This window comes from Pseudomonas sp. LS1212, from assembly GCF_024741815.1.
In the GTDB taxonomy this organism is placed as follows: domain Bacteria; phylum Pseudomonadota; class Gammaproteobacteria; order Pseudomonadales; family Pseudomonadaceae; genus Aquipseudomonas.
Window position 1 is genome coordinate 2,082,590 of the sequence record NZ_CP102951.1, and the last position, 115,343, is coordinate 2,197,932.

95 protein-coding genes, 4 pseudogenes and 2 riboswitches (2 of these 101 running past the window's edge) are annotated in these 115,343 nt (G+C 60.6%); of the genes and pseudogenes, 34 read left to right on the top strand and 65 right to left on the bottom strand.

The annotated features are described in order from the left end of the window. Positions 1 to 759 (top strand): annotated as a pseudogene (locus NVV94_RS09825) (AI-2E family transporter) (it extends 302 nt beyond the left edge of the window). A 34-nt stretch (positions 760 to 793) separates the two neighbouring features. Here the strand turns inward: NVV94_RS09825 and NVV94_RS09830 are convergent. From NVV94_RS09830 to NVV94_RS09940, 23 genes and pseudogenes are all read right to left on the bottom strand, one after another. Next, positions 794 to 1,003 (bottom strand): annotated as a pseudogene (locus tag NVV94_RS09830) (TonB-dependent receptor); the annotation flags it as partial. Between the two features lie 352 nt (positions 1,004 to 1,355). Continuing rightward, the gene (gene nuoN, locus NVV94_RS09835) at positions 1,356 to 2,825 is read right to left on the bottom strand and encodes an NADH-quinone oxidoreductase subunit NuoN (protein ID WP_258446974.1); all 1,470 of its coding nucleotides are present in this window, start codon (positions 2,823 to 2,825) and stop codon (positions 1,356 to 1,358) included. 7 nt (positions 2,826 to 2,832) lie between these two features. After that, the gene (gene nuoM / locus NVV94_RS09840) at positions 2,833 to 4,365 is read right to left on the bottom strand and encodes an NADH-quinone oxidoreductase subunit M (protein WP_258446975.1); all 1,533 of its coding nucleotides are present in this window, start codon (positions 4,363 to 4,365) and stop codon (positions 2,833 to 2,835) included. A 39-nt stretch (positions 4,366 to 4,404) separates the two neighbouring features. After that, positions 4,405 to 6,258 (bottom strand): NADH-quinone oxidoreductase subunit L, encoded by a 1,854-nt coding sequence (nuoL, locus tag NVV94_RS09845; RefSeq protein WP_258446976.1) that lies wholly within the window; start codon positions 6,256 to 6,258, stop codon positions 4,405 to 4,407. After that, a complete protein-coding gene (gene nuoK / locus NVV94_RS09850; RefSeq protein ID WP_028944232.1) occupies positions 6,255 to 6,563 on the bottom strand; it encodes an NADH-quinone oxidoreductase subunit NuoK in 309 nt (102 codons plus the stop codon). Before nuoK ends, nuoL begins: the two co-directional genes overlap by 4 nt. A gap of 4 nt (positions 6,564 to 6,567) precedes the next feature. Continuing rightward, on the bottom strand, positions 6,568 to 7,068 hold the full coding sequence (gene nuoJ / locus NVV94_RS09855) for an NADH-quinone oxidoreductase subunit J (protein ID WP_258446977.1): 501 nt from the start codon (positions 7,066 to 7,068) through the stop codon (positions 6,568 to 6,570). Positions 7,069 to 7,077: 9 nt separating this feature from the next. Beyond that, entirely contained in the window at positions 7,078 to 7,626 is a 549-nt protein-coding gene (nuoI, locus tag NVV94_RS09860; RefSeq protein WP_258446978.1) for an NADH-quinone oxidoreductase subunit NuoI, read from the bottom strand. A gap of 11 nt (positions 7,627 to 7,637) precedes the next feature. Then, positions 7,638 to 8,645, bottom strand: coding sequence for an NADH-quinone oxidoreductase subunit NuoH (gene nuoH, locus NVV94_RS09865; RefSeq protein ID WP_258446979.1), 1,008 nt, complete (start codon positions 8,643 to 8,645; stop codon positions 7,638 to 7,640). Beyond that, complete coding sequence (nuoG, locus tag NVV94_RS09870) at positions 8,642 to 11,356, bottom strand: NADH-quinone oxidoreductase subunit NuoG (protein ID WP_258446980.1); 2,715 nt, start codon at positions 11,354 to 11,356, stop codon at positions 8,642 to 8,644. The genes nuoH and nuoG overlap by 4 nt, the downstream gene beginning before the upstream one ends. Positions 11,357 to 11,493: 137 nt before the next feature. Continuing rightward, entirely contained in the window at positions 11,494 to 12,849 is a 1,356-nt protein-coding gene (gene nuoF, locus NVV94_RS09875) for an NADH-quinone oxidoreductase subunit NuoF (protein WP_258446982.1), read from the bottom strand. Continuing rightward, positions 12,846 to 13,343: an NADH-quinone oxidoreductase subunit NuoE gene (gene nuoE / locus NVV94_RS09880; RefSeq protein WP_258446983.1), complete on the bottom strand. Its 498-nt coding sequence runs from the start codon at positions 13,341 to 13,343 to the stop codon at positions 12,846 to 12,848. Before nuoE ends, nuoF begins: the two co-directional genes overlap by 4 nt. A gap of 2 nt (positions 13,344 to 13,345) precedes the next feature. Beyond that, entirely contained in the window at positions 13,346 to 15,127 is a 1,782-nt protein-coding gene (nuoC, locus tag NVV94_RS09885) for an NADH-quinone oxidoreductase subunit C/D (protein WP_258446984.1), read from the bottom strand. 79 nt (positions 15,128 to 15,206) lie between these two features. Continuing rightward, a complete protein-coding gene (locus NVV94_RS09890; RefSeq protein ID WP_258446985.1) occupies positions 15,207 to 15,881 on the bottom strand; it encodes an NADH-quinone oxidoreductase subunit B family protein in 675 nt (224 codons plus the stop codon). Between the two features lie 10 nt (positions 15,882 to 15,891). Then, positions 15,892 to 16,305, bottom strand: a complete 414-nt coding sequence (locus NVV94_RS09895; RefSeq protein WP_258446986.1) for an NADH-quinone oxidoreductase subunit A — start codon at positions 16,303 to 16,305, stop codon at positions 15,892 to 15,894. A gap of 615 nt (positions 16,306 to 16,920) precedes the next feature. Then, positions 16,921 to 18,246 carry an isocitrate lyase gene (gene aceA, locus NVV94_RS09900; RefSeq protein WP_258446987.1) on the bottom strand — a complete coding sequence of 442 codons (1,326 nt, stop codon included), beginning with the start codon at positions 18,244 to 18,246 and terminating at the stop codon, positions 16,921 to 16,923. 534 nt (positions 18,247 to 18,780) lie between these two features. Next, entirely contained in the window at positions 18,781 to 19,521 is a 741-nt protein-coding gene (locus tag NVV94_RS09905) for a secretin N-terminal domain-containing protein (protein WP_258446988.1), read from the bottom strand. Between the two features lie 191 nt (positions 19,522 to 19,712). Then, entirely contained in the window at positions 19,713 to 20,135 is a 423-nt protein-coding gene (locus NVV94_RS09910) for a GNAT family N-acetyltransferase (protein ID WP_258446989.1), read from the bottom strand. Beyond that, positions 20,128 to 21,294: a cupin domain-containing protein gene (locus NVV94_RS09915; RefSeq protein WP_258446990.1), complete on the bottom strand. Its 1,167-nt coding sequence runs from the start codon at positions 21,292 to 21,294 to the stop codon at positions 20,128 to 20,130. Before NVV94_RS09915 ends, NVV94_RS09910 begins: the two co-directional genes overlap by 8 nt. 83 nt (positions 21,295 to 21,377) lie before the next feature. Continuing rightward, positions 21,378 to 22,748: an adenylosuccinate lyase gene (gene purB / locus NVV94_RS09920; protein WP_258446991.1), complete on the bottom strand. Its 1,371-nt coding sequence runs from the start codon at positions 22,746 to 22,748 to the stop codon at positions 21,378 to 21,380. A 140-nt stretch (positions 22,749 to 22,888) separates the two neighbouring features. Continuing rightward, the gene (gene hflD, locus NVV94_RS09925; protein ID WP_258446992.1) at positions 22,889 to 23,509 is read right to left on the bottom strand and encodes a high frequency lysogenization protein HflD; all 621 of its coding nucleotides are present in this window, start codon (positions 23,507 to 23,509) and stop codon (positions 22,889 to 22,891) included. After that, positions 23,506 to 24,639, bottom strand: a complete 1,134-nt coding sequence (gene mnmA, locus NVV94_RS09930) for a tRNA 2-thiouridine(34) synthase MnmA (protein ID WP_258446993.1) — start codon at positions 24,637 to 24,639, stop codon at positions 23,506 to 23,508. Before mnmA ends, hflD begins: the two co-directional genes overlap by 4 nt. A 53-nt stretch (positions 24,640 to 24,692) precedes the next feature. Next, a complete protein-coding gene (locus tag NVV94_RS09935; RefSeq protein WP_258446994.1) occupies positions 24,693 to 25,136 on the bottom strand; it encodes an NUDIX hydrolase in 444 nt (147 codons plus the stop codon). Positions 25,137 to 25,268: 132 nt separating this feature from the next. Further along, a complete protein-coding gene (locus tag NVV94_RS09940; protein WP_258446995.1) occupies positions 25,269 to 27,500 on the bottom strand; it encodes an NADP-dependent isocitrate dehydrogenase in 2,232 nt (743 codons plus the stop codon). A 485-nt stretch (positions 27,501 to 27,985) separates the two neighbouring features. Between NVV94_RS09940 and icd the strand changes: the two genes are divergently transcribed. Continuing rightward, a complete protein-coding gene (gene icd, locus NVV94_RS09945; protein WP_258446996.1) occupies positions 27,986 to 29,242 on the top strand; it encodes an NADP-dependent isocitrate dehydrogenase in 1,257 nt (418 codons plus the stop codon). Positions 29,243 to 29,319: 77 nt separating this feature from the next. Here icd and cspD read toward each other — a convergent pair whose 3' ends face one another. Beyond that, positions 29,320 to 29,580 carry a cold shock domain-containing protein CspD gene (gene cspD / locus NVV94_RS09950; protein WP_309304285.1) on the bottom strand — a complete coding sequence of 87 codons (261 nt, stop codon included), beginning with the start codon at positions 29,578 to 29,580 and terminating at the stop codon, positions 29,320 to 29,322. Positions 29,581 to 29,804: 224 nt separating this feature from the next. Between cspD and clpS the strand changes: the two genes are divergently transcribed. Further along, complete coding sequence (clpS, locus tag NVV94_RS09955) at positions 29,805 to 30,167, top strand: ATP-dependent Clp protease adapter ClpS (protein WP_258446997.1); 363 nt, start codon at positions 29,805 to 29,807, stop codon at positions 30,165 to 30,167. Between the two features lie 30 nt (positions 30,168 to 30,197). Next, positions 30,198 to 32,468, top strand: coding sequence for an ATP-dependent Clp protease ATP-binding subunit ClpA (gene clpA, locus NVV94_RS09960; protein WP_258446998.1), 2,271 nt, complete (start codon positions 30,198 to 30,200; stop codon positions 32,466 to 32,468). Positions 32,469 to 32,652: 184 nt separating this feature from the next. Here the strand turns inward: clpA and infA are convergent, their stop codons facing one another. From infA to trxB, 4 genes are all read right to left on the bottom strand, one after another. Beyond that, positions 32,653 to 32,871, bottom strand: a complete 219-nt coding sequence (gene infA / locus NVV94_RS09965) for a translation initiation factor IF-1 (protein ID WP_002553999.1) — start codon at positions 32,869 to 32,871, stop codon at positions 32,653 to 32,655. A 99-nt stretch (positions 32,872 to 32,970) separates the two neighbouring features. Next, positions 32,971 to 33,678: an arginyltransferase gene (locus NVV94_RS09970; protein ID WP_258446999.1), complete on the bottom strand. Its 708-nt coding sequence runs from the start codon at positions 33,676 to 33,678 to the stop codon at positions 32,971 to 32,973. A 55-nt stretch (positions 33,679 to 33,733) separates the two neighbouring features. After that, positions 33,734 to 34,414, bottom strand: a complete 681-nt coding sequence (gene aat / locus NVV94_RS09975; protein WP_258447000.1) for a leucyl/phenylalanyl-tRNA--protein transferase — start codon at positions 34,412 to 34,414, stop codon at positions 33,734 to 33,736. Between the two features lie 89 nt (positions 34,415 to 34,503). Then, on the bottom strand, positions 34,504 to 35,454 hold the full coding sequence (trxB, locus tag NVV94_RS09980; protein ID WP_258447001.1) for a thioredoxin-disulfide reductase: 951 nt from the start codon (positions 35,452 to 35,454) through the stop codon (positions 34,504 to 34,506). A 287-nt stretch (positions 35,455 to 35,741) separates the two neighbouring features. Here trxB and ftsK point away from each other — a divergent pair, with 287 nt between their 5' ends. The 6 genes from ftsK to cysG are packed head-to-tail and all read left to right on the top strand — an operon-like array spanning position 35,742 to position 43,244. Further along, complete coding sequence (gene ftsK, locus NVV94_RS09985; RefSeq protein WP_258447002.1) at positions 35,742 to 38,144, top strand: DNA translocase FtsK; 2,403 nt, start codon at positions 35,742 to 35,744, stop codon at positions 38,142 to 38,144. 58 nt (positions 38,145 to 38,202) lie between these two features. Beyond that, the gene (gene lolA / locus NVV94_RS09990; RefSeq protein WP_258447003.1) at positions 38,203 to 38,826 is read left to right on the top strand and encodes an outer membrane lipoprotein chaperone LolA; all 624 of its coding nucleotides are present in this window, start codon (positions 38,203 to 38,205) and stop codon (positions 38,824 to 38,826) included. Positions 38,827 to 38,855: 29 nt separating this feature from the next. Further along, the gene (locus NVV94_RS09995; RefSeq protein ID WP_258447004.1) at positions 38,856 to 40,181 is read left to right on the top strand and encodes a replication-associated recombination protein A; all 1,326 of its coding nucleotides are present in this window, start codon (positions 38,856 to 38,858) and stop codon (positions 40,179 to 40,181) included. Beyond that, positions 40,178 to 40,552, top strand: coding sequence for a fluoride efflux transporter CrcB (gene crcB, locus NVV94_RS10000; protein ID WP_258447005.1), 375 nt, complete (start codon positions 40,178 to 40,180; stop codon positions 40,550 to 40,552). Before NVV94_RS09995 ends, crcB begins: the two co-directional genes overlap by 4 nt. A gap of 16 nt (positions 40,553 to 40,568) precedes the next feature. Further along, on the top strand, positions 40,569 to 41,849 hold the full coding sequence (serS, locus tag NVV94_RS10005; protein WP_258447006.1) for a serine--tRNA ligase: 1,281 nt from the start codon (positions 40,569 to 40,571) through the stop codon (positions 41,847 to 41,849). After that, complete coding sequence (gene cysG, locus NVV94_RS10010) at positions 41,850 to 43,244, top strand: siroheme synthase CysG (protein WP_258447007.1); 1,395 nt, start codon at positions 41,850 to 41,852, stop codon at positions 43,242 to 43,244. A 42-nt stretch (positions 43,245 to 43,286) separates the two neighbouring features. Here the strand turns inward: cysG and NVV94_RS10015 are convergent, their stop codons facing one another. Further along, a complete protein-coding gene (locus tag NVV94_RS10015; protein ID WP_258447008.1) occupies positions 43,287 to 43,535 on the bottom strand; it encodes a hypothetical protein in 249 nt (82 codons plus the stop codon). Between the two features lie 394 nt (positions 43,536 to 43,929). Between NVV94_RS10015 and NVV94_RS10020 the strand changes: the two genes are divergently transcribed. Beyond that, entirely contained in the window at positions 43,930 to 44,412 is a 483-nt protein-coding gene (locus tag NVV94_RS10020) for a GNAT family N-acetyltransferase (RefSeq protein ID WP_258447009.1), read from the top strand. A 46-nt stretch (positions 44,413 to 44,458) separates the two neighbouring features. On the opposite strand, the gene NVV94_RS10025 is transcribed toward NVV94_RS10020, so the two are convergent. From NVV94_RS10025 to NVV94_RS10035, 3 genes are all read right to left on the bottom strand, one after another. After that, positions 44,459 to 46,588, bottom strand: coding sequence for a TonB-dependent receptor family protein (locus NVV94_RS10025; protein WP_408733460.1), 2,130 nt, complete (start codon positions 46,586 to 46,588; stop codon positions 44,459 to 44,461). A 181-nt stretch (positions 46,589 to 46,769) separates the two neighbouring features. Beyond that, complete coding sequence (locus tag NVV94_RS10030) at positions 46,770 to 47,213, bottom strand: SgcJ/EcaC family oxidoreductase (RefSeq protein WP_258447010.1); 444 nt, start codon at positions 47,211 to 47,213, stop codon at positions 46,770 to 46,772. A 240-nt stretch (positions 47,214 to 47,453) separates the two neighbouring features. Then, positions 47,454 to 47,633: a DUF6026 family protein gene (locus NVV94_RS10035; protein ID WP_258447011.1), complete on the bottom strand. Its 180-nt coding sequence runs from the start codon at positions 47,631 to 47,633 to the stop codon at positions 47,454 to 47,456. Between the two features lie 263 nt (positions 47,634 to 47,896). Between NVV94_RS10035 and gnd the strand changes: the two genes are divergently transcribed. Further along, the gene (gene gnd, locus NVV94_RS10040; protein ID WP_258447012.1) at positions 47,897 to 48,874 is read left to right on the top strand and encodes a phosphogluconate dehydrogenase (NAD(+)-dependent, decarboxylating); all 978 of its coding nucleotides are present in this window, start codon (positions 47,897 to 47,899) and stop codon (positions 48,872 to 48,874) included. Beyond that, positions 48,871 to 50,370 (top strand): glucose-6-phosphate dehydrogenase, encoded by a 1,500-nt coding sequence (zwf, locus tag NVV94_RS10045; protein WP_258447013.1) that lies wholly within the window; start codon positions 48,871 to 48,873, stop codon positions 50,368 to 50,370. Before gnd ends, zwf begins: the two co-directional genes overlap by 4 nt. Before the next feature lie 62 nt (positions 50,371 to 50,432). Here zwf and nhaB read toward each other — a convergent pair whose 3' ends face one another. Continuing rightward, the gene (gene nhaB / locus NVV94_RS10050) at positions 50,433 to 51,935 is read right to left on the bottom strand and encodes a sodium/proton antiporter NhaB (RefSeq protein ID WP_258447014.1); all 1,503 of its coding nucleotides are present in this window, start codon (positions 51,933 to 51,935) and stop codon (positions 50,433 to 50,435) included. 158 nt (positions 51,936 to 52,093) lie between these two features. Here nhaB and NVV94_RS10055 point away from each other — a divergent pair, with 158 nt between their 5' ends. Beyond that, positions 52,094 to 52,906: a crotonase/enoyl-CoA hydratase family protein gene (locus NVV94_RS10055; protein WP_258447015.1), complete on the top strand. Its 813-nt coding sequence runs from the start codon at positions 52,094 to 52,096 to the stop codon at positions 52,904 to 52,906. Positions 52,907 to 52,945: 39 nt separating this feature from the next. Next, the gene (gene nudC, locus NVV94_RS10060) at positions 52,946 to 53,776 is read left to right on the top strand and encodes an NAD(+) diphosphatase (RefSeq protein ID WP_258447016.1); all 831 of its coding nucleotides are present in this window, start codon (positions 52,946 to 52,948) and stop codon (positions 53,774 to 53,776) included. Here the strand turns inward: nudC and NVV94_RS10065 are convergent. The 5 genes from NVV94_RS10065 to NVV94_RS10085 form a co-directional block, all read right to left on the bottom strand. Next, a complete protein-coding gene (locus NVV94_RS10065) occupies positions 53,744 to 54,523 on the bottom strand; it encodes a TSUP family transporter (RefSeq protein WP_258447017.1) in 780 nt (259 codons plus the stop codon). The genes nudC and NVV94_RS10065 overlap by 33 nt on opposite strands. 185 nt (positions 54,524 to 54,708) lie before the next feature. Continuing rightward, positions 54,709 to 55,476 (bottom strand): SDR family oxidoreductase, encoded by a 768-nt coding sequence (locus NVV94_RS10070; protein WP_258447018.1) that lies wholly within the window; start codon positions 55,474 to 55,476, stop codon positions 54,709 to 54,711. 24 nt (positions 55,477 to 55,500) lie between these two features. Then, complete coding sequence (locus tag NVV94_RS10075) at positions 55,501 to 56,568, bottom strand: phosphotransferase family protein (RefSeq protein ID WP_258447019.1); 1,068 nt, start codon at positions 56,566 to 56,568, stop codon at positions 55,501 to 55,503. 195 nt (positions 56,569 to 56,763) lie between these two features. Further along, a complete protein-coding gene (locus tag NVV94_RS10080; protein ID WP_258447020.1) occupies positions 56,764 to 57,078 on the bottom strand; it encodes an SCP2 sterol-binding domain-containing protein in 315 nt (104 codons plus the stop codon). Positions 57,079 to 57,134: 56 nt separating this feature from the next. Further along, positions 57,135 to 57,845: a histidine phosphatase family protein gene (locus tag NVV94_RS10085; RefSeq protein ID WP_258447021.1), complete on the bottom strand. Its 711-nt coding sequence runs from the start codon at positions 57,843 to 57,845 to the stop codon at positions 57,135 to 57,137. A 208-nt stretch (positions 57,846 to 58,053) separates the two neighbouring features. Here NVV94_RS10085 and sohB point away from each other — a divergent pair, with 208 nt between their 5' ends. The 4 genes from sohB (at position 58,054) to NVV94_RS10105 (ending at position 68,574) form a co-directional block, all read left to right on the top strand. Continuing rightward, the gene (sohB, locus tag NVV94_RS10090) at positions 58,054 to 59,076 is read left to right on the top strand and encodes a protease SohB (RefSeq protein ID WP_258447022.1); all 1,023 of its coding nucleotides are present in this window, start codon (positions 58,054 to 58,056) and stop codon (positions 59,074 to 59,076) included. Positions 59,077 to 59,159: 83 nt separating this feature from the next. Further along, positions 59,160 to 63,644, top strand: coding sequence for an NEL-type E3 ubiquitin ligase domain-containing protein (locus NVV94_RS10095; RefSeq protein WP_258447023.1), 4,485 nt, complete (start codon positions 59,160 to 59,162; stop codon positions 63,642 to 63,644). Positions 63,645 to 63,820: 176 nt separating this feature from the next. After that, positions 63,821 to 65,956 (top strand): dermonecrotic toxin domain-containing protein, encoded by a 2,136-nt coding sequence (locus NVV94_RS10100; RefSeq protein WP_258447024.1) that lies wholly within the window; start codon positions 63,821 to 63,823, stop codon positions 65,954 to 65,956. Positions 65,957 to 66,015: 59 nt separating this feature from the next. After that, positions 66,016 to 68,574: a leucine-rich repeat domain-containing protein gene (locus NVV94_RS10105; protein ID WP_258447025.1), complete on the top strand. Its 2,559-nt coding sequence runs from the start codon at positions 66,016 to 66,018 to the stop codon at positions 68,572 to 68,574. Between the two features lie 61 nt (positions 68,575 to 68,635). Here NVV94_RS10105 and NVV94_RS10110 read toward each other — a convergent pair whose 3' ends face one another. Continuing rightward, positions 68,636 to 69,130, bottom strand: a complete 495-nt coding sequence (locus NVV94_RS10110; RefSeq protein ID WP_258447026.1) for a DUF934 domain-containing protein — start codon at positions 69,128 to 69,130, stop codon at positions 68,636 to 68,638. Next, positions 69,114 to 70,772, bottom strand: coding sequence for a nitrite/sulfite reductase (locus NVV94_RS10115; RefSeq protein WP_258447027.1), 1,659 nt, complete (start codon positions 70,770 to 70,772; stop codon positions 69,114 to 69,116). The genes NVV94_RS10110 and NVV94_RS10115 overlap by 17 nt, the downstream gene beginning before the upstream one ends. Positions 70,773 to 71,103: 331 nt before the next feature. Here NVV94_RS10115 and NVV94_RS10120 point away from each other — a divergent pair, with 331 nt between their 5' ends. Further along, entirely contained in the window at positions 71,104 to 75,567 is a 4,464-nt protein-coding gene (locus NVV94_RS10120; protein ID WP_258447028.1) for an NEL-type E3 ubiquitin ligase domain-containing protein, read from the top strand. A gap of 246 nt (positions 75,568 to 75,813) precedes the next feature. On the opposite strand, the gene NVV94_RS10125 is transcribed toward NVV94_RS10120, so the two are convergent. Together NVV94_RS10125 and metH are read right to left on the bottom strand one after the other, a co-directional pair. Beyond that, entirely contained in the window at positions 75,814 to 76,032 is a 219-nt protein-coding gene (locus NVV94_RS10125) for a DUF2970 domain-containing protein (protein ID WP_258447029.1), read from the bottom strand. 162 nt (positions 76,033 to 76,194) lie between these two features. Next, positions 76,195 to 79,887, bottom strand: a complete 3,693-nt coding sequence (gene metH / locus NVV94_RS10130; protein WP_258447030.1) for a methionine synthase — start codon at positions 79,885 to 79,887, stop codon at positions 76,195 to 76,197. Between the two features lie 155 nt (positions 79,888 to 80,042). Between metH and NVV94_RS10135 the strand changes: the two genes are divergently transcribed. Both NVV94_RS10135 and nfuA read left to right on the top strand, forming a co-directional pair. Beyond that, a complete protein-coding gene (locus NVV94_RS10135) occupies positions 80,043 to 82,340 on the top strand; it encodes a fatty acid cis/trans isomerase (RefSeq protein WP_258447031.1) in 2,298 nt (765 codons plus the stop codon). 398 nt (positions 82,341 to 82,738) lie between these two features. Further along, the gene (nfuA, locus tag NVV94_RS10140) at positions 82,739 to 83,323 is read left to right on the top strand and encodes a Fe-S biogenesis protein NfuA (RefSeq protein WP_258447032.1); all 585 of its coding nucleotides are present in this window, start codon (positions 82,739 to 82,741) and stop codon (positions 83,321 to 83,323) included. A gap of 162 nt (positions 83,324 to 83,485) precedes the next feature. Here nfuA and cobM read toward each other — a convergent pair whose 3' ends face one another. The 4 genes from cobM to NVV94_RS10160 form a co-directional block, all read right to left on the bottom strand. Beyond that, positions 83,486 to 84,232, bottom strand: coding sequence for a precorrin-4 C(11)-methyltransferase (cobM, locus tag NVV94_RS10145; protein WP_258447033.1), 747 nt, complete (start codon positions 84,230 to 84,232; stop codon positions 83,486 to 83,488). A 76-nt stretch (positions 84,233 to 84,308) separates the two neighbouring features. Beyond that, positions 84,309 to 84,734 (bottom strand): cobalamin biosynthesis protein, encoded by a 426-nt coding sequence (locus NVV94_RS10150; RefSeq protein WP_258447034.1) that lies wholly within the window; start codon positions 84,732 to 84,734, stop codon positions 84,309 to 84,311. Then, positions 84,734 to 85,426, bottom strand: a complete 693-nt coding sequence (locus tag NVV94_RS10155) for a CbtA family protein (RefSeq protein WP_258447035.1) — start codon at positions 85,424 to 85,426, stop codon at positions 84,734 to 84,736. The genes NVV94_RS10150 and NVV94_RS10155 overlap by 1 nt, the downstream gene beginning before the upstream one ends. Before the next feature lie 11 nt (positions 85,427 to 85,437). After that, the gene (locus NVV94_RS10160) at positions 85,438 to 85,623 is read right to left on the bottom strand and encodes a CbtB-domain containing protein (RefSeq protein WP_258447036.1); all 186 of its coding nucleotides are present in this window, start codon (positions 85,621 to 85,623) and stop codon (positions 85,438 to 85,440) included. A gap of 94 nt (positions 85,624 to 85,717) precedes the next feature. Then, positions 85,718 to 85,944: riboswitch (cobalamin riboswitch) on the bottom strand. Positions 85,945 to 86,202: 258 nt separating this feature from the next. Then, positions 86,203 to 86,407: riboswitch (cobalamin riboswitch) on the top strand. 92 nt (positions 86,408 to 86,499) lie between these two features. Between NVV94_RS10160 and cobW the strand changes: the two genes are divergently transcribed. From cobW to NVV94_RS10180, 4 genes are read left to right on the top strand one after another with little or no spacing between them, the layout of a single operon-like run. Beyond that, a complete protein-coding gene (gene cobW, locus NVV94_RS10165; RefSeq protein WP_309304286.1) occupies positions 86,500 to 87,564 on the top strand; it encodes a cobalamin biosynthesis protein CobW in 1,065 nt (354 codons plus the stop codon). 3 nt (positions 87,565 to 87,567) lie between these two features. Beyond that, on the top strand, positions 87,568 to 91,338 hold the full coding sequence (gene cobN / locus NVV94_RS10170; RefSeq protein WP_258447038.1) for a cobaltochelatase subunit CobN: 3,771 nt from the start codon (positions 87,568 to 87,570) through the stop codon (positions 91,336 to 91,338). A gap of 9 nt (positions 91,339 to 91,347) precedes the next feature. Continuing rightward, positions 91,348 to 92,349: an ATP-binding protein gene (locus tag NVV94_RS10175; RefSeq protein WP_258447039.1), complete on the top strand. Its 1,002-nt coding sequence runs from the start codon at positions 91,348 to 91,350 to the stop codon at positions 92,347 to 92,349. After that, on the top strand, positions 92,274 to 93,032 hold the full coding sequence (locus NVV94_RS10180; RefSeq protein WP_408733461.1) for a vWA domain-containing protein: 759 nt from the start codon (positions 92,274 to 92,276) through the stop codon (positions 93,030 to 93,032). Before NVV94_RS10175 ends, NVV94_RS10180 begins: the two co-directional genes overlap by 76 nt. 170 nt (positions 93,033 to 93,202) lie before the next feature. On the opposite strand, the gene NVV94_RS10185 is transcribed toward NVV94_RS10180, so the two are convergent. Then, a complete protein-coding gene (locus NVV94_RS10185; protein ID WP_258447040.1) occupies positions 93,203 to 93,469 on the bottom strand; it encodes a hypothetical protein in 267 nt (88 codons plus the stop codon). A 326-nt stretch (positions 93,470 to 93,795) separates the two neighbouring features. Between NVV94_RS10185 and NVV94_RS10190 the strand changes: the two genes are divergently transcribed. Continuing rightward, positions 93,796 to 95,121 carry a sigma-54 dependent transcriptional regulator gene (locus NVV94_RS10190; RefSeq protein ID WP_258447041.1) on the top strand — a complete coding sequence of 442 codons (1,326 nt, stop codon included), beginning with the start codon at positions 93,796 to 93,798 and terminating at the stop codon, positions 95,119 to 95,121. Between the two features lie 65 nt (positions 95,122 to 95,186). On the opposite strand, the gene NVV94_RS10195 is transcribed toward NVV94_RS10190, so the two are convergent. Continuing rightward, positions 95,187 to 96,101 (bottom strand): LysR family transcriptional regulator, encoded by a 915-nt coding sequence (locus NVV94_RS10195; RefSeq protein ID WP_258447042.1) that lies wholly within the window; start codon positions 96,099 to 96,101, stop codon positions 95,187 to 95,189. Between the two features lie 107 nt (positions 96,102 to 96,208). Between NVV94_RS10195 and NVV94_RS10200 the strand changes: the two genes are divergently transcribed. The 3 genes from NVV94_RS10200 to NVV94_RS10210 are packed head-to-tail and all read left to right on the top strand — an operon-like array spanning position 96,209 to position 98,756. Continuing rightward, on the top strand, positions 96,209 to 97,450 hold the full coding sequence (locus NVV94_RS10200; protein WP_258447043.1) for a D-amino acid dehydrogenase: 1,242 nt from the start codon (positions 96,209 to 96,211) through the stop codon (positions 97,448 to 97,450). Between the two features lie 28 nt (positions 97,451 to 97,478). After that, on the top strand, positions 97,479 to 97,829 hold the full coding sequence (locus NVV94_RS10205; RefSeq protein ID WP_258447044.1) for a RidA family protein: 351 nt from the start codon (positions 97,479 to 97,481) through the stop codon (positions 97,827 to 97,829). A gap of 24 nt (positions 97,830 to 97,853) precedes the next feature. Continuing rightward, the gene (locus NVV94_RS10210; protein WP_258447045.1) at positions 97,854 to 98,756 is read left to right on the top strand and encodes a transporter substrate-binding domain-containing protein; all 903 of its coding nucleotides are present in this window, start codon (positions 97,854 to 97,856) and stop codon (positions 98,754 to 98,756) included. A gap of 211 nt (positions 98,757 to 98,967) precedes the next feature. On the opposite strand, the gene NVV94_RS10215 is transcribed toward NVV94_RS10210, so the two are convergent. The 10 genes and pseudogenes from NVV94_RS10215 to NVV94_RS26845 form a co-directional block, all read right to left on the bottom strand. Then, positions 98,968 to 100,251, bottom strand: a complete 1,284-nt coding sequence (locus NVV94_RS10215; RefSeq protein ID WP_258447046.1) for a hypothetical protein — start codon at positions 100,249 to 100,251, stop codon at positions 98,968 to 98,970. A gap of 45 nt (positions 100,252 to 100,296) precedes the next feature. Beyond that, the gene (locus tag NVV94_RS10220) at positions 100,297 to 101,046 is read right to left on the bottom strand and encodes a hypothetical protein (protein WP_258447047.1); all 750 of its coding nucleotides are present in this window, start codon (positions 101,044 to 101,046) and stop codon (positions 100,297 to 100,299) included. A 33-nt stretch (positions 101,047 to 101,079) separates the two neighbouring features. Then, positions 101,080 to 101,760 (bottom strand): C39 family peptidase, encoded by a 681-nt coding sequence (locus tag NVV94_RS10225; protein ID WP_258447048.1) that lies wholly within the window; start codon positions 101,758 to 101,760, stop codon positions 101,080 to 101,082. 62 nt (positions 101,761 to 101,822) lie between these two features. After that, complete coding sequence (locus NVV94_RS10230) at positions 101,823 to 102,776, bottom strand: heme utilization protein (protein ID WP_258447049.1); 954 nt, start codon at positions 102,774 to 102,776, stop codon at positions 101,823 to 101,825. A 54-nt stretch (positions 102,777 to 102,830) separates the two neighbouring features. Next, positions 102,831 to 103,409, bottom strand: a complete 579-nt coding sequence (locus NVV94_RS10235; RefSeq protein ID WP_258447050.1) for an adhesin — start codon at positions 103,407 to 103,409, stop codon at positions 102,831 to 102,833. A gap of 1 nt (position 103,410) precedes the next feature. Next, a complete protein-coding gene (locus NVV94_RS10240; protein ID WP_258447051.1) occupies positions 103,411 to 103,848 on the bottom strand; it encodes a hypothetical protein in 438 nt (145 codons plus the stop codon). Between the two features lie 328 nt (positions 103,849 to 104,176). Continuing rightward, positions 104,177 to 104,704, bottom strand: coding sequence for an AAA family ATPase (locus NVV94_RS10245; protein WP_258447052.1), 528 nt, complete (start codon positions 104,702 to 104,704; stop codon positions 104,177 to 104,179). Continuing rightward, positions 104,701 to 105,264 (bottom strand): nicotinamide riboside transporter PnuC, encoded by a 564-nt coding sequence (pnuC, locus tag NVV94_RS10250; protein ID WP_258447053.1) that lies wholly within the window; start codon positions 105,262 to 105,264, stop codon positions 104,701 to 104,703. The genes NVV94_RS10245 and pnuC overlap by 4 nt, the downstream gene beginning before the upstream one ends. A 78-nt stretch (positions 105,265 to 105,342) precedes the next feature. After that, positions 105,343 to 106,131, bottom strand: a complete 789-nt coding sequence (locus tag NVV94_RS26840; RefSeq protein WP_408733491.1) for a methyl-accepting chemotaxis protein — start codon at positions 106,129 to 106,131, stop codon at positions 105,343 to 105,345. 117 nt (positions 106,132 to 106,248) lie between these two features. Beyond that, a pseudogene (locus tag NVV94_RS26845) lies at positions 106,249 to 106,977 on the bottom strand (cache domain-containing protein); the annotation flags it as partial. A 287-nt stretch (positions 106,978 to 107,264) separates the two neighbouring features. Between NVV94_RS26845 and NVV94_RS10260 the strand changes: the two are divergent. Next, complete coding sequence (locus NVV94_RS10260; protein WP_258447662.1) at positions 107,265 to 108,101, top strand: undecaprenyl-diphosphate phosphatase; 837 nt, start codon at positions 107,265 to 107,267, stop codon at positions 108,099 to 108,101. After that, positions 108,101 to 108,574, top strand: coding sequence for a DUF1294 domain-containing protein (locus NVV94_RS10265; RefSeq protein WP_258447055.1), 474 nt, complete (start codon positions 108,101 to 108,103; stop codon positions 108,572 to 108,574). Before NVV94_RS10260 ends, NVV94_RS10265 begins: the two co-directional genes overlap by 1 nt. A gap of 91 nt (positions 108,575 to 108,665) precedes the next feature. On the opposite strand, the gene NVV94_RS10270 is transcribed toward NVV94_RS10265, so the two are convergent. Continuing rightward, positions 108,666 to 109,574 (bottom strand): LysR substrate-binding domain-containing protein, encoded by a 909-nt coding sequence (locus NVV94_RS10270; protein ID WP_258447056.1) that lies wholly within the window; start codon positions 109,572 to 109,574, stop codon positions 108,666 to 108,668. A 131-nt stretch (positions 109,575 to 109,705) separates the two neighbouring features. On the opposite strand from NVV94_RS10270, the gene NVV94_RS10275 reads away from it, so the two are divergent. Then, positions 109,706 to 110,317: an FMN-dependent NADH-azoreductase gene (locus NVV94_RS10275; RefSeq protein ID WP_258447057.1), complete on the top strand. Its 612-nt coding sequence runs from the start codon at positions 109,706 to 109,708 to the stop codon at positions 110,315 to 110,317. Between the two features lie 105 nt (positions 110,318 to 110,422). Here the strand turns inward: NVV94_RS10275 and NVV94_RS10280 are convergent, their stop codons facing one another. The 4 genes and pseudogenes from NVV94_RS10280 to NVV94_RS10295 form a co-directional block, all read right to left on the bottom strand. Then, complete coding sequence (locus NVV94_RS10280; protein WP_258447058.1) at positions 110,423 to 111,613, bottom strand: MFS transporter; 1,191 nt, start codon at positions 111,611 to 111,613, stop codon at positions 110,423 to 110,425. A 144-nt stretch (positions 111,614 to 111,757) separates the two neighbouring features. Then, positions 111,758 to 113,347 (bottom strand): ABC-F family ATPase, encoded by a 1,590-nt coding sequence (locus NVV94_RS10285; protein WP_258447059.1) that lies wholly within the window; start codon positions 113,345 to 113,347, stop codon positions 111,758 to 111,760. A gap of 20 nt (positions 113,348 to 113,367) precedes the next feature. Continuing rightward, positions 113,368 to 113,644, bottom strand: a pseudogene (locus tag NVV94_RS10290) (site-specific integrase); the annotation flags it as partial. Positions 113,645 to 113,712: 68 nt separating this feature from the next. Continuing rightward, on the bottom strand, positions 113,713 to 113,919 hold the full coding sequence (locus NVV94_RS10295) for a hypothetical protein (protein WP_258447060.1): 207 nt from the start codon (positions 113,917 to 113,919) through the stop codon (positions 113,713 to 113,715). A 270-nt stretch (positions 113,920 to 114,189) separates the two neighbouring features. On the opposite strand from NVV94_RS10295, the gene NVV94_RS10300 reads away from it, so the two are divergent. Next, positions 114,190 to 114,390, top strand: coding sequence for a hypothetical protein (locus NVV94_RS10300; RefSeq protein ID WP_258447061.1), 201 nt, complete (start codon positions 114,190 to 114,192; stop codon positions 114,388 to 114,390). 171 nt (positions 114,391 to 114,561) lie between these two features. Here the strand turns inward: NVV94_RS10300 and osmE are convergent, their stop codons facing one another. Together osmE and NVV94_RS10310 are read right to left on the bottom strand one after the other, a co-directional pair. Beyond that, a complete protein-coding gene (osmE, locus tag NVV94_RS10305) occupies positions 114,562 to 114,933 on the bottom strand; it encodes an osmotically-inducible lipoprotein OsmE (protein ID WP_258447062.1) in 372 nt (123 codons plus the stop codon). Between the two features lie 47 nt (positions 114,934 to 114,980). Beyond that, positions 114,981 to 115,343: the 3' portion of a DUF3016 domain-containing protein gene (locus NVV94_RS10310; RefSeq protein WP_408733492.1), read on the bottom strand. Its footprint extends 135 nt past the window's final position; 363 of the gene's 498 nt are visible here — the last part of the coding sequence; its start codon lies beyond the right edge, outside the window; it ends in the stop codon at positions 114,981 to 114,983.

The following is a 115,343-nucleotide window of genomic DNA, read 5'->3' on the forward strand; positions in this document are numbered from 1 at the left end:
CATTGCCGGCTTTATCGCCCAGCTCAAGGACATGCTGCCAACCTACATGCAGCGCATGCTCGACCGGATGGGCATGGGCGACCTCGAAGGCCTGCGCGACAAGATCACCAAGAGCGCCGTGCAGGGCAGCCAGTTCTTCGCGACCCAGGTTTCCTATTTGGCCAGGGCACGTTCGATTTATTGATCAGCCTCGCCACCATGCTGTACCTGCTGTTCTTCTTTTTACGCGATGGCGCCGAACTGGCCCGTAAAATCCGTACGGCCGTTCCGCTTGCCGAACACCAGAAACGCCTGCTGCAGCTGAAGTTCAACCGTGTGGTACGGGCGACCGTAAAGGTCAACGTGCTGGTGGCCATCACCCAGGGTGCGCTGGGCGGGGCGATCTTCTGGTTTCTGGATATACTCAGCGCCCTGGTCTGGGCAGTGATGATGGCGTTACTCTCACTGTTGCCAGCCGTAGGCGCGGGGATTGTCTGGGCACCGGTCTCCGCGTACTTCCTGATGATCGGTGAAACCTGGGAGGGCGTGCTGCTGGCACTCTACGGTGTGTTCGTCATTGGCCTGGTGGACAATGTCCTGCGGCCCATCCTGGTCGGCAAGGACACCAAGATGCCAGATTACCTGGTGCTGATTTCAACCCTCGGCGGCCTGGCCGTATTTGGCCTCAACGGTTTTGTGATCGGGCCGTTGATCGCCGCCTTGTTCATGTCTTGCTGGGATATTTTCGTCAGCAACAAACAGAAGGTGCAGTTGCCCTAGTTCAGTCTTTTGGAACTACCTGAAACTGTAGGATGATGCCCGACCCACGGATGGAGAGCTTGATCCCGTCATTGCCGGCCGATTGCGCATAGATGCCCGGCTGATAGGCGAACACGTCCTGGTTGGTAGCGGTGCGGCCTTGCTCGACGCGGTCCATGTCGATGAGGTTGCTGGCACCCGGGACTTCGTTCAATCGGTTGCGGGCTGACTCGAGCTCGCTGGTTTCGTTGCCCTGGATGGTCATCTGGTCCAGTTCGATGCCTTCGTTGGCGTGGGCGGATTACGCAACGCCCAACAACGCGAGCGGGAAGGTGAAGGGCAGGGGGGCACGCATCGAATGAAGCTCCAAATGATTCGGTCTGACGAGGCAATGGAAGCTCAGACGAACAATGCATCATCCGAAGCACGTGCATATTGCGGCCGCTTCGCACCCGAGCGCAGCCTGCGGCAGCGGCTACGCCGACCATGGTGTGCCGGACATTTGTAGCCGCTGCCGCCAGGCTGCGCTCGGGCGCGAAGCGGCCGCAAGATTTTCGGCCCCTGCGGAAAACAAAACACCCCGCCGAAGCGGGGTGTTGGGTGTAGCGTGGGTTACATCAGCCGACTAGCTGAAACCCGGCATGCTGCACCATGTCCAGCAGCGGTTGCGGGTACACGCCGAGCACGAACGCCACGATCGCGATCGCCAGCAGCATCACGCCACCGGTGCGTTGTTCCCAGTTCAGCGGTGCATCGTGACGACGCAGGTTCGGTTCGATCAGGAACAGGGTGACCATCACGCGCAGGTAGTAGAACACGCCGATGGCACTGCCCAGCACCAGGGTACCGATCAGCCACCACAGGTGCGACTCGACGCCAGTGGCGATGATGTAGAACTTGCCGATGAAGCCGGCGGTCAGCGGGATACCGGCCAGCGACAGCATCATCACGGTCAGTACGGCGGTCAGGTACGGACGACGCCAGAACAGGCCGCGGTACTCGTATAGCGCATCAGCGTCACGACCGTTGTACGGCGAGGACATCAGGGTGATGACGCCGAAGGCGCCCAGGCTGGTGATCACGTAAGTGACCAGGTACACGCCGATAGCTTCCACGGCCAGCCCCTTGCTCGCCACCAGGGCGATCAGCAGGTAGCCGAAGTGGGCGATCGAGGAGTAGCCGAGCAGACGCTTGAGGTTGCTCTGGGTCAGGGCCAGCAGGTTGCCGATGATGATCGAAGCGACCGCGATCACCGCCAGCACGTCGTGCAGCACGCCGCTGCTGGCAGCAGGAGAGAGCTGGAACAGACGCACGACCACGGCGAACACGGCGACCTTGCTGGCGGTAGCCAGGAAGGCGGCGACGGGCGCCGGAGCGCCTTCATACACGTCCGGGGTCCACAGGTGGAAGGGTACCAGCGACAGTTTGAACGCCAGGCCGACCAGCATCATGGCCAGGCCCAGTTGCGCCAGCATGCTCGGCATGCCGGTGGCGGCCAGGGCTGCACCGATGCCGCTGAAGCTCAGGCTGCCAGCGTCGGCGTAGAGCAACGCCATGCCGAACAGCAGGAAGGTCGAGCCGGCGGCCGACAGCACCATGTACTTGATGCCGGCTTCGAGCGAACGCTTGTTGAAGAAGGCATAGGCGACCAAGCCGTAAACCGGTACCGATAGCAGCTCCAGGCCGACGAACAGGCCCGCCAGGTGCTGCGCGCTGACCAGCACCAGGCCGCCGGCAGCGGCCATCAGGATCAGCAGGTACAGCTCTTCGCGGTTGCCCGGGTAGCCCGAGCCGCCATCACCCAGATACGCATGGGCGAGGGTGACGCAGGCCAGGGTGGCAACCAGGATCAGTGCCATGTACAGGCAGGCGAAGTTGTCGATCTGCAGCAGCGGAGTGACGGCCAGCGGAGCGACTTTCAGCGCCGGGAGGATCGACAGCAACGCCAGGTTCAAGCCTGCCACCGAGAGCAGGAAGGTTTGTGAGTGATTGCGACGCCAGGCGATCGCCAGCATCACCACGATGATCGTGGCGCTGGTGATCAGCAGCGGCGCAAGCGCGATAAAGCTTTGAGTCGTAAGGTCCATAGCGCTCTTACCGGGCCGAAGCGAGTTGAGTGAAGGCGGAGCCGAACCATTGCTGCACACCACTCATGGTGGCGGCAGAGGTGTCGAGGAACGGCTGCGGGTAGACCCCGAGCAGGATCAGCAGGCCGGCCAGGCCCACCACCATGATCAGTTCGCGACCATCCATGCCCGCCAATACTTCATCGGACCTGGACGGGCCGAAATAGGCACGGTGAATCATGATCAGCGAGTAGACCGAACCGAACACCAGGCCGGAGGTGGCGAGCACCGTGACCCACGGGGCGCTGGCAAAGGTGCCGATCAGGATCAGGAACTCGCCGACGAAGTTGCCGGTCACTGGCAGGCCGAGCGAGGCAGCGGCGAAGAACAGGCTGACTCCCGGCAGGTAAGCGATGCGCGACCACAGGCCACCCATTTCACGCATGTCGCGGGTGTGCATGCGCTCGTAGAGCTGGCCGGCCAGGATAAAGAGTGCCGCTGCCGACAGACCGTGTGCCAGCATCTGGATCACAGCGCCTTGCAGGGCCTGCTGGCTGCCGGAGTAGATCCCGATCAGCACGAAGCCCATGTGCGACACGCTGGAGAACGCGACCAGACGCTTGATGTCGGTTTGGGCGAAGGCCAGGAAAGCACCGTAGAAGATCCCGATCAGACCCAGGGTCATGGCGACCGGTGCAAACTCGGCCGAAGCGTTCGGGAACAGCGGCAGGGCAAAACGCAGCATCCCATAGGCAGCGGTTTTCAGCAGAATACCGGCAAGGTCGACCGAACCTGCAGTCGGCGCCTGGGCGTGCGCATCAGGCAACCAGGAGTGGAAGGGCACCACTGGCAGCTTCACCGCGAAGGCGATGAAGAACCCGAGCATCAGGATGTACTCGGTGCCCTTGGACATCTGGGTGTTCAACAGCTGGCTGTAATCGAAGGTGATCACACCGGTGCTGTTGTAGTTGACCAGAACCAGGCCCAGGATCGCCACCAACATGATCAGGCCGCTGGCCTGGGTGTAGATGAAGAACTTGGTCGCCGCGTAGATCCGGGTCTTCTTGCCGTCCGACGAACTATGACCCCAGAGCGCGATGAGGAAATACATCGGCACCAGCATCATTTCCCAGAAGAAGAAGAACAGGAACAGGTCCAGGGCCAGGAACACGCCGACGACGCCGCCCAGGATCCACATCAGGTTCAGGTGGAAGAAACCCACGTGACGCTGGATCTCTTTCCACGAGCAGAGCACCGAGAGGACGCCGAGCAGGCCGGTCAGCAGGATCATCAACAGCGACAGGCCGTCGAGGGCCAGGTGCACGTTGATGCCGAAGCGCTCGATCCAGGGCAGCTTGAACTCAAGCGCCCAGGCCGGTTCAGCGCCCGGAGCGGGCGCCAGGGTGTAGTTGCCGTTGGCCCACAGCCAGAGGCCGAGGGCCAGCAGCGTGGACATGGTCAGCAGCGCGATCCAGCGTGGCAGGGTGGCGCCGAAGCGCTCACCCACCCAGCAGAGCAAGCCGCCGATAAAGGGGATCAGGATCAGCCAAGGCAAAATCATGACGGGCTCAATTCCTTTCGCAAATTCGCAAGGTTCATATCAGATCGCAGCCAGTACTACGGCGCCGAGCACCAGCACTGCGCCTGCGGCGATGGAAGCTGTATACCAACGCAGCTGACCGGTTTCGGTACGGCTCATGGCGGAGTGGCCGCCTTTTGCCATGCGTGGAATCAGGCCGATACTGCGGTCGATCGGGTCCCGGCGCAGCACATGGATGATCAACAGGTAAGGTTTGACGAACAGCTTGTCGTAGATCCAGTCGAAGCCCCACGCAGCGAACCACCAGGCCGAAAGCATACGCCCCGGCGCGCTGTTGGCGACGGCAGTGGCGAAGCGACGCTTGCCCAAGAACAGCATGGCCGCCAGCAGGATACCGGCAATGGCGATGGCGCCCGAGGCGATTTCCAGGCTGTGCTTGGCTTCGCCACCGGCATGGCCGACGCTTTGCGGCAGTACGCCAGCCAGTGGTGGCGAGATCAGGGCGCCGACAAAGGTCGACAGCACGATCAGCACGCTCAGTGGCAGCCAGTGGGTGATGCCGTGGCCTGCGTGCGCTTCGGTCTTGGCTTCACCGTGGAAGGTGATGAAGATCAGGCGGAAGGTATACAGCGAGGTCATGAAGGCACCGACCAGGCCGGCATACAGCAGACCCTGATTGCCACTGGCGAACGCTTCCCAGAGAATTTCATCCTTGGAGTAGAAGCCGGCGGTCAGCAGCGGCAGGGCAGCCAGGGCGGCACCACCGACGATGAAGCTGGCGTAGGCCAGCGGGAGCTTCTTCCACAGGCCGCCCATCTTGAAGATGTTCTGCTCGTGGTGGCAGGCAACGATCACCGAACCCGAGGCAAGGAACAGCAGGGCCTTGAAGAAGGCGTGGGTCATCAGGTGGAAGATCGCGCCTTCCCAGGCGCCGACGCCCAGGGCCAGGAACATGTAGCCGATCTGGCTCATGGTCGAGTAGGCGAGGATGCGCTTGATGTCGGTCTGGACCAGCGCGGCGAAGCCAGCCAGGACCAGGGTCACCCCACCGACGATTCCCACTAGATGCAGGATGTCCGGCGCCAGGGCGAACAAACCGTGGGTACGGGCGATCAGGTAGACACCGGCGGTCACCATGGTTGCCGCGTGGATCAGCGCCGAAACCGGCGTCGGGCCAGCCATCGCGTCCGCCAGCCAGGTTTGCAGCGGCAGTTGCGCGGATTTACCGACAGCGCCGCCCAGCAGCATCAGGGTCGCCAGGACGATCCAGAAGTCACCGACCTTGAAGTGCTCAGGCGCCTTGACCAGCAGTTCCTGGACATTGAGCGTGCCCAGTTGCTGGAACAGGATGAACAGGCCAATGGCCATGAACACGTCGCCGACGCGGGTGACGATGAAGGCTTTCAGTGCGGCGTTGCCGTTGTTGCGGTTGCTGTAGTAGAAACCGATCAACAGGTAACTGCACAGGCCCACGCCTTCCCAGCCGAAGTAGATGAACAGCAGGTTGTCGCCCAACACCAGGAACAGCATGCTGGCGATGAACAGGTTCATGTAGGCGAAGAACCGCGAATAGCCCGCTTCACCGCGCATGTACCAGGAGGCGAACAGGTGGATCAGGAAACCCACCCCGACCACCACGCCGAGCATGGTGATCGACAGGCCGTCGACGTACAGGGCGAAGTTGGGCTCGAACCCGTCCACTGACATCCAGCGCCAGAGCACCAGGGTGTAGTGGCCGGCCTCGGGCGGCGCCACATTGAACTGCCAGATCACATAGGCGGCGACGATGGCCGAGAGGCCAACGGAGCCGACGCCGATCAGCGCAGACAGGTTTTCGGAAAGGCGCCCGCGGGAAAACGACAGCAGCAGGAAGCCGATCAGAGGGAATACGAACGTCAGATAGATAAGGTTCATCCGCGCATCTCGCTGGCAGCGTCGATATCGAGAGTGTGGAAGCGGCGATACAGCTGCAACAGGATCGCCAGGCCGATACTGGCCTCGGCAGCTGCAAGGCTGATCACCAGGATGAACATGATCTGCCCATCCGGCTGCGCCCAACGGCTACCGGCGACGATGAAGGCCAGGGCGGAGGCATTCATCATGATCTCCAGGCTCATCAGCACGAAGAGAATGTTGCGGCGCACCATCAGGCCGACCAGACCCAGGCAGAACAGGATGCCGGCGACGGCCAGGCCATGTTCAAGAGGAATTGCAGGCATGTTCTTACTCCTTCGCCTCGGCGCGGCCGAGATGGAAAGCCGTCACCGCTGCAGCGAGCAGCAGCATGGAAGCCAGTTCCACGACCAGCAGGTACGGGCCGAACAGGCTGATACCCACCGCCTTGGCATCAACGGTGGTGTGCCCGATACCGGCTGCGCTTGGTTCGGCGAACAGTACATACAGCAGTTCGGCCATCAGCAAGACAGCGAGGAAAACAGGGCCCGCCCATATGCCCGGCTTGAGCCAGGCGCGTTCCTGCTGCGCCGAGGCCGGGCCAAGGTTGAGCATCATCACCACGAAGACGAACAGCACCATGATGGCGCCGGCGTAGGCGATCACTTCCAGAACCCCGGCGAACGGTGCGCCGAGGCTGAAGAAGGTCATGGCCACCGAGATCAGCGAAATGATCAGGTAGAGCAGGGCGTGCACGGGGTTGGTGTTGGTGATCACCCGAAGGGTGGACACCACAGCGACACCGGATGCGAAATAGAAAGCGAATTCCATCTTTCTTCCTTAAGGGAGCAAGCTCTTCACGTTGATCGGCTCGGCTTCGTTCTGCGCAGCGCCTTTCGGCTTGCCGGCAACGGCCATACCTGCAACACGATAGAAGTTGTAGTCAGGGTACTTGCCGGGGCCGGAGATCAGCAGATCTTCTTTCTCGTACACCAGGTCCTGACGTTTGAACTCGGCCATCTCGAAATCCGGTGTCAGCTGGATCGCGGTGGTCGGGCAGGCTTCCTCGCAGAGGCCGCAGAAAATGCAGCGCGAGAAGTTGATACGGAAGAACTCGGGGTACCAGCGACCGTCGTCGGTTTCGGCTTTCTGCAGCGAGATGCAGCCAACCGGGCACGCAACGGCGCACAGGTTACAGGCTACGCAGCGTTCTTCGCCATCGGGGTCACGGGTCAGGACGATACGGCCACGGTAGCGCGGCGGCAGGTAGACCGGTTCTTCCGGGTATTGCAGGGTGTCACGCTTGCGAAAGCCGTGACCGAAAATCATCACCAGGCTGCGCAGCTGAGTGCCCGTGCCTTTAATGATGTCACCAATATATTTGAACATGGGTCAAATCCTCACTGAGCCGCGACAGCAGGCGTGTTCAACAACACGACAGCGGCGGTGACCAGCAAATTGATCAGGGTCAGCGGCAGGCAGAATTTCCAGCTGAAATCCATCACCTGGTCATAGCGCGGGCGCGGGATAGAGGCGCGCAGCAGGATGAACAGCATGATGAAGAACGCGGTCTTCAGGGCGAACCAGACGAACGACAGTTGCGGCAGGATACCGAATGGGCCATGCCAGCCACCGAAGAACAGGGTCACCAGCAGCGCCGAGATCAGGATGATCCCGATGTACTCACCGACGAAGAACATGCCCCATTTCATGCCGGCATACTCGATGTGGTAACCGTCGGCCAGTTCCTGTTCCGCTTCCGGCTGGTCGAAGGGGTGACGGTGAGTCACGGCCACGCCGGCGATGAAGAAGGTACAGAAGCCGAAGAACTGCGGAATGATGAACCACAGGTTCTGCGCCTGATACTCGACGATGTCGCGCATGTTGAACGAGCCGACCTGGGCCACGATGCCCATCAGCGCCAGGCCCATGAACACTTCGTACGAGACGGTCTGGGCCGAGGCCCGCAGGCTGCCGAGCAGGGCGTACTTGTTGTTGCTCGACCAACCGGCGAACAGCACGGCATACACCGACAGGCCGGCCATGGCGAAGAAGAACAGCAAGCCGATGTTCAGGTCCGCGATACCCCAGGTCGGGGTCAGTGGAATGATCGCGAAGGCGATCAGCAAGGCGCTCATGGCCACCACCGGCGCCAGGGTGAAGATCACCTTGTCGACGAAGGGTGGGTTCCAGTCTTCCTTGAAGAACATCTTCAGCATGTCGGCAGCGATCTGGAACATGCCGAACGGGCCGACGCGGTTCGGACCATAACGGTCCTGCCACCAGCCCAGCAGACGGCGCTCGACGAAACTGAGCAGTGCACCGCAGACCACCACGGCGAGCATGATGACGAGGGCTTTGACGACTGCAATGATCACATCGATCACTTCAGGGGTGAACCAGGTCATAGTGCTGCCTCCTGCAGGCCTTCAACGGGTTGGCCGAAGATCGCTGGCGGAATCCCGGCAAGGCCCGAAGGCAGCGCGATCAAACCTGCACCCAGTTCTTCATTGATGCGCAGCGGCAGACGCAGCGTCTGGCCGGCGATGGTGAAGCTCAGCATGGCACCGTCGTTGACGCCCAGGCGGTCGGCTTCGGACTTGGCCAGCGCCACGTAGGCGGCCGGGATGCGCTCTTGCACGGGAGCTGCGCGCGAGGAGTTCTCTTCGCTGCCGAACAGGTGGAAGAACGGGACTGCTTGCCAGGTGCCACGGGCCGGCGAGAACGCGCGCGGAACGTTGGCGAACCAGCTCAGCTTGTCGCCCTTGCTTTCGATCAGGCGGGTGCCCGGGTCGCCGGCACGCAGGTGACCACCGACTTCGTCCTGGAACTTGTTCCACGCCTGTGGCGAGTTCCAGCCCGGAGACCAGGCGAACGGCACCTGTTGGCGCGGTTCGGCCGAGCCCGAGTAACCTTCCATGGAGAAGGCGAACGAGGAGTCGTTGTCCTGGGTGGTCCGCGGTTCGTGCACGCTGATGTTGGCGCGCATGGCGGTACGACCACTGTAGCGCAGCGGCTCGCGCGCCTGTTTCAGGCCCTTGATACGGAACGAAGCCGAAGGGGCGGCGTTGACGATCCCGGCCAATTGCGGTGCGCTGCTGGCGCAGGCGGCAGTCACGTGATCCAGCTGGGTCCAGTCCACCGACTTGTTCAGCAAGGTTGCGCGCAGGGCGTGCAGCCAGCGCCAGCCTTCGTGGATCAGAATGCTGGCGTCCAGGTAGGTGGGGTCGAAAACCTGGAAGAAACGCTGGGCACGGCCTTCCTGGCTGACCAGGGTGCCGTCGGCTTCGGCGAAGCTCGCCGCTGGCAGGACCAGGTGTGCACGGTCTGCGGTGCGGGTTTTCTGGTGGTCGGCGACGATCACCACTTTCGCGGCGTTGAGCGCAGCGTCGACCTTGGCGGCATCGACGCGGGTGTACAGGTCGTTTTCCAGCACGACGATAGCGTCGGCCTTGCCATCGATGACCGCTTGCATGGCCGCGTCGACGGATTCACCGCCGAGCAGGGCCAGGCCGAGGCTGTTGGCTTCCGGCACGATCAGGCTCAGGGAGCCGGCTTTTTCACGCAGCTTCAGCGCCTTGGCAATGTTGGCCGCGGCCTGGATCAGCGCTTCGGAACCCAGCGAGGTACCGGAGACGATCAATGGGCGCTTGGCTTCGACCAGGGTAGTGGCAATGCGTTGGGCCAGTTCCAGGGCTTCGGCATCCAGGCCTTCGACCGCAGGGGCGCTGGCGTCGATGGCGTGAGCCACGGCAAAGCCGATGCGGGCCAGGTCGTCGGGGGCGGCGTGCACGCATTCCTGGGCGACGTCGTCCAGGCGGGTTTCAGCCAGGCTGGCAATGAACAGCGGGTACATCTCATGCTGACCGATGGTCTTCACCGCAGCGTCGAGCCATGGCTGAATGCGCATGGCGTCGGCCATGGCTTCGGCCTTGCCCTTGACCGACTGGCGCAGGGACAGGGCCAGGCGCGCGGCAGTCTGGGTCAGGTCTTCGCCGAGGACGAACACGGCATCGTGATCTTCGACCTCGCGCAGGGTCGGGATTGGCAGCGGGCTGTCTTTCAGTACCTGGGCGACCAGGCGGATGCGCGCCAGCTCACCGGCTTCGATACCGGAGTAGAAGTGCTCGGCACCGACCAGTTCACGCAGGGCGTAGTTGCTTTCCAGGCTGGCGCGCGGCGAACCGATGCCGACGATGTTGCGACCGCGCAGCATATCGGCGGCTTTGTCCAGCGCCGCATCCAGGCTGAGCTTCTGACCATTGGCCAGCGCCGGCTGACGCGGACGGTCTTCGCGGTTGACATAGCCATAGCCGAAGCGGCCACGGTCGCACAGGAAGTATTGGTTGACCGAGCCGTTGTAGCGGTTCTCGATACGGCGCAGTTCGCCATAACGCTCGCCGGGGCTGATGTTGCAACCGCTCGAGCAGCCGTGGCAGATGCTCGGGGCGAATTGCATGTCCCACTTGCGGTTGTAGCGCTCGGAGTGGGTCTTGTCGGTGAACACGCCGGTAGGGCAGACCTCGGTGAGGTTGCCGGAGAACTCGCTTTCCAGCGCACCGTCTTCGACGCGGCCGAAGTAAACGTTGTCGTGGGCGCCAAACACGCCCAGGTCGGTACCGCCGGCGTAGTCTTTATAGAAGCGCACGCAACGGTAGCAGGCGATGCAGCGGTTCATCTCGTGAGCGATGAACGGGCCGAGTTCCTGGTTCTGGTGGGTACGCTTGGTGAAGCGATAACGGCGCTCGTTGTGGCCGGTCATCACGGTCATGTCTTGCAGGTGGCAGTGACCGCCTTCCTCGCACACAGGGCAGTCGTGCGGGTGGTTGGTCATCAGCCATTCGACGACGCTGGCGCGAAACACTTTCGCTTCTTCGTCATCGATGGAGATCCAGCTGCCATCGGAAGCGGGGGTCATGCAGGACATGACAATACGACCACGCTTGTCGTTTTCGTCGGTGTACTGCTTGACCGCGCACTGGCGACAAGCGCCAATGCTGCCAAGGGCGGGGTGCCAGCAGAAATACGGAATGTCGAGGCCCAGCGACAGACATGCCTGTAACAGGTTGTCTGCGCCATCGACTTCGAGCGCTTTGCCGTCTACGTGGATAGTGGCCATGGTTCAAAGTTCTTCGTTGGCCCGGTGTCAACGGGCGTGGCTAATGGAATCTTGTTATCCGTGCGAGTCAGAACAGCCGGTCAGGGCGTCATCGAACGGAAGGCGAGCGGCACGGACCACTCGCCTTTTCTTGAGCGTTATGCGCCGACGGTGATCGGACGCGCCAGACTCGGGGTGGCCGCGCTGGTAGGTGCGATGCCGGCCTCGAACTCCGGACGGAAATACTTGATGGCACTGCCCAATGGCTCCACGGCACCTGGTGCGTGAGCACAGAAGGTCTTGCCCGGGCCGAGTAAACCGACCAGACCCAGCAGGGTCTCGATATCGCCGGCTTGCCCTTCACCGTTCTCGATCGCGCGCAGCAGCTTGACGCTCCACGGCAGACCGTCACGGCACGGGGTGCAGAAGCCGCAGGATTCGCGGGCGAAGAACTCTTCCATGTTGCGCAGCAACGAGACCATGTTGACGCTGTCGTCCACCGCCATGGCCAGGCCCGTACCCATCCGGGTACCGACCTTGGCAATGCCGCCGGCGTACATCTGGGCGTCCAGGTGCTCGGGCAACAGGAAACCGGTACCGGCGCCACCTGGCTGCCAGCACTTGAGCTTGAAGCCATCACGCATGCCGCCGGCGTAGTCTTCGAACAGCTCGCGGGCGGTCACGCCGAACGGCAGCTCCCACAGGCCAGGGTTCTTGACCTTGCCGGAGAAGCCCATCAGCTTGGTGCCGTGGTCTTCACTGCCTTCGCGGGCCAGCGACTTGTACCAGTCGTTGCCGTTGCCGACGATGGCCGGCACGTTGCACAGGGTCTCGACGTTGTTCACGCAGGTCGGCTTGCCCCACACGCCAACGGCGGCAGGGAAGGGCGGCTTGGAGCGCGGGTTGGCGCGACGACCTTCGAGGGAGTTGATCAGCGCGGTCTCTTCGCCACAGATGTAGCGGCCGGCACCGGTGTGCACGAACAGCTCGAAATCGAAGCCGCTGCCCAGGATGTTCTTGCCCAGCAGGCCTGCGGCCTTGGCTTCTTCCACGGCACGGTTGAGGTGCCTGGCGGCGGTGACGTACTCGCCGCGCAGGAAGATGTAGCCACGGTAGGCTTTCAGTGCGCGGGCACTGATCAGCATGCCTTCGATCAGCAGATGGGGCAGTTGCTCCATCAGCATGCGGTCTTTCCAGGTGTTGGGCTCCATTTCATCCGCGTTGCACAGCAGGTAGCGGATGTTCATGGATTCGTCCTTGGGCATCAGGCCCCACTTCACACCAGTGGGGAAGCCAGCGCCGCCGCGGCCCTTGAGGCCGGAGTCCTTGACGGTCTGGACGATGTCGTCCTGGGACATTTGGCCGAGCGCCTTGCGCGCCGCCGCGTAACCGTCCTTGGCCTGGTACTCGTCGAGCCACACGGGCTCGCCGTCGTCACGCAGACGCCAGGTCAACGGGTGGGTTTGCGCAGTGCGCGCGATGCGGTTGGCAGGGCCGAACGAAGTCAGGGTCATACGTAGCCCTCCAGCAGTTTGGCAACGCCGGCAGGCTGTACGTCACCGAAGGTGTCGTCGTCGATCATCACGGCCGGAGCCTTGTCGCAGTTGCCCAGGCAGCAGACCGGCAGCAGGGTGAAGCGGCCGTCGGCAGTGGTCTGCCCCAGGCCGATGCCGAGCTTGCTCTGGATCTCGCTGACCACCGACTCATGGCCGCCGATGAAGCAGACCATGCTGTCGCAGACGCGAATGATGTGACGACCGACCGGCTGGCGGAAGATCTGGCTGTAGAAGGTGGCCACGCCTTCGACGTCGCTGGCCGGAATGCCAAGGATCTCGCCGATGGCGTAGAGCGCGCCGTCAGGTACCCAGCCACGTTCCTTCTGGACGATTTTCAGGGCTTCGATAGACGCCGCGCGCGGGTCTTCGTAGTGGTGCAGCTCGTGCTCGATGGCCGAGCGCTCGGTTTCGCTGAGGGCGAAACGGTCAGTCTGGATTAGCGGGCTGTTCATGCTTAGCGGTCCACGTCGGCCATAACGAAGTCGATACTACCCAGGTACGCGATCAGGTCCGCGACCATGCTGCCACGGATCACCGAAGGGATCTGTTGCAGGTGCGGGTAGCTCGGCGTACGAATCCGGGTGCGGTAGCTCATGGTGCCGCCATCGCTCGTCAGGTAATAACTGTTGATGCCCTTGGTCGCTTCGATCATCTGGAAGGATTCGTTGGCCGGCATGACCGGGCCCCACGAAACTTGCAGGAAGTGCGTGATCAAGGTCTCGATGTGCTGCAGGGTGCGCTCTTTGGGTGGCGGCGTGGTCAGCGGGTGGTCCGCCTTGTACGGGCCTTCCGGCATGTTGCGCAGGCACTGGTCGATGATCTTGATGCTCTGGCGCATCTCTTCGACCCGGACCATGCAGCGGTCGTAGGCATCGCCGTTGGCCGCCAGCGGCACTTCGAACTCGAAGTTCTCGTAGCCCGAATACGGGCGGGCCTTGCGCAGGTCGAAATCGCAGCCGGTGGAACGCAGGCCGGCACCGGTGACACCCCATTCCAGGGCTTGCTTGGTGTTGTAGGCGGCGACGCCGACGGTACGACCCTTGAGGATACTGTTTTGCAGGGCGGCCTTGGTGTATTCGTCCAGGCGCTTGGGCAGCCAGTCGACGAAGTCCTTGACCAGCTTTTCCCAGCCGCGCGGCAGGTCGTGGGCGACGCCGCCGATGCGGTACCAGGCCGGGTGCAGACGAAAACCGGTGATGGCTTCGATCACGGTGTAGGCGCGCTGACGGTCGGTGAAGGTGAAGAACACCGGGGTCATGGCGCCGACGTCCTGGATATAGGTACCCAGGAACAGCAGGTGGCTGGTGATCCGGAAGAACTCGGCCATCATGATACGGATGACGTCGACCTTCTGCGGCACCTGGATGCCGGCCAGCTTCTCGACCGCGAGCACGTACGGCAGGTTGTTCATCACCCCGCCGAGGTAGTCGATGCGGTCGGTGTAGGGGATGAAGCTGTGCCAGGACTGGCGCTCGGCCATTTTCTCGGCACCACGGTGGTGGTAGCCGATGTCCGGGACGCAGTCGACGATCTCTTCGCCATCCAGTTGCAGGACGATACGGAAGGCACCGTGGGCCGAAGGGTGGTTCGGGCCCAGGTTGAGGAACATGTAGTCCTCGTTGGCGCCGGAACGCTTCATGCCCCAGGCTTCCGGGTTGAAGCGCGCGGCTTCCTCTTCCAGTTCCTGTTTGGCCAGGGTCAGGCTGTATGGATCGAATTCGGTGGCGCGCGCAGGGTAGTCCTTGCGCAGCGGGTGACCTTCCCAGGTCGGTGGCATCATGATCCGGGTCAGGTGCGGGTGGCCGGCAAAGTCGATGCCGAACATGTCCCACACTTCACGCTCGTACCAGTTGGCGTTTGGCCAGATACCGGTGACGGTTGGCAGGCTGAGGTCGCCCTCGGACAAGGCCACCTTGATCATTACGTCACTATTACGCTCGATCGACATCAGGTGGTAGAACACGCTGAAGTCGGCGCCCGGCAAGCCGCGGCGTTGCGTGCGCAGGCGCTCGTCAACGCCGTGCAGGTCATAGAGCATGACGTACGGCTTGGGCAGGTTGCGCAGGAAGGTCAGTACTTCCACCAGTTTTGCCCGGGCAACCCAAAGCACCGGCATGCCGGTGCGGGTGTGCTGGGCGGTGAACGCCTCAGGGCCAAAACGGTTGTTCAGTTCGACGACCACGTCTTGGTCGTCAGCCTTGTAAGGCGGGATATACAGAGCGGTGTCCGCTGTCATGGTCTCGGTCGCTATCGGTCAACGTACAGAATGAAGCCAGGGTTCTTGTCGTGCCTTATCTAAAGCACAAAAAGCTGGATCAGACTTCGTCGGGGCTGCGCAGGTTGGTGACGGCAATACGCTGTTCACGGCGCGCCTCTTTCTGCGAAGGCATCTCGGCGCGGTATACGCCTTGATCGCCAACGACCCACGAAAGAGGGCGGCGCTCCTGGCCAATCGATTCCTGCAGCAGCATCAAGCCTTGCAGGAATGCTTCAGGGCGAGGCGGGCAGCCGGGCACGTAGACGTCCACGGGGAGGAACTTGTCGACCCCCTGAACGACCGAGTAGATGTCATACATGCCACCGGAGTTGGCGCACGAGCCCATGGAGATGACCCACTTGGGTTCGAGCATCTGCTCATAGAGACGCTGAATGATCGGCGCCATCTTGATGAAGCAGGTTCCGGCGATAACCATGAAATCCGCCTGACGCGGCGATGCCCGGATAACCTCGGCGCCGAAGCGGGCGATGTCGTGGGGCGCCGTGAAGGCGGTGGTCATTTCCACGTAGCAGCACGACAGACCGAAGTTGTACGGCCACAGGGAGTTCTTGCGCCCCCAGTTGACCGCACCGTTCAGTACGTCTTCTAGCTTGCCCATGAAGATGTTTTTGTGGACTTGATCTTCTAGCGGATCGGAAACGGTTTCCCGCTCGCCGATTGGATATTGCTCGTTGGGAGCATCCGGGTCGATCCTGGTGAGATTGTATTGCATTGCCAAAGCCTCATTGTTTCAGCTTCGCCTGCCGCATACGACGACCCACGGGTGCCCAATCGAGCGCCCCGACCCGCCATAGGTAGACAAGACCTGCCAACAGAATTGCTATGAAAACGAGAGCTTCGACGAATCCGGTCCAGCCGCTTTCGCGGACGGACACAGACCAGGCAAAGAGAAAGAGGGCTTCGATATCGAAGATCACGAACAGCATCGCGACCAGATAGAATTTGGCGGATAGGCGCAGGCGAGCGCCGCCCGTAGGTAGCATGCCGGATTCGAACGGTTCGTTCTTGCTGCGGCCCCAGGCCTTGCTGCCGAGCAGGCTGGACAGACCGAGCATGAAGGCACAGAGGCCCGCAACGCCCAAAAGGAAGATGGCAAAACCCCAGTTGTGGGCGATGAGTCCGGTCGATTCGGGCATGCTGGAAATCCTTGACAGAGAGCAATGGTCTCTGAGCTTGAAAAGAAGAAATGCAGTGACGATATGTCGCAGTGAAATCTATCCCGCCGATTTTATGGGTAAACAGGTGGCAAGTAAATTAGGAATAAGGACATATCATGGCCGAGAAGCGCCGTAGGCCATGTATTACGGGCATTGGGCAGGCTTTTGTCAATTATGTTTCTTGCCTGCTGTAATGAACTGATACTGCAGAAATGATAATCAATATCGTTTGCGCGCTATATCCGCGAGTGGGCTTGTTCAATAGTGTAGAAGTTCAATAGCCAGGCTGCTGCGCAAAGTTGCCTGAGTGCACGTTTTACCGGCTTTTTCTTCCCGATATACCGCTCTGGGTCAACGCTTTACAGGGCAGACTGAAAAGGCCGCCATCGCACGGTCGGCGTAGCCGCTGCCGCAGGCTGCGCCAAGGGCCGAAGGACCTTCATTCGACCGTGAATTTTGCGAACGCTTCGCGCTCGAGCGCAGCCTGCGGCAGCGGCTACAGAGTTCGGCGTAATGCAGGCGAAATTTCTGCAGGCAAAAAACAGGCCACCCGAAGGTGGCCTGTTTTTCAGTGCGTCATCCGCTGATCGATGATCAGTGGAACTGCTCTTCTTCGGTCGAACCGGTCAGCGCGGTTACCGAGGACGAACCACCCTGGATCACGGTAGTCATGTCGTCGAAGTAGCCAGTGCCCACTTCCTGCTGGTGAGCCACGAAGGTGTAACCCTTGGCAGCATCGGCGAACTCTTGCTCTTGCAGTTTGACGTAGGCAGTCATGTCGTTGCGAGCGTAGTCGTGCGCCAGGTTGAACATGCTGTGCCACATGTTGTGGATACCCGCCAGGGTGATGAACTGGTGCTTGTAACCCATGGCCGACAGTTCGCGCTGGAACTTGGCGATGGTCGCGTCGTCCAGGTTTTTCTTCCAGTTGAAGGAAGGCGAGCAGTTGTAGGACAGGATCTGGTCCGGGTATTCCTTCTTGATCGCCTCGGCGAAGCGGCGGGCTTCGTCCAGGTCTGGCTTGGCGGTTTCGCACCAGATCAGGTCGGCGTAAGGAGCGTACGCCAGGCCGCGGGCGATGGCTTGATCCAGGCCGGCTCGAACCTTGTAGAAACCTTCCTGGGTGCGCTCGCCGGTAACGAACGGCTGGTCGTACGCGTCGCAGTCGCTGGTCAGCAGGTCAGCGGCGTTGGCATCGGTGCGGGCCAGGATGATGGTCGGTACGCCAGCAACGTCGGCAGCCAGACGGGCAGCGGTCAGCTTCTGTACGGCTTCCTGGGTCGGAACCAGTACCTTGCCGCCCATGTGGCCGCATTTTTTCACGGAAGCCAGTTGGTCTTCGAAGTGAACGCCGGCAGCGCCTGCTTCGATCATGCTCTTCATCAGCTCGTAAGCGTTCAGTACGCCGCCAAAACCGGCTTCAGCGTCGGCAACAATCGGAGCGAAGTAGTCGATGTAGCCATCATCGCCTGGGTTCTTGCCGGCTTTCCACTGGATCTGGTCGGCGCGACGGAACGAGTTGTTGATGCGCTTGACCACGGTTGGAACCGAGTCAACCGGGTACAGCGACTGGTCCGGGTACATGGATTCTGCAGAGTTGTTGTCTGCAGCAACCTGCCAGCCCGATAGGTAGATGGCCTGGATACCGGCTTTAACCTGTTGTACAGCCTGGCCGCCGGTCAGGGCGCCCATGCAGTTTACGAAGTCTTTTTCTGGACGGAAGGCCGGCTTGGCGCCCTGGGTCACCAGGTTCCACAGCTTCTCGGCGCCCATGCGGGCCAGAGTGTGCTCAGGTTGAACAGAGCCACGCAGGCGAACGACGTCGGCAGCGGAGTAAGTGCGGGTCACACCTTTCCAGCGAGGGTTTTCTGCCCAGTCTTTTTCAAGGGCTGCAATTTGCTGTTCGCGTGTCAGTGCCATGGGGATAAACCTCGTCGCATAGGTCTTGGGTGGAAAATGCTTGCTCCGCCTGGCGCTGTCATAACAGTGGTGCCGGTGGCTACTCGCAAATCAGAGGCTTCAGGCGATCAAGCCAGCATCTGATGGGGATGGCGACGATTGAACGAAGGGCTCATGGGTGGGAAGTGAGCGGGAGCAGGGCGAGTCTTTCGAGTGCACGGTGGCTCGTGGTTGCCGGTGTGCAATCGGTCAGGGTCTTGCCTTGAACCTCATTACGCGCTTCCGTCCCTCAGGACAACTTCGTTCCAGTCGCAACCTCGTCAAACTGCCTTGTGGGCGGTACAGACACGAATCGGCTCAGGTGGGTAGATTAGAGCGGCGACTCGAAGACCCTTTGCCAGGGCCTCTGATTAGCGGGAGCGGGGCCATCATGCCTCCCAAATTTTGACCCGTCAAATGTTTTGTAGTGCTTTTTTTGCGGCACTACATCTTTGGTCTAATACGACTCGTCGGTCAGTTTCGAGGCCTTTGGTCGAGGCCTTGATTGGCGCGGGGTCAGTCCAAAGTGTCGACTTTGACGCGCAGGATCATGTCATCGCGGCCCTGGGTGGAATACTGGCGAGCCTGGCTGTTCAGGTCGGCCTGGCTCTGCTGATTGATTCCGGCGAGGGTGATCCATTGGCCCAGCCGGCCGCTGACGTTGGTGTCGGTGCTCTGCACATTCACGACATCCGGGCGTTCCTGGCTCATGCGATCGTTGTTGGTGCTGATATTCAGGTGCACCGTCTCGCCGGTCACGCTGGCGGTAACGTAGAAACCCTGGGTGACGTTGCGGTATTCGGTCTGGCTTTGCAGGCGACCAAAAGTGTCTGTCTGGGTGCTGGTCAGCGGGATGCTCTGGCCGACTTGAATCAGGGCCGCAGAGCCTTCGCTGGCCTGTATCTGCTGGACGCCGCCGGTGCGGTTGGTGGTGCTGTGGCGGATGATCCGGGTGCCGTTGGCTTGCTGGTCCTGGTAGTTGCTGTCGTTGGTGTCGACGCTGATCAGCAGGCGCTTGGGAGCAGTGTCCAGTTGCTCGAGCAGGGCGCGAAGTTCGGTGATCTTGCGCGCATCCTCGGCCTTGACGATCAGTTGATTGCCATAGGCGCTGACGCTGCCGTCCTTGCCGAGGAAGGACTGTGCGACGGGAAGGATTTCAGCGCTGGGGCGGTGGTTCAGCGGGATGATTTCGGTGGCGGCCAGCGCCGAGAGGCTGAAGCTCAGGAGGAGGGTGGCGAGCAGGGGGCGTAGCGGCATGTCCATAATCTCCGCGAGGGGGATAATCATTATGGCGCATTGTGGTGTCAGGGAGAGTGGTGTGGGTCTCATCGCTGGCAAGCGGAACGCCGCCCGGCCATCTCCCACAGGGGGATTGTGGATCGTCACGGCCATTGTGGGAGCTGGCTTGCCAGCGATGCGGGCAACCCAGCTCCCAAGCCTGGCTCGGATCAGGACCCGCGGACCATGTCCACGTGCGGAATCCCGGCTTCCAGGAACTCCTCGCTCTGGATTTTAAAGCCCAGCCGTTCGTAGAAAGCGGTGGCCTGAACCTGTGCGCTGAGCATCTGCTGCTTGAGATCGCAGCGTTCAGCTTCGGTAATCACCGCCTGCATCAACGCATCGCCGACTTTCAGCCCGCGCCAGTCCTTGAGCACCGACACACGGCCGATCTGGCCATCGGGAAGCAGGCGCGCGGTACCGATCGGAAAATCGCCCTCGTAGGCCAGGAAATGCACGGCACTGTCGTCCTCGGCATCCCATTCGAGCTCCGGCGGTACGGATTGCTCGGCGATGAATACCGCCTCGCGGATGCGCCGGATTTCGCTGTTGTCTTTTTGCCAGTCGGCTACACGTACCCGAATCTTATTCATTGGCAAACCCCAGGCTTCCTTGTTTGACCAGTTCGCACAGCAGCAGTTGCCCTTGCTCATCGTTCAGCCATGGGCCGAGGTTTTCGATGTGCAGCGCGTCGGCAGCGCAGATCAGTTTCAGCAGTTCGCGCAACTCGCCCGGCAGCAGGCGGCTCTGGCCGCTGGCGAACAGCAGCAGGTCGTCGTCGACCTCGGACCAGGCCAGGCGTGCGCTCGGGTTGCGGATCAGGATCGCGCCCTGTTCAAGGCTGGCGAGCAGGTCCTGCTCTTCCAGCTCTTCACCGGCAACCAGCTCCGGGTAGCGCGGCTCGGTCATGAATTGGCCGAACCAGGTGAGCAGCAAGCGCTCGTCGTTCATGTGCTCGGCCAGCAGGCGCTTGAGCCGGTCCAGCGCATCGTGCTGGATCTGATGTGGGTCGCTGACTGGCTGGGCATCGGCATCGCTGTAGCGTTCTTCGTCAGGCAGGAACTGGCTGAGGAAGTCGGTGAAGTGGGTCAGCACTTCGGCGGCGCTCGGGGCGCGGAAGCCCACCGAGTAGGTCATGCAGTCGTCCACGGCAACGCCGCAGTGAGCCAGGCGCGGTGGCAGGTAGAGCATGTCGCCCGGTTCCAGGGTCCACTCGTCGGTCTGCTGGAAGTCGGCGAGGATGCGCAGGTCCGAATGCTCGAGCAGCGGGGTGCCTGCGTCGCACATCTGGCCGATTTTCCAGTTGCGCTTGCCATGGCCCTGCAGCAGGAACACGTCGTAGTTGTCAAAGTGCGGGCCCACGCTGCCACCGGGGGCGGCGAAGCTGATCATCACGTCGTCGATACGCCAGCTCGGCAGGAAGCGAAAGTGCTCGAGCAGCTCGCCGACTTCCGGGACGAACTGGTCGACAGCTTGCACCAGCAGCGTCCACTCGCGTTCCGGCAGTTTGCAGAACTCGTCTTCGGCAAAAGGGCCGCGACGCATTTCCCAGGGGCGCTCGCCGTGCTCGATGACCAGGCGCGACTCGACTTCCTCTTCCAGAGAGAGGCCAGCCAATTCGTCGGCGTCGATCGGGCTTTCAAAATCCGGGAAGGCCTGGCGGATCAGCAGCGGTTTCTTCTGCCAGTAATCGCGCAGGAATTCGCGTGCAGTCAAACCGCCCAATAGTTGAAGAGGAGTATCAGGATTCATGTGTAACCTATTGAAAAAAAGCACTTTTGTTGCAGGAATAAAAACGCCCGGCACTGCCGGGCGTCAGAGCTGTGTGCAGTACGTCAGATGCGCTTGGCTTGTTCTGCCGCGTTGCCGATGTAAGAGGCTGGTGTCAGCTTCTTCAATTCGGCTTTCGCTTCGGCAGGCATGTCCAGGCCATCGATGAAAGTCTGCAGTGCTTCGGGGCTGATGCCCTTGCCGCGGGTCAACTCTTTGAGCTTTTCGTACGGGTTTTCGATGTTGTAACGACGCATCACCGTTTGAATCGGCTCGGCGAGGACTTCCCAGCAGGCGTCCAGGTCGGCGGCGATGCGCTGGGTGTTGATTTCCAGCTTGCTGATGCCCTTGAGGCTGGCTTCGTAGGCGATGACGCTGTGAGCGAAGCCGACGCCCAGGTTGCGCAGCACGGTGGAGTCGGTCAGGTCGCGCTGCCAGCGCGAGATCGGCAGCTTGCTGGCCAGGTGCTGGAACAGTGCGTTGGCGATGCCCAGGTTGCCTTCGGAGTTCTCGAAGTCGATCGGGTTGACCTTGTGCGGCATGGTCGAGGAACCGATTTCACCGGCAATGGTGCGCTGCTTGAAGTAACCCAGGGAGATGTAGCCCCAGATATCCCGGTCGAAGTCGATCAGGATGGTGTTGAAGCGGGCGATCGCATCGAACAGCTCGGCGATGTAGTCATGCGGTTCGATCTGGGTGGTGTAGGGGTTGAAGCCCAGGCCCAGTTCGTCTTCGATGAAGGCGCGTGCGTTGGCTTCCCAGTCGATCTGCGGGTAGGCCGACAGGTGGGCGTTGTAGTTGCCCACGGCACCGTTGATCTTGCCCAGCAGCGGTACGGCCGCGACTTGGGCGATCTGGCGCTCCAGGCGGTAGACCACGTTGGCCAGCTCTTTGCCCAGGGTGGTCGGCGATGCCGGTTGGCCGTGGGTGCGCGACAGCATCGGCACGTCGGCGAAACGGATGGCCAGCTCACGGATGGCCTGGGTGGTCTGGCGCATCAGCGGCAGCAGCACGCCATCGCGGCCTTCGCGCAGCATCAGGGCGTGGGACAGGTTGTTGATGTCCTCGCTGGTGCAGGCGAAGTGGATGAACTCGCTGACCTTGGCCAGTTCCGGCAACTTGGCGGCCTGCTCCTTGAGCAGGTATTCGATGGCCTTGACGTCGTGGTTGGTGGTGCGCTCGATTTCTTTCACGCGCTCGGCGTGCTCGAGGGCGAAGTCTTCGGCCAGGGTGTTGAGAATGGCGTTGGCTTCAGCCGAAAAGGCCGGGACTTCTGGAATTTGTGGATGAGATGCCAGGCGCTGGAGCCAGCGAACCTCAACCAAGGCGCGAAAACGGATCAGGCCGTATTCACTGAAAATAGGGCGCAGGGCCTGGGTTTTGCCGGCGTAGCGGCCGTCAACAGGGGAAACCGCAGTGAGCGAAGAGAGCTGCATGGGGTGTTCTCGGACAGTCGGGCAACGAAATGGGGCGCGTATCATACATGAAAAACGCGCCGGTGATGTAGGCGCTGGCTTGCCAGCGATCTGATACCGCGCCGACCCTATCGCTGGCACCCCCGGGGGTACCTTCAAAATCAGCCACGCATCATCGGATAAAGTTCTTTGAGCAGCTTGCGCCGGCTGACGACCAGCTGCCAGCGATGACCGCCAAGCTGTCGCCACAGGCGTGCCGAGCGGATGCCGGCCAAGAGCAGGGCGCGGATCTTCGAGGCGTTGCTGGGTTGCTGCAGCTGGCGCATGTCGCCATGCACCTGAATGCGCTGGCGCAAGGTGCTGAGGGTGTCCTGGTAAAGTGCGCCGCTGGCGGCGATGACGTTTTCGTGAACCAGGCCGAAATGTTCGACCTGGGACTGGATCTGCGGCAGGCGCTTGCCGATCATGTCGAGCATTTCGCCACGCTTGGCCAGTTGTCGCTCAAGGCCCAGCATCGACAGGGCGTAGCGCAGCGGCTCGCGCTGCAAGGTGTTCGGATCGCGTTCCAGGGCGCTGACCAGGGCGCGGTAGCCATCACGCAGGTTCAGGTCGTCGCCGCCGAAAACCTCCAGGGTGTCCTTGGGGTCGCGGATCAGCAGGCTGCCAAGCATGCAGCCCAGGGCTGCTTCACTGACCTGGCCGGTCTTGGCGATACGGTCGACCAGCACGGCGGCCTGGAATACGCCGCCCAGGGCAATCAATTGCTCTTGAAGCGGGTTCATGCGTTGGATTCCTTGCTGCTCCAGGGTTCTGCAGCTTCGATGACGCCACCGCCCAGGCACACTTCGCCGTCGTAGAACACCACTGATTGCCCGGGTGTCACCGCCCGTTGCGGTTCATCGAAGACTGTACGATAACCGTTGGCGGTCTGTTCCAGGGTGCAGTGCTGGTCGCCCTGGCGATAGCGGACCTTGGCGGTCAGGCGGCGCGGGCTGCTCAGGTCGATCGGGTTGACCCAGAAAATCTCCGAGGCGAGCAGGGCGCGGGAGAACAACCATGGGTGGTTGTTGCCCTGGCCGACGATCAGTTCGTTGTGTTCCAGGTCCTTGACCAGCACGTACCAGGGTTCGTCGCCGGCATCCTTCAAGCCGCCGATGCCCAGGCCCTGGCGTTGGCCGATGGTGTGGTACATCAGGCCGTGATGGCGGCCGATGACTTCGCCTTCGGTGGTCTTGATCTCGCCCGGCTGGGCCGGCAGGTACTGCTTGAGGAAATCGCTGAAGCGACGCTCGCCGATGAAGCAGATGCCGGTCGAGTCCTTTTTCTTGGCGGTGGCCAGGCCGTGTTTCTCGGCGATGGCGCGAACCTCGGGCTTTTCCAGTTCGCCGACCGGAAACAGGGTGCGAGCGATCTGCTCGCCACCGACGGCGTGCAGGAAATAGCTCTGGTCCTTGTTCGGATCCAGGCCCTTGAGCAGTTCGGTGCGACCGTCGATGTCGCGGCGGCGCACATAGTGGCCGGTGGCGATCAGGTCGGCGCCGAGCATCAGGGCGTAGTCGAGGAAAGCCTTGAACTTGATTTCGCGGTTGCAGAGGATGTCCGGGTTGGGCGTGCGCCCGGCCTTGTATTCGGCCAGGAAATGCTCGAAGACGTTGTCCCAGTACTCGGCGGCGAAATTGGCGGTATGCAGCTTGATGCCGATACGGTCGCACACGGCCTGGGCGTCAGCCAGGTCTTCGCGGGCGGTGCAGTACTCGGTGCCGTCGTCTTCTTCCCAGTTCTTCATGAACAGGCCTTCCACCTGATAGCCCTGCTCCATCAGCAGGAGGGCGGAAACCGAAGAGTCAACGCCGCCGGACATGCCGACGATCACGCGTTTCGTTTCTGGGTGAAGAGCAGCTGGTTCACGCATAGGGATTCGATGTGTGTCTGGAAAAAGGACGAGATTCTATCAGGGTGTGGCCTTTAGCGCTCGCGGATCAGCGACAGGCTGTGCAGCGGGCCGTCGAGATAATCGTCTACGCAGCGCAGCAGCAGTTCGCTGCGCCAGCGCTCGCGCTGCTCGACGATTTCCTCGCGGGTCAGCCAGCACGCGCCGATGATGCCGTCGTCCAGCGTGCGTTCAGGGTGATGGTGCAGCGCCTTGGCGGCAAAGCACACGCGCTGGTAGGTCACGCCATTGCTCGGTGCAGTATACAGGTAGATGCCGACGACTCCGATGAGCTCGACGTCCCAGCCGGTTTCTTCGAGGGTTTCGCGCACGGCGGCCTCGATCAGGCTTTCGTCGGGATCCAGATGGCCGGCGGGCTGGTTGAGCACGGTGCGGCCGCCCTTGAGCTCTTCGACCAGGAGGAAGCGGCCCTGGTCTTCGACAATCGTGGCCACGGTAATGTGGGGAAGCCAATCCATAGAGACGCTCGATCTTTCAGGTAATGGAGAAATCATACCAGCGGCAGGCACTGTTTTCAGAAAGCAGAAACCCCGGTGTGTGGCCGGGGTTTCTGGTGTTACGGCGTCCGCAGACGCCTGCTTGCCTGTGCCTTATGCAACCAGCGCAGCGATCGCCGCGTTGAAGGTTGCGCTAGGGCGCATGACTTTGCTGGTCAGCTCCGGGTTGGTGCTGTAGTAGCCGGCGATGTCCACTGGCTTGCCCTGGACGGCATTGAGCTCGGCGACGATGGTCGCTTCATTCTCGGTCAGGGCTTTGGCCAATGGGTTGAACTGCGCTTGCAGGGCAGCGTCTTCGGTTTGGGCGGCCAGTGCCTGGGCCCAGTACAGCGCCAGGTAGAAGTGGCTGCCGCGGTTGTCGATGTTGCCGACTTTGCGCGAAGGCGATTTGTTGTTGTCCAGGAACTGACCGGTTGCCTGGTCGAGAGTCTTGGCCAGAACAAGGGCTTTCGGGTTGCCGCAGGTATTGCCCAGGTGCTCGAGCGAGGCTGCCAGGGCCAGGAACTCACCCAGCGAGTCCCAGCGCAGGAAGTTTTCTTCGAGCAGTTGCTGGACGTGCTTGGGTGCCGAACCGCCGGCGCCGGTTTCGAACAGGCCACCGCCATTCATCAGCGGCACGATCGACAGCATCTTGGCGCTGGTGCCCAGTTCCATGATCGGGAACAGGTCGGTCAGATAGTCGCGCAGTACGTTACCGGTAACCGAGATGGTGTCTTTGCCTGCACGGATGCGCGACAGGGAGAACGCCATGGCGTCGACCGGCGACATGATGCGGATGTCCAGGGCTGAAGTGTCGTGATCCTTCAGGTACTGCTGGACCTTCTCGATCATGACACCGTCGTGGGCGCGCATCGGGTCGAGCCAGAACACGGCCGGGGTGCTGCTGGCGCGTGCGCGGTTGACGGCGAGCTTGACCCAGTCCTGGATCGGCGCGTCCTTGGTCTGGCACATGCGGAAGATGTCGCCGGCTTCGACGTTCTGTTCCAGCAGCGGTTTGCCTGCGCCGTCGCTAACGCGGACGACGCCGTCGGTCTTGATCTGGAAGGTCTTGTTGTGCGAGCCGTACTCTTCGGCTTTTTGTGCCATCAGGCCGACGTTCGGCACGCTGCCCATGGTGGTCGGATCGAAGGCGCCGTGTTGCTTGCAGTCTTCGATGACAGCCTGGTAGATGGTGGCGTAGCAGCGGTCCGGAATGATCGCCTTGGCGTCGTGCAGTTGGCCGTCGGTGCCCCACATCTTGCCGGAGTCACGGATCATTGCCGGCATCGAGGCGTCGACGATGACGTCGCTCGGTACGTGCAGGTTGGTGATGCCTTTGTCGGAGTTGACCATCGCCAGGGCAGGGCGCACGGCGTACACGGCCTGGATGTCAGCTTCGATTTGCGCTTGTTGCTCGGCTGGCAGCGCCTTGATGCGGGCGTACAGGTCGCCGATACCGTTGTTCAGGTTGAAGCCGATCTCGTTCAGTACATCGGCGTGCTTGCTCAGCGCATCCTGATAGAACTCGGCAACGATCTGGCCGAACATGATCGGGTCGGAGACCTTCATCATGGTCGCTTTCAGGTGTACGGAGAACAGTACGCCCTGGCTTTTCGCATCGATGATCTGCTCTGCGATGAAGCTGCGCAGGGCTTTTTTGCTCATGACCGCGCAATCGATGATCTCACCTGCCAGCACGGCGGTTTTTTCTTTCAGGACGGTGGCGGTGCCATCCCGAGCGATCAGTTCGATCTTGACGTTGTCATTGCTGCTGATCAGGGCAGCTTTTTCGCTGCCGTAGAAGTCACCGTTGTTCATGTGCGCAACGTGCGACTTGGAGTCAGCGCTCCAGGCGCCCATTTTGTGCGGGTGCTTGCGGGCGTAGTTCTTGACCGACAGCGGTGCGCGACGATCGGAGTTGCCTTCGCGCAGAACCGGGTTCACGGCGCTGCCCTTGATCTTGTCGTAGCGGGCCTTGGCGTCCTTGTCGGCGTCACTGGCAGGCGCTTCCGGGTAGTCCGGGATGTCAAAGCCCTGCGCTTGCAGTTCCTTGATGGCTGCCTTGAGTTGTGGCACCGAGGCGCTGATGTTGGGCAACTTGATGATGTTGGCTTCTGGCGTGATGGCCAGGGCGCCGAGTTCTGCGAGGTGGTCCGGTACCGATTTGTCAGCACCCAGGTGTTCCGGGAAGCTGGCGAGAATGCGTCCTGCCAAAGAGATGTCGCGGGTTTCTACGGAGATGTCAGCCGATGCCGTGAAGGCTTCGATGATGGGTAGCAGCGAGTAGGTGGCGAGGGCGGGGGCTTCGTCAGTGAAGGTGTAGATGATCTTCGAACGGGTTGGCATTATCGGATTAACTCTCTCTTTGCTGAGCGTGCACAGAATCTCGAGATGCGCAGGGTAGGCGCTTTCGTTTCAAAGTCGTCAATGAGCCGAAAGTCGAGGCTTCTTCGCGGTGATGTGGGGTACATCAGTAGAGCGTCAAGCGGCTGAGCTGCGGTAACAGCTCGGCCTTTTCGTATGGCCGGGGCCTCAATCGAGGCGAATCGGCCGTGGTGACCCAGTGGTCACCTGCGACAGTATACCACTGGTCAGGAGAATAATTACCATGTAGGGAGCACGGGAATCGTTGTCCATTGGTCTAAAGCGCGGTCGCTATTGTACGTTAGTGTGGCCGCCTGCTCCTGTGTTTTGGCCGATTCCTCATGAGTAGTGGGCGATCAGCGTACACGTCGAGTGTCGGACAATAGAACATGTGGTTCCAGTCGCCATATAACTGGGTTACGCTCGAAGGCTGCGATTAAGTTTAATAACACCAAACGGAGTGCAGCATGGGATACCAGAAAATCAAGGTTCCAGCGGTCGGCGACAAAATCACCGTCAACGCAGACCATTCTCTCAATGTTCCTGATCAGCCCATCATTCCATTCATCGAGGGTGACGGCATCGGCGTCGATGTCACCCCGGTCATGATCAAGGTCGTGGATGCCGCGGTCGAGAAAGCCTACGGCGGCAAGCGCAAGATTTCCTGGATGGAAGTCTATGCGGGCGAAAAGGCCACCCAGGTCTACGACCAGGACACCTGGCTGCCCCAGGAAACCCTCGATGCGGTAAAAGACTACGTCGTATCCATCAAGGGGCCGCTGACCACGCCGGTCGGTGGCGGTATCCGCTCGCTGAACGTGGCGCTGCGCCAGCAGCTGGACCTGTATGTCTGCCTGCGTCCTGTCGTCTGGTTCGAAGGCGTACCGAGCCCGGTGAAGAAGCCAGGCGACGTGGACATGGTCATCTTCCGCGAAAACTCCGAAGACATTTACGCCGGGATCGAGTGGAAGGCCGGCTCGCCTGAAGCGCAGAAGATCATCAAGTTCCTGAAAGAAGAAATGGGCGTTACCAAGATCCGTTTCGACCAGGACTGCGGCATCGGCGTCAAGCCGGTTTCCAGGGAAGGCACCCAGCGCCTGGTGCGCAAGGCCCTGCAGTATGTTGTCGATAACGATCGCGACTCGCTGACCATCGTGCACAAAGGCAACATCATGAAGTTCACCGAAGGTGCCTTCAAGGATTGGGGCTACGAAATCGCCAAGAACGAATTCGGTGCCGAGCTGCTCGACGGTGGGCCGTGGATGCAGTTCAAGAACCCGAAAACCGGCAAGAACGTCATCGTCAAGGACGCCATCGCCGACGCCATGCTGCAACAGATCCTGCTGCGTCCGGCCGAATACGACGTGATTGCGACCCTGAACCTGAATGGCGACTACCTGTCCGACGCACTGGCTGCAGAAGTAGGCGGTATCGGTATCGCGCCGGGCGCCAACCTGTCGGACACCGTTGCCATGTTCGAGGCGACCCACGGTACCGCGCCGAAATACGCCGGCAAGGACCAGGTCAACCCGGGCTCGGTCATCCTCTCTGCCGAGATGATGCTGCGTCACATGGGCTGGACCGAAGCGGCCGACCTGATCATCAAGGGCACCAACGGCGCTATCTCGGCCAAGACCGTGACCTATGACTTCGAACGTCTGATGGAAGGCGCCACGCTGGTTTCCAGCTCTGGCTTCGGTGATGCGCTGATCAAGCACATGTAAGCGAGCAGGCAGCACGAAAAACCGGCCAAGCAATTGGTCGGTTTTTTTATATCCGTTAGTTACGCAAACGCTGCGGTCTAGGCTGAAACCTGGTCGCCCTGTGACTCGGCAGTGGTTGGCGTGGCGGGTGCAAGGGCGGCGTCATAGATATTGACGGCATGCAGGCCCTTGGGGCCCTGGACAATCTCGAAGGTCACGGCCTGGCCGGCCTTGAGCGTCTTGTAGCCGTCCATCTTGATGGCGGAGTAATGAGCAAAGAGGTCTTCGCTTTTACCCTCCTCATTGATGAAGCCATAGCCTTTGGCATTGTTGAACCACTTGACCTTACCACGTGCCATGCTCATATCCCTCTGCAAAGGACTCCATCACTGGAGTATCATCCACTACATCCGCATCCGAACCGCAAAAAATGGTTGACTGGGCGGATCTTTATTACCCAATGTGGGTTCTATTGTTTGTAACACCGTTTTGCCGATAGTCAAGGTCATGCAGCGGCCGAGTTGAAATCGGTCACACGGTCAAAACCCACAACCCTATTTGCTCAACGATGAACCTTCTTTCCATGCATGCATTCAGCCAGATTCGACTAACATTCAATCAGGATCGCCCGCAATCGCATGAGGACGATTCAGCCGGCCTGGCCGTACAGGAGGCCAAGCCGGCACTGCAGGCTCCGCCGATGTACAAGGTGGTTTTGTTTAATGATGACTACACACCGATGGATTTCGTCGTCGAAGTGCTCGAGGTGTTTTTTAACCTGAATCGCGAGCTGGCGACCAAGGTCATGCTGGCCGTCCATACCGAAGGGCGGGCAGTATGTGGATTGTTTACCCGCGACATCGCCGAGACGAAGGCCATGCAGGTCAACCAATACGCCAGGGAAAGCCAGCATCCGCTACTCTGTGAAATCGAGAAGGACGGTTAATCGCCGACCACTTGGGTATGAGGTGAAGCTATGTTAAACCGCGAGCTCGAAGTCACCCTCAATCTCGCCTTCAAGGAGGCGCGCTCCAAGCGTCATGAGTTCATGACCGTGGAGCATCTCCTGCTGGCTCTATTGGATAATGAGGCAGCCGCCACCGTTTTGCGTGCATGCGGCGCAAACCTCGACAAACTCAAGCACGACCTGCAGGAGTTCATCGACTCCACCACGCCGTTGATCCCCCTTCATGACGAGGATCGCGAAACCCAGCCAACCCTGGGCTTTCAGCGTGTGCTGCAACGTGCTGTCTTTCATGTACAGAGCTCGGGCAAACGTGAGGTCACCGGTGCCAACGTGCTGGTGGCAATCTTCAGTGAGCAGGAGAGCCAGGCTGTGTTTCTGCTCAAGCAGCAGAGCGTGGCCCGGATCGATGTGGTCAATTACATCGCTCACGGGATTTCCAAGGTGCCAGGGCATGGCGAGCACTCCGAGGGTGAGCAAGATATGCAGGACGACGAGGGCGGTGAGTCTTCTTCTTCGGGCAATCCACTGGACGCCTATGCGAGCAACCTCAATGAGCTTGCGCGCCAGGGTCGCATAGACCCGCTGGTGGGTCGTGAAAGCGAGGTCGAGCGGGTTGCGCAGATCCTCGCCCGTCGGCGCAAGAACAACCCTTTGCTGGTCGGTGAGGCCGGGGTCGGCAAGACCGCCATCGCCGAAGGCCTGGCCAAGCGCATCGTCGACAATCAGGTCCCGGACCTGTTGGCCAACAGTGTCGTCTACTCCCTCGACCTGGGTGCTCTGCTGGCCGGTACCAAGTACCGCGGTGACTTCGAGAAGCGCTTCAAGGCGCTGCTCAACGAACTGCGCAAGCGTCCGCAGGCCATCCTATTCATCGACGAAATTCACACCATTATCGGTGCCGGTGCGGCTTCCGGTGGCGTGATGGATGCCTCCAACCTGCTCAAGCCGCTGTTGTCTTCGGGCGATATCCGCTGCATCGGTTCGACCACGTTCCAGGAGTTTCGCGGGATTTTCGAGAAGGATCGGGCTTTGGCCCGGCGCTTCCAGAAGGTCGATGTCAGCGAGCCGTCGGTGGAAGACACCGTGGGCATCCTGCGCGGGCTCAAGGGGCGTTTCGAGGCGCACCACAACATCGAATACAGCGACGAGGCGCTGCGTGCAGCGGCCGAGCTGGCTTCGCGCTACATCAATGACCGGCACATGCCGGACAAGGCGATCGATGTGATCGACGAAGCCGGTGCCTATCAGCGCCTGCAGCCTGTCGAAATGCGGGTCAAGCGTATCGAAGTGCCTCACGTCGAAGACATTGTCGCGAAAATCGCGCGTATTCCGCCCAAGCATGTCACCAGCTCCGACAAGGAACTGCTGCGTAACCTCGAGCGCGACCTGAAGCTCACCGTGTTCGGTCAGGATGCTGCGATCGACTCGCTGGCCACGGCCATCAAGCTGTCACGCGCCGGCCTGAAGTCGCCTGACAAGCCTGTGGGTTCGTTCCTGTTCGCCGGCCCTACCGGGGTGGGTAAAACCGAGGCAGCGCGGCAGTTGGCCAAGGCTCTCGGGGTGGAACTGGTGCGTTTCGACATGTCCGAGTACATGGAGCGTCATACCGTTTCGCGTCTGATCGGTGCGCCTCCGGGTTACGTCGGTTTCGATCAGGGCGGCTTGCTCACCGAGGCGATCACCAAGCAGCCGCATTGCGTGCTGCTGCTCGATGAGATCGAGAAGGCGCACCCGGAAGTCTTCAACCTGCTGCTGCAGGTGATGGATCACGGGACCCTGACTGACAACAACGGGCGCAAGGCGGACTTCCGCAATGTGATCGTGATCATGACCACCAATGCCGGTGCGGAAACCGCTGCGCGGGCTTCGATCGGTTTCACCCATCAGGATCACTCTTCCGATGCCATGGAAGTGATCAAGAAGAGCTTCACGCCGGAGTTCCGTAACCGCCTGGACACCATCATTCAATTCGGTCGCCTCAGCCATGAGGTCATCAAGAGCGTGGTGGACAAGTTCCTTATCGAGCTGCAGGCGCAACTGGAAGACAAGCGCGTGCTGCTTGAGGTGACAGATGCGGCCAGAGGCTGGCTGGCGGCCGGTGGTTACGATGCACAGATGGGTGCGCGGCCGATGGCGCGTTTGATCCAGGACAAGATCAAGCGTCCGCTGGCCGAGGAAATCCTGTTTGGCGAGTTGGCCGAGCATGGCGGTGTGGTGCACATCGACATCAAGGATGGCGAACTGACGTTCGAGTTCGAAACCACGGCCGAAATGGCCTGACGGCCTCTGTGGGAGCAGGCCGGGCGGCGTTCCGCTTGCCTGCGATGCGAGCGACGCGGTTTGTCTGAAGCGTTGCGGTGATGCAATCGCTGGCAAGCCAGCTCCCACAAGTCACCCAAAGCTCCAATTTGTACCGCCCACACAAAAACGCCCGGCATCTGCCGGGCGTTTTCGTTGGTACTACTTAACGAGCGCGATAAGTAATGCGCCCTTTGCTCAAGTCATAGGGCGTCAGTTCAACGCGCACCTTGTCACCGGTCAGAATACGGATGTAGTTCTTGCGCATCTTACCGGAGATGTGCGCGGTTACGACGTGCCCATTTTCCAACTCCACACGAAACATGGTGTTGGGCAGGGTGTCGACGACAGTGCCTTCCATTTCGAAGCTGTCTTCTTTCGACATGCAGTAAAGCCCTCGGTGTCCAGTTAATGGCCCGGTGCAACTGCGCCAGGCAAAAGCGGCGTGCATTGTGCCCGAAAAGTGGGGGTCAAGCCAAGGGCTTCAGTTCAGCGCGACCCATCGTTGGTTGATAAGCAGCTCGATGGGGCGGTATTGGGTCTTGTAGTTCATCTTTTTGCAGTTCTTGATCCAGTAGCCGAGATAGACGGCTTCCAGGCCCAGGCGCAAGGCTTCGGTGATCTGCCAGAGGATGCAGTAGCGACCGAGGCTGCGACGTTCTTCATTGGGCTCGTAGAAGGTATAGACCGCTGAAATGCCGTTGGGCAGCAGGTCGGTGACGGCGACGGCGACCAGGCGGCCGTCGATCCGAAACTCGTAAAAACGGGAGAAAGGCAGGTCGCGTACCAGGAAGGTCGAGAACTGATCCCGGCTGGGCGGGTACATGTCGCCGTCGGCATGGCGCTGTTCAATGTAGCGCCGGTACAGGTCGAAATATTCTTCGCTGAATGCCGGGCGAGCGGCGGTGACCTGGATGTCGGCATTGCGCTTGAGAATGCGTTTTTGTTGGCGGTTCGGCAGAAACCGGGCAGCAGGGATACGGGCCGGCACGCAGGCATTGCAGTGCTGGCAATGGGGGCGATACAGGTGATCGCCGCTACGCCGGAACCCCATTTCGGACAGGTCGGCATAGACGTTCACATCCATCGGCTGGCTGGGATCGAGAAACAACGTCGTTGCCTGTTCTTCGGGCAGATAGCTGCACGAATGGGGTTGAGTGGCATAAAACTTCAGTCGCGCCAGCTCAGTCATGATCAACCCTCGGGATGTGCCTTTAAATAAGTGTAAGCCAGCCGTGGCAACTCGCCTAGCAAACCCAGGTGGCTGAGTTGGGCTGGTCGAGGTAGTTCTGCAAGTGCTCGGCGAAGGCTTGCCGGGAAATAGCGCGGGCGCCGAAGCTGTGCAGGTGTTCGGTCGGCATCTGGCAATCGATCATGACAAAGCCGGACGCTTGCAAATGGGTGACCAGGGTCACGAAACCCACTTTCGATGCGTTGTCGGCACGGCTGAACATGGACTCGCCAAAGAACAGCCGACCCATGGCCAGGCCATAGAGGCCGCCGACCAGCTCGTCGCGGTCCCAGACTTCGACCGAATGCGCGAAGCCCTGTTGGTGCAGTTTCAGATAGGCGGCCTGCATGTTGTCGGTAATCCAGGTGCCGTCGGCATAAGGGCGAGGCGCTGCGCAGGCGTGAATCACGGCGGCGAAATCCCGGTCGAAGGTGACCCGATAACGTTGTTGGCGCAGCACTTTTCCAAGGCTGCGGGAAACATGCAGCTCCTCCGGGAACAGCACCGTCCGTGGGTCGGGCGACCACCAGAGAATCGGCTGGCCTTCCTGATACCAGGGGAAGCAGCCGTGACGATAAGCCTGGACCAGGCGCTCGGCGCTCAGGTCGCCGCCGGCGGCCAGCAGGCCATTGGGTTCGCGCAGGGCTTTTTCCAGCGCAGGAAAGGTCAGGGTTTCGCGATTGAGCCAGGTCAGCATGGGATTCGAACGGGAAAAGGGGAAGAGGGGAGGGTATACGACCCGGCGCCAGTGGACCATATGTGGACCGCCTGCACTGGGCCACCTGGTCAATTGTCGTCGAGAAACTTCTCGGCATCGAGTGCGGCCATGCATCCCGCGCCGGCAGAAGTGACCGCCTGGCGATAAACATGGTCGGCTACATCGCCTGCGGCGAACACGCCTGGTATGCCGGTGGAAGTGGCATCGCCTTCGCTGCCGCCCTTGACGATCAGATAGCCATTACGCATCTCCAGTTGCCCCTGGAAAATATCGGTGTTGGGTTTGTGGCCGATGGCGATGAATACGCCGGAAAGTTTCAGGTCCTGGGTCGCGCCTGTCTGTGTGTTGATCAGGCGGGCACCGGTAACGCCACTGGCATCGCCCAGGACCTCGTCCACGGTCTGGTTCCAGTGCAGGACGATATTGCCGTGACTGGCTTTTTCGAACAGCTTGTCCTGGAGGATTTTCTCGGCCCGGAGCTTGTCGCGCCGGTGCACCAGATGGACTTCGGTTGCGATGTTGGACAGATACAGGGCTTCTTCGACCGCGGTATTGCCGCCACCGATCACCGCCACCACCTGGTTGCGATAGAAGAACCCGTCGCAGGTAGCGCAGGCCGAGACGCCCTTGCCGGAAAAGGCTTGCTCCGACGGCAGCCCCAGGTACTGCGCCGAGGCGCCGGTGGCAATGATCACTGCATCACAGGTGTAAATGCCATTGTCGCCGTGCAACCTGAACGGACGCTGCTGCAACTCTGCCGTGTGAATGTGGTCGTAGACGATCTGGGTGTCGAAGCGCTCGGCGTGTTTTTGCATGCGTTCCATCAGCACCGGGCCGGTGAGTCCCTCGACGTCGCCGGGCCAGTTGTCGACTTCAATGGTGGTGGTCAATTGACCTCCCGCTTCCATCCCGGTGATCACGACGGGTTTGAGGTTGGCGCGGGCAGCATAGACGGCAGCGCTGTAACCGGCAGGGCCGGAACCGAGGATGATCAGGCGTGAATGCTTTGTCTGCGTCATGAAAAACACCTCATAAGCCTTTGTCACAAAAGAGAATGCATGCTCAAATTGGGAGCGGGAAGCTGCTGTCGGCTATGCTTCACCGAGGCCGCTCTAGCGTGGCATCGCAGAGGCAAACCCGTACAATGCCAGGTGGCCTCGAGCCGGGGCTGTGGCCCGGGAGCTTCAAGAGATCCGGCAGTATGTTAAAAGTAGTCGTTGATTCACTTTTCACCTGACCTGCAAGGGCAGTATTTTCATCGTCAATCAACAGTTGGACGCGCTACCAGCGCAGGAAAAGACGCGTTTTGAAGAAATCCACCGCTACATCCAATCCCGTTCCGCTATGGCGTCAGCAGCTGCACTACCGGCTCAAGGAAGGTGCGTTGATCGCCATGGGGGCTCTTTGCCTGTACCTGTGGATGGCGTTGCTGACCTATGACCAGGCCGACCCGGGCTTCAGCCATACCAGCAATGTCGATCAGGTGCAGAACGCCGCCGGCCGGGCCGGTGCCTGGTTCGCCGATATCCTGTTCATGGTCCTGGGGTATTTCGCCTATGTCTTCCCGCTGCTGCTGGCCGTCAAGACCTGGCAGATCTTTCGTCAGCGCCACGAGCCGTGGCAGTGGAGCGGCTGGCTGTTTTCCTGGCGCTTGATCGGGCTGGTGTTCCTGGTGCTGTCCGGCGCTGCGCTGGCGCACATCCACTTTCACTCGGCGCCCAGCCTGCCGGCCTCGGCGGGTGGCGCGCTGGGGGAAAGCCTCGGCGACCTGGCGCGTAATGCGTTGAATATCCAGGGCAGCACGCTGATGTTCATTGCCCTGTTCCTGTTCGGCCTGACGGTTTTCGCCGACCTCTCCTGGTTCAAAGTGATGGATGTCACCGGCAAGATCACTCTGGACCTGTTCGAGCTGCTTCAGGGCGCGGCCAACCGCTGGTGGGCCGCGCGCAACGAACGCAAGCAACTGGTGGCGCAGCTGCGTGAAGTCGATGAGCGCGTCCACGAGGTAACGGCCCCGGCAGCGCCGGACCGCCGCGAGCAGGTCAAGGTCAAGGAACGCATCATCGAGCGCGAGCCGTCGCTGGCCAGGCACATTACCGAGCGCGAGCAGCATATACCGCCAGTGATCATGCCGGCCCCGGCCAAGGTGCCGGAGCCGAGCAAGCGTGTGCAGAAGGAGAAACAGGCGCCGCTGTTTGTCGACAGCGCCATCGAAGGCACGCTGCCGCCGATTTCGATCCTCGACCCTGCCGAGAAGAAACAGGTCAATTATTCGCCCGAGTCACTGGCCGGTGTTGGCCACTTGCTGGAGATCAAGCTCAAGGAGTTCGGCGTCGAAGTTTCGGTCGACTCGATTCACCCGGGGCCGGTCATTACCCGTTACGAAATTCAGCCGGCTGCAGGCGTAAAGGTCAGCCGCATCTCCAACCTGGCCAAGGACCTGGCGCGCTCGCTGGCCGTGACCAGCGTGCGCGTCGTTGAAGTGATTCCGGGCAAGACCACGGTCGGTATCGAAATTCCCAACGAAGACCGCCAGATCGTGCGCTTCTCCGAAGTGCTGTCGACGCCGCAGTTCGATGAGGCCAGGTCGCCGGTCACCCTGGCCCTGGGCCATGACATCGGCGGCAAGCCGGTCATCACCGACCTTGCGAAGATGCCGCACCTGCTGGTGGCCGGTACTACGGGTTCCGGTAAGTCGGTGGGTGTGAACGCGATGATCCTGTCGATCCTGTTCAAGTCGGGCCCCGAAGACGCCAAGCTGATCATGATCGACCCGAAAATGCTCGAGCTGTCGATCTACGAAGGCATTCCGCACCTGCTGTGCCCGGTGGTCACCGACATGAAGGACGCCGCCAACGCCCTGCGCTGGAGCGTGGCGGAGATGGAGCGGCGCTACAAACTGATGGCGAAGATGGGCGTACGTAACCTGTCGGGCTTCAACCACAAGGTCAAGGAGGCCATCGATGCCGGCACGCCGCTGACAGATCCCTTGTACAAGCGTGAAAGTATTCACGACGAAGCGCCGCTATTGCACAAGTTGCCGACCATCGTGGTGGTGGTGGATGAATTCGCCGACATGATAATGATCGTCGGCAAGAAGGTCGAAGAGCTGATCGCCCGTATCGCCCAGAAGGCCCGTGCCGCCGGTATCCACCTGATCCTCGCGACCCAGCGTCCGTCGGTGGACGTGATCACCGGTCTGATCAAGGCCAACATTCCGACCCGCATGGCGTTCCAGGTGTCGAGCAAGATCGACTCCCGGACCATCATCGACCAGGGTGGCGCCGAGCAACTACTGGGCCACGGTGACATGCTCTACATGCCACCGGGCACGAGCCTGCCGATCCGTGTCCACGGTGCCTTCGTCTCCGATGACGAGGTTCACCGGGTGGTCGAAGCCTGGAAACTGCGTGGTGCACCGGAATACAACGACGACATTCTCAATGGCGTCGAAGAGGCCGGCAGTGGTTTTGAAAGCAGCGGTGGCGAAGGCGGTGAAGACAGCGAAACCGACGCACTCTATGACGAGGCGGTACAGTTCGTTCTTGAAAGCCGCCGCGCCTCCATTTCGGCCGTACAGCGCAAGCTGAAGATCGGCTACAACCGTGCCGCTCGCATGATTGAAGCCATGGAAATGGCCGGCGTCGTCACGGCCATGAACACCAATGGCTCGCGTGAAGTGATTGCGCCAGGGCCGATGCGCGATTAATCGAGGTTGCCGGCCGCCCTGGGGGTGGCCGGCCCATTTATTTTTGATGAGGAATTCCATGCGCCTTATTCGCATGTTGTTGGTCTCTGCTCTGGCTTTCTCCGTTATCCCGGCCCAGGCCGATGAAAAGGATGTGGCGCGCCTGACCCAGTTACTGGAAAAGTCGCAAACCCTGACTGCCCGGTTCTCCCAATTGACCCTCGATGGCAGCGGCACGCAGTTGCAGGAAACCACCGGCGAAATGGCACTGCAGCGCCCGGGCATGTTCAATTGGCATACCGATGCACCCCAGGAACAACTGATGGTTTCCGATGGCAAGAAAGTCTCGCTGTGGGACCCGGACCTGGAGCAGGTCACTATCAAGACCCTCGATCAGCGCCTGACCCAGACCCCGGCCTTGTTGTTGTCCGGTGACGTGTCGAAGATCAGCCAGAGTTTCGATATCTCCGCCAAGGAAGCCGGCGGCGTGATCGATTTCACGCTCAAGCCAAAAACCAAGGACACCCTGTTCGACTCCTTGCGCCTGTCGTTTCGCAACGGGCTGATCAATGACATGCAACTGATCGACAGCGTCGGCCAGCGCACCAACATTTTGTTCACCGGCGTAAAAGCCAATGAACCGATCGCCGCCAGCAAATTCAGGTTCGATATTCCCAAAGGCGCGGACGTGATCCAGGAGTAACTCCTGGAATAAGAGGTTAGATCCAACCCATGGACTTGTTTCGTAGTGATCCGATCGCTCAGCCCCTGGCCGCGCGCCTGCGCCCGGCCAATCTGGACGAGTACGTTGGCCAGGAGCATCTGCTGGCGCGCGGCAAGCCCCTGCGTGAAGCGCTGGAGCAGGGCGCCCTGCACTCGATGATCTTCTGGGGCCCGCCCGGGGTCGGCAAGACCACACTGGCGCGGTTGCTGGCCAAGTTCTGCGACGCGCACTTCGAAACGGTTTCGGCAGTACTGGCCGGGGTCAAGGAAATTCGCCAGGCGGTCGAGATCGCCAAGCAGCAGGCGGGCCAGTACGGACGTCGGACTATCCTCTTCGTCGATGAAGTGCATCGCTTCAACAAGTCCCAGCAGGATGCCTTTCTGCCTTACGTGGAAGACGGCACGCTGATCTTTATCGGTGCAACCACCGAGAATCCGTCCTTCGAGTTGAACAACGCCTTGTTGTCGCGGGCGCGCGTCTATGTACTCAAGAGCCTCGACGAGGCCGCCCTGCACAAGCTGGTGCAGCGTGCGCTGAGCGAGGAGCGTGGGTTGGGCAAGCGGCAGCTGAGCCTCGGCGACGAGGGCTTCAAGATGCTCCTGGCGGCGGCCGATGGCGATGGTCGGCGCCTGCTCAATCTGCTGGAGAATGCCTCGGACCTGGCCGAAGACGGCAGTGAAATCGGTGTCGATCTGTTGCAAAGCCTGCTCGGTGACACGCGCCGGCGTTTCGACAAGGGCGGTGAGGCCTTCTACGACCAGATCTCGGCGCTGCACAAATCCGTTCGTGGTTCCAACCCCGACGGCGCGCTCTACTGGTTCGCGCGCATGCTCGATGGCGGCTGCGACCCCTTGTACATCGCCCGGCGCGTCGTGCGCATGGCCAGCGAAGACATCGGCAACGCCGACCCGCGCGCCCTGAGCCTGTGCCTGGCCGCCTGGGACGTGCAGGAGCGCCTGGGCAGCCCCGAAGGTGAGCTGGCCGTATCCCAGGCCATTGTCTACCTGGCCTGTGCACCGAAGAGCAATGCCGTGTACATGGGCTTCAAGGCGGCCATGCGTGAAGCCGCCGAACACGGCTCGCTGGAGGTGCCGTTGCACCTGCGCAATGCGCCGACCAGGCTGATGAAGCAACTGGGCTACGGTGAAGAGTACCGTTACGCCCACGACGAGCCGGATGCGTACGCTGCCGGTGAGGACTATTTCCCTGAACAACTCGAGCCGCGCCACTACTACCAACCTGTTCCCCGGGGCCTGGAGTTGAAGATCGGCGAGAAGCTCAAGCACCTGGCCGAACTCGATCGCAGCAGTCCCCGACAACGGAGAAGGCCTTGATTCGGATAGTCACTGCCGTTGCTGCCGGGGGTATTTCCGGTACCTTGCTGCGTTTTGCCACGGTCAATTGGGTCGCATCGAACTGGCCACGGCACTTCTATGTCGGTACGCTGGCCGTTAATATTGTCGGCTGCCTGTTGATTGGCCTTCTTTACGGTCTTTTCCTGCTTCGCCCGGAAGTGCCCGTCGAGGTCCGAGCGGGCCTGATCGCGGGTTTTCTCGGCGGCTTGACCACTTTTTCATCCTTTTCACTGGATACGGTGCGCCTGCTTGAAAGCGGGCAAGTGCTTCTGGCGCTCGGCTACACCGCCGTCAGCGTATTCGGCGGGCTGCTCGCGACCTGGGCCGGCCTGTCCCTGACCAAACTTTGATAAACGAGAGACCGACATGCTCGATTCCAAACTGTTACGTAGCCAACTCCAGGACGTAGCGGACCGCCTTGCCTCCCGTGGCTTCAGCCTGGATGTAGCGCGCATCGACGCGCTGGAGAACCGTCGCAAGGACGTTCAGACCCGCACCGAACACCTGCAGGCCGAACGCAATGCACGCTCCAAATCCATCGGTCAGGCCAAGCAGCGCGGTGAAGACATCGCTCCGCTGATGGCTGACGTCGATCGCATGGCGGCTGAATTGAACCGTGGCAAGGTCGAGCTGGACGAGACTCAGGCCGAGCTGGATTCGATCCTGCTGGGCATTCCCAACCTGCCGCACGAGTCGGTACCTGTGGGCGACGACGAAGACGCCAACATCGAAGTGCGCCGTTGGGGCACGCCGACGACCTTCGATTTCCCGATCCAGGACCACGTTGCCCTGGGCGAGAAGTTTGGCTGGCTGGATTTCGAAACCGCTGCCAAATTGTCCGGTGCTCGCTTTGCCTTGTTGCGTGGCCCGATTGCCCGCCTGCACCGCGCGCTCGCGCAGTTCATGATCAACCTGCACGTCAGTGAGCACGGCTACGAAGAGGCCTACACCCCGTACCTGGTGCAGGCCCCGGCGCTGCAAGGCACCGGCCAGCTGCCGAAATTCGAGGCGGACCTGTTCAAGATCAGCCGCGAAGGCGAGGCTGACCTGTACCTGATTCCGACCGCCGAAGTGTCGCTGACCAACATCGTGGCCGGCGAAATCCTCGATCCAAAGCAACTGCCGCTCAAGCTGGTCGCGCACACGCCGTGCTTCCGTAGCGAAGCCGGTGCCTCGGGTCGCGATACCCGCGGCATGATCCGTCAGCACCAGTTCGACAAGGTCGAGATGGTCCAGATCGTCGAGCCCGGCAAATCCATGGAAGCACTGGAAAGCCTGACTGCCAACGCCGAACGCGTGCTGCAGGCGCTGGAGCTGCCTTACCGGGTACTGGCCCTGTGCACCGGCGACATGGGCTTCAGCGCCATCAAGACCTATGACCTGGAAGTCTGGGTGCCGAGCCAGGACAAGTACCGCGAGATTTCTTCGTGCTCCAACACCGGCGACTTCCAGGCGCGGCGCATGCAGGCGCGCTGGCGCAACCCGGAAACCGGCAAGCCGGAGCTGGTCCACACCCTCAACGGTTCGGGCCTGGCAGTAGGACGTACCCTGGTTGCGGTGCTGGAAAACTACCAGCAGGCCGACGGTTCGATCCGCATTCCGGAAGTGCTCAAACCGTACATGGGCGGCCTCGAGGTCATCGGCTAAATGGAATTTCTACCGCTGTTTCATAACCTGCGTGGCAGCCGGGTGCTGGTTGTGGGGGGCGGCGAGATTGCCTTGCGCAAGTCTCGCCTGTTGGCCGACGCCGGCGCCTTGCTGCGCGTGGTTGCGCCCGAGATCGAAGCGCAGCTCGATGAGTTGGTGCAGCGCAGCGGTGGAGAAGCCATGGTTCGCGGTTATCAGGAGGCCGACCTCGATGGTTGCCAACTGATCATCGCGGCCACCGATGACCAGGCGCTCAACGCCCAGGTCTCTGCCGATGCCCAGCGCCGCTGCGTGCCGGTCAACGTGGTCGATGCTCCGGCGTTGTGCACGGTGATCTTCCCGGCCATTGTCGATCGTTCACCCTTGGTGGTGGCGGTCTCCAGCGGTGGCGATGCACCGGTGCTGGCGCGGCTGATCCGGGCCAAGCTGGAAACCTGGATACCTTCGGCCTATGGCGAACTGGCCGGCCTGGCTGCGCGGTTTCGGCGTCAGGTGAAAAACCTGTATCCGGATGTGCAGCAGCGTCGAGCGTTCTGGGAAGACGTTTTCCAGGGCCCTATCGCTGACCGCCAACTGGCCGGGCAGGGTGCCGAAGCGGAGCGCTTGCTGGTAGACAAGATCAACGGTGCGCCGCCCCACGCGCCTGGCGAGGTGTATCTGGTCGGTGCAGGTCCTGGCGACCCGGATTTGCTGACCTTCCGCGCCCTGCGTCTGATGCAGCAGGCCGATGTGGTGCTTTACGACCGCTTGGTCGCGCCAGCCATTCTCGAACTGTGCCGCCGCGATGCCGAGCGCGTCTATGTCGGCAAGCGGCGCGCCGATCACGCCGTGCCCCAGGAGGAGATCAACCAGCACCTGGTGGACCTCGCCAAACAGGGCAAGCGTGTGTTGCGGCTCAAGGGTGGCGATCCGTTCATCTTTGGCCGTGGTGGCGAGGAAATCGAAGAGCTGGCGGCCCATGGGATTCCCTTCCAGGTGGTGCCGGGTATCACCGCGGCCAGCGGTTGCGCGGCGTATGCCGGGATTCCGCTGACCCATCGCGACTACGCACAATCGGTGCGCTTCGTCACCGGCCACCTGAAAGACGGCACCAGCGATCTGCCCTGGAACGACCTGGTCGCGCCTGCCCAGACCCTGGTGTTCTACATGGGGCTGATTGGCTTGCCGATCATCTGCGAGCAGCTGATCAGGCATGGTCGTGCCGCCGACACGCCAGCGGCATTGATTCAGCAGGGCACCACGGTCAACCAGCGGGTCTTTACCGGCACCCTGGCCGACCTGCCCAAGCTTGTGGCGGAGCATGAAGTCCATGCACCGACCCTGGTGATCGTCGGCGAAGTGGTCCAGCTTCGCGAGAAGCTGGCCTGGTTCGAAGGCGCTCAGCAGAACGTCTGAAATACGGTGGGCACAGCCGCTGTTCGAGGCTGCGCCCATCCGTCAGAACAGTGTTTTACCCTTGTCCAGTTGCTGGTCGACCAGCCATTTGCCATGGGCGATCGACGCGTGCAGGGCCTTGTCCCGCTCGGAAAGAAAAGCCATTTTCAACGGTAGCGACAAACGCCTGCTGGTGTGCCCTTGCGGGTCTGTAATCAGGCAGCCGCCGGCCCAGGGCGTGGGGATGCCGGGGTGTTCTTCGACATAGGTGGTAATGGTGTAGTTGCGATGGACACAGTGAAAGGTGTTCATGAGATCAACCTCGCTGTTGTTCAGGGCCGTCAACCGTGCCCGCAGTGGAGCCACCGAAGATCATCCGGTGGATCGATGGTTCCATGAATATGCCCAGTGATAACACAGCCTGGCGAAACTGAGGCTCGGGCCGACGAAACGCCCAATGAGGGACCTGGCACCGCTATGCGGTCGCAGGCTCACCAAAGCTTGATCACATAACTCACAATCAGCCGATTCTCGTTCATGTCGCGCAGACCTCATTAAATTAATTTTAACTGTGGGAATATGTCGCTCAGCAGGTCGGAGATGTCTGTATTTTTCGCGGAAAAAAGCCAAATCCGGCGTGCGTGCTCTTTGCACGCCGGTGAATCCTTAAACTCGTCGCAAAACAAACGAACCAAGGATTTTTCCCATGGAAACGCAGATTCATCCGGCTGATTACCTGAACACCGTGCATGCCCGAGCCATTGGTGATTTGCTCAATCATTACGCTGAAGATCCCATAGGCGGTGGTGAAGCCTTGCCCTTGCATGTGCGCGAGCGCGTCGCCGGGGAGTTGGCCAAGCGCACTAATGCCTTCAGCTTTCTGGCTTTCCAGGGAGAATGCGCCGTGGGTCTGGTTAATTGTTTCGAAGGCTTTTCGACCTTTGCCTGCCAGCCGCTGATCAATGTGCATGACGTGGTGGTGACAGCCAGCGCCAGAGGACAGGGGATCAGTCGCAAGTTGCTCGAACGGGTGGAACAGGTCGCTAGAGTACGCGGGTGCTGCTTATTGATGCTGGAGGTGCTTGAGGACAACGAGTCGGCCAAGGTGGCCTATCGCAAGGCTGGATTCGAACAGGCACGCTTCGATGCTCGGCGTGGTTACATGCAGCTATGGTGCAAGCCGCTATAGGCAGCAGTACCCGCCAGGTCGGAAGACCTGGCGGGCTGCGTTGTGGTTAGAACGCGATGCTGGCCTGTACGAACAGCGTACGCGGCTGGCCGATGTATTTACCGAAGTTGTTGTCCAGCGACCGTGTGAAGTATTCCTTGCCGAACAGGTTCTTGATCCCGGCGCCGAGCGTCAGGTTCGACAACTGCGGGCCGAAGGCATATTCGCCACGGACATTCCACAGGGCATAACCCGGGATATCGCCGAAGCGGCCGTCTGCGCTTTCCTCGCGGATGTACACAGGCCCGGGCGCGCCCGGCGAGTACTGCTGCGACTGGGCGTAGCCATCGAGGTTCCAGGTCCAGCGGTTTTGCTCATAGCGCAGTCCGAGGGTCGCGGTTTGCCGGGAATAGAAGGCCAGGTCCTTGTCGGCAAAATCGCCTTTTTCCGAGATCGCCTTGGTGTAGGCAAAGGTCGCGTAGGCACTCAGACCGCTCAGGACGGGGTCGAGGCTGCCCAGGTCGTAGTTCAGCGCGGTTTCCACGCCGGTATGGCTGGTGGCGCCGAGCTGAGTCCAGCCGTCCTGTTTCACGTACTGCAACTGGCTGTCGAAATCGATGCGGAACAGGGTGACTTCGCCGCCCCAGACGCCGTTGTTGTAGCGCGTACCCACTTCATAGGTCTTGGCCTTCTCTGGCTCCAGGCCCGGCCCGACTTCGTTGCCATAGGTCCCGCCCGAAGGGTCCTGACCAACCTGGAAGTACTGCAGGCTGCCGAAGGAGGTGTTGTAGTTGGCGAAGAGTTTCCATTCGTCAGACAGGTGATACATCACGTTCAGCGATGGCAGTGGCTCATTGTAATTGACCTCGCGGTTCAGGCCCTTTATGCGGCTGTGCCAAGTGGTGCGCACGCGCTCGTAGCGCAGGCCGGGGGTGACGGTCCAGTTGCCGACGTTGATCTTGTCGTCGATATACACCGAGTGGGCTTCGGTGCCGCCGGTATTATCGGCAGTGACGGTCATGGGCCTGGTGTATGGGCTGCCGCCGTCGGCCAGGTAGGCGGGGCTGCTCTTGGTGGTTTCGTGCATGCCTTCATCGATGTAGCGGTAGCCTACGCCGACTTCATGGCTGGTTTCGCCGAAGTAGAACAACTGCGAGTAGCGCGGTTCGATGCCGAATACATGGTAGTCGCGCGGGTATGAGAACAGCTTGTTCTGCGCCGGGTTGGCCTGCACGGTGACGATGTTGCTGCCGCGGTAACTCTCGTAATAGTAGGAGTTCAGTTCGAAGGTGCGCAGCTCGTCCGGGGTGCGGGTGTACTTGATCGAGATGTCCTTGCGCTCGCCTTCAAAGGTATCGTACGGGCGGGTGGACTGGTACGGGTCGTCGTCGAACTGCGCGGTGGACAAGCCGCCGGGCATGTCGGCGTCGGCGCGGAAGTAATGCAGGGTGGTGGCCAGTTCGTCGATTTCGCTCAAGGCGAATTTGTTCTTGAGCATGAAATCGTCGATCAGCGTGCCGTCGTTGTCATCGCGAAAGCCCGAGCCCCGGACACCCGAGTACAGCAGGGCCGCGCCCATGCCGTTGTCGGCGGTGCCGCCGAGGAACGCGCTGGTGCTGGTCTTGATCCCGCCATGGCCCGCGCCTTCGGAGGTGATGCTGGCGCTGCCGGCACGATCGGTGGGGATCTCACGGGTGATGAAGTTGATGATGCCGCCGACGTTTTGTGGGCCATAGCGCACCGAACCGCCACCGCGAACCACGTCGATCGCCTGCAGGTTGCCGACCGCCACCGGTGCCAGCGACAACTGCGGCTGGCCATAGGGTGCGAAGGCCATCGGCACGCCGTCGATCAGGATGGTCGAGCGCGGCGAAAGGCGCGATGTCAGCCCGCGAGCGCCGACGTTCAACGCCAGGTCGCTGCCGCCGGTGCCGTTGCTTTCCTGAACCTGCAGGCCCGGAACCCGGCGCAACAGCTCCCGTGGGTGCACGGCAGCGCTTTCATGAATGGTTTCTTCTCGAATCACAGTACGAGCACCGGGATGGTTCTGCACATCTACGGCTGCCGCTTCGCCGAGCCAGTCGCCCTGGACGGCCAATGGGGCCAACTCCAGTGTTTCCGCTGCGTTAACGGTATAGGGGGAAATAGCGAAAGCGACGCTGAGGGCCAGGCTGGAGCGCTTGCAGGCAGGTGTCACAGAGTTGTACTCCGATCGATAAAAAAACATTGGGCGCGACTATACGCGAACAAGTCTCGAACGTGAATACGAATAAGTTACAAATACACGGATTTGGTGACTACTGGTTGATGCCGGTTGCCCCCCTTGTTTCGCCTGGGCAAATAGCAAGTGACCAGGGGGGGAATTTACTGAGTGAAGGTCAGGTGGCGGGTAGCAGCGAGGAGTGGTGGCTGGTAATCAGCCATTGCGTCCCGTCCCAGCGATACGCGAAGGAATAGCGGGCCTTCACCTCTTTGCCGGAGGCGGCGAAACGGAAGGTGTAGAGGCCGGCATGGTGGGCGCTGTTGCAGTCGATCTGGACATGACTGGTGTCGAGGCTGCCGACGGGGCGATCCTTGAGGAAATGCTGAAAGTAATCGACCTTCTCGTCGAATGTCAGCCTGGGGGTTTTGGAGACAGTGGGCAGCAGGAGTGCATCGGTTGCATAGAGCGCGGCAACTTGTTTTGCATCGCCGGTTTTAAGTGTGTCGTTCCAGCGCTCGAACAGCGCAACGACCTGGTCCTGGCTGACACTCTGGCACTGCATGGCCAGCGATTGGGCCTGGGCAGAGCCTGTGCCGAGCAGGGTCAAAGAAATAAACACGGCCGATATCCGTAGCATGACAATTCCTGAACAAAGGATTCATTGGCCGGAACAAACGTCGGCCATTCTAGAGGCGGCCACAGTCTATCGGACATGAAAAGCCGGTTAAAGGGGGGCGGACACGGGGATCTGGTGACAGGAAAAGTATGTTGCCGAATCAGGCAGCGAAGGCCTCCTCCAAAGAAGGCCTGCATACCGGGGCAAGGTTTTGACGGCGACGCGAGCGTCGCCTTTTGCGTGTCAGGCCTGGAGCGCGGTAGAAGCAAGGGCTCCCTGATCGTGGGCTTGCTGCAGCAGCCTATTGAGCTGTGCGACCTGTTGCCTGAGCTGGTCGCGCTCGTCCTTCAACTGGCGCAATTCATCGCGGCGCACAGTGACGTAAAGGGTTTGGGGAGGACTTGCTGGCAGAACTGTACCCATTGCACACCTCGCAAATGGCTTGTCACAAACGAGATCGCAGACGCTGGCAACGTTGAGTGTGCCCAGGCTCGAATCTCAATCGGGGGCAAGTTTGAATTCTTTTTTGCTGTTATGGAACTTTTTTACTTTTTTCAATCTGCGCTAGTAGCAATCGTCTGCGTAGAGTACGCAAGAAGCTCTCCTGCTCGTACTGGACTAACCTGAGTATCCAGGGGATGCCCTGCGTAACTCACCTTCAATCGTATCGAGTGGAGCATCGGCATATGCAACTGGGAATCGTGGGACTTGGCCGCATGGGCGGCAACATCGCAAGACGACTGCTGCTGCGCGGGCACGAGACGATGGTCTTCGATCGCAATCAGTCATCGGTCACGGCGTTGGAGGCAGAGGGGGCCAAGGGGGCGAAAAGCCTGGCCGACCTGGTCCAGCAAATGACCACGCCGCGAGCGGTCTGGGTCATGCTGCCGGCTGGCGCGCCGACCGAAGAAACCATCGAACAACTGAGCGCCTTGCTTGAGCCGGACGATGTGATAATCGATGGCGGCAACACCTTCTACAAGGACGATATTCGTCGAGCCGCGAGCCTGGCCAGGCGGAACCTCCACTATGTCGATGTGGGTACTTCCGGTGGCGTGTGGGGCCTGGAACGTGGCTACTGCATGATGATCGGTGGCGAGCAGGCGGTGCTCGAGCGCCTCGATCCACTGTTCGATGCGCTGGCGCCAGGCGTTGGCGATATTCCCCGCACGCGCGGGCGCAGCGGGCCAGAGGAGCGTGCCGAACGTGGCTATATCCACGCAGGGCCAGCGGGTGCCGGTCACTTCGTCAAGATGATCCACAACGGTATCGAGTACGGCCTGATGCAGGCCTATGCCGAGGGTTTCGACATACTCAAGACCAAGGCCTCGCAAAGCCTGCCGTCAAACCAGCGCTTCGACCTGAACCTGGCCGATATCGCTGAAGTCTGGCGGCGCGGCAGCGTGGTGTCGTCCTGGCTGCTGGATTTGACCGCCGATGCCCTGGTCAGTGACCAGCAATTATCCGGCTACAGCGGCGCGGTCGCCGACAGTGGCGAAGGGCGCTGGACCATCGACGCAGCGGTGGAACAGGCCGTGCCGGTGCCCGTGTTGTCCAGTGCACTGTTTGCAAGGTTCCGCTCGCGCCAGGAAAGTACCTATGGCGACAAATTGTTGTCGGCCATGCGCTTCGGATTCGGTGGCCACGTCGAGACGCCTAAATGACTACAGCAAACGTTGAAGCGGCACCTGCAACCACCCTGTTTCTGTTCGGCGCCCACGGCGATCTGGTCAAGCGCCTGTTGATGCCAGCCCTGTACAACCTCAGTCGCGATGGCTTGCTGGACAATGGCCTGCATATCGTCGGGGTCGATCATAACGAAGTCAGCGACGCCGAATTCGCCGGCAAGCTGGAAACCTTCATCCATGAGCAGTGCCGCAGCAAAGGCGACCAGGCGCTCGATGCCCGGCTCTGGAGCAAGCTGGCCAAGCGCATCAGCTACATCACCGGCGACTTTCTCGACGAGGCCACGTACGCAACCATCGCGAAGAAAATCAAGGCTCATCAAACCGACAATGCCGTGTTCTACCTGGCCACCTCGCCACGGTTTTTCAGCGAAGTGGTGCAGCACCTCGGCGCCGCCGGGCTGCTCCAGGAACAGCCCGACGGCTTTCGGCGGGTAGTGGTCGAAAAGCCTTTCGGTTCCGATTTGCCCACCGCCGAAGCACTCAATGCCTGCCTGCTCAAGGTGATGAGCGAGAAGCAGATCTATCGCATCGACCATTACCTGGGCAAGGAAACGGTGCAGAACATCCTCGTCAGCCGCTTCTCCAATGGACTGTTCGAAGCCTTCTGGAACAACCATTACATCGACCATGTGCAGATCACCGCGGCCGAAACGGTAGGGGTCGAGACCCGAGGCAGCTTTTATGACAGCACCGGCGCCTTGTGCGACATGGTCCCCAATCACCTGTTTCAACTCCTGGCCATGATCGCCATGGAGCCACCCGCCGCGTTCGGTGCCGATGCGGTACGCGGCGAAAAGGCCAAGGTGATCGGCGCGATCCGGCCCTGGTCCAAGGCCCAGGCCCTGAAAAACTCGGTGCGCGGGCAATACACGGCGGGCACGATCGGGGGCAAGCAAGTGCCCGGTTATCGCGAAGAGGCCAAGGTTGACCCGCAGAGCCAGACCGAAACCTACGTGGCCCTGAAGGTGATGATCGATAATTGGCGCTGGGTCGGGGTGCCGTTCTACCTGCGCACCGGCAAGCGCATGAGCGTGCGCGACACCGAAATCGCTATCTGCTTCAAACCTGCGCCCTATGCGCAGTTTCGCGATACCGAGGTCGAGCGCTTGAAGCCCAACTACCTGAAGATCCAGATCCAGCCCAACGAGGGCATGTGGTTCGACCTGCAGGCCAAGCGACCAGGGCAAAAGCTTGAGATGGCGAACGTCGAACTGGGTTTTGCCTACAAGGATTATTTCCAGATGCAGCCCTCGACCGGCTACGAGACCTTGATCTACGACTGCCTGACGGGGGACCAGACGCTGTTCCAGCGTGCCGACAACATCGAGAACGGCTGGCGTGCGGTACAGCCCTTTCTCGATGCCTGGCGCGAAGGCGGTGAGGTCCAGCCGTACGCGGCTGGCGAGGATGGGCCGGAGGCGGCCGATGCCTTGCTTACCCCGGATAGGCGCGTCTGGCACAGTATCGGATAAGGGGCGCTGCCATACAGTGCCCGGTCCGCGACCGGGCACAATGCAGCCGATAGCCGCTGGCTTCAGAGCCAGAAGCTGACCGCCCACCAGCCCAGCACGCCCATCACCACGGTGTATGGCAGGGCCATCCAGACCATCCGGCCATAGGAGAGTCGCACCAGCGGGGCGATGGCCGAGGTCAGCAGAAACAGAAACGCCGCCTGGCCGTTGGGGGTCGCCACGCTTGGCAGATTGGTGCCGGTGTTGACGGCGATGGCCAGGGTCTCGAAGTGTTCCCGGCTCATGTGCCCGGCCAGGAAGGCCTGTTTGATTTCGGTGATATAAATGGTGGCGACGAACACGTTGTCGCTGATCGCCGACAGCAGGCCATTGGCGATAAACAGCATACCCGGCTGTTGATGGGCAGGCAGTGCCAGCACGGCCTGGATCAACGGGGTGAACAACTGCTGATCATGAATGACCGCCACCACGGCGAAGAACACCACCAGCAGGGCAGTGAACGGCATGGCGTCCTGGAAGGCCCGGCCGATTCGATGCTCTTCGGTGATCCCGGTAAAGGCCGTGATCAGCACGATCACCAGCAGGCCGATCAGACCTACCTCGGCAATGTGAAACGCCAGGCCGACGATCAGGATCAAGGCAGCCAGGCCTTGTACCAGCAACGCAGCGCGCTGTTGCGCAGTACGCTCGGCATTGTCCTGGGCGGCATACGCGGCCAGCACCTTGTGCACGTTATCCGGCAGCAGCGTGCCATAGCCGAACCAGCGCAGTTTCTCCAGCAGTACGCAGGTGATCAGGCCGGCGACCAGCACGGGCAGGGAAACCGGAGCAATCTTCAGGAAAAATTCGCCGAAGTTCCAACCCATTTCATGACCGATCAGCAGGTTCTGCGGCTCGCCGACCAGCGTGCAGACACCGCCCAGCGCGGTACCCACGGCGCCATGCATCAGCAGGCTGCGCAGGAAGGCGCGAAACTGCTGCAGGTCTTCGCGATGCAAGTGGGCGATGTCATGATCGCTGTCGATATTCGACTCTTCCCGTGGGTTGCTGCCCGAGGCGACGCGGTGATACACCGAATAGAAACCCACGGCGGCGCTGATGATCACGGCAATCACGGTCAGGGCATCGAGAAAGGCCGACAGGAAGGCCGAAAGGAAGCAGAACAGCAACGCCAGCAGGCTCTTGGAGCGAACGCCCAGCAGCAGTCGCGAGAACAGAAACAGCAACAGGTCCTTCATGAAGAAGATACCGGCGACCATGAACATCAGCAGCAGGATCACCGGGAAGTTGTGCTGCAGCTCTTCATACAAGGCCTGTGGCGTCGTCATTTTCAACAACAGGGCTTCGACCATCAGCAGCCCGCCTGGCATCAGCGGGTAGCACTTTAGCGCCATGCCCAGGGTGAAAATGAACTCGGCGACCAGAACCCAGCCAGCCGCCACGGGACCTGCACTCCACAGCAGCAAGGGATTGATGATCAGGAACAGGACAATGGTCGCTTTGTACCAGCGCGGAGAGTACCCCAGAAAGTTGCGGGCAAAGGCTTGGACCAATGAGCTGGGCATTGGAGATGTTTCCTTGGATTTCAAAAGGTGCGCAACTTGCCCGATGCGCGTGCGAAGATCAAGCAGTCCCGGTTTTGGCGCAAGTGCTGCCTCAAGCTGGAGGCATCCTTGATATAGTCCTTCGACGATTTACCCTACCCACTGTCGAGGATTGAAACGTGGCCGATTACCAGGCATTCAAAGTAGAGCTGACGGACAACATTGCTCATGTCCAGATCAACCGTCCGGAAAAGATCAACGCGATGAACGCGGCGTTCTGGAGCGAGATCGTCGACATCTTCCAGTGGATCGAATACACCGACGCGGTGCGGGTGGTGGTGCTGAGCGGCGCGGGCAAGCATTTCTCGTCGGGTATCGACCTGATGCTGCTGGCCTCGGTAGCCAATGAACTGGGCAAGGACGTTGGCCGTAACGCCCGTTTGCTGCGGCGCAAGATCCTGCAGATGCAGGCGTCGTTCAATGCCGTCGACAATTGCCGCAAACCGGTGCTGGCGGCCATCCAGGGTTATTGCCTGGGCGGTGCCATCGACCTTATCGCAGCCTGCGACATGCGTTACGCCGCCGACGACGCGCAATTCTCGATCAAGGAAATCGACATGGGCATGGCCGCCGATGTCGGCACTCTGCAGCGCTTGCCGCGGATCATCGGCGACGGCATGTTGCGCGAACTGGCCTATACCGGGCGCACCATCGATGCCGCCGAGGCGCGCAGCATCGGCCTGGTCAACCGCACCTGGCCCGACACTGCCAGCCTGCTTGACGGAGTCTTTGCCATTGCCCGTGAAATTGCAGGAAAATCACCCATAGCTGTCGCCGGCACCAAGGAAATGATCAGCTATATGCGCGATCATCGTATCGACGACGGTCTCGAATACATCGCGACCTGGAATGCCGCCATGCTGCAGTCGACCGACCTGCGCGTGGCCATGGCCGCCAGTATGAGCAAACAGAAACCGGAGTTTGCCGACTGACGCGCCGGCTTCGGGGGCTTGCAACCAAGGAACCTGAACATGTCTGAGCGTTGGATAACTGCAGTACTGGATACGATCGTTGGCGGCGGTTGGGCGGTTGCCCGTAGCTCTCAGGGTTTTCTGCTCGACGGCAATGGCGTGCTGTTCCCCCGTGAATGGCTCAAGCGCCAGGAACTGGATGTACTGTGCGAGCACGGCATCGGTCATTTCGATGGCGAGCCGGTCTACCTGCTCGAACTGAGAAACCCGCAGGACCTGCCGGGCTGCACCTGGCAGGGTTTGCGCCAGTTCATGCTGCAAGGAGATTTCGATACCTACAAGCTGCTGGGTTACGCCGCGCAGATTGGCACCTGGGCTCGCGAACATCGCTTTTGCGGTAGCTGCGGTGCCTCCATGACCCAGTTGCCACGCGAGCGCGCAATGTATTGCGAACCCTGCGATTTGCGTTGCTACCCGCGGATCGCGCCGAGCATGATCGTGCTGATTACGCGTGGCGACGAGGTTCTGCTCGCACGTTCACCGCGCTTCGTCGCCGGGGTCTACAGTACCCTGGCCGGCTTTGCCGAACCGGGCGAATCTGCCGAGGCTTGCCTGATTCGCGAAGTGCGCGAAGAGGTGCAGGTCGAGGTTGGCAATATCCAGTATGTGGGCAGCCAGTGCTGGCCGTTCCCGCACTCGATGATGCTGGGCTTCCATGCCGAGTATGTCAGTGGCGAGATCGTGCCGCAGGCGGACGAGATCGAGGATGCCCAGTGGTTTCGCATCGATGCGCTGCCACCGCTGCCGGCATCGCGCTCGATCGCCCGTTACCTGATCGACTTGTATGTGGCGCGGCGTTCAGGCCTGGCTGAACCAGTGCTGCCAGGCTAGGCGTATGGTCAGTCCCAACACGACGGTGATGAACACCGGGCGGATGAACTTGGCGCCGCCGCTGATGGCGGTGCGTGCGCCGAAGTACGCGCCAACCATCAATGCCGAGCCCATGCTCAGGCCGATCAGCCAGTCGACCTGACCGGAAAGGATGAACACCGTCAGGGCCGCTGCATTGCTGACGAAGTTCATGCTGCGCGCCACGCCGCTGGCGCGGACCAGGTCGATGGGGTAGAGCAGCAGGCTGCTGACCGTCCAGAATGCGCCGGTACCGGGGCCGGCCACGCCGTCATAGAAGCCCAGGCTGAAGCCCTGGGGGAACTGCCATTTCTTCTTGATCGGCGCATCGGCATCCAGCGGCGCCTTGGGCGTGCCGCCGAACAGCAGGTAGACCCCGCAGCCGAAAACAATCACTGGCAGCATCTTGTTTAGCCATTCGGCGGGCAGGTAATGAGCCGTGACCGCACCGATCGCCGAGCCCACCAGAGTGCCGACCAGCGCCTGGCGCCACTGCGCCGGGTGGAACAGCTTGCGCCGGTAGAAGGTGACGCTGGCGGTAGCCGAGCCGAAGGTCGAGCTGAGCTTGTTGGTGCCCAGCACCAGGTGCGGTGGCAGGCCGGCAGTCAGCAGCGCTGGGATGGTCAATAGACCACCGCCGCCGGCGATGGCGTCGATGAAGCCGGCGACAAAGGCCACGGCGGCGAGAATGGCGAGGGTGGTCAGGTCGACGCTGAGTTCGAAAGGCATGGGGATGGGCTTATTCGGCAGGGCGCAGAATGGCTGCGCGTAAAGCCGAGTATTCTACCCAAAAAAGCGCGGCCGCTGCGCGCCCGAATCGCTGGCAAGCCAGCTCCCACAGGGAATCAGTGTCAGCCCACAATCTTATGAACGCCTCTGACTCTGTGGGAGCTGGCTTGCCAGCGATGAGGCCCTTAAGACAGAAACCCACCGTCCACATTCAACGACACACCCGTGGTATAGCTCGAAGCATCACTGGCCAGGTACAACACAGCCCCCGCCATCTCACTCGGCGCAGCAACACGTTTCAATGGAATCTGCTGCAGCGCGGTATTGAGGATCGCATCGTTCTTGACCAGCGCCGAAGCAAACTTGGTATCGGTCAAACCCGGCAACAGCGCATTGCAACGAATGCCGAACTGCGCGCACTCCTTGGCAAAAACCTTGGTCATGTTGATCACGGCAGCCTTGGTCATCGAATAGATGCCCTGGAATTCGCCCGGCGAAACGCCATTGATCGACGCCACGTTGATGATGCTGCCGCCACCGTGCTCGCGCATCAGTTTGCCGGCTTCGACCGACATGAAGAAGTAGCCGCGGATATTGACGTCGACGGTCTTCTGGAAGGCGCTCAGGTCGGTATCCAGCACGTTGCAGAACTGCGGGTTGGTCGCTGCGTTGTTGACCAGGATATCCAGTCGCCCGAACTGCTCGCGAATGCCGGCGAAGACCTTGCTGATCTGTTCCATCTCGCCAATGTGGCAGGCCACCGCGGTGGCCTTGCCGCCCTCGGCAATGATCGCATCGGCAACATGCTGGCAGCCTTCGAGCTTGCGGCTCGAAACGATCACGTGGGCGCCTTGCTGGGCCAGCAGTTTGGCGATCGCCTCACCGATGCCGCGGCTGGCGCCGGAGACGAATGCGATCTTGCCATCGAGGTCGAACAACTGAGTCTTGGACATGGTTTTTCCTTGTTGTAATGGCTGTCAGAGGCTGGATTTGTTGATGACTTGCAGGCTCATCTGCTCCAGTAGCTTGTTCATCTGGATGAACTGCGCGAAGCGTTTGTCCTGGGTCTGGCCGTGGTAGAAACGGTAGTAGATCTGCTGGACGATCCCGGCCAGACGGAACAGGCCGTAGGTGTAGTAGAAATCGTAATTGCCGATCGCGATGCCCGAGCGCTCGGCGTAATAGTCGACGAACTGACGGCGGGTCAGCATGCCCGGGGCATGGCTGGGCTGGCGGCGCATCAGTTGCACGGGCGCGGGGTCATCGGCTTCGATCCAGTAGGCCAGGGTGTTGCCCAGGTCCATCAGCGGGTCGCCGATCGTGGTCAGTTCCCAGTCCAGCACACCAATGATCTGCATGGGGTTGCCCGGGTCGAGGATCACGTTGTCGAAGCGGTAGTCGTTGTGCACGATGCTCGGCTGGTGATGGTCGGCGGGCATCTTGTCCTTGAGCCAGGCCTTGACCGCTTCCCAGCTCGGCGCGTCGGGTGTCAGCGCCTTGTCGTAGCGATCGCTCCAGCCGTTGATCTGGCGCTGTACATAACCCTCCGGCTTGCCCAGGTCGGCCAGGCCACAGGCCTTGTAATCCACCTGGTGCAGCTCGACCAACTTGTCGATGAAGCTCTTGCACAGGGCTTCGGTGCGGGCTGCATCGAGGCCCAGTTCCGGCGGCAGGTCCGAGCGCAGGATAATCCCCTTGACCCGCTCCATCACGTAGAACTCGGCACCGATCACCGATTCGTCGGTGCAATGCATGTAAGCCTTGGGGCAGTAGGGGAAGCCACTGTTGAGTTGGTTGAGAATGCGGTACTCGCGGCCCATGTCGTGGGCGGACTTGGCCTTGTGGCCAAAGGGCGGGCGGCGCAGCACGAACTCCTGCTTCGGGTATTGGAGCAGGTAAGTGAGGTTCGAGGCGCCACCGGGAAACTGGCTGATCACCGGCGTTCCCTCAAGGCCCGGAATATGCGCCTTGAGGTAGGGGTCGATCAGACTGGCATCGAGTTCTTCGCCTGCGCGAATGCGGGTGGACTGGTCAGTAAGCGACATGCTTATCCCTTATGATTGAGGCCAGAGATTATTGGCTAATCTAATTCGCAGGCCCTGTACTCACAAGCGCCCAGCGGCCTTATTGGTGAGCGTGTTGCAGGTCAATCAGCGTTCTTGATGAGCTGCCGGCCAATGGGGTGCAAAAAAAAACCGAAGCACTCAAGGCTTCGGTTTTTTTGCATCCGGCGTTACGGCTCAGGCCGGGAACAGCTCGCTCAGCTTCATCGCCAGCATCATGTCGCCTTCGGCGCGCAGCTTGCCGCCCATGAAGGCCTGCATGCCGTCGGTCTCGCCGCTGACGATGCCTTTGAGGGTTTCGCCGTCCATGACCAGGGTCACCTGGGCGTCAGGGTTCTCACCGTCTTTCAGTTCGCAAGTGCTGTCCTTGACGATCAGGGAGAAGTTCTTTTCTTCGTCGATGCGAAAACCAAACACCAGGTCCAGGCCTGCAGCAGCGGCTGGGTTGAACTTGGCTTTCATTGCTTGAATGGCATCAGCTACAGAGGTCATGGTTCGATCCTATCTCAAGTGGTTCAGCGACCGGCGAGGGTCGCGATTAGCCGGACTCAACGGTAAGTGATGAGTTCCGGCGCCTTCATCAGTTGCAAATGGGTTTGACTGTTGAAGGAAGCCAGGGCCACCTCGCGACCGCGAAACCTCAGGCGGTTGAGCGAGGTGTTGATGATCTGCCAGTTCAGCTCGAAGGCCTGGGCGGCAGTCATTTGGGTGATCAGGTGGAGCAGGGCGGTGATGGTACCGCCGGAGGTGAAGATCGCGATGTCATGCGAAGGCTCGGCTTTATCCAGGATGCGCTGCAGGCCGGCCTGGACGCGCTCGACGAAGCCGAGCCAGCTGTCCAGCCCTGGCGTATCATAAGTACCGCTGACCCAGCGGGTAATGATCAAGGCGAACAGGCGCTGGAATTCACCGCGGTTCTGCCCGGCATTGCGCAGAATGTCCAGGGCTTCGGGCTCTTCGGGCAGCAGCGCCGGCAGCAATGCGCGGATTACCGCGTCGGCGTCGAACTCGTCGAAGGCGCTGTCGATTTCCAGGCCAGGCACTTCGATGCCGGCAGCCGCGACTTGTTCAAGGGCATGCCTGGCCGTGTCCTGCTGGCGACGCAGGTCGCCGGCCAGGCAGCGATCGAAGCGCAGGCCCAGTTGCGCCAAGTGTGCGCCCAGTACTTCGGACTGGCGAATGCCCACCGGCGACAACACGTCGTAGTCGTCTGCACCAAAGGAGGCCTGGCCATGTCTAATCAGGTAGATGCTGCCCACGTCCGCGTCGTCCCGGTACGTTGAAAGGTTTGGCGAGGTTAGGGGGATGCCTTGGACCTGTCAATAAAAAACATACGCTTGTTTGAAATTGTCGTTTGAAACTTTCGAGCAGATGTTTCGCAACTGGCAGGCACGAGGGCGCGTCGGTATGCTTGAGCCATACCCTAGCCCTTTACCCAGAGGGGCGCAAAGCGACTGAGGAGTAGCTGTGGAGTTTCTTGCCGAGTACGCCATCTTTTTGGCCAAAACCGTCACCCTGGTCATCGCCATCCTGGTGGTGCTGGCCACGGCTGCCGCGTTGCGCAGCAAAGGTCGGCGCAAGTCGGCCGGCCAGTTGCAGGTGACCAGGCTCAACGATTTCTACAAGGATCTGCGCGAGCGCCTGGAATCGAGCCTGCTCGAGAAGGATCAGCTCAAGGCCCTGCGCAAGGAGCAGAGCAAGGCCGCGAAAAAGCAGAAGAAAAAGCCCGAGGCGAAATCGCGGGTATTCGTGCTCGACTTCGATGGCGATATCAGGGCAACAGCCACCGACCACCTGCGACATGAAATCACCGCCTTGCTGAGCCTGGCCACGCCAAGGGACGAAGTCGTACTGCGTCTGGAAAGCGGCGGCGGCATGGTCCACAGCTATGGCCTGGCGGCTTCGCAACTGGCGCGCATTCGCCAGGCCGGCGTGCCGCTGACCGTGTGCATCGACAAGGTGGCGGCAAGCGGCGGTTACATGATGGCGTGCATCGGCGAGAAGATCCTCAGTGCTCCGTTTGCCATCCTTGGCTCGATCGGCGTGGTTGCGCAGTTGCCCAACGTCAACCGTTTGCTGAAAAAGCACGATATTGATTTCGAGGTGCTGACCGCGGGCGAATACAAGCGCACCTTGACTGTGTTTGGCGAAAACACCGAGAAGGGCCGGGAAAAATTCCAGGAAGACCTGGATGTTACCCATGAGTTGTTCAAGAACTTCGTTGCCCGCTACCGGCCACAATTGGCGATCAATGAAGTGGCCACCGGTGAGGTCTGGCTGGGCGTCGCGGCGCTGAACAAACATCTGGTCGACGAATTGAAGACCAGCGATGAATACCTTTCCGAGCGCGCCAGGGAAGCCGATCTGCACCACCTGCACTACGCCGAGCGCAAGAGCCTGCAAGAGCGTGTCGGGCTGGCAGCCAGCAGTTCGGTCGAGCGGCTGGTGGTCAATGCCTGGAGCAAATTGACGCAGCAGCGCTTCTGGTAAATGCTCATAAATATATAGCCCCTCGTGTGGGCAGCATGTCGTTTAGATGACGGTTCCGACAGAAGTCATCAGGACAAAACGACATGCTGGAAACTCCAGGCAACACTACTCCAACAGCACAGCCCGCCGCGACAGCGGAGGGCGTGCACGATCATTTCATCCAGCAGCGCCTGCCTGACTGGTTACGCAACGCCTGCGCTGCGCAACGCCAGCAACTGCGTGCTGCTATCCTGCGCAGCCAACGCAGCAAGCGGGAAGTACGCCAGGCCCTGGCGGGTTGGCAAGGCCTCAAGGCGTTCGCCGAACCGCTGCTCGCCGAAGCCCTGCAACGTGAGTTCGGGCTCAAGCCTGACCTTGAGGGTTCCACCTTTGTTCATCTGATTCGCGGCTCGCGAGTCGCCACCAGCAGTCCGGGCGCAGTTCTCAAAGTCCTGACGCCAAGCCTGCTGCAGGCGGCAATGCAGAACTTCGTTGCGGACGAAGCATTTGATGCTGGCACCGAATTGCGCCAGGGTGACGATAGCCTGGCCATCGATGCGCAAGCCTTTGCCCGGGTTTGTCGAGAGCTGGACCTGGGGCGTCGCTATCAGGAACACCTGGCAACGGTTTTCGAGCCTGGCTCGCTGCCGGGCCAAGCGTCGGATTCAGCCAAAAACAATCTACGAGCCAGTGTGATGCATTGCCAGCGTGATGCCCTGGCGGTGCAAGCCTCTCTGGCCGTGCTCCAGGGGCACATCGGGCAACAGGCTCATGACGCGTTGCTGGCAGGCTTGCAGTTTCGCCCGGGACCGGTGTTCAGGGTGTATCGGTTGAGTCTGTGGGGGCTGGCGCTCGATGAGTTGCTGCTGTTTGAAGTCGAAGCGGCAGATGCCGACGGAATACAACCCTGCCTGGTGTATATCCCCGAAGACGTGAATGGTGCGCTGCGTCATTACTCTTCGCGCGGCGCCTTTATGCAGGTCCTGCGTGGGCGCCTGCGAGAGCGTACTTACCAAGCGTATTTCAGCCGATTTGTCGGCCAGCGCAACCGGGGCGCGTACCTGCAAAAAATCGAGCAGCTTTTCAATGCATACCAGGTGACATCAGACCAATCAATTGTGCCTGTGGATACCTCGCAGGTACGGCTTGACCTGAATGAACATCGTATTGAAGGCAATCTCTTTCGCAAGTGTTTCGACCAGCATCTGGCGCGGATAAGGGATGACGCGCGGGTGCTGGCGGTACCGACCGAAGACATCGATGCCAGCGAACGTTTGACGCGCCTGGAACAATGGCTGGAAGTGGGCCTGAATGTGGTCAACACGGCTGCCCTGTTCGTGCCGGTGCTGGGGTTGGTGATGATGCCGGTGGCCGCAGCGCAGTTGCTCGGGGCCTTCTTTCACGGGGTAGAAGCCTGGGAAGCCGGCGAGACAGACCTGGCGCTGGGGTACTTGATGGGGGTGGTGCAAAACCTTGCCCTGCTGGCCGCCCTGGGTAGCCTCCATGGTGCTGGCGAGTCTGTGCTGCCGGCCGAAGGCGTGGGTTTTACCGATCGCCTGGAGACGGTCAGGCTGCCCAATGGCCAGCAGCGTCTGTGGAAGCCGGATATGACACCTTATCAGCATGACATCGAGCTTGCGCCGTTCACGGTCAATGCCCAGGGACAGTACACGCTGGGTAACAAGCACTACATACGGCTGCAAGGGAAAGTCTATGAACAGATTTACAATGCCGAACTCAAGCAATGGCAAATCAAACATCCCGGCGATCCCGAAGCCTACCAGCCGCTGCTCGAGCATAACGGTCAAGGTGCCTGGTTTCTGGCCCATGAAAACCCGCTGAGCTGGGATCGGCCGACCTTGCTGCGGCGCATCGGCCACTCGGTGGGCGCCCTGACGGATGCGCAACTGGAGCAGGCCTTCAGGATCAGTGGCATCGATGAGGACATGCTGCGGCAAATGCATGCCGATCGCCAGGCTGTGCCGCCATTGCTGGCCGAGACGCTGCGGCGATTGGAGATTGGCGAGGTGGTGGACCCAGTCGTAGGCCAAACGCAGCCATCTGCTTCGGTCGACGTGATGGTCCTGGAGCGCGATTTTCCCGGCCTGCCGAGATCTGTTGCGCAGGCATTGGTCGAGCGTGCCAGCGGCGTTGAGCGAGAGCGGATGAGCGGCAGTAAACGCGTACCGCTGCGTCTGGCAGAAGAGGCTCGGGGGTATTTGCAGCAGGTACGTCTGAATCGCGCTTATGCGGGCTTGTACGTTGAGAGCCTGCACGTGGTAGATAGCGATACGCTGGCGTTGCGCATGCTCGAACAATTGCCCGGCTGGTCAAAAGATATCCGTCTTGAGGTGCGCAAGGACAGCGCTGAAGGGCGACTGCTCGATAGCGCAGGAAGCCGTGATGCCTCTGTGGTGAGGTACCTGGTCAAGGAGGCTGGGGGGTATCGGGCATTTGACGGCAATGGCAATTCGCTCAATGCCCTGGCTGACACCGGCAATAACCTGTTTCCTTCTATTTTGCATGCGCTGCCCGATGCACAACGTCTGGCATTGGGGTATGACATTCATGAAAGCCAGAAGCTGCGCCAGGCAGTCGCAGAGCTGGCAGTGAAGGATCGTGGCCGCGCCGCGCGAGCGCTCGGGCAGCGTGCGACAAGCTCCGGGCTCCAGATGCCAACGCGTGTGGCGGGCGGGCGTTTGGGCTATCCCTTGAGCGGGCGAGGGGCGGTCACCACGCGAGCGGTGCTGCTGAGCAGGGTCAGCCGGCTTTATCCCGGTTTCACGGCAACTCAAGCCGAGGAGTTCTTGACCGCGCTTGGGCTTTCGGAGGCGCAGACGGGCGAGGAATTGTTGAGGCTTGAAGCTGAATTCGATGCATTGAGCGGGGATCTGGATTCCTGGGTACAAAGACCTGCCTGGCACCAATACAGCGAGACGCATATCCAGGCGGTTTCAGAGCACAGCAGGCGTCAGGTCGCCGACAGCATCAAGCGTTGCTGGCAGCGACAAACCCGGCGGCTGTACAGTGGCGATGACCGGTTTATCGGCCATGAGCTCGACCTGTCCTTCCATACCTTGGGGCCACTTCCGGAGCTGACGGCTGACTTCAGTCATGTGGGATCCTTGTCGTTGAGCAATATGCGGTTGTTCCGGTCGCCGGATGCTTTCTTGAGGCGCTTCCCCCAGCTTCGCTGGCTCGATATGGCAAACAACAACTTGACTGATCTCCCGCCTGCCATCAGCGACATGGCGGGGTTGACCAAATTGCGCCTGCAACACAATCGAATTCGCCTGACTCCGCAAAGTGTGGGGCAACTGCGTGCAATGACCGGGCTGAAAGTCCTGATGCTCGATTACAACCCATTGGAGCAAGTGCCGGACGTCAGCCTGATGACGGACTTGCGTGGACTGACCGTACGCGCCACCGGGATCGACCGCTGGCCAACCGGGATTTTCGAAATTCAGCAGCCAACGCTATTGGATTGGCTCGACCTGCGCGACAACCAGATTCAAACCTTGCCTGAGGCCGTGTTGAACCCACTGCCGGAAGGCGCCGAGGTCGTTGCCCGGGTCAATCGCGTCACCTATCTGGATGGCAACCCGCTGACGCCCCGGAGTTTACAGCTGTTGGCTGAGTATCGGCAGCGCACCGGTATTACGCTGGGCATTGTCCCGGCTCGTGCACCGATCATGGCCGCAGCGCCTGTTCGCCCGGTCACTCGCTGGTTGCGGGACGAGCCTGTCGAGCAGGTTGCGTTGAAAACCCAACGATGGGATGCGCTCGTTGCTGAACCGGCTTCAGCCGACTTCTTCAGGATTCTCGGCAGGTTGGGTGAAAGTGGAGAGTTTCAGGGCAATGGCTACGCAGACCTGAAATTACGCGTCTGGCGAATGATTGACGAGATAACTGACAGTACTGCCTTGCGGGCGGAGTTGTTCAACCTGTCGGCGCATCCTGAAACCTGTGCCGACGGCGTATCGTTGGTGTTCAGTCAACTGGAAGTTCGGGCGCTGGTATACAACGCCACGCGGGCAGCGGACGAAGCCCAATCCCAGTTTGGGCTGTTGGATCTGGCCGGCCGTCTGTACCGTCTGGATGAGGTCGACAGTATTGCCGCAAAAGATATTGCCGCGCGGATCAAGGCCAACCCCGGGCTCGATGAGGTAGAGGTTCGACTGGCTTACCGCGTAGGCCTTCGTGAGGTGCTGGGATTGCCAGGGCAACCATCGGCCGCGCGGTTTACGCAGATTGCAAACGTCAGCCAGACGATGCTCGATGCAGCAGAAGCCACGGTTCTGGCGAACGAGCAAACCACTGCACGATTTGCGTCGATTTGTCAGCGAGATTTCTGGCGCGCGTTTCTGGAGAGGAGATACGCCGAGCGTTTCGAGCAGGTCAATCGGCCGTTTCACAATCGTTTGGCGGCACTGGATGAAGACAGTCAGACGATGACAAGCGATGGCTATTTGAAAAAGATTGAAGCGTTGAATGCAAAACGCAAGGCTGACATTGAAAAGCTGATTGACGAGCTGACCCGCAAGGCAATGGACGAGGCTGAGCCGGAGATCGAAATCACAGAGCTTTGAGTGCTCATCGCCAATAGCCCCGCGCCTTGAATGCCGGCATCAAGCCCGGCATTCAAGGCGTTTTAGTAGCGGCCCGTTGGAACAGGCAGTGGTTCCAGGGGATACTTATGTAAGGCACTTGGCCGGCGCCGCTGTGGTTTTCTGATGCCTCCAAACAGTCCTTGAAGGCATGCATCATGACTCAATCACAAGCAGTGGACCCGGGCGTCCACACTTCATTCATCAGGAGCAAGATCCCCCTCTGGGTCAAACACGCTCACCCCGACGCCATCAAAGCGTTGCATCAAAGCCAGTCGCCCGTAGGTGAACCTGACTGGTTTATGAGTGCCAACCCTGCACTGCGCCAGGCGCTGCTCGACTGCAAGGCGCGAAGTGATGCTTCCCACCGGGCGGCGGCACATGCACTCGTTGGGCTCAAGGGCATCACTGAGTTTGCCGAACCTTTGCTGGTGCAAGCCATCCGAACAACGTACGGCCTCACGCTGGATGTCAACGCCAATGAGTTTGTGCGCCTGCGTGAGGATGCGTCATGGCGAATTGACAAACTCAGCGAGGTGTTGATCTCCAGGCAGTCATTGCTGCAGACGGCCTTGCAGAACTTCGAAGCAGCAGATGCCCAGGCGCTGCGGTATGACACCTACAGCGCGCTGACACCGATGGGTGCATTGGCCCCTTTCCCCGATACAGTCGATCCCGAGCGCCGCGCGAGCGATTCCATCCGGTATACGGCCAAACTTTCGATTACACCTCGGCAATTCGCGCTGTTTTGTCGGACATTGGACCTGGGCCAGCAATATCAGGATCATCTGGCCTCGGTCTTCGACTCGCCGACGACTTCCACAACCCTGAGCCAGGCCCTGACAAGTGCCACCAGGGACGCCATGGAAGTGCAGGTGCATACCGCACGCATGAAGGCGCGTATCAGTGAAGAGGCCCATGCCAGGCTTATGGCATTGCTGGGCAGGTCGCCCCCCGCTTCGGTAGAGGGGGGCACGCCTGTGCGCTGCAGCCAATTGCAACTGTCAGGCGTGGCATTGAGCGATATCCTGGTGATCGGCGAGGCCCCTACCGACATCTCAGGCCCGACGCCCTGCATCATCTATCTGCCGGGCGATCCGCAATTCCCGCTCAAGGAGTACCCCTTCAGAGCGGCCTTTTACCTGGACCTTAAGGCGCGTTTACAGGACCCTGCGTATCAACGCTTCTTCAGTCGTTTCGTGCCCAGGCGCCTGCAGTCGGAGTTCTTCAACAAGCTCAAGGCAGATGAAGCGTTCAAGGGCCAAGGCGCGCTGGTGGAGTCACCGATCACGGGCGAGCTGTTCGATACCTTGTACAAGCGCATGGTGGCCAAGGCCAAAGACGATGCCCAGGCGCTGGCAGTACCGACCAGCAAAAGTGATCACGAAGCCTGGCTGAACGCATTGGAACACTCTCTGGATGCCGGGCTTGATGTCTTGAACATCGCCGCCTTTTTCGTGCCGGGTTTAGGCGAAGTGATGCTGACGGTCATGGGGGCGCAGTTGATGGGGGATATCTTTCACGGTATCGAAGCCTGGGAAGCGAACGAAAAAGAGCAGGCCGTTGCGCACCTGGAGTCGGTTGCCATCAACGTCGCGGCTATCGCGACGATCGGTGCGATCGCTCACACCGTGGGGCCTGCGCTCAAAGCTTGCGATTTCGTCGATGGGCTGGTGCCGGTCGAGATGCCTGATGGTGACACCCGTTTGTGGAAACCGACCCTGGCAGGTTATGAGAGCGACCATGACCTGCCCAAGGATCTGGAGCCCAATGCACGAGGACAGTATGAGCACCGAGGTCGGTATTTCGTTCGACTAAACGAGCGACTCTTTGAACAGGTCCTGGATGAGCGCACTGGGCAGTGGGTGATTAAAGCCAAGGACAATGCGGCGTACTCTCCAAAGCTGTCTTCCAATAGCGCAGGTAGTTGGCTGTCCGAGGGTGAGCATCCCGCCAGTTGGTCGCGGGCGAAATTATTGCGCCGGATCGGGCCCGTCACCGATGGCCTGACCGATGCCGAGCTGGAACTGGCAGCGTACATCAGTGACACCCGCGACGAAGCGCTACGCATGATGCAGGTCGAACAACAACCGGTGCCACCGTTGTTGGCCGACACGCTTGAGCGCATGAAAAACCTGGGTGAAGTGGATCGCCTGATTCGCTTCACGCGCAATGGTGATCCGGTCAATTCGCGGCCTTCGCCCCCGTCTTGGCGCCCTCGCTGGCTGGATGGCCGCCGGGACGAAACCTGGAAATCTTCAAAGGTCCGGAGTTATGGGGGGAGAAAGCCGTAACCTACCCAGCGGCGGGGACGAACACGTACCGCCCGGTTAGAGTCCTGTTCTCGGATCTTGTGTCAGGCAAGTTGGCCGAGGCGATTTTGGGCGAGCTTGACTCCGGGGAAATCAACGGATTGTTGGGCGACTCCGTACCCGTTGCCGAGCGTGTTCCGAGCCTGCGCGACCTTTTGGCCCGCCAGCTTGAACTAAAACGCAAGGATGTCTTCGAGAGCCTCTACAACGGTGCCGACGAGGCTGATGACCAGGTCCGAATAGTGCGCCAACATTTTCCACGGCTGGACAAGCCTTTGGCCCGGCGCTTGATAGCGCGCCTGCCGCAGGCAGAGCGCAATGGGTGGGGCAGCCTGTTGGAGATGCCCGAGCAGCTGCGCACCCTGGCGGCTGAAATGAACGGAGATAGTGTGATGGTTCGCGTGTATGAGGGGCTATATTTTCCCTCGATCGCCGAGGCCGACAGCGACCGCCTGATTCTGGCTTGCCTGAGCAGGCTCGAGGGCTGGTCGCCGCAGATGGGCCTGGAGCTGCGTGGGGGAAGTTCTGTCGGACCGATCCTGGGCAGGGCCGGCAAAGTCGGGGCGCCGGTCAAGCGCATCATCGTCAAAAATAACGCTGGCTACCGCGCCTATGAGGGGAGCATGACATTGCAGTCATTGGCCCCGGCGGCGCAAGACAACACCCTGTTCAAGGCTCTGCTGCATGCCTTGCCGGATGCGCAGCGCGACGCGCTCAACGTGCAACTCCATGATCATGACAGGCTGCGCAGCCTGGTGCTTGAGGTAGCGAAAAAGCACCGTGGGCAAGCCGAGCGCTGGCTATACGGTGTCGACGATCTACCGCAATGGCCCTACACCGGTCGTCTCGCCGGTGGCGGTAGCAATTTGGGGCGCATGCTTTCTTACTTGCCTGCCGCGGTGAACGAGCCCTATGCGCATCGCCAGTACCGGAGCTTGTTTCCCGGTGCCAGCGATGCCGTACGGGAGCGGGATTTCGCGTTGTGGCGGGAGGCCGGTACGGTGCCCATCGACGAAATCAATAACCTGACGGAGGAATGGCGCAGGCTTGAGACCAGGCTGGCCGGCTGGGCCGGCACCGAATGGAAGCGGGCACGGATCAGCGAGCAAATCCGCAAGGCATGGCAGCAGGTAACCCAGTTCGACAGCCAGCAGGGCGTGCCCATGTTGGATCTGGCAGACCGTAACCTGACCGACCAGGACTTTGCCGATTTCCCATTGCTCGACGCCTCTTTCGATCATGTGTTGTGCCTTGAGCTCAGCGGCAACGATTTGACCCAATTGCCTGATCGATTGCTGCGCAGTTTCAGGCGAGTGCAATGGTTGTACGCCTCCGGCAATGACCTGACTCGATTGCCATTTTATGTAGAGGGGGCGCCATTGAAACTTCTCGACCTTCGCGGCAACCGCATCGAGCTGGACCCGGCAGGCCAGAATTGGCTGGCGTCTTGTGTGCAATTGGATACGTTGGCCCTGGCGGGCAACCCATTGGGTGTTGCCCCGGATTTAACGGCGTTGAGCCTCCTGAGAATCGTTAAGCTGGCCGAATGCGATTTGACGCAACTCCCTGATGGTCTCGCTCGATTGAGCCGTCTGGAGCGTGCCGAACTCTTCAGGAACGCTATCGTGGAGTTGCCTGCGAACTTGTCCGAACTCCCCGTCAATATCGGCCGTGCCCTGGATCTTGGGGAAAACCCTCTGGGTGAACAGGCCATGGAGCAGGTCGACGCCTATTACAATGCCCGCGGTATCGACCTGGATGAGGAGGCCGGCAAGGACCCGCTCAACTTCGCCGACTCCGTCGATCCACAATCGTTGCAGCGTTGGCATGGCTTGCGACAGTCAGGTTCACGGGCGTTGTTCCGTGCGTTGGCCAACCTGTCCGAGACGGTGACATTCCGTGTCGCCGAACAAACGCTGCGTCGGCGCGTCGACGAGGTGCTGATATGGCTGGAGGGGTCGCAAGCGGCTCGCACAGAAGTCTATGGCTTGAAAAAGCCGGCATTCATCGATATCGAACAAAAGATGCGCGTGGCCCGGGTTTTCTCGGATGTGCCGCCAGCGCAGCAGAGTCTTCGCCTGCTGGAACGGGTGACTGGCTTTATCCGTCTGCCCTATATCGATGAATGGATCAGGTTGCTGTTTGAGGACTATGTTCAGCCGCCAGCGTATCCGTATACACGCGAGGTGATCGTGCAAACCATTCGTGGAGCCGCCTCAACCGAACCACGACTGTGGATGCCCGAAGCGCCGCGGCCCGATGAAGACATTGATGTTGATCTGGCCGACCCGGCTGCTTTCGATGTGCTGGACGAGCATATCGAGGGGGTGGCCGTTCGTTTGCTGACATTGGATGCCGGTTCGCCAGAAGGGCTGGAGGCAATAGTAGGTAATGACTACTGGGTCCGGCACCTGAATACACTGTCAACGCGTTTCGCTGAATTGGATCAGGAGTTCACAGCGTTGGAGGCTCAGGTCATGAGCGAAGAAATCAATGAAAATCACTACAACAGCGAGGCCAAGAGGATTGCTGCCGAGCACAAAGCGCTACAGGAGAGTTTGACCCAGCAGATTTATCAGCAGCTGCAGGGGCAAGGCTAGCAGAGAGCGTTTTCAGGAGAAGGATGGCCCCGCCTGCCAGGGCAGGCGGGGCCTTGTGCTGTCAGCGGCGGCGGAAGAGCGGCAATGGCTCATCCGTTGCAGCCTGGTAGGTCACCGAGAAGTCCTTGAGGCTCTCAAGGGCTTCGTACGGGTCTTTGTCCGCACGAATGGCAAAGGCGTCGAAACCGCAACGACGCAGGAAGAACAACTGGTCGCGCAGCACGTCGCCGATCGCCCGCAGTTCACCCTTGAAGCCATAGCGGTCACGCAGCAGGCGGGCGTTGGAGTAGTTGCGCCCGTCGGTGAAGGCCGGGAAGTTCAGGGCAATGACCTGGAGCTCGTTGGCATCCTCACCGATCTCTTCGGCTTCTTCATCGGCGTCCAGCCACACGCCCAGGCCACCGTCGCGGGCCTTGAGCATGCGGCTGTGTTCGCGCCACAGCTGCAGCGGGACGATGTAGTCATCGCAGTTGGTCAACTCGTCGATGCTGACGTCCTTGGGCAGCAGGTGCCAGGTTTCGTCGACGATTTCGTTGTTCTTAATTATTCGCTGCATAGACGCGCTCCTTGAAAGGGTCGATGCCGATACGTTGGTAAGTGTCGATGAAGCGCTCGTCTTCGGTGCGCTGTTCCACATACACGTCGATCAGCTTTTCGATCACGTCGGGCATGGCGTCCTGGGCGAAGGACGGGCCGAGGATCTTGCCCAGGCTGGCATCGCGGCTGGCACTGCCGCCGAGGGAGACCTGGTAAAACTCCTCGCCTTTCTTGTCCACGCCCAGAATGCCGATATGGCCCACATGGTGGTGGCCGCAGGCGTTCATGCAACCGGAGATGTTCAGGTCCAGCTCGCCGATGTCGAAGAGGTAGTCCAGGTCGTCGAAACGGCGCTGGATGGATTCGGCAATCGGGATCGACTTGGCGTTGGCCAGGGAGCAGAAGTCGCCGCCCGGGCAGCAGATGATGTCGGTCAGCAGGCCGATATTCGGCGTGGCGAAACCATTTTCGCGCAGCTCCAGCCACAGGGCGTGCAGTTGGCTTTGCTCGACATCGGCCAGGATGATGTTCTGCTCATGGGAGGTGCGCAATTGGCCGAAGCTGTAACGGTCGGCGAGATCGGCGATCGCATCGAGCTGCTTGTCCGTCACATCGCCAGGGGCGACGCCGGTCGGCTTGAGCGACAGGGTCACGGCAGCATAGCCAGGCTTCTTGTGCGCCCGGACGTTGCGCGTGCGCCAGCGGGCAAAACCCGGGTGCTGTTGATCGAGCTGGGCCAGTTCGCCGCTGAAGTCGCCCAAAGCCTTGTACTCAGGGTCGACGAAGTGTTTCGCGACGCGGTGCAGCTCGGCTTCGGTTAGGGTCGTGCTGCCGCCACGTAGGTGAGCCATTTCGGCTTCGACCTTCTCGGCGAAGACTTCCGGCGTCAGTGCCTTGACCAGAATCTTGATACGCGCCTTGTACTTGTTGTCACGACGGCCGTAGCGGTTGTAGACACGCAGGATGGCATCCAGGTAGCTCAACAGGTCCTGCCACGGCAGGAACTCGTTGATGAAGGCGCCCACTACAGGCGTACGGCCCAGGCCGCCACCGACCAGCACGCGGAAACCCAGCTCGCCCGCTTCGTTGCGCACCGGCTCCAGGCCAATATCGTGCACTTCGATGGCGGCGCGGTCGCTGACCGAACCGTTGATGGCAATCTTGAACTTGCGCGGAAGGTAGGCAAATTCTGGGTGGAAGGTGGTCCACTGGCGAACGATTTCGCACCACGGGCGCGGGTCGACCAGTTCATCGGCGGCGACGCCGGCAAACTGATCGGTAGTGACGTTGCGCAGGCAGTTGCCGCTGGTCTGGATCGCGTGCATCTGCACGGTCGCAAGCTCAGCGAGAATGTCCGGGATATCTTCCAGGGCCGGCCAGTTGAACTGTACGTTCTGGCGGGTACTGATATGGGCGTAGCCCTTGTCGAAATCGCGAGCGATTTTGGCCATCATCCGCGTTTGGTGCGAAGTCAGTTGGCCATAAGGCACGGCAACCCGCAGCATCGGGGCAAACCGCTGAATATAGAGGCCATTTTGCAGGCGCAGGGGGCGGAACTCTTCTTCACTGAGCTCGCCAGCCAGATAGCGGCGGGTCTGATCACGGAACTGCTTGACGCGGTCCTCGATGATCCGCTGATCGTACTCGTCGTATACGTACATATAGGTCCTGTTCTCAGGCTGCTTACAGCTAATCTGCGCGCACGGCCGCGCACTCCAGGCGGAGCCGGAGCAAGATAACAGTTTGTAGTTATGCGCAAAAGTGAAGTTTTAGTATATGCAAATAACGAAATGAGCTAACTGCGTATATAGAGCAGGGAGGGTGTGGGGCCAGCGATGAAAAATGACAGAAGGAGGGCTTTGCGGCCAGGGTGTGGCCAGGACTGCGGCTATTCCTTCGTCAGTGGAGGCCGATTCTGAAATAACTAATTACCCCCCTTGTTGATTGTCATCCTGTTTTTCTGAGCGCTTCAATAGCATCGGGAAAACAGACATGGCGCAGGATACACAGAGCAGGGAGGCAGCCGGTGAGCATTCGGTCACCCAACGGACACCTGTCGAGGCTGGTTTGCATGGCCGCTTCAGCCAGCAGCGCATACCCGCCTGGCTGGTTGGCGCCACCACGGATCAACGACTGCAGCTGCAAAAAGCCATTGTGCAAAGCCAGCGGCACAAGCGCGTTGTACGCGGCTTGCTATCGGATTGGCAAGGTTTGCAGCGCTTTGCCGAACCGCTGTTGTCAGCCGCGCTGGAGGAGTCATTCGGGCTGAAGATCGATGTTACGCGCTCGTTTTTTTTCCATGTAGTGCGGGGTTCTCGAGCGCTGAGCAGCCGTCCCGGTGCTGTATTGGCGACCTCGCGTCAAACCCTGTTGCAAGCGGCGCTGCAGAATTTTGTCGAGCAAGAGCCCTTCGATTACGGCACCGCGTTGTTGCAGGCTGACGACCAACCCATCGATATTGCCCCTGAAGCGTTCGCCAGGGTTTGCCGGAACCTGGATCTGGGCCAGCGTTATCAGGAGCATCTGCAAAGCGTGTTCTTGCCCTCGGGGAGCCCGGGCATCACGGACCAGGTCGCGCAGGGTAACTTGCGTGGAGACATGATGACTTGCCAGCGTTACGCCTTGCTGGCCGAGGCCGAACTGGCACTGCTCAAGGGCGACATCGATGCTGCCAGTCATGCAGCAGTGGGCGCGGGTCTGCAGTTCCGAGGCGACCGTTACTACAAGACCTGCCGGCTGACGATTTGGGGGCTTTTACTCGATGAGTTGATTCTGTTCGAGGTTCTGCAGCCGGCGCCCAGTGGTATTCAGTCCTGCCTGGTCTATATCCCCGACGACCCCGATGGCGCTTTCAAGCAATATGCTTCGCGGGCTGCTTTCATGCAGGCGTTGCGCGGCAAACTGCGTAATCGCAGCTATCAGCGTTTTTTCAGGCGGTTTGTCAGTCAACGCAATCTGGCTGCCTACAACCACAAGATCGACAGCCTGTTCAATGCCCATACCGTGACCCATCGAGAAGGTGTGCGAGCGCTGGACAGTTCGCGAGCGCGCCTGGACCTCGTCGCGCAAGAGGTAACGGGCAATCTTTTTCGGCAGTGTTTCGATCAGCATCTGCGACGAATTCGAGATGATGCCCGGGTGCTGGCGGTGCCCACCGCAGAGGTCGACGCAGTTGCTCGCAGGGAGCGTCTGCAGGGCTGGCTGGCAGCTGGTTTCGACGTACTCAATCTGGCGGCCCTGTTCGTGCCGGTGTTGGGCATCATTATGATGCCGGTGGCGGGCGCACAGTTGATGAGCGAACTCTTTCACGGGGTCGAAGCCTGGGAAGAGAGCGAAACCGATCAAGCCCTCGGCTATTTGATGGGCGTAGCCGAGAATCTTGCCTTGATAGGTGCCCTGGGGTTCGCCCATGGTTCGGTCAACCCGCCGGCATCCAAAGGCGTGAGCTTTGTGGATCGGTTGGTGCCGGTACGTCTGCCTGATGGCAGTTCACGGCTATGGAATTCCGACTTGAGCGTTTATGAGGTGTCGGCGCCCAATCTCGATGCGCTGCAACCCAACCAACTGGGGCAGTATGAGCATGCCGGGCGCCGATTCATCCGGCTGGAGCAACGAACCCTGGAGGTTCGCCCTGACGGGGAGCCCGGCAAGTGGCGGGTGACCGCACCTGATGACCCACAACGATACTCGCCATTGGCCACGCACAACGGCATGGGCAGTTGGTGGATCGAAGGCGAGAACCCCCGCGGTTGGGACGTGTCCCGGTTGATTCAGCGCCTCAGACCGGGGTTGAGTCAGGTGCCCGATGCCGATCTGCTGGCACTTGTCCGTGTCAGTGCAGTCAGTGAAGCCCGGCTGCGGTCGGTCTATTCCAGAGGCCTGCCTGTTCCGGCGCTGTTATTGGACGCGATCGAAGGCTATCGAATCGATCGCGGTCTTGCGGATCTCGGTCTGGCCTTCGCTCTCAAGCCTCAGGGCAAGTTGTTGATCCGCGATTTTCCCGGGCTCAGTGCCAATTGTGCCAATGAGCTGCTGGGCATGAGCCGCGCGAGCGAACGTGCGCGGATGTTGCGCACGGGGCGCGTGCCCCTGCGCATGGCAGAAGCGGCGCGCTGGTATCTTCAACAGTCACGTCTGAATCAGGCCCTGCTGGGCCTTGAGTTCGAAACCATGGCCAATGCCGATAGCGCCGTCTTGCAGGCGAAGGCAGCGCCTGGACAGCGACTGTTCGATGACCGCGCCCAGGCTGCCATGTTGCTTGACATGCGCCCCATCAAGCCACGCATCCAGGCGCTGCAACGGTTGTCCCAAGGGCGCTTCGGTTATCCGTTGGGCGGTGTTGTCGGCCGGCTGCTGCCCAATCCTGATGGGCGTCTGCAGGCCCTGTTTCCCGGGCTCGATGCAGCGCAACTGGCTGATTTCAGAGCAGCGTTGCAACAGTCCAGGGTGCCACTTGCGACGCAAATCACTCGTCTTGAAGAGCAATGGCGCTCGTTGGAGGCGTCATTGGCGACGTGGTCCGAGCAGGAGGGCCCCTATGGGGTTCACCGGCGGTTGTTCGCCGACCAGTTGCAGGATTGCTGGCAGCGAAGAGTGCACCCTGGGTCCCGAGCCTATACCTATGAAGGCTATCGTTTGGCGATCAGTGAACTCGATGTCGGCGAACTGCCAGCGATCGGTGATGGCTTCGAGCATGTGACGGAGCTGGCGCTCAGCGATATGCAGCTTACTGAAGGAACAGAGGCTTTCTTGCGCCGGTTCACCGGCCTGCGGGCGCTGGTCATCTCCCGCGGCGGCTTGACCCGTCTCCCGGAGGCGGTGCGCGCCATGCCGCAACTGCGCGAATTGCTGCTGCCCGATAACCACATTCAGGCGTTGGGCACCGACTTGGGTCTGCTCAGTGGGGCACGCTGGCTGCAGGTCCTGGACCTCTCCGGCAACGGCTTGGCCATCAACCTTGAGGCGCTGGAGCAATTGGCTTCGTTGCGCCAATTGCGCTCGCTCAACCTGGCGGGCAACGACAGTCTGTTTCCCGCAGGTTCCCTGGGCTGCATTGCGCAACTGTCGAGTCTGCGTCGCCTTTATTTGTCCGGCAACTGGATAACCTTTTTTGCCGGTGATATCCGTTTGCTGGCGGATATGACCGAGCTTGAAATACTGAGCATGAGTGACAACCCACTCGGTCAGGCGCCGGATGTGTCGAACCTGAGCCGGCTCACGCAATTGAACCTGCAAAACACAGGGTTGACTGGCTGGCCGACGGGGCTTGGGCAATTGCAGAACCTGCAGTCGGTGAACCTGAGCTTCAATCGGCTGCAGATACTACCGGACGGTCTGGCAAATCTCTGGCGATTCAACCTGGACGGTAATCCGCTGTCTACCGAAGCGGCGGCAGCGTTTGCCGAAGGGGGCGGAGTTTACCGCACGGGGAGCACCGCGTCAGAGGCCTCTACGTTGGCTGAGACCGACATGACCCGTTGGTATGACGGGGCCACCGCAGAGCAGCGATCGCGCTGGGAAGAACTGCAGGAGCAGCCTGGCGCGCAGCCATTTTTCCGGGTGTTGCAACGCCTGGCGGACTCGGCCGAACATGACCCGGGCAATCGCGCTTCACAGCAGCGTGTCTGGCGCCTGCTCGATGCCGCTGCTGACTCACAGGGATTGCGTGAGCGCCTGTTTGCCCTGGCCCGAGGGGAGGAGACCTGCGCTGACCGGGCCGCATTGCTGTTCAGTCAGTTGGAGGTTGAACTCAGGGTCTACCAACTGGATCTGCAAGACCTGCCGATCGAGCGCAAGCGCGTGCCGATGGCCGCTTTGGCCAGGCAGCTGTTTCGCCTCGACGAGGTCGATATCGCCGCCAGGAAGTTCATCAATCGTTGGCGCAGAGCCGCACCGGATCAGGAAATCGACGAAATTGAAGTGTTGCTCGCATTTCGCGTTCGCCTGGCGGCCAGGCTCGGTTTGCCTGACCAACCGACCGAAGCACTGTACCTTGATCTCGCCGACCAGGTCACCGATCAGGTACTGACAGAGACCGCCGAGATGATCGAGCACAAGGAGCAGACCCTTGCCCTGAAGCAATGGATGGTCGCGCAGGATTTCTGGGTCGAGTTTCTCAAGTCCGGATACCCCCTCGAATTCGAGCAGGCCGCACAGCCCGGGCACCTGGGGCTGGACTATCTGGACGCCTGCCTGGACCCGGCCAATCCTTTGCCTGAAGTATCCGAAGCGGTGTTGAGCGAGTTGGCCGATCCGCTGCAGGTCACGCTCGACGTCATGCGTATCGAGGGGAGAGTGCAGCGCGTCGAGATCGATGATTATCGCTACTTGAAAGCTATCGACACCCTCAACCGGCTACAGCAACAGGCAGAGGCTGACCTGCTCGAGCGCTTGACCGATGGGGCGTTGAAGCTGCCCGGCAGCAAACAATCCAGTCCTGTAAATAGCCACACTTGAGGAATGGGCAATGCTGAACTTAACTGCAGGGCGTGTCATATGCATTCCCCAATAAGAAATCACAAGAGGCGATGCAATGGGAAATTCAACCAAGGCAAGGAAAAGCGACAGCACCGTTGATGCTTGGGCAATTCTATTTTTGATTATCCTGGCGGTATCGACTGCGGTGTACTGGGTCAGCCACCAGTAGCGGCACAAGCGCGACAACAGCACCGCCCGGTGGGAAGCCTTCGGGCGGTTTGCTGATCAGGCCACGGCCAGATGCAATATCACTTTCACTACGCCAATCAGCACCAGCACAAACAGCAGGGTGAACAACACCCCGAGTGCGATGAAGTGACCGGGTTTGCCGTGAGTGAAATCGCGAGCGCGGTTCTTGGCGCTTTGCACGCCGAAGGCGGCGGCGATGACGCTGTGCAGCATTTGCCAGAACGTGGGTGGCTTTTGTTGAGCGGGGTCGTCCATGAGGGGCTCCTGATGGCTGGGTTTGCCATCAGTGTAGTCCCATGAAGGGCCTTGCAGCCCTTATCGCGGGCAAGCCAGCTCCCACAGGTTTTGCATTCGACACAAATCACTGTGGGAGCGGGCTTGCCCGCGATCGACCGCGAAGCGGTCGCAATACGCTGATTAGTTGTCATACCCCAGATTAGGCGACAACCACCGCTCACTCACCGCGATGTCCTGGCGCTTGCGTCCCGAATAGCTCTGCACCTGATCCTTGTCGATCTTGCCCACGGCAAAATACTGCGCCTGCGGGTGAGCAAAATACCAGCCGCTAACAGCCGCCGCCGGGAACATGGCGTAATGCTCGGTCAGGGTCACGCCGCTCTGGCCATTCTGATCCAGCAGTTCGAACAACGTACCTTTCTCCGTGTGATCAGGGCACGCCGGGTAGCCCGGGGCAGGGCGAATGCCCACGTACTGCTCCTTGATCAGCGCGTCGTTATCCAGTTGCTCGTCCTTGGCGTAACCCCAATGCTCTTTACGCACCTGCTGGTGCAGCCACTCGGCGCAGGCCTCGGCCAGGCGATCGGCCAGGGCCTTGACCATGATCGAGTTGTAGTCGTCGCCCTTGTCCTGATAAGCCTTGGCCACTTCTTCGGCACCGATGCCGGCGGTGGTGATGAAGCCGCCCACATAGTCGGTCACGCCGCTCTCTTTAGGCGCGACGAAGTCGGCCAGGGAGAAGTTCGGCTTGCCATCGGTCTTGATGGTCTGCTGGCGCAGGTGGTGCAGCAATGCCAGGGGCTTGCCATCGTCGCCATAGACTTCGATGTCATCGTCCTGCACCTGGTTGGCCGGCCAGAAACCGAAGGTCGCGCGGGCGCTGATCAGCTTCTCGTCGATCAGCTTGCGCAGCATCTCCCGGGCATCGGCGTACAGCGCCGTGGCCGCTTCACCGACCACTTCGTCGGTGAGAATGCGCGGGTACTTGCCGGCCAGGTCCCAGGAGATGAAGAACGGTGTCCAATCGATGTACTCGGCCAGAACGTTCAGGTCGATGTTGTCCAGGACCTTGACCCCGGTGAAGGTCGGCTTCACCGGCTGGTAACTGCTCCAATCGAAGTTGGCCTTGGCTGCAATGGCCTGCGGGTAGCCCAGGCGCTCGGTGCGGGCGCTGCGGTTGGCGGTGCGCTCGCGCACTTCGATGTATTCCAGGCGAGTCTTCTCGACGAAGGCCGGCTTGAGTTCCCTGGACAGCAACTGCGTGGCCACACCGACGGCGCGCGAGGCGTCGGTGACATAGATCACCGCGTCATTGCTGTACTTGGGCTCGATCTTCACCGCCGTGTGGGCCTTGGAAGTGGTCGCGCCGCCGATCATCAGCGGCAGGTGGAAGTCCTGGCGCTGCATTTCGCGGGCAACGTGGACCATCTCATCGAGCGACGGGGTAATCAGCCCGGACAGCCCGATGATGTCGCACTTCTGCTCCTTGGCCACTTGCAGGATCTTTTCGGCTGGGACCATTACGCCGAGGTCGACGATGTCGTAGCCGTTGCAACCGAGCACCACGCCGACGATGTTCTTGCCGATGTCGTGAACGTCGCCCTTGACCGTGGCCATGAGGATCTTGCCCTTGGCTTCGGGTTTGTCGCCTTTTTCCAGTTCGATGAACGGAATCAGGTGGGCCACGGCCTGTTTCATTACCCGTGCCGACTTGACTACTTGCGGCAGGAACATCTTGCCGGCACCGAACAGGTCGCCAACGATGTTCATGCCGGACATCAGCGGGCCTTCGATCACTTCGATCGGGCGGGCGAAGGACTGGCGCGATTCTTCGGTATCTTCGACGATGTGGGTGGTGATGCCCTTGACCAGCGCGTGCTCGAGACGCTTGTTGACGTCCCAGCCACGCCACTCTTCGGTTTCGGCTTCCTTGACGCTGCCGTCGCCCTTGTACTTGTCGGCGATGGCCAGCAGGGCGTCGGTGCCTTCGGGGGTGCGGTTGAGGATGACGTCCTCGACCCGCTCACGCAGCTCCAGCGGGATCTGATCGTAGATCTCCAGCTGGCCGGCGTTGACGATACCCATGCTCAAGCCGTTGCGGATGGCATGCAGCAGGAACACCGAGTGGATCGCCTCGCGCACCGGGTTGTTGCCACGGAACGAGAACGACACGTTGGACACGCCGCCGCTGGTCAAGGCATAGGGCAGGTGGTCGCGGATATAGGCACAGGCGTTGATGAAATCGACAGCATAGTTGTTGTGCTCTTCTATGCCGGTGGCGACAGCGAAGATGTTCGGGTCGAAAATGATGTCTTCCGGCGGGAAGCCCACTTCATCGACCAGGATATCGTAGGAGCGCTTGCAGATTTCTTTCTTGCGCGCTTCGGTGTCGGCCTGGCCGGCTTCGTCGAAGGCCATCACCACCACGGCCGCGCCATAGCGCTTGCACAGCTTGGCGTGGTGAATGAACTGCTCCACGCCTTCTTTCATGCTGATCGAGTTGACGATGCCCTTGCCCTGGATGCACTTCAGGCCCGCCTCGATGACTTCCCACTTGGAGGAGTCGATCATGATCGGCACGCGCGAGATGTCCGGCTCGCCGGCAATCAAATTGAGGAAGGTGACCATCGCCTTCTTCGAATCGAGCATGCCCTCGTCCATGTTGATGTCGATCACCTGGGCGCCGGCCTCGACCTGCTGCAGGGCGACTTCCAGTGCTTCGGTGTAGTTGTCTTCACGGATCAGGCGGGCGAAGCGGGCGGAGCCGGTGATGTTGGTCCGCTCGCCGACGTTGACGAACAGCGATTGCCGGTCAATGGTGAACGGCTCCAGGCCCGACAGGCGGCAGGCCTTGGGAATGTCCGGGATCACCCGCGGGGCATAGCCCTTGACTGCCTCGGCGATGGCCTTGATGTGCCCCGGCGTGGTGCCGCAGCAACCGCCGACGATGTTCAGGAAGCCGCTTTGGGCGAATTCTTCGATGACCTTGGCGGTTTGCTCGGGCAGTTCGTCGTACTCGCCGAAGGCGTTCGGCAGGCCGGCGTTGGGGTGTGCCGAAACATAGGTGTTGGCCTTGTTCGCCAGCTCTTCCAGGTACGGGCGCAATTCACTGGCGCCCAGGGCGCAGTTCAGGCCGACGGAAATCGGCTTGGCGTGGCTGACCGAGTTCCAGAACGCTTCGGTGGTCTGCCCCGACAGGGTTCGGCCGGAGGCGTCGGTGATGGTCCCGGAGATCATGATCGGCAGTTCAACGCCCAGCTCTTCGAACACGCCTTGTACGGCGAAGATGGCCGCCTTGGCGTTGAGGGTGTCGAAGATGGTTTCGATCAGGATCAGGTCGGCACCGCCTTCGATCAGGCCTTTGGTGGCCTCGGTGTAGTTCACCACCAGTTCGTCGAAGGTGACGTTGCGGTAGCCGGGGTTGTTCACGTCTGGCGACAACGAGCAGGTGCGGCTGGTCGGGCCGAGCACGCCGGCGACGAAGCGCGGCCTGTCCGGGGTTTCCAGGGTCTTGGCATCGCACACCTGGCGCGCCAGGCGGGCGCCCTCGACGTTCAGCTCATACACCAGCGTTTCCATGCCGTAGTCGGCCTGGGATACCTGGGTGGCGTTGAAGGTGTTGGTTTCGAGGATGTCGGCACCGGCATCCAGGTAAGCCTTTTCGATGGCGCCGATCACATCGGGGCGGGTCAGCACCAGCAGGTCATTGTTGCCCTTGACGTCGCTCGGCCAGTCGGCGAAGCGCGTGCCACGATAGTCGTGTTCCTCCAGGCGGTAGCTTTGGATCATGGTACCCATGCCGCCATCGAGTATCAGAATGCGCTCTTTGAGGGCTTGCTGAAGTGCTTGGAGACGAGCGCTGCGGTCAGACATAGGACTACCTGGTAGGGCGGATACGAAAGATGCGGAATAATAACAAACCTGCGCGGTATTTAAGCGTATCAATCATTTGCATGAATTTGGCTCATGTTGGTGCGGGTGTCTCACGGGTAGAATCGCCAGGTTTTTAATTTTCAGGACACCGGCACATGGTGCATCGCTTCCTTGCCAGCGCCTTCGCGTTGCTCGTTTGCAGTTCGGCGCTTGGGCAAGCCCCTCTCTCTGGCTCGGCTATTTCGTATGCCCGGGATGTTCAACCGATCTTTACCGAGAAATGCGTCGCCTGCCATGCCTGCAATGATGCCGCCTGCCAGCTCAACCTGGGCAGCGCCGAAGGCGTTGTCCGAGGAGCTTCGAAAGTCCCGGTGTACAAGGGGGACCGCAGTGTTGCCGAGGCGCCGACCCGGCTGTTTTATGATGCGAGCGGCAGCGATGCCTGGCGCCGCAAGGGTTTCTATTCGGTACTCGACGCCCAGGGCAACCAGGCCGCGCTGATGGCGCGGATGCTCGAGCTGGGCCACAGCACGCCGCTGCAGCCCAATGCCAAGCTGCCGGAAGAGATCGTGCTGGGGCTCGATCGGGAAAACCTCTGCCCGTTGCCAGGCGAGTTCGATGCTTATGCCAAGTCCCATCCCAGGGAGGGCATGCCGCTGGCGGTGACCGGCCTGACCGAGCCGCAATACCAGACCCTCAAGCGCTGGCTGGCCGTTGGTGCACCGATGGAGCAGAACGCCATCATCCCCAGCGCCAGCGAAGCAACACAGATCGCCGACTGGGAAGCCTTGTTCAACCGACCCGGTTCCACCGAGGCGCTGGTGGCGCGCTGGCTGTACGAGCACTTGTTCCTGGCGCACATCTATTTTACCGGTGGCGAGCCGGGGCACTTTTTCCAGTGGGTTCGTTCACGCACGCCCAGCGGCAAGCCGATCGACCTGATCGCGACGCGTCGGCCCAATGACGAGCCGGGCAGCGATTTTTTCTATCGGTTGATGCCGGTGCAAGGTGTGATCGTACACAAGACGCATATCACCTATCCCATGGGGCCAAACAAGCTCAAGCGTGTCGAACAGTTGTTCTACAGCGGTGACTGGCATGCCAGATCCTTGCCTGGCTACGGTCCGCGTCACCGCGCCAATCCGTTCGAAACCTTCGCCGCCATCCCGGCGGTTGCGCGCTATCAGTTCATGCTCGATAACGCCGAGTATTTCGTGCGCACCTTTATCCGTGGGCCGGTCTGCCGTGGCCAGATCGCTACCGATGTGATTCGCGACAACTTCTGGGCACTGTTCCAGGAACCTGCGCATGACCGCTTTATCACCGATGCCAGTTACCGGGGCGAGGCCACGCCCTTGTTGGCCATGCCCGGGCAGATCGACGATGTCGGCAGTGTCTTGAGCCTGTGGCATGCCTACCGGGACAAGCGCAACGAGTATGAAAGCTTGCGCCGCGAGGCTTATGCGCAAATGCCGGCACCGAGTTGGTCGACCCTCTGGGCCGGCAACGACAACGCGTTGCTGACGATCTTCCGACACTTCGACAGTGCTTCGGTCAGCAAGGGGTTGGTAGGTGATGTGCCCAAGACCCTCTGGTTGTTCGACTATCCCTTGTTCGAACGCACCTATTATCAGTTGGCGGTCAATTTCGATGTGTTCGGCAATGTTTCGCACCAGGCGCAGACGCGCTTGTACTTCGACCTCATCCGCAACGGCGCGGAGGTCAACTTTCTGCGCCTGATGCCGGCCGAACAACGCGGCGACATCCTCGGCGACTGGTACCAGAAAAGCGGCAAGATCAAGATGTGGATGGACTATGAGAGCATCGATACCGATACGCCGAGCGGTTTGAAACTGGACGAAAACAATCCCAAGCGCGACTTTGCCCTCAAACTCGTCGAGCGTACTGGCAGCCTCAATGCCAGGCCCGATCCGATCAACCGCTGTCAGGGCGCTTATTGCTCGCGGCCGGGCATCGGTGAGGAGTTCAGGAATGTCGAGCAGGTGCTCAGCCGCCTGGCGTCACGCCCGGCCGCGGGGCTGAAAGTCATCGACCAGTTGCCCGAGGCGACCATGCTGCGCATCGAGGGCAGCAACGGCAAGCGCGTGGTCTACAGCCTGCTGCGCAACCGCGCCCACAGCAATGTGGCGTTCATGCTAGGGGAAGCCCATCGCTACCAGCCGGGGCTCGACACCTTGACGATCTACCCCGGGGTGATGAGCAGCTATCCGAATTTCATGTTCAATGTCCCGGCCAGCGATGTGCCGGAGTTCGTCGAGGACATGGAACTGGCCAAAACGCCGGAAAACTTCGAGCGGATCGTCATGCGCTGGGGCGTGCGGCGCAGTCATCCGCAGTTCTGGGAGTACTTTCACGACCTCGCCAGCTATATCCGTGAAACCGAGCCGGTGGAGGCCGGTGTGCTGGATATGAACCGCTACCAAAACCTCTGAAGCGGGTATCAAGGTGCTCCTGCCCTCGTTCCCACGCAGAGTGGGAACGAGGGCAACGAGGGCATCGCAATGCACGACCGCCGAGCGGTTTTTCGCGACCTTTTACAGCTTGTCGTGGTCCGACCTCTGGGATCCCGGCCATGCCGGGGCCTGAAGTATCGATATCAATACAGGCCGTCAGAGGGTCCAGGATGCTGTATTCGCTTCAAGCTCTACGAGCGCTGGCCTCCCGGGCCAGTTACGTGCTGATCGAGAAGCGCCTGTATCACCAGATCAAGGGGTGGTTGGACAGTCATCTGGCAGTGCCTGCGACCGTGCCGGTAACCCGACAAAATTACTAGGACTTTTTCAGGCGCGCCGTTTCGCGTAAACTGCCGGCAAGTCTGTGAGGAACTTCCATGAGCGCCATTACCATTACCGACGCCGCGCACGATTACCTGGCTGATCTGCTCTCCAAGCAGAACACCCCGGGCATTGGCATACGCGTATTCATCACCCAGCCGGGTACCCAGTATGCCGAAACCTGCATTGCTTACTGCAAGCCGGGCGAAGAAAAGCCGGAAGACACCGCGCTGGGGCTGAAAAGCTTTACCGCCTGGATCGACGGCGTCAGCGAGGCGTTCCTGGAGGACGCTGTTGTCGACTACGCCACCGATCGCATGGGCGGGCAACTGACCATCAAGGCGCCTAACGCCAAAGTACCGATGGTCAACGCCGACAGTCCGATCAACGAGCGCATCAACTATTACCTGCAAACCGAGATCAACCCGGGGCTTGCCAGCCACGGCGGTCAGGTGAGTCTGATCGAAGTGGTCGAAGACGGTATTGCCGTGTTGCAGTTCGGTGGCGGTTGCCAGGGTTGCGGTCAGGCCGACGTCACCCTCAAGGAAGGGATCGAGCGCACGTTGCTCGAGCGCATCCCTGAGCTCAAGGGTGTTCGCGACGTGACCGACCACACGCAGAAAGAAAACGCCTACTACTAAGGAAGGCGTTCGCTGCAGATGAAAAAACGGCGCCCCGTGAGCGCCGTTTTTTATGCCCGATCAACCGGCCGTGCGAGCGCAGCCTTCGGGCTTGACGCTGTCGGCCAGAATCAACAATTCATAGGCGGCCGGCTGGCCAATCCGGGCAAGCTCTCCTGCCACTTACGGCCGGTACAGGTGAGCGTGGCTGGCGCGGTACAAGGCCGACTCCGAGAAGCTGTCAGTGGCCAGTACCCGGCCCACCAGAATCAGCGCGGTACGGCGAAAGCCCTTGTCCCGGACCTTGTCGAGAATATCGTCGAGGGTGCCGACGACCCAGTCCTGATCCGGCCAGGTGGCGCGGTGCACCACGGCAATCGGGCAATCGTCGCCATAGTGCGGGCGCAGCTCCTCTATGATTTTTTCAAGGTGCTGGACGCCGAGGTGGATGGCCATGGTCGAACGGTGCCGGGCCAGGCTTGCCAGCTCTTCGCCGCTGGGCATCGGGGATTTGTCGGCGTAACGGGTCAGGATCACGCTCTGGGAGATCGCCGGCAGCGTCAGCTCGACGCCAAGCAGGGCCGCACTCGCCGCCGTGGCAGTAACGCCGGGAATGATCTGGTAAGGGATGCCCAATTCTCGCAAATAGCGAATCTGTTCACCGATGGCGCCGTACAGGCTCGGGTCGCCGGAATGCACGCGAGCCACGTCCTGGCCCTTGGCGTGTGCGGCTTGAATCGTCTCGATGATTTGCTGCAGGTGCAGCTCGGCGCTGTTGACCAGCACCTCGGCACAATGGCCTTCGAGCACGGCAGCCGGCACCAGTGAGCCGGCGTAGATGATCACCGGGCAGGTGCGGATCAGGCGTTGCCCCTTGACCGTGATCAACTCCGGGTCGCCGGGGCCTGCACCAATAAAGTAGACCGTCATTGGAGAATCCTGAAAAAGCCTGGAAACGCGTTTTGCTTGAAAAAAACTCAAGTAGCCGACGCGTGCTAGAGGGAGATTATCGAATATTTTGCCGGGGAGCAGCCAATGCCAGTGTGGCGCGAGCAGATGTGCAGCGCGGTGCTTTCAGTTCGGCTGAGCAGCCGCCCAGCTGTTCGGCCAACGCCAGCGCACAGCTTTCGGCGATGCCGAAGCAACCGGTATGGCGATGGGCGAGGGTAGACCGATGGTTGAGTTGCGGCTCGAAGCGGGCCAGTTCAGCCGAGCTGAAAAACACCAGTGGCAAACCGAGTTGCTCGGCCAATGCCAGCAGCCCGGGCTCCTGACATTTCAGGTCGATGCTGGCAAGGCCGGTCAGCGCCGAACGCTGCAGCCGGTATTGCAGCAACGTCCGGTCAAGCAGGGCGCCCAGCTCGCTGGCCGAGCAACCGCGTTGGCAGCCGAAGCCGGCCACCAGGACCTGCGAACGGCCGGCCAGGCTCATCAGGCCTGGCTTTTGCGACGAAACAGCCAGGCGCTGATCAGGCCCAGTGCAACCCAAAACACGGCATTGGTCAGCAAGGATGCGATCTGGAACTGCGATTCCAGCGCTTCGGGGGCCAGGCTTTCATGCACTTCAGGCTGCGGTGCGCCGATGAAATGCGGCACCACCAGAATCGCTGCGCCCAGGACCTTGAGCAGCCAGTTCTTGCCGAACGCGATCAGCGCCAGGCCCACGGCAGTGGAAGCGGCAGTCCCGACCCACCAGGTTTGGCGCAGGGCCAGGTCTGCAGCGGCAGTGCCGGGCAGCTCCGGCGGCAAGCCCAGGTTTGGCGCCAGGCAGAACACGGCGAAACCGGCCAGCCCCCACAGCACGCCTTCGGAGGTGCGGCCGGGTGCACGCAGGGTATACAGCGCGGCCAGCATCAGCGCGAAGCCGACGGCGACCACCAGGTTGCCGCCAGTGGTGGAAAGTAGGCGCTGCCAGCCATCTTCCGGCGCCCAGGCTTCGGCATCGTGGCTGTGCCCGGCCGCAGCGCCGTCGGCATGCTCGTGTGCTTCGACGGCAGGGGCCGCATTTTCATAGGTTTCCGCTTGCAGGATCAGCGGGACGACCCAGAAGCTTTGCAGCAGGGTCAACAGCAGGGCGGCGAGCAGGCCGGTAAAGCCTGCAGTCCGGGCAATGCGCTTGATCATGTTGGCTGTTCTCAATGGCACGGGAAAGCGGCGCTGTGACGGGTGTCATGCGCGGCGTTGTGAACGGCTTCGATGTGCGAGAAACCGGCGAAATAGACCAGGCAGATGCCGAGCACGGAGGCGCATATGGCGACGACCAGGCGTTGGGTCTGGGTGGACGTGACGACGGCTGAGTGGCTGGCGGTAGTGATGGGCATGGCGCTTCCCTCTTGTGGTGATCGAGGCGGCCAAGCGCGAAGAACCCCTGCGCGCGAGCTCGCAGAGGTATCAACAGCGCCCGCCCACCGCGGGTTTGTCAGGTATGGTCTGGGCCGGTCTCCGGGCTTGCGAGGGGCTGGCGTGTTGCTCAAGCCTGCAAGAATCACCTTCCCATGCCGGACAGCTGGCACAGTGGATCTGATTCTTCTCTCGCTTACCGTTGCGGGGGCAGCGCCGGACTTGCCAGGTAGTGTAGTAGCACCTGACGCACCGGTTTCCCGTTTCACCCTGTGAAGGGCACCCAAACGAATCCGCGTAGGAGAGCATGGGTGGGTGGGGGGCGTCAAATGGCATGTGGGGTGTTGGTTGCTTGGGTATGCGCCTGTTCACACCTTTGTAGCCGCTGCCGAAGGCTGCGCTCGCGTGCGAAGCAGGCGCAGGATCTTGAGATTGCCAGGGGGCCTTGCGGCCCCAGCGCAGCCTGGCGGCAGCGGCTACGCCGATCGAGGTGCGCCGGACAGGGAGCCCCGCCGCGCAATCAACTCGACAGATGCGATTGACCAACCCGCAACCACTGCGTAGCCTTGCCCATTCGAGGTTCTCCAGCCTTCAAGCCGGAGCTAAGACGGGAACGCGGTCCAATGCCGCGGCTGCCCCCGCAACTGTAAGCCGTGAAAGATCCGACAATGCCACTGCACTGATGCGGGAAGGCGTCGGGCTCGCCGATCGAAAGCGATCGGCACACAGCAAGCCAGGAGACCTGCCTCGGACAGATTCTCACTACAACCGGGCGGGGTGATCCGGTGGCGAATGCGACCTCGTGCCTGGCACCGAGGTACTCGTCCTGCATGCCCGCCATCCGCCAAGGGCATCCAATGAAAACACTGGCCAAACTTCCCGTCACCATCGTCACCGGCTTCCTCGGCTCGGGCAAAACCACCCTGTTGCGACACATGCTCGACAACGCCCAGGGCCGACGCATCGCCGTCATCGTCAACGAATTCGGCGAGCTGGGTATCGACGGCGAGATCCTCAAGCAATGCAGCATCGGCTGCACTGAAGAAGAAGCCAACGGCCGGATCTTCGAACTCGCCAACGGCTGCCTGTGTTGCACCGTCCAGGAAGAATTCTTCCCCGTGATGCGCGAGCTGGTCGAGCGCCGCGGTGACCTCGATCATATCCTTATCGAAACCTCGGGCCTGGCGCTGCCAAAGCCTCTGGTCCAAGCCTTTCAGTGGCCGGAAATCCGCAGCGCCTGCACCGTCGATGCGGTCATTACCGTGGTCGATAGCCCAGCCGTCGCTGCTGGCACTTTCGCCGCCTTCCCGGATCAAGTGGATGCCCAGCGCAAGCTCGATCCGAACCTGGACCACGAATCGCCCCTGCACGAACTCTTCGCCGACCAATTGGCCAGCGCAGACCTGGTCATCCTCAACAAGGCGGACCTGATCGACGCCCAATTGCTCGCCGCCGTGCGCCGCGAAGTGGCTGAAGAACTGCCGCCGGCGGTCAAAGTGATCGAAGCCAGCAGCGGTCGCCTGCCGCTGGAGGTCCTGCTGGGTCTGGGAGCCGAGTCGGAGGCGCATATCGATGCTCGTCGTACACACCACGACCACCATGACGGCGATGATCACGACGATCATGACCACGATGCCTTCGACTCCATCTCCATCCAATTGCCGCAAGCAGATGAGAGCCTGCTGCTCGATGCCCTGACCCAACTGGTGGTGCAACACGGCATCCTGCGGGTCAAGGGTTTCGCCGCGATTCCCGGCAAACCCATGCGCTTGCTGATCCAGGGGGTCGGCACACGCTTCGACAAGCACTATGACCGCGCCTGGCGCGCCGAAGAAAACCGTGCCACGCATCTGGTGCTCATCGGTCAGGAACTCGATGCCGCGCTGCTCGAGAGCCAACTGCACGCCGCGTTGAACGTCTAAGCCATGCACCTGCTGCGGACCCAACCCGGCGGCTTCGTGCCGGATGACAGTATTGCCGACCTCGGCCAGACACCGGCCGAGCTGGTCATTCTCTGCAGCGGTGATTCCCACCTGGCGCTGCTGGCCGAAACTGCCCAGCAGTTGCCGGACGACTTTCCCAGCCTGCGCCTGGCCAACCCCATGCAGGTGCAAAACCACGCCTCGGTCGACCTCTATGTCGACCAGGTGCTGCGTCATGCCAAGGTCATTCTGATTTCATTGCACGGCGGCATTGGCTATTGGCGCTACGGCGTCGAGCAGCTGGTCGGATTGGCGGACCGAGGCGTGCAATTGATTCTGGTGCCGGGTGACGACCGCCCGGACCCGGAACTCAGCAGCCTGAGCACCGTCGCAGCCGCCGAAGCCGAGCGCCTTTGGCATTTTCTGCGTCAGGGCGGCAAAGCCAATGCCCTCAATCTGTATCACTGCATGGCCAACCGCTGGCTGGGCCGTGACTACGCCTGGGAGGAGCCGCAGGCCCTGCCGCGCACGGCGATCTATCACCCGCGCAACGCCCAGGCGCAGTTGCAGGACTGGCGCGCCGACTGGCAGGTCGACCAGGCCGTTGTACCTCTATTGTTCTATCGCTCGCACTTGCAGGCGGCCAATACCGCATTCGTCGATGCATTCTGCGAGCGCCTGCAGTTGGCCGGGCTCAACCCGTTGCCGATCGCGGTCGCCAGCCTGAAGGAAGCCGGCTGCCTGGCGCTGGCCGAGGACTGGCTGGATGAGGTCGGTGCCGAGGTCATTCTCAATACCACAGGCTTCGCCCAGTCCAGCCCGGAAGCACCGCACCTGCGGCCGTTTCGCCGCAATATCCCGGTGATCCAGGCCATCTGCGCCCAGGACAACCAGCCCGGCTGGGAGGCCAGCGAGCAGGGCCTCGGCCCGCGTGACCTGGCCATGCACATCGCCTTGCCGGAACTTGACGGCCGCATCATCAGCCGCCCGATCAGTTTCAAGGACCTGGCCTGGCGCAGCGAGCGCAGCCAGTCGGATGTGGTCTGCTATCGCCCGCACCTGGAGCGCATGGACTTCGTCGCCGAGCTGGCACGCCGCTGGAGCGAGCTGGGCCGTCTGCCCAATGCACAGAAACGCGTGGCGCTGGTACTGGCCAATTACCCGACCCGCGACGGTCGGATCGGCAATGGTGTCGGCCTGGATACCCCCGCAGCGGCGCTGAATATCCTGCGCGCCCTGCAGCAGCAGGGTTATCCGGTTTCCCGGCTGCCCGACAACGGTACCGCGCTGATCCAGGCGCTACTGGGTGGCGTCAGCAATGATCTGGACAGTCTCGACCAGCGCCCTTGTGCCCAGAGCATGGCGCTGGACGACTACCTGGCCGCATTCGCCCGGCTGCCACTGGCCAATCAGGCGGCGGTGCGCCAGCGCTGGGGTGAGCCCCAGGCCGACCCGATGTTCCGCAACGGCCGCATGATGGTCGCCGGCCTGCGCTTTGGCCTGACCTTTGTCGGTATCCAGCCGGCGCGGGGTTATCAGGTCGACCCCAGCGCGGTCTATCACGACCCGGACCTGGTTCCGCCCCATGGCTACCTGGCCTTCCATTTCTGGCTGCGACACAGCTTTGCCGTGGATGCGGTGGTGCATGTCGGCAAGCATGGCAACCTCGAATGGTTGCCGGGCAAGGGCGTCGGTCTGTCCGAACACTGTTGGCCGGACGCCTTGCTGGGGCCTCTGCCCAACATCTATCCGTTCATCGTCAACGATCCGGGCGAGGGTGCTCAGGCCAAGCGACGTACCCAGGCGGTCATCATCGACCACCTGATGCCGCCGCTGACCCGTGCCGAAACCTATGGCCCCCTGCGCGACCTGGAGTTGCTCGCCGACGAATATTACGAGGCGCAACTGCTTGACCCGCGCAGGGCCCGAGAGCTGCAGCGCGACATCCTCAAGCTGGTTCGCGAAGCGCATATCGACCGCGAACTGCAGCTCGAGGAAGGACAGGGCAGCGAAGCCGACGTGGCCATCTGGCTACCACGGCTGGACACTTATTTGTGCGACCTGAAGGAATCGCAGATACGCGACGGCTTGCATGTATTCGGCGAATCGCCAAGCGGCCGGCTGCGTATCGATACATTGCTCGCGCTGCTGCGCATACCCCGTGGCGATGGCCGGGGCGCCCAGTCGAGTTTGCTCCGGGCGTTGGGCAAGGCCTTCTCATTAGGCTTCGATCCGCTCGATTGTGACCTGGGGCAAGCTTGGGAGGGCGCGCGACCACAGGTTTTGCAGGCTTTGGCCAGTGATAGCTGGCGCACGGCCGGAGACGCCCGTGAACGGCTGGAAAAATATGCAGCGCGATTGATCGAGCAAACGCTGGACGATGCAACCGACTTGCCGCAAACCGAGGATTGGGCCGATGTCCGCTCGATTCTCGACGGCTTGCGTGAAACCGTCGCGCCGCGCCTGGATGCCTGTGGCCCGGCCGAAATGCAAGGCCTGCTCGATGCATTGGCGGGGCGTTTCATCCCGGCCGGCCCCAGCGGGGCGCCCAGCCGGGGCCGGCTGGATGTGCTGCCCACCGGGCGCAACTTCTATTCGGTGGATGTGCGCAACTTGCCGACCGCCACCGCCTGGCGTATCGGTTTTGCTTCGGCCAATCTCATTCTGGAGCGCCATCTGCAGGACCATGGCGATCACTTGCGTCAGCTGGGCCTGTCAGTGTGGGGCACGGCGACCATGCGCACCGGCGGCGACGACATCGCCCAGGCCATGGCCCTGATGGGCGTGCGTCCGGTCTGGGCCACCGGCAGCCAGCGCGTCGACGACTTCGAAATCCTGCCGGTGAGCCTGCTCGACCGCCCGCGGGTGGATGTCACGCTGCGCGTTTCCGGATTTTTCAGGGATGCCTTTGCCAACCTTATCCGCCTGTTCGATGCTGCGGTGCAAGCCGTCGCCGCACTCGACGAGCCGGATGATCTGAACCCGCTGGCCGCACGTGTGCGCAGCGAGCGCGAACAGCTGCTGGCCAGCGGCATGAGCGAACAGGATGCCGAGCGCCAGGCGGGCTGGCGGATTTTCGGCGCCAAGCCTGGCGCCTACGGTGCCGGCGTGCAAAATGCCATCGACGGGCGTTTGTGGCAGAGCCGCGAGGATTTGGCCCAGGTCTACCTGAACTGGGGCGGTTACGCCTATGGCGCCACCGACCAGGGCACACCGGCGCGCGAGCGCTTCGCCCAGCGCCTGAGCCAGGTGCAAGCGGTGGTGCAGAACCAGGACAATCGCGAGCATGATCTGCTCGATTCCAATGACTATTATCAGTTCCAGGGCGGCATGCTCGCGGCGGTGGAAAGCCTGGGCGGCCAACCTGCGGCCAGTTATCACGGCGATCACAGCCAGCCGGATGTGCCGCGTATCCGTACCCTCAAGGAAGAACTCAATCGGGTGGTGCGCTCGCGGGCGGTCAATCCGAAGTGGATCGACGGTATCAAGCGCCACGGCTATAAAGGTGCCTTCGAGCTCGCGGCCACCGTCGATAACCTGTTCGCCTTCGATGCCACCACGCACCTGATCGACGACCATCATTACGCGCTGCTGGCCGATGCCTATGTACTGGATGCCGATACCCGCGCGTTCATCGAACAGCACAACCCGCACGCGCTGCGCGACATTACCGAACGATTGCTCGAAGCCCAGCAGCGAGGTCTCTGGAGTGAGCCGGGCGATTATCGCCAGGCCCTGGAGAATCTGTTGCTGGACAGTGAAGAAGAGGCCTGACGAATCGCCATGAATGACATCGCACATTTTCCCTTGTCCGCCGTGGTCGGTGCCGACGAGCTAAAGCTGGCCCTGTGCCTGACCGCCATCGACCCGAAAATCGGTGGTGTGCTGATCGAAGGGCCACGGGGCATGGCCAAGAGCACGCTGGCTCGCGGCCTGGCCGATTTGTTGGCCAGCGGGCAGTTCGTCACGTTGCCACTGGGCGCCACCGAAGAGCGCCTGGTGGGAACGCTGGATCTGGACGCGGCGCTCGGCCAGGGCCGCGCACAGTTTTCCCCGGGCGTCCTGGCCCGGGCCGATGGCGGCGTGCTGTATGTCGATGAAGTCAATCTTCTGGCGGACCATCTGGTCGACTTGTTGCTGGATGTGGCAGCCAGCGGTACCAACCGCATCGAACGCGACGGCATTTCCCACCGGCACAGTGCCCGCTTCGTGCTGATTGGCACCATGAACCCGGAAGAGGGTGAGTTGCGTCCGCAGTTGCTCGACCGTTTTGGCCTCAACGTCGTTCTGAGTGGTCAGCCGGAGCCGGCTGCGCGGGGTCAGATCATTCGTCGTCGGCTCGACTTCGACAGCGACCCGCAAGCGTTCTGCGCCCAGTGGGCACCGGCCCAGGAAGCGCTGCGCCAGCGTTGCCAGCAGGCGCGGGAGAACCTGCCGGGTATCGCGCTGGACGATCAGGCCCTGGCGCAAATCACGGCGCGCTGCTTCGCTGCCGGCGTCGACGGGTTGCGCGCGGATCTGGTCTGGCTGCGCGCGTCCAGGGCTCATGCGGCCTGGCGTGGTGCCAGTGCCATCACCGAGGAGGACATCGACGCGGTGGCGGAATTCGCCTTGCGCCATCGTCGTCGCAACGGTGCCGCCACACCACCACCTGCCGAGCAACAGCCACAGGGCGGCCAGGCCCAGGCGCCGTCATCGGCGCAAGGACAGTGGGGCGAGATGCCAGCGCAACCGGTGGTCGCCGGAGCCCGGCGGGAAGTGCCGAGCTGGCCAAAAAAGCCCTGAGCATCCGCCCCCGTTCCGCCCGGGGGGCGGATGCCAGACCCCGGGCCGGTCGAATCGATCAAGGTGTGCGCGGACGTGTGCGGGTCGGCCGAGAGGGCTCGGTACATTCGGTACATTCGGTACATTGGCTGGCGACATTGCTCAAGGGGCGCCCGCGTCAACGCAGCGATCTCATGTGGCAAATGCGCAAAAGCTCACCCCATGAACTGTGGCTGATTATTGTCGATGCCTCGGCGTCGACTCTCCGTCACCAGGCCTTGAGCCAGGCCAAGGGCTTGCTGGCGCAGATTTTCGACCAGGCCTATCGCAGTCGTGCACGGCTGGCCTTGCTCACGGCCAGCGGTACCGAGCCGTGCTGGCAACGACATGGCCTGAAAGCCTCAAGGGCATTGCAGCCATGGCTCGATGGGCTCGGTGCGGGTGGCGGAACGCCATTGCTGGCGGCACTTGCACAGGCCAATCACTGGTTGGAACAGCGGCAGCGGCGGCATGGCCAGGAGCAACAGCGTTGTCTGGTGTTGACCGATGGGCGGATCAAGGAATGGCCGACACTGGCACCGCTCGGCTGTCCGAGTGTGCTGGTCGATATCGAAAGAGGGGCGATCCGGCTAGGACGCGCGCAACAACTTGCCAGGCAGCTTCAGGCCGATTACCTGCATATAGATGCGCTGCGCAGCCTGTAGACTTGGTTAATACCGGTGCAACTTGACGACTAAAGAGTAACGCCAATATAAAGAAGAATAGGCAGTCGCCAGTCGATGGCATACTGCTAGAGTTTCAGCTTTGATTGTAAGTTCGCTTGCTAACGATTTTGGCGGCGCACTTGGTGGCGCCGCAAAAGTGTCGTCAGAAACTATTCCGGCATCTTCCAGGCTTGCAAGTCATAACCTTTCTGGCGCAGTTCGGTGCGAACTTCTTCAATCAGATCGGCGAGTTGGGCCGGATCGGAATAGGTGCTGCTGGGGACCTGCTTGCCACTTATTTTGTCGTTGGTCCGGTCGATCACGGCCAGGCTCAGATCACCTGTGCCATTGAGCGATTCCCAGGCGATGCACTGGCAAGGTTCGAAGGCGTGGGTGGCAATCAAAAGTGCTTCGTTGACACGGAGCGGGGCGTTCATGGGGTAGGTCTCTCTATGGGCCCAAACATGTTTTTTAACCGTTGCAGTAAAACTGCTGTTCGGTTGCTTACTTGTACTGATGTCTCAAGTACCGTGTCGAGTCACACATGACAGAAAAAAATAGTGATTTTTTCTTCATGCCTTCCACTTCCTACCCTGCCTCAGACGTTGAATTAGCCGGAAAATTCCTGGCTACCCCCGGTATTGTCCTGCACTTGCAGACCAACGGTAGCGGGGCGCTTTGGGTTCGTTGCTACTGTTACAAACAGGCTCGCCAACGTACTGTTTCTAATAACTTTTCCAATAATTGGCGCCAAGGAACGGTCATGCTTGATATAGCACCCACCCGTCGCCTGTTAATCGTCGATCCGTGTGACGACTGCCATCGCCTCTTGCCAGGTTTGCGCACCGTAGGCTGGGATGTCGACAGCTGTGCGTTGGAGTCTGCCCCCGAGCATCCGTGTGATGTGGGGTTGCTGCGTTTGCAGCTTTTTCACCTACAGCGGCCCGAAGCGGTCAAGGACATGATCAGCCGCAGCGGTACCGAATGGATTGCCGTGCTGAATCAGGAAGTGCTGCGCGTGCAGAACGCCGGCGACTTCGTCTGCGAATGGTTTTTTGATTTCCATACCCTGCCTTTCGATGTATCCCGGGTGCAAGTCACCCTGGGGCGTGCGTTCGGCATGGCGCGCTTGCGCGGCAAGGGATCGATCCATGTCGATGACGCCGAACATGAACTGCTGGGAGACAGTCGGCCGATTCGCGAATTGCGCAAGCTGCTGAGCAAATTGGCGCCGACCGAATCGCCGGTGTTGATCCGCGGCGAAAGCGGTACCGGCAAAGAGTTGGTCGCACGTACACTGCATCGGCAATCGCAACGGCATGCCAAGCCCTTCGTGGCCATCAATTGCGGGGCGATCCCCGAGCATCTGATCCAGTCCGAGCTGTTCGGGCACGAGAAGGGCGCTTTTACCGGCGCGCACCAGCGCAAGGTGGGTCGTATCGAGGCGGCCCATGGCGGCACGTTGTTCCTGGATGAAATCGGTGACTTGCCGCTGGAGCTGCAAGCCAATCTCCTGCGTTTTCTTCAGGAAAAGCATATTGAGCGAGTCGGCGGCAGCCAGCCGACTCCAGTGGACGTACGCGTGCTGGCGGCAACCCATGTGGATCTGGAGGCGGCCATCACCAGCGGGCGTTTTCGCGAAGACTTGTATTACCGGCTCAACGTTCTACAGGTGGTGACCGCGCCGCTGCGCGAGCGCCATGGCGATCTGTCGATGCTGGCCAACCACTTCGCCCATTTCTATAGCCTGGAAACCGGCCGGCGGCCGCGCAGCTTCAGTGAATATGCCTTGATTGCGATGGGCAAGCACGACTGGCCGGGCAATGTTCGCGAGCTGGCCAATCGGGTCCGGCGCGGGCTGGTGCTGGCCGAAGGTCGTCAGATCGAGGCCCAGGATCTGGGCTTGATCAGCCAGCAAACATTCGCGCCTACCATAGGCACCCTCGAAGACTACAAGCATCGCGCCGAGCGCCAGGCGCTGTGTGACGTGCTCAACCGTCACAGTGACAACCTGAGCATCGCGGCGAGGGTGCTGGGAGTTTCGCGTCCGACGTTCTACCGGTTGCTGCACAAGCATCAGATTCGCTGATACACCGGCGAAACAAGAAAGCCCGCAGCGAATGGATCACTGCGATCTTTTTGCTGGCGCTGCAATCAACCCCGATCCACCAACCGATCCAGCTGCTCCTGCGCACGGGTGCTGAAGATCGTCAGCAAATCGGTCAGGGTGTGGGGCGGCGGTTCATCGGCGCGGGTCACCGCGTACAAGGTGATCGGCAACGGCGGCGCCAACGGCCGAATGGTCGTAGCAATCGGTGAGGCACCAAGGGCGGTGAACGGGTCGATGACCGCCAGCCCGGCGCCGGATTCGACCATGGCCCGCGCCAATGAATAGGTCTGCACGGCGATGCTGATTCGTGGCGGTGGCTCGACAGCTTTCAGGTAGCTGTCGAGCCGGGCGGACAACGGGTCGGTGCTGGATAAACCAATCAACGACGCATCGGCCAAGTCCATCAGTGGCAGCGGCTTGCCTTGGTCTGCCTCAGGCCAGTAACCGGTCGGCGCCAGCGCCACCAGCACTCCGCTAGCCAATGCCTGAGCCTTGAGCCCCGGATGATCGGGTTGTTGCAGCGTCAGGGCGACATCGATTTCGCGCATCAGCAGGTTCTGCACCAGTTCGCGGCTGTGGGCGCTGGACAGCTCGCAGACGATGTCCGGGTAACGCCGGATCCACTCGTTGATCGCCGGCGGCAGCAGCGCCAGGGCCAGCGCCGGTGTCGCGCCGATCCGCAGACTGTGACCCGGCTCGCGGCGCAGGCTCTGGGCCAGGCGTCGCACCCCTTGCAGGCTTTCGGTGACCTTGTCGACCTCGCGCTCCAGTTCCAGCGCTTCCGGTGTGGCCTGCAATTTACCCCGCACCCGCGAAAACAGCGGGAAGCCCAACTGTTGCTCGGCGTGCTGCAAAACCTTGGTCACCGCCGGCTGCGAAACGTGCAGCAATTGCGCAGCACCGCTAACCGAGCCGGTCTGGCGGATGGCCTGGAAAATCTCGATGTGTCGAAGGCGCATGGCTAGTCCATAACCTTTGTTTATGGGTCAGGCATCTTTATTCATTGTTCGGCGCCTGTCACCTGGCTTTAACCTCAGGCTCGTCTCAACAACGGCTAAGGACTGACATGGATCAGCGAGTGTGCATCATCGGCGGCGGCGTCATTGGTCTGACAACGGCTTACGCGCTGGTTCGCGATGGCGTTGAGGTGACGGTAGTCGAGGCCCGTGACTCGCTGGGCAGCGAAACCAGTTTTGCCAACGGAGGCCAATTGTCCTATCGCTACGTCGCACCGCTGGCGGATGCCGGCGTGCCGTTACAGGCCATCGGCTGGATGCTGCGCGGCGACTCACCGCTGAAGCTGCGACCGCGTTTCGACCCGGCGCAATGGCGCTGGATGGCGTCCTTCCTTGGTGTTTGCCGGACCTCGGTGAATCGCCAGAACGCGGCCCATTTGCTGCGCCTGGCGCTGTTGAGTCAAGCGACTCTGCAAAGTTGGCGCGAAGAGGACTCGCTGGGCGGCTTCAACTGGAGGCGCAACGGCAAACTGGTGACCTTTCGCCAGGTCGCGAGCTTTGAACATGCCCGCAACAGCCTCACCGATCCACAGCAACAAGAGGTGTTATCGCAAGCGCAATGCGCGCGCCTTGAGCCAGCACTGGCCGATGCAGCGTTTGTTGGGGCGATTTATACCCCGGACGAAGAAGTCGGCGACTGCCACGCCTTCTGTCAACAACTGACGAGCCGGTTGAAGGCCTCGGGGCGCTGCGAGTTTCGGCTGGGGCGGGCGGTAACCGGGATTCGTCATGCCAACGGCGCAGTGAGTGCTATCGAGTTGGGAGGCGAGGTGCTGCCCGTCGAACAACTGGTCATCGCCGCCGGCTATCGCAGTCCGTTGCTGGCACTGCCCGGTGTGCACCTGCCGCTGTATCCGCTTAAAGGTTATAGCCTGACCGTGCCGATCGGTGCCGAACATCGTGCGCCGGACCTGAGCATCACCGACTACGACCGCAAGATCGTCTACGCGCGGATCGGCGAGCAGTTGCGGGTGGCGGCGATGGTCGACATCATTGGCTTCGACCCGGCGCTGGACCCCAAGCGCCTGGCACTGATCAAGCGCCAGGCTCGCGACACTTTTCCGAATGCCTGTGCTTACGACGAGGCCATCGAGTGGGCCGGTATGCGCCCGGCCACTCCCAGCGGCGTGCCGTTGTTGGGCGCCACGGCTTATCGCAATCTGTGGCTCAATGTCGGCCATGGCGCGCTGGGGTTCACCCTGGCCTGTGGCAGTGCTCGGGTACTCAGCGAGCTGATCGGCCAACGCAATCCCTCAATCGACCTGCAGGGTTTCAAGCCCCGCGCGGCCTGACTTCTCATTCCATCAAAAGGAAAGTCCCATGAGCATTGTGCGTATCAACAGCAACCCTCGTTTGTCCGGAGCCGTGACCTTTGGCGACCTGGTGTTTCTTTCCGGCCAGGTACCGGGCGACAGCCTTGATGCCACCGGGCAGACCCGCGAGGTGCTGGAGAAGATCGACACGTTGCTGGCCGAGGCTGGCAGCGACAAGGACCATCTGCTGAGTGCGACCATTTACCTGAAGAACATCGTGCAGGATTTTGCGGCGATGAATGACGTCTGGTCGACCTGGTTGTCACCGGGTCAGGCACCGAGTCGCACCACCTTGCAGGCCGAATTGGCACGCCCGCAGGTGTTGGTGGAAATCACCGTTATCGCTGCTCGCCGCTAACCCCCCCCACGACGGAGAATAACAATGCAAAAAATCACGTTGATTGGCTGTACTCTGGGCCTGCTGCTCGGGACTCAAGTCCAGGCAAACGAGGCGCCACTGACCGGTACCCTGAGCAAGATCGCCAAGGCCAACAGTATCACCCTGGGCTATCGCGATGCGTCGGTACCGTTCTCCTACGTGGGTGATCAGTCGGGCCAGCCCATGGGGTATTCGGTGGACCTGGCGAGCAAGATCGTCGAGCGTATTGAGCAGAAACTCGCGCTGCCGGAGCTTAAGGTGAAGTACAACCTGGTGACCTCGCAGACCCGTATCCCGCTGGTGCAGAACGGCACTGTCGATCTAGAGTGCGGCTCGACCGGGGTGACGGCCGAGCGGCAGAAGCAAGTGGCGTTTTCTTATGGTTTCATTTACGTCAAAGGCCAGTTACTCACGGCCAGCGACAGCGGTATCAAGAGCTTCGCCGACCTGCGTGGCAAGAACGTGGTGACCACCGCTGGCACCACCAACGAGCGCTTTCTCAAGAGCTACAATGTCGACCACAAGATCGACATGTTCGTGATCAGCGCCAAGGATCACGGCGAAGCCTTCCATATGTTGCAGTCGGGTCGGGCGGCGGCGTTTTACATGGACGATGCGCTGCTTTACGGCGAGCGCGCCAAGGCCCGTGATCCGCACAAGTGGGTGGTGGTGGGGGAAGAGCAATCGCGGGAAATCTACAGCTGCATGGTGCGCAAGGACGATCAGCAGTTTCTCGCTCTGGTGAATGGAGCCTTGGCGGATCTCTATAGCTCGGGTGAAATCAACAGCATCTACCAGCGCTGGTTCGAACAGCCGATCCCGCCTAAAGGGCTGAACCTGGAATTTCCGATGACCAGCGAACTCAAAGCCATCATCGCCAAACCGGTGAGTGATCCGGTGCAGTAGCTTCAACTCAGATCGTTCCCATGCTCCGCGTCACTAGTGTGCTGTCTCAGAAATAAGATCGGCGGCCGCGAAAGCTGAGTGCAACACCTTACCGGAGGGTGAGGTGTTGCACTCAGTTTTCGCGGCCGCCAATTCTTTCCACATAAAAAAGAAAACCCCCATAAATTGGGGGTTCCTTGATATAACTTAACAAATTACTCGAAGGTATTGCCTAGAAGTAGTAGGGGAATTTCAGGCTGAAGGTGAAGTCCGGTGCGTCCTCGGTCAGGCCGATGGCGAGGTTGGGCACGATCGTCAGGTTGTCGGTTGCCGCCACGGTCATGCCGATGTTGAAGTACGCGGCGTTGTAGTCGCTGCTGCTGACCGACTGCCAGTCGCCACCGTCTGGTTTGATCTTGCTCTTGCGCGAGATCACGTCGGAAGCCGAGAACGACATACTCATTTTCTCGTTCAGCGCAAAAGCGATGCCCGCGCCGATCTGATAAGTGTCGCCAATCTTGACCTTGCCGCCGAGCTTGGTGCCTTCCTGCGGGCTGATATCATCGAACGATTCGGTCAGGCTGTGGGTGTAGGTGAGGCTGCCGAACAGCACGGCAGGGTCGAACGTCTTGACCAGCGAGATGCCCGGGGATATCGCCCAGACGCCGTTGCCGGTCGGCAACTCTTCAGGCACGGCCAGGTTGTCGTTCTCGTCGGACCTGACCAGCTTGATACCGTAAGGCTCTTCGCCGGTGGGCGCCTTGACCCGTAGCGAGAAGACTGCGTCGGGCCAGTTTGCCGATTCATCGAGGAACTTGTAGGCAACACCGAAGTTGGCGTCGCCAATCATCGGGTCGCGGGTAACGGTTTCTTCGGACAACGTGGTGCTGGAGCCACCGGCGCCCGACGACTGATACGTCGACTCGCGGTAGACCACCGGCACGTTCACATCGAATTGCCAGCGCTGGGCGACGTTGTAGCGGCCAGTCAGGTCCAGGGTCCAGTTGTCGGCCTTGATGCGGTCGATGCCGATGGTGCCGAGAAAGATCGAGTCCAGCGCCAGGAAGCCATTGAGGACCAACTGGCGGGTGTCGTAATGGGTGTAGGTCAAACCGGTTTCGAAGCTGAACCTGCCCCCGCCAAAGAAGCCGCTGGCTTCGTCATACAGGTTAGAGACGCTCTGTGCCGGCTCCTCGTCATCCTTGAGCGCTTGCCCGTAGGAACTGCCTCCTGTAGTCCCCGGGGCTCCTGCGGCAACAGCCTGTCCTGACTCAGGCGCGGTTGACGGTGAGCGGGTCAAACGTTTGGGGGGAGGCGTGGCCGGTGTTTCTTCGACCTGACGGACGCGCTGTTCAAGCACCATCAGGGCTTTTTGTTGCGCGTCGTAGCGTTCACGTAACAGCGATAGCTCCTCTATCAATGCTTCGACCTGTGGATCCGGTGCTGCCTGTAGCAGGGTTGCCGGTAGCATGGTGCTCAAACAAACGACTGCGTTGAATTTAAACGATCGGTGCATGGGCTATGCGTCCCTTCTGACTGCATTGATGAGACTGAGCGTAGATCAATATCCCACTGTGCGAAGGCCTTTGAGCTGGTCCAGATTACAGTCCAATGCCCCAGCCGTCGGGAGGTTGTCACGCAGGACAACATTGAGCTGGGTGAAGTTGTTGACCGCGTTGCTGCCGCCAAGCAAGGTCGACGTTTGCATCAGGCCGCCCTGGGCCAGACGTTGCATGGAGTTGCCCTGGTTGTTACTGGCCCGGATGCCCAGTTGAACTCCGCCGCCAGTGGAGCTGATGCTCAGTGTGCCTGCACCGTTGGCGCCATAAATGGTGCTGCCGTTGGGCAGGGGCACGGAGCCTTGGGCTACGTTCATGTCAGGCGCTACGCTGCCTTCTCTAATGTTGATGTCGACGTTGTTATAAGCGCTGTTGTAGTCACCGGCGGCCCTGACAACCTGGGTGACGCCTTGAGTGTTGTTGAGCCCGGAACCGCCCAGAACGCTACCGGAGCCTTGGGAGGAGGATGAGCCATTGCCGCTTCTATTGATCATCGAGACATAGAACTGCGGTCTGGTCGTCGATTGTTGAATCTGCATCGAGGTCGTGGCGCCGATCATGTCGCCCCGGGCGTTTTGCCAGGTGCTGGTCATTACGACCCCGAAACTGATGATTCGCCCTGGCATCAAGTAGCGACCGCGCAGGGTCGCGAGTTCCTGGTCCTTGATTTCGACAGGCTTGAATGAAGGTGACGCGTGAACAGGGAGGCTGGCTGCCAGGCAGGCTGCGACCAGCCAGTATGGAGTTTTCATCGAGAGCTCCTGGAGCTTCATGCTCCCTTGTCATCAGAAGAAATCGCTTTGGATGAACCCGAAGTCCATCAACTCAGCGTCTTGAACCGGGCTGAAATTGTTGATGCGATCCTTGGCAGTCAAGGGGGCTGGAGGGTCGAGCAAGGCGTTGGTCTTGTCGTAGCCCTGGCCTATGACTGCGAAGACGATGCCGTTCCAGCCTTTGACAAAGTCGTCGAACTTGTAGCGTTTATGGCCCAGCACCGGATCACCTATGTAAACCCAGCCATTCTGAGCACGTTGCAGAACCACGAAGTGCTTGTAGCCGCGAATGTCCATCAGGACCACCACTGGAATGCTGATGCTTTCCAGGCTTTCGGCCGGTATGCGATAACCACGGGCACGCATGCCGATGCTTTCCACATAACGCTTCATGTCGAGCATTGAAAAACCTTGTACGCGAACAAGGTCAGGGTCCGAGTTGGCCAGCATGCCCTCGATGATGTGCGCTTCATCCACGTCCAGCCAATAGGCTTGGCGCAGTATCGTCGCCAGGGAGGCAGCACCACAGCTGAAATCGGTTTTCTGTTGGACCAGATCGGCGAATTTGCGCTCGCGCATGCTTTGGAGGGGCTTGTAAATGACGTTTCCGCCCGGCAGGACGGCGAGTGGCATTTGTGCGGCCTCGACCAGGCCAGCCAGGCAAAGCAGAAAACAGAGGGCGACAATACGCATGATCGATACGCCTTGTATTGATGAAAAAAGGACCCCCGAAGGGGTCCTCAGGGACTTCAAACTTACAACCCGGTGCAGGCGTTGCAGCCCGAAGCGATGGACAGCGAGTTGCTTTGTTGGTTACCCGCACCCGCCGCCACGTTGGCGCCGACGTTACCCGACGCACCGTTGAGCGAACCGCTCAGCGTAGCTCTGTTGACCACTGGGTTGATCCATCCAGTTTTGACCAGGACTTCCTTGCTGGCTACGCCACTCAGCTCGAAAGTGCCACTTTCTGTGAAATAGAGCGGGTCTTTGTCCTTTTTGTGCCCCCAGCCGTCGTGCTTCTTATCGTCGTCGATCACAAAACCCGAACCTTTGCCTTTGTAGGTACCTTCGGCATGGAAGCGTGAGCGCAGGGTTACTACTTTAAAGTCGCGATCGGCTTTGTTGATCACCCGGTTGCCGCCGCTGTATTGATCGGCATCCGAGGTTGCTGTAGCGACACGGCCTCCCGAAACGGCGATGGCCATGTTGTTTTTCTGTTGGTTGAAGTCGCCCGCTGCGACGTTCATGCCGATGTTGCCGCTACTGTAATTACCCGAGTCTTCCAGCGTCGCCCTGTTCCGGGTGGAGTGATTGACCGATTTGTTGTCGTTGCTGTATTGATTCACATATGAGGTGGCTTTGGCGCTGCCGAAGATGAAGCGTTCGTCTGCGACAGCGATGGCTGAGGCGTTATCTTGTTGGTTGAGGGCGCCGGCGGCGGCGTTCAAGCCCATGTTGCCGTTGCTGTCACTGGCCGAGTTGCTGACTTTGGCGGTGTTTCTGGTGCCCTGGTTGAGCACAAAGTTGTAGTCGCTGTTCTGTTCGTCGGTCACCTTGGCAGTGGCGCCTGCGTTGATAAAGAGCTTGAGCAAGTGATGTTTATGGTGGTGTTTATTGTGGCGATCATTATGATCGTCGGCCTGTACAGCAACAGCCATGACCGCGGCGAGTGCGAATACCAAAGGCTTTAAAGCCATTGTAGGTTTCATGGTGTTTCTCCGTGCTTCATTTTAGGTAGTTAAGTGTTGTTCTTACCTTTTGGGTCAATCCACGACCCGTACGCTCAGGGTGTTGGCCATTTGGTTTCCCACCCCGGCGCTCTGATTCAACTGGATCACCCCACTGCTGCCGGTGAAGGCCTGGTCGCTGGTAACGACCTGGCGGCTGCCTGGGTTTTGATCAGTTGCCTCGGAGCTTATGAGCAGCGCCACGTTCTGTTGATCGAGGACGCTGTCGTCGATGCTTTGCGGTTTGGCGCTGATGCTTATTCGCAGTGCGTTGGCTTGCTGGTTGCTGGCGCCGGAAGACTGGTTGACGCCGAGTGCGCCGTTGCCGTTCGTGAAAGCATTGCCTTGAATCGAAGACGTGGCGTCCAGGGTAGGGTCGACCACCGTCCACGAATGCTGGCGAATTCTGTTGGAGGCGCTGGCCTCGGTACCGATGGCGATGGCCCGGCTATTGACTTGCTGCTGCTGATCACCCGCGGCCTGGTTGACTGTGAGGTTGCCGAGGTATTGCTGGCCGGATGCATCGATCGTTGCGTTGTTGATCGCCTGGGGGCCAGAGGCGGCCAAGGCGCAAGCGCTGTAAAGCATGGACAGAACCAGAAGGGTGCGTTTCATCTCAACGATCTCTGCTCAGGATTTGCAGGGCGCCCATGCCGCGATCAACGGATCGGTTGATGGTGTTGGAGATGCCATTGGTACTGGCCCCGGTGCGGCCGCTCGCCATGCCTGGCAGCTGTGCTTGACTACCGGTCAGGGCGCGCATGGCGCCACCATCAGGGGAGAGCACGCGGGTAACGGTTGAGCCACTGCTGACGCCGGCGAAGTCACCATCGCTGAGTTCGGTGCTGCTGATGACTTGTTTGGAATAGTCGGTGTTGGTAGCGACGGGTTTGGGATCAGGAGCCATCGTTGGCCGAGTGGCGATGCGCGGTTGTACTTCCCGCTTGATCACGATAACGCCTTCACCGGCAGCCTGGACTGGCAGGCTTATTGATGAACCGATTGCACATACGATCAGCAGGAGGCGAACAATGCCTTTATCAAGATTCCCCACGACGGCAATTCCTTCTTCAGGGCGCTGGGCCTTTTCGGCGTTTGCGAGGAAGAGAGCAGGAGGTGTGCCGCTTTTTGTTTTTCCATTGAAAACAGTGGGTTGGTTTTTTTGTCGGGGCGGTCAGAAATTGGTTGTAACGCCGATGAGACAGAAGACGGCTCATGGCGCTGTTCATCCCGGCGGCATTGCTCATCATGGCCCGTGTTGATTGGCTGTATCAGTCAATTAACACTTTACCCGGAGACGGGTATGAGCCCTTTTATTTGGCGGGTTTGCGGGGAGGTGAGTGTTACAGGAGTGGACGGATTGCCCGGGTTGGGTCCAACAATCAGCAGATGCCCAGCAACCGATTCACGGCTTCAAATGCCTCGCGTTGACGCTGTGCCCAGTCGCCACGAAGGACCTGGCAAGGCTGCTGGTGCAGGTCGAGCCAGGTGCGGCTCTCCTGGAAAAACGCCTGGCGTTCGGCCAGGTCGGGCTGGCAGCGCTGGCCATCGTCGCGCCAATTGACTTCTTCGGGGCTTAGCAGCAGATGCAAATCATAGTGCCGGGCGAGCAGGGCGCCCTCTATCCAGGCCGGGCAGTTTCCGAACAGCGTGCGGCTCCAGAGCATGTTGCTCAGCAAATGGGTATCGAGAATCAATAGCGACGGTTGTTTGGCACGCGCTTCGTCCTCCCACTGTAGTTGGCCAAGTGCAATCACGGAAATATCATCGTAGCAGGTGTTTCTCGCCACGCTGTCAATAAAGTGCCGGACATACTCCCCCACCAACACGCCGCCATAACGGGCCTGGATTTCGGCCCCCAGCCAGCTTTTGCCGCTGGATTCGGGCCCGGTCAGAACCAGCACTTTCATGGCTGCAACACCGGGTCGTTGCGCCATTCACGCCAGCCTTGCACGGCCAGCACGGTAAACAGGGCGTAGAGGGCGGCAGTCAGGTAGAGCCCCTTGTAGAGGAACAGCCCGACGAAGAGGGTGTCCAGCACGATCCACAATGGCCAGCATTGCACGCGCTTTTGCGCCATCCACAGTTGTGCCACCAGGCTGAAGGCGGTGAGGGCGGCATCGAGCCAGGGTTGGTCTGCATCGGTCCAGTGGGCCATGGCTGCGCCCAGGGCCAGGCTGGCCACCAGGCCCACGCCAAGGCCGAGCAACAACGGCTGGCCAGGCAGATAACTGACCTGACGACCGTGATGGGCGGCGCCTGCGCGGGTCCATTGCCACCAGCCATACAATTGCAACACGGCATAGACCAGTTGCAGGAGCATGTCCGAGTACAGCTTGACCTCGAAGAAGATCCAGCTGTAGAGCAACACCATTACCAGACCGATCGGCCAGCACCAGGGGTTCTGTTTGACCGTGAGCCATACAGCGATGACGCCGAGTGCAGCGGCGAACAATTCAAGGCCGGACATCGGCATTCCTTGGCAGCGTCAATAAGGGCTGCGATTGTAACCCGTGACAGCCCCGCTGCCACGGGTCAAAACGCAACGTTAGACGCGGAACTGACGCAGCAACTGGTTCAGTTGCTCGCTTAACACCTTGAGTTGCAGGCTGGCATTGCTCGATTGCTCCGCCGCCAGGGCCGTACTCTGGGACAGGCCGGCTGCCTGGGTCACGTTCTGGTTGATGTCTTCGACCACATGGGCCTGCTGCAGGGTGGCGCTGGCAATGGAAGCATTCAGCGCGTTGAGGTTCTGCAGGGCGTTACCGATGGCCGTCAGGCTTTCACCGGCCTGGCTGGCTTGCTCGACCGTCAGGCGCGAGGCGCGACTGCTGTCGGCGATGACCTTGACTGCCGCCTCGGATTGGCTCTGCAGGTGTTCGATCATCGTCTGGATTTGTGCAGTGGACTGCTGGGTGCGTTGGGCGAGCATCCGCACTTCGTCGGCGACCACGGCAAAACCCCGGCCTTGTTCACCGGCCCTGGCGGCCTCGATGGCGGCATTGAGCGCCAGCAGGTTGGTTTGCTCGGCGATCGAGCGAATGACTTCCAGCACGCTGCCGATCTGCGTGCTCTGGGTTGCCAGGTTCTGGATCACGTCGACCGCCTGGTCGATGGTGCCGGACAATTCATCGATCTGGCGCAGGCTGCTCTGGATATTGACCTGGCCTTGCTGGGCCTGTGCCTGGGCGTCACGCATTTCGCTGGCCGCGTGCTCGGCGTTCTTGGCCACATCCTGGACCCCGGAGGTCACCTCATTGACCGCGGTTGCCACCCGTTCCATTTGTTGCGATTGCTGTTGGCTGCGTTCCTGGGCCTGGCTGGCATTGCTGCCCATCTGGCTGGATGACAGGCCCAGGGCGCTGGCCGAGTCGAGCAACTGCGTCACCACGTGGTGGAGTTTGGCGGTGAAGGTGTTGAAGTGCTGGGCCAATCGGGTGATTTCGTCCCGGCCGTGAGTATCCAGGCTGCGGGTCAGGTCGCTTTCGCCGCTGGCAATGTCGGCCATGGCGTTGACCGCGTCCTGCAGGGGGCGAACGATACTGCGGGCGATGAGCACCACCAGCAGGGCCATGAGCACGGTAATGCCAAGGCCCATAAAGCTGGCATCACGGATTTGCCTATAGAACTCGGCCTGCATGTCATCGATGTAAACGCCGGAGCCGATCACCCAGCCCCACGGCTCGAACAGTTGCACGTACGAGGTCTTTTGCACCGGCGTACTGGCACCGGGCTTGGGCCAGCGGTAGTCCACGGTGCCGGCCCCCTTGGCGCGAGCGATGGCAGCCATTTCATTGAACAGGGCAAAGCCATCCGGGTCCTTGATGGTGGAGAGGTCCTGGCCGTCGAGCTTGGGATTGGTCGGATGCATGACCATCACCGGCTTGAGGTCATTGATCCAGAAGTAGTCGTTCTGGTCATAGCGCAGGCCGCGAATCACGTTCAACGCCTGCTTCTGGGCGGCTGCGCGATCCACCGTGCCGGCGGTCTCCAGCCCGTGGTAGTAGTCCAGGACGCCTTTGGCGGTCTGCACCACATGACGGGTTTTTTCGGCCTTGGCCTGATACAGATCGGTGTGAATCTGCTTGAGCATCAGCAGCCCGAGCGCAAACAGCATCAATACCGCGACAATCAGGATAAGCCACAAGCGGCGGCTAATAGATATATTGCGCAAGCTATTCATGAATCAGTCACCTCATTTCTTATTATTGTCACGTACATCCAGGCGATGCCTTTATCAGGCCAACCAGGCTGTCAGGAATTTCATGTTGCCGGATGCGGTCGACGGGCAGCGTTTAGCGCGCGGGTCTGATAGGATTTCGGCGCAAATGAATAAACCTGAATACTACCTTGGTCTTGTTTGCGTTTTTCATGGGCGCGCGTCGACGCGCAAACGAGCTCGCCGAGCACTTTAAAGTCACTAAAAACTAGGAAAGGGGCCTGCCTTGCGCATGGCTTCACGGGGGAATGATGGATTTTTGGACCGCCATACAGGCAGTTATACTAGGGATTGTTGAAGGGCTTACGGAGTTCTTGCCCATCTCCAGTACCGGTCACCAGATCATCGTCGCGGACCTGATCAACTTCGGTGGCGAGCGGGCCATGGCCTTCAACATCATCATTCAGCTAGGCGCGATCCTTGCGGTCGTCTGGGAATTCCGGCGCAAGATCATTGACGTGGTCGTGGGCCTGCCGACGCAGCCCAATGCACAGCGGTTCACCGTCAACCTGCTGATCGCATTCATGCCTGCCGTGGTGCTGGGCGTGCTGTTTGCCGACATGATTCATGAATACCTGTTCAATCCCATTACCGTCGCCGCTGCCCTGGTGGTTGGCGGTCTCGTCATGCTGTGGGCTGAACAGCGCCAGCATGTGATACGTGCCGAGCACGTCGACGATATGCGTTGGACCGATGCCTTGAAAATTGGCTGCGCCCAATGCCTGGCGATGATTCCGGGTACTTCGCGCTCTGGTTCGACAATTATCGGTGGGTTGTTGTTCGGCTTGTCGCGCAAGGCTGCGACCGAGTTTTCATTCTTTCTGGCCATGCCCACCATGGTCGGTGCCGCCGTGTACTCGGGTTATAAGTACCGCACGCTGTTCCAGCCGGCCGACTTCCCGGTCTTTGCCATCGGCTTTGTCGTGTCGTTCATTTTCGCGATGATCGCGGTGCGTAGCCTGCTCAAGTTCATTGCCAACCACAGCTATGCGGCGTTTGCCTGGTACCGGATCCTCTTCGGCCTGTTCATCCTGATCACCTGGGAGTTCGGCTGGGTGGACTGGGCGACGGCAAAAGCCACCCAGTGATGGAGACTGGGCGCCCGCGTACGGGCAAGTCGAGCGGGCCGCGAGTGGCTTCCAGGCAAGCTGTTGGCGCGGGTATCCAGAACGCAGGTGGCAAGCTGCTGGCATTGGCGGCGCTTTGCCTGCTGCCTCTTTCGGGATCGCTGCAGATGTTGGCTACAGGCCGGTCGGCGCTGCCGCTCCTGGCCTATGTGCTGGCGAGCTTGCTGACGTTTTATCTCTACTGGCACGACAAGCGCCAGGCGCGCGGCAACGCCTGGCGCACACCCGAGCGGGTACTGCATGCCGCCGAGTTGTGTGGTGGCTGGCCCGGTGCCTTATTGGCGCAACAACGGTTGCGGCACAAGACGCGCAAGTTGCCGTATCAGCTGAAGTTCTGGACCATCGTCATCGTGCATCAGCTTTTTTGGGTCGATCACCTGGTCTTCGCCGGCGCCTGGATGGGCAAGATGATTCGGCCCCTGATCGGTGCATGACGGCTGCCCCTCTCAACGCTTGAGCCCGAGCTGCAAGCGCTTGGGCAAGCGGCTGACCACCAGTTGGTGGGAGCCTGTCTTGCTGTCGGACTCATACGAATCGCTCACCACATTCCTTGAATGACTCGACCAGGTGGTCGATCCAGGCGCGTACCGCAGGCAGCACCCCGCGTCGGTGCGGATACACCGCTTGCAGATAGCCGCCGGGCATTGACCAGGCCGGCAGCAATTGCACCAGTTCGCCGCTGGCCAATCCTTCTTCACAGTACATGATCGGCAAGGCGGTGAAACCCAGCCCGGCCATCACCGCTGCCTTGCGCACGATAAAGTCATCGATGCCCAGGCGCGCTTCCAGGACCAGGTCGCGCTTGTTGCCTTGCTGGTCCAGCATGCGCAGATGCACCATGCGGTCGCTTTCCAGTGCTCCCAGCACCGGAACATTGGCCAGGTCGTCAGGGCTCTCTATCCTGCGCCCCTCGAGGAAGCTCGGTGCCGCCACCAGAACCATCTGCGCCTGACGCAGGCGCCTGGTCACCAGCATCGGGTCTTCGTCGCCCAGATCGCGCACGCGCAAGGCGACATCAATGCCTTCGGTGATCAGATCCACCCGACGGTTGAGCAGCACCATGTCCAGTTGTACGTGGGGATGGGCCTGCAGGAAACTGCTGATGATCGTCGGCAGCAGCTCATGGGCCAGGCCCACCGGGCAGGACACGCGCAGGCGCCCACGGGGCTCGCTGGACATGCTGGCAACTGCTTCGTCGGCCATTTCTGCCTCAAGCAACATGGCCTGGCAATGGCGCAGATAGCGTTCGCCCACGGCAGTCAGTTTCAGTTGCCGGGTCGTGCGTTGCAGCAGTCGGGCACCCAGGCGCTCTTCCAGCTCGGCTATGCGCCTCGACAGCCGCGACTTGGGGATGCCCAGCAACCGCCCGGCGGCAGCAAAGCCGCCGGCTTCCACCACTTTGGCGAAATAATAGAGGTCGTTGAGGTCTTGCATGGTAAGGCTCTATTGTCCTGTATACAGGACAAACTAACGCATTTACCCTGACTAATCAGCAATTGATTATGTCTGTAGGATTATCTCCAGCTTGATCGCATTTGCAGCGATCCCCCTTCAGGAGAATCCCCATGAAACTGTTGCACATCGATTCCAGCATCCTCGGCGACAATTCCGCTTCTCGTCAGTTGAGCCGCAGCGTGGTCCAGGCCTGGCAAGCGGCCGAGCCCGACAGCAAGGTCACCTACCGCGACCTGGCCAGCGATGCCATCAGCCACTTTTCTGCAGCCACCCTGGTCGCTGCCGGTACCCCTGAAGAACTGCGTGATGCCGCACAACGGCATGAAGCCCAACTGAGTGCCGACACCCTGCAAGAATTCCTCGACGCAGACGCCGTCGTTATCGCCGCGCCCATGTACAACTTCACCGTACCGACCCAGCTCAAGGCCTGGATCGATCGTATCGCGATCGCCGGCAAGACCTTCCGTTACACCGAGGCGGGCCCTGAAGGCCTGTGCGGTGGCAAGAAAGTCGTGATCGTATCGACCTCCGGTGGCTTGCACGCCGGTCAGCCTACCGGTGTGGGCCATGAAGAGTTCCTGAAGGTGTTCCTGGGCTTTATCGGTATCACCGACATCGAAATCGTCCGTGCTCATGGCCTGGGTTATGGCGATGACGTGCGCAGCAAAGCCATGAGCGACGCCCAGGTGCAGATCAGCGAGCAACTGTTCGCGGCAGCCTGATCGATCGCCCCGACAATGCCGGCGGCAGGTTCACGACCTGCCGCCGGCATTTTTGTTTCTGCTCGGAACCTGGGGCGTGCGCTTGTTCTCGCCCGGGGTTGCCAATCATTGATTGGCAGCTCGACGCGACAGCGACAGGGTCAAGACTAGACCGGCGACTGACAGCAGTGCTGCACACAAGAAAATCCAGGGGTAGCCCAGGTGCAAGGCAACAAAGCCCATGACCGGGCCTGCGATTGCCAATGCCAGGTCGAAAAAAACGGAATAGGCGCTCAGGCCCGCACCACGGCTGGACGTGGGCACCTGCTTGATGGCTTCGACGCCGAGCGCCGGATACACCAGCGACAAGCCAAAGCCAGCCAGGGCTGCGCCGGCCAGGGCAACCGGCGTCGAGGGCGCCAGCCAGAGCAGGCACAAGCCCAGGGTCTCGATGGTCATGCAGGCGATTGCCACGGGAAAACCACCCAGGCGATTGATCGAGTTGGCAAACAGCAGTCGCGCCAGCACAAAGCAGACGCCGAAGGCCGTCAGGCACCAGGCTGCACCGGCCCAGCCCCGTTCGATGTAATAGAGGGTGATGAAGGTGGTCAGGGTGCCATAACCGATCGAGGCCAGCGCCAGGCCGGTTCCGAATGGCGCGACCCGTCCGAATGCAGACCAGAATGGCAAGCGCTCACCGCCAGTCACCGCCAGCGAAGCCTTGTTGCGGATGATCACCAGCGCCAGCAAGGCGAGGGCGGTCAGAGCGACGCCCAGGGCCGCAAAACCCAGCCCGTCGACCAATACGACCCCCAGCGGTGCACCCATTGCAATGGCGCCATATGAAGCAATGCCATTCCAGGAAATCATCCGCGCCGTATGCTCGGCGCCGAGCTGGCCGATGCCCCAGCTATTGGTGCCAACGCCAATCAGGCCCTGGGCGATACCGAGCAGCAACCGTCCCGCTATGAGCACCACCAGGCTGACCACGGGCAGGTTGATCAGCAAGGTCGAGGCGAGGGTCAACACACCGCTCAAGGCGATGCCGATCAGCCCGTAGATGATTGCGCGCTTGGTTCCCAGGCTGTCGGCAAGGCGCCCGGCCGATGGACGGCTGAGCAGGGTTGCCAGGTACTGCGAGCCGATGGTCAGCCCGGCGATGGCTGGGCTGAAGCCCAGTTGGTCATGCACGTAACCGGGCAATACCGCGATGGGCAGGCCGATGCAGAGAAATGCAATAAAGGTGTAGAAAACGATGGACAGGATCTGCAGGGTGATCGACATCGAAGACGGGAGTGCTGGTTGTTGCGCAGACATGAGGCTCGTTCGCTGGCAGGCGGATGGAGAACAGCATCATGGCGGGGGTTGGGGATAAAAGAAAGCAGGCTAACGAATTTTTTCCAAGCGCCAGGCCGCCTCGTACCCACGCGCGTGGGAACGAGGGGGAGTGTAGGAAGCGGGTTAGATCACCACACCCTGACTACGCAGGTAGTCATCATAGGTGCCGCTGAAATCGACGACGCCATTGGCACTCAGCTCGATGATGCGGGTGGCCAGGGAGGATACGAACTCGCGGTCATGGCTGACGAACACCAGGGTGCCAGGGTAGTTTTCCAGCGCCAGGTTCAGCGACTCGATCGATTCCATGTCCAGGTGGTTGGTCGGTTCATCCATGATCAGCACGTTAGGCTTTTGCAGGATCAGCTTGCCGAACAGCATGCGGCCTTGCTCACCACCGGAAATCACCTTGACCGACTTGAGGATCTCGTCGTTCGAGAACAGCATGCGACCCAGCGTGCCGCGCACCAGTTGCTCGCCGCCTTGGGTCCATTGGCCCATCCAGTCGAACAGGTTGACATCATCTTCGAAATCGGCGGCGTGGTCCTGGGCGTAGTAGCCCAGCTCCGCGCTTTCGGTCCACTTGACGTCACCTGCGTCCGGGGTCAGCTCGCCGACCAGGGTCCGCAGCAGGGTGGTCTTGCCGATACCGTTCGGGCCGATGATCGCCACGCGCTCGCCGGCTTCGACCTGGAAGCTGAAGTTCTTGAACAGCGTATTGCCGTCGAAGCCCTTGGACATATGCTCGACGGTGACCGCCTGGCGGTGCAGCTTTTTGGTCTGCTCGAAGCGAATGAACGGGCTGATCCGGCTCGAAGGCTTGACCTCGGCCAGCTGGATCTTGTCAATCTGCTTGGCACGCGACGTTGCTTGCTTGGCTTTCGAGGCGTTGGCCGAGAAGCGGCTGACGAAGGTCTGCAGCTCGGCGATCTGGGCTTTCTTCTTGGCATTGTCCGACAGCAGTTGCTCGCGGGACTGGGTCGCCGCGGTCATGTACTCGTCATAGTTACCCGGGAACAGGCGCAGTTCACCGTAGTCCAGGTCGGCCATATGGGTGCAGACGCTATTGAGGAAGTGACGGTCGTGGGAAATGATAATCATGGTGCTGTTACGCGCCGTGAGAATGTTTTCCAGCCAGCGGATAGTGTTGATGTCCAGGTGGTTGGTCGGCTCGTCGAGCAACAACACTTCCGGATCGGAGAACAACGCCTGCGCCAGCAACACCCGCAGTTTCCAGCCCGGCGCGACTTCGCTCATCGGGCCGAAGTGCTGCTCCAGGGGAATACCCAGGCCCAGCAACAGCTCGCCAGCACGGGATTCGGCGGTGTAGCCGTCCATTTCGGCGAATTCGGTTTCAAGCTCGGCGACGGCCATGCCGTCATCTTCCGACATTTCCGGCAGCGAATAGATGCGATCGCGCTCGGCCTTGACCTTCCACAGTTCTTCATGGCCCATGATCACGGTATCGATCACGGCGAACTCTTCGTAAGCGAACTGATCCTGGCGCAATTTACCCAGGCGCACGTTCGGCTCCAGCATCACCTGACCGCCGGAAGCTTCCAGGTCGCTGCCGAGGATTTTCATGAAGGTCGATTTGCCACAACCGTTGGCGCCGATAAGGCCGTAGCGGTTGCCGTTGCCAAACTTGACCGAAACGTTTTCGAACAGAGGCTTGGCACCGAATTGCATGGTGATGTTAGCGGTGGAGATCAAGGGGCTTACCTATCAATAACTTAGAGAGCGCTGGTTTCAGCCGATACCAATTTGATACCAATTTGGAGCTTTGCCAGCTCGCTCCAATCAGAATTTGAGTTAATCCATCGCGCATACGTTGACAACAGCATTTGCACGCTGTGACCGAGCTGTTGGGAGATAAACGCGGGATTCAAACCGGACATTCAGCATATTGTCGCATATGTATGACGGCAGTTGTATGGCGGTCTGTACCGGATTCCAGGCGCGGCCAGGGTCGGCCGTCGCTGGATGCAGGTCGGAGGTCTGTTTTACGTGTGCTGCGAGCACTGCATGACGTGCGACAAGCCGGCGACTGACCAGGTCGATACTCGGATCGCGCGCAATCAGAGCAAGTAGCCAGTTGCATGTCCGAGGTGTCTATCCTGCACTCCGACGATGAGGTGCAGTGGAGTGTGCTGTTGCGAATCTATCGATACAACTTCGAACCCACCCACTATTTGGGGTTGTCGCTCACCCGGTTCAGTCGACTCTTCTGCCAGTGCCTTAGCCATTCTCGCGTGGTTCGCTGCGATTTCATTGAGAGTTGACACGTTACATCTCCCGGTGACTGACCAAGCGCATCGCTGGAGTCCTTAAGCGTTAATTGAATTGCCGCCGCGTCAGAATTACGTCGCTCTGGGGCTGCTGCGAGCGTCCTTGGGCAATCCTTAAGCCAGCTGTGGTCGCGTATTGCGCGCGAGGTTTCCATATGCGACGAATGGTGGCGCGGAGTGATTCATGAGCACTTTCCTGATCGACCTGCCGCGCCTGGATCGGTGAGCGTAAAATAGGGGGGGCCACCTCATCAAAAGGAGCCGCACATGATCGCCGACCAAATCAACAAACAGGTTGCTGACGAAAGAGCCGTTTGGGATCAGTATTTTTGTGCTGCATTGATTGCGGAAAGCAATCTGTCGGCACCGGTTGTAGGGGGGCCGAAGTCGAATCACGAGGACAGGCAGAACCTGCTGGTCGAGAGGGCCAAGGTTCTCGCTGACAAGATGATGGACAGTAGAAAATAAAACTGAGCCCAGCTCGCGCTGGGCTTTTTCATCTGGAGCCGACATGGCCTTCCAGGGCGACAGTTTGAGCGATGCCTGCACCTGCATGCCAAGCATCACGTTCAGATTGCGTTTGGCCACTTACCGAGAAAATTCTTGGTTGTATTCATTATTGTTTTCAATGATTACATCCTAATAACCCGAACCACCCACACCGCCCATGCCACCGACACCTTCCGACTGTTTCGCCTTGCGCTGCTGTTCACTCCATTGATCGCAGGTTTTGAAGCCCTGGTGGTCCACGCTATCGGCAACATCGAAGCTGACATGGTAGGGCTGTTGCTGGCTTGCCTGGGAGAGTCGGTAGTCGAAACAGGAACCCGGGGCCTGCGTACGCGCTACCTCGGCCAAGGGCTGGCCGCCGATGCGCAGAACCTGTTGCTTGCTCATGCCCTTTTTGACTTGTGCGACCAACGGTTGATCACGATAGGCCTCATACGTCGCATTGGCACAACCGCCCAATGCTGCCAGCACGACACAGGTTGCGAGTAAGTGCTTGTTCATTGACCGGGGCTCCCGATGCCTGGGTGAGTATCGCAGGGGACTGCTCGCTACGGATGCGCGAACTGGGTTCGAAACCAGTCATCGAGCATGGCCTTTTCAGCATAGAGGCGGTCGCTGTGGGTCGCCCGGCCGGGACGCTGCAAATAGAACTTGTCGCTCAGTTGAGCGTCGGCCTGCTTGAGTACCTGGCTGTTCTGTTTGAGCACATAATGGAGGTTGATGCTTGGCCAGGTGATGTCACGCATGAAGCGTACCTGGCTGGCATTGGTCCGCCAGGGTTCATAGCGCCCGGCCAGGTCAATATCACGCACCTCGATCTGCAACTGTTGACCGGGCTTGAGGTAGCGCTCACCCAGGCCCTCCATATAGCTGCGCAGGTCCTTCATGACAAACTCATCGGCGCCGCGTTC

Bases quoted from the DNA above. Each gene is read 5' to 3' on its own strand.
- nuoN (WP_258446974.1), bottom strand. From the start codon at position 2,825: ATGGACCTTACGACTCAAAGCTTTATCGCGCTTGCGCCGCTGCTGATC.
- nuoM (WP_258446975.1), bottom strand. From the start codon at position 4,365: ATGATTTTGCCTTGGCTGATCCTGATCCCCTTTATCGGCGGCTTGCTC.
- nuoL (WP_258446976.1), bottom strand. From the start codon at position 6,258: ATGAACCTTATCTATCTGACGTTCGTATTCCCTCTGATCGGCTTCCTG.
- nuoK (WP_028944232.1), bottom strand. From the start codon at position 6,563: ATGCCTGCAATTCCTCTTGAACATGGCCTGGCCGTCGCCGGCATCCTG.
- nuoJ (WP_258446977.1), bottom strand. From the start codon at position 7,068: ATGGAATTCGCTTTCTATTTCGCATCCGGTGTCGCTGTGGTGTCCACC.
- nuoI (WP_258446978.1), bottom strand. From the start codon at position 7,626: ATGTTCAAATATATTGGTGACATCATTAAAGGCACGGGCACTCAGCTG.
- nuoH (WP_258446979.1), bottom strand. From the start codon at position 8,645: ATGACCTGGTTCACCCCTGAAGTGATCGATGTGATCATTGCAGTCGTC.
- nuoG (WP_258446980.1), bottom strand. From the start codon at position 11,356: ATGGCCACTATCCACGTAGACGGCAAAGCGCTCGAAGTCGATGGCGCA.
- nuoF (WP_258446982.1), bottom strand. From the start codon at position 12,849: ATGACCCTGACTTCGTTCGGCCCTGCCAACCGCATCGCGCGCACTGCG.
- nuoE (WP_258446983.1), bottom strand. From the start codon at position 13,343: ATGAACAGCCCGCTAATCCAGACTGACCGTTTCGCCCTCAGCGAAACC.
- nuoC (WP_258446984.1), bottom strand. From the start codon at position 15,127: ATGACAGCGGACACCGCTCTGTATATCCCGCCTTACAAGGCTGACGAC.
- NVV94_RS09890 (WP_258446985.1), bottom strand. From the start codon at position 15,881: ATGCAATACAATCTCACCAGGATCGACCCGGATGCTCCCAACGAGCAA.
- NVV94_RS09895 (WP_258446986.1), bottom strand. From the start codon at position 16,305: ATGCCCGAATCGACCGGACTCATCGCCCACAACTGGGGTTTTGCCATC.
- aceA (WP_258446987.1), bottom strand. From the start codon at position 18,246: ATGGCACTGACACGCGAACAGCAAATTGCAGCCCTTGAAAAAGACTGG.
- NVV94_RS09905 (WP_258446988.1), bottom strand. From the start codon at position 19,521: ATGCCGCTACGCCCCCTGCTCGCCACCCTCCTCCTGAGCTTCAGCCTC.
- NVV94_RS09910 (WP_258446989.1), bottom strand. From the start codon at position 20,135: ATGAATAAGATTCGGGTACGTGTAGCCGACTGGCAAAAAGACAACAGC.
- NVV94_RS09915 (WP_258446990.1), bottom strand. From the start codon at position 21,294: ATGAATCCTGATACTCCTCTTCAACTATTGGGCGGTTTGACTGCACGC.
- purB (WP_258446991.1), bottom strand. From the start codon at position 22,748: ATGCAGCTCTCTTCGCTCACTGCGGTTTCCCCTGTTGACGGCCGCTAC.
- hflD (WP_258446992.1), bottom strand. From the start codon at position 23,509: ATGAACCCGCTTCAAGAGCAATTGATTGCCCTGGGCGGCGTATTCCAG.
- mnmA (WP_258446993.1), bottom strand. From the start codon at position 24,639: ATGCGTGAACCAGCTGCTCTTCACCCAGAAACGAAACGCGTGATCGTC.
- NVV94_RS09935 (WP_258446994.1), bottom strand. From the start codon at position 25,136: ATGGATTGGCTTCCCCACATTACCGTGGCCACGATTGTCGAAGACCAG.
- NVV94_RS09940 (WP_258446995.1), bottom strand. From the start codon at position 27,500: ATGCCAACCCGTTCGAAGATCATCTACACCTTCACTGACGAAGCCCCC.
- icd (WP_258446996.1), top strand. From the start codon at position 27,986: ATGGGATACCAGAAAATCAAGGTTCCAGCGGTCGGCGACAAAATCACC.
- cspD (WP_309304285.1), bottom strand. From the start codon at position 29,580: ATGGCACGTGGTAAGGTCAAGTGGTTCAACAATGCCAAAGGCTATGGC.
- clpS (WP_258446997.1), top strand. From the start codon at position 29,805: ATGCATGCATTCAGCCAGATTCGACTAACATTCAATCAGGATCGCCCG.
- clpA (WP_258446998.1), top strand. From the start codon at position 30,198: ATGTTAAACCGCGAGCTCGAAGTCACCCTCAATCTCGCCTTCAAGGAG.
- infA (WP_002553999.1), bottom strand. From the start codon at position 32,871: ATGTCGAAAGAAGACAGCTTCGAAATGGAAGGCACTGTCGTCGACACC.
- NVV94_RS09970 (WP_258446999.1), bottom strand. From the start codon at position 33,678: ATGACTGAGCTGGCGCGACTGAAGTTTTATGCCACTCAACCCCATTCG.
- aat (WP_258447000.1), bottom strand. From the start codon at position 34,414: ATGCTGACCTGGCTCAATCGCGAAACCCTGACCTTTCCTGCGCTGGAA.
- trxB (WP_258447001.1), bottom strand. From the start codon at position 35,454: ATGACGCAGACAAAGCATTCACGCCTGATCATCCTCGGTTCCGGCCCT.
- lolA (WP_258447003.1), top strand. From the start codon at position 38,203: ATGCGCCTTATTCGCATGTTGTTGGTCTCTGCTCTGGCTTTCTCCGTT.
- NVV94_RS09995 (WP_258447004.1), top strand. From the start codon at position 38,856: ATGGACTTGTTTCGTAGTGATCCGATCGCTCAGCCCCTGGCCGCGCGC.
- serS (WP_258447006.1), top strand. From the start codon at position 40,569: ATGCTCGATTCCAAACTGTTACGTAGCCAACTCCAGGACGTAGCGGAC.
- cysG (WP_258447007.1), top strand. From the start codon at position 41,850: ATGGAATTTCTACCGCTGTTTCATAACCTGCGTGGCAGCCGGGTGCTG.
- NVV94_RS10015 (WP_258447008.1), bottom strand. From the start codon at position 43,535: ATGAACACCTTTCACTGTGTCCATCGCAACTACACCATTACCACCTAT.
- NVV94_RS10020 (WP_258447009.1), top strand. From the start codon at position 43,930: ATGGAAACGCAGATTCATCCGGCTGATTACCTGAACACCGTGCATGCC.
- NVV94_RS10035 (WP_258447011.1), bottom strand. From the start codon at position 47,633: ATGGGTACAGTTCTGCCAGCAAGTCCTCCCCAAACCCTTTACGTCACT.
- gnd (WP_258447012.1), top strand. From the start codon at position 47,897: ATGCAACTGGGAATCGTGGGACTTGGCCGCATGGGCGGCAACATCGCA.
- zwf (WP_258447013.1), top strand. From the start codon at position 48,871: ATGACTACAGCAAACGTTGAAGCGGCACCTGCAACCACCCTGTTTCTG.
- nhaB (WP_258447014.1), bottom strand. From the start codon at position 51,935: ATGCCCAGCTCATTGGTCCAAGCCTTTGCCCGCAACTTTCTGGGGTAC.
- nudC (WP_258447016.1), top strand. From the start codon at position 52,946: ATGTCTGAGCGTTGGATAACTGCAGTACTGGATACGATCGTTGGCGGC.
- NVV94_RS10065 (WP_258447017.1), bottom strand. From the start codon at position 54,523: ATGCCTTTCGAACTCAGCGTCGACCTGACCACCCTCGCCATTCTCGCC.
- NVV94_RS10070 (WP_258447018.1), bottom strand. From the start codon at position 55,476: ATGTCCAAGACTCAGTTGTTCGACCTCGATGGCAAGATCGCATTCGTC.
- NVV94_RS10075 (WP_258447019.1), bottom strand. From the start codon at position 56,568: ATGTCGCTTACTGACCAGTCCACCCGCATTCGCGCAGGCGAAGAACTC.
- NVV94_RS10080 (WP_258447020.1), bottom strand. From the start codon at position 57,078: ATGACCTCTGTAGCTGATGCCATTCAAGCAATGAAAGCCAAGTTCAAC.
- NVV94_RS10095 (WP_258447023.1), top strand. From the start codon at position 59,160: ATGCTGGAAACTCCAGGCAACACTACTCCAACAGCACAGCCCGCCGCG.
- NVV94_RS10100 (WP_258447024.1), top strand. From the start codon at position 63,821: ATGACTCAATCACAAGCAGTGGACCCGGGCGTCCACACTTCATTCATC.
- NVV94_RS10110 (WP_258447026.1), bottom strand. From the start codon at position 69,130: ATGCAGCGAATAATTAAGAACAACGAAATCGTCGACGAAACCTGGCAC.
- NVV94_RS10115 (WP_258447027.1), bottom strand. From the start codon at position 70,772: ATGTACGTATACGACGAGTACGATCAGCGGATCATCGAGGACCGCGTC.
- NVV94_RS10120 (WP_258447028.1), top strand. From the start codon at position 71,104: ATGGCGCAGGATACACAGAGCAGGGAGGCAGCCGGTGAGCATTCGGTC.
- NVV94_RS10125 (WP_258447029.1), bottom strand. From the start codon at position 76,032: ATGGACGACCCCGCTCAACAAAAGCCACCCACGTTCTGGCAAATGCTG.
- metH (WP_258447030.1), bottom strand. From the start codon at position 79,887: ATGTCTGACCGCAGCGCTCGTCTCCAAGCACTTCAGCAAGCCCTCAAA.
- NVV94_RS10135 (WP_258447031.1), top strand. From the start codon at position 80,043: ATGGTGCATCGCTTCCTTGCCAGCGCCTTCGCGTTGCTCGTTTGCAGT.
- nfuA (WP_258447032.1), top strand. From the start codon at position 82,739: ATGAGCGCCATTACCATTACCGACGCCGCGCACGATTACCTGGCTGAT.
- cobM (WP_258447033.1), bottom strand. From the start codon at position 84,232: ATGACGGTCTACTTTATTGGTGCAGGCCCCGGCGACCCGGAGTTGATC.
- NVV94_RS10150 (WP_258447034.1), bottom strand. From the start codon at position 84,734: ATGAGCCTGGCCGGCCGTTCGCAGGTCCTGGTGGCCGGCTTCGGCTGC.
- NVV94_RS10155 (WP_258447035.1), bottom strand. From the start codon at position 85,426: ATGATCAAGCGCATTGCCCGGACTGCAGGCTTTACCGGCCTGCTCGCC.
- NVV94_RS10160 (WP_258447036.1), bottom strand. From the start codon at position 85,623: ATGCCCATCACTACCGCCAGCCACTCAGCCGTCGTCACGTCCACCCAG.
- cobW (WP_309304286.1), top strand. From the start codon at position 86,500: ATGAAAACACTGGCCAAACTTCCCGTCACCATCGTCACCGGCTTCCTC.
- cobN (WP_258447038.1), top strand. From the start codon at position 87,568: ATGCACCTGCTGCGGACCCAACCCGGCGGCTTCGTGCCGGATGACAGT.
- NVV94_RS10175 (WP_258447039.1), top strand. From the start codon at position 91,348: ATGAATGACATCGCACATTTTCCCTTGTCCGCCGTGGTCGGTGCCGAC.
- NVV94_RS10185 (WP_258447040.1), bottom strand. From the start codon at position 93,469: ATGAACGCCCCGCTCCGTGTCAACGAAGCACTTTTGATTGCCACCCAC.
- NVV94_RS10190 (WP_258447041.1), top strand. From the start codon at position 93,796: ATGCTTGATATAGCACCCACCCGTCGCCTGTTAATCGTCGATCCGTGT.
- NVV94_RS10195 (WP_258447042.1), bottom strand. From the start codon at position 96,101: ATGCGCCTTCGACACATCGAGATTTTCCAGGCCATCCGCCAGACCGGC.
- NVV94_RS10200 (WP_258447043.1), top strand. From the start codon at position 96,209: ATGGATCAGCGAGTGTGCATCATCGGCGGCGGCGTCATTGGTCTGACA.
- NVV94_RS10205 (WP_258447044.1), top strand. From the start codon at position 97,479: ATGAGCATTGTGCGTATCAACAGCAACCCTCGTTTGTCCGGAGCCGTG.
- NVV94_RS10210 (WP_258447045.1), top strand. From the start codon at position 97,854: ATGCAAAAAATCACGTTGATTGGCTGTACTCTGGGCCTGCTGCTCGGG.
- NVV94_RS10215 (WP_258447046.1), bottom strand. From the start codon at position 100,251: ATGCACCGATCGTTTAAATTCAACGCAGTCGTTTGTTTGAGCACCATG.
- NVV94_RS10220 (WP_258447047.1), bottom strand. From the start codon at position 101,046: ATGAAAACTCCATACTGGCTGGTCGCAGCCTGCCTGGCAGCCAGCCTC.
- NVV94_RS10225 (WP_258447048.1), bottom strand. From the start codon at position 101,760: ATGCGTATTGTCGCCCTCTGTTTTCTGCTTTGCCTGGCTGGCCTGGTC.
- NVV94_RS10230 (WP_258447049.1), bottom strand. From the start codon at position 102,776: ATGAAACCTACAATGGCTTTAAAGCCTTTGGTATTCGCACTCGCCGCG.
- NVV94_RS10235 (WP_258447050.1), bottom strand. From the start codon at position 103,409: ATGAAACGCACCCTTCTGGTTCTGTCCATGCTTTACAGCGCTTGCGCC.
- NVV94_RS10245 (WP_258447052.1), bottom strand. From the start codon at position 104,704: ATGAAAGTGCTGGTTCTGACCGGGCCCGAATCCAGCGGCAAAAGCTGG.
- pnuC (WP_258447053.1), bottom strand. From the start codon at position 105,264: ATGTCCGGCCTTGAATTGTTCGCCGCTGCACTCGGCGTCATCGCTGTA.
- NVV94_RS26840 (WP_408733491.1), bottom strand. From the start codon at position 106,131: ATGGGCAGCAATGCCAGCCAGGCCCAGGAACGCAGCCAACAGCAATCG.
- NVV94_RS10260 (WP_258447662.1), top strand. From the start codon at position 107,265: ATGGATTTTTGGACCGCCATACAGGCAGTTATACTAGGGATTGTTGAA.
- NVV94_RS10265 (WP_258447055.1), top strand. From the start codon at position 108,101: ATGGAGACTGGGCGCCCGCGTACGGGCAAGTCGAGCGGGCCGCGAGTG.
- NVV94_RS10270 (WP_258447056.1), bottom strand. From the start codon at position 109,574: ATGCAAGACCTCAACGACCTCTATTATTTCGCCAAAGTGGTGGAAGCC.
- NVV94_RS10275 (WP_258447057.1), top strand. From the start codon at position 109,706: ATGAAACTGTTGCACATCGATTCCAGCATCCTCGGCGACAATTCCGCT.
- NVV94_RS10280 (WP_258447058.1), bottom strand. From the start codon at position 111,613: ATGTCTGCGCAACAACCAGCACTCCCGTCTTCGATGTCGATCACCCTG.
- NVV94_RS10300 (WP_258447061.1), top strand. From the start codon at position 114,190: ATGATCGCCGACCAAATCAACAAACAGGTTGCTGACGAAAGAGCCGTT.
- osmE (WP_258447062.1), bottom strand. From the start codon at position 114,933: ATGAACAAGCACTTACTCGCAACCTGTGTCGTGCTGGCAGCATTGGGC.